Here is a 92,536-nt window from a genome sequence, read left to right as displayed (position 1 = left end):
TGATAATATAAAAAATTTTCTTCACAAAATAAAATAACTAAGTGTTTCATGGTGGAGGATAGCGGGATCGAACCGCTGACCTCCTGAATGCAAATCAGGCGCTCTCCCAGCTGAGCTAATCCCCCAGTTAATTTTGGTGGGCCGAGAAAGACTCGAACTTTCGACCCCACCCTTATCAAGGGTGTGCTCTAACCAACTGAGCTACCGGCCCCTACGTAGAAGAGAGAAACACTATTTCAAGAAGAGAAATGAGGACGGTCAACATTAACCTGTTATATTTTTTAGAATAAGAACGAGTTCTTATTCATCCTTAGAAAGGAGGTAATCCAGCCGCAGGTTCCCCTACGGCTACCTTGTTACGACTTCACCCCAGTCGCTGACTATACCGTGGTCAAGGGTTTTAAGCCTTGCCTTAAGGTAGAACCAACTCCCATGGTGTGACGGGCGGTGTGTACAAGACCCGGGAACGTATTCACCGCGGCGCGCTGATCCGCGATTACTAGTAATTCCAGCTTCATGTACTCGAGTTGCAGAGTACAATCCGAACTGAGGCATCTTTTTAGGTTTTGCTTGACGTCGCCATCTTGCTTCCTATTGTAAATGCCATTGTAGCACGTGTGTAGCCCAACACGTAAGGGCCATGAGGACTTGACGTCATCCCCACCTTCCTCCAGCTTATCACTGGCAGTTCTTTCAGAGTGCCCAACTAAATGATGGCAACTAAAAGTGAGGGTTGCGCTCGTTGCGGGACTTAACCCAACATCTCACGACACGAGCTGACGACAGCCATGCAGCACCTGTGTTTCGTCCGGCCGAACCGAAAGCTCTAATCTCTTAGAGCCGCGACGAACATGTCAAGTGTTGGTAAGGTTCTGCGCGTATCTTCGAATTAAACCACATGCTCCACTACTTGTGCGGGTCCCCGTCAATTCATTTGAGTTTTAACCTTGCGGTCGTACTCCCCAGGCGGTGTGTTTACTGCTTTCGCTGCGACACTGAAAATAAATTTCCAACGTCTAACACACATCGTTTACGGCATGGACTACGAGGGTATCTAATCCTCTTCGCTACCCATGCTTTCGTTCCTCAGCGTCAGTAATGATCCAGAAAGCTGCCTTCGCAATTGGTATTCTTTCTAATATCTACGAATTTCACCTCTACACTAGAAATTCTGCTTTCCTCTATCATACTCTAGCTAAAAAGTTTTGATTGCAGTTCCGAAGTTAAGCTTCGGGATTTCACAACCAACTTTTTTAACCACCTACGAACTCTTTAAGCCCAGTAATTCCGAACTACGCTAGGTCCCTTCGTATTACCGCGGCTGCTGGCACGAAGTTAGCCGGACCTTCTTATTCGGGTACCGTCATTTTCTTCCCCGACGAAAGAGCTTTACAACCCAAAGGCCTTCTTCACTCACGCGGCATCGCTGCATCAGAGTTTCCTCCATTGTGCAATATTCCCTACTGCTGCCTCCCGTAGGAGTTTGGGCCGTGTCTCAGTCCCAATGTGGCTGATCATCCTCTCAGATCAGCTATTGATCAAAGTCTTGGTAGGCCATTACCCCACCAACAAACTAATCAAGTGCGGGCTCATCCATTGGCGCATAAAGCTTTCTCCGTAAAGACTTATGAGGTATTAGCACAAGTTTCCTCGTGTTATTCCTCACCAAAGGGAAGATACCCACATGTTACTCACCCGTCTGCCACTAAGTATTGCTACTTCGTTCGACTTGCATGTATAAGGCGTGCCGCCAGCGTACGTTCTGAGCCATGATCAAACTCTCAAGTTTAAAAACGGCGCACACTAGCTTCTACATAAATACTAAGAATAATATTTATGTAATGTTGAAGTGTGTACGACAAATTTTGGTAACCTTAACCGTCCACACTTCTCTTCTTAAAATTTTTACAAATTAAATAGCTAATTGGACTATAAGGCCCAATAAACAACATTTTTTACATGCTGAGTGTGACGCTTATATTGGAAAAATTATTTAAATCAAGTTATTAGATAAATAAAAAGTGTGCTAAAAAGCCTTATATTTCAACGAATTTATATAAATACTTGAAGAGATGAAAAATAGAATTTTAGATAAGCTTCGAGAATTTACTCATTTTATTTGGCTTATTTTGCTTATTTTTATTGCTGTTTTTGTAACTTATTTTTATGACACTAATAAGAAAAATCAAATTTATTATTTAAAAAAATCTTTCAATAACATTTACTTAAAAAAAATAACTAATTCACTTACCTCAGAGTTAAATCCTAGATACATAACAATAGATTATAAAATTCAAAAAGGTGATACTTACGAAAATATATTAGAAAGTATTAATATTCCAAACACTGAAAAAAAAATCATTTTAAATAATATTAAAACAATTAAAGAAATAAAATCTTTAAAATTGAACCAAAAAATATTATTCAAAATAGATAGAAAAGATGAAGTAAGAGTAGTTGAGTTTAAAATTGAGATAGACAAGAAAAAAGATGTAATTTTTAAAAGATATAATAATCTTGCAAAATTTAATACAAAAATAACTGAAAAAAATTTAAGTAAAAAAATAATTTTCAAAGAAGGGGTAATTAAAAATAGTTTATATAATACGGCTTTAAACTTGAACATAAAACCAAATACTATAATTGAATTTGCAAGGTTATATGGATTTGAAGTAGATTTTCAAAGAGATATTTGGAAAGGAGATTCTTTTCAAATCATGTATGAACAATTTGAAAATGATGATGGTTCACTTATAGAAAGTGGTGACATAATTTTTTCAAACCTAAATATTCGAGGTAGTGATCTTAATTTATATAAATTTGAAATTAACAAAAATGAAACGGATTACTTTGACGAAAATGGAAAAAGTATGAGAAAAACGCTCATGAAGACACCTATAAACGGTGCTAGACTTTCTTCATCGTTTGGTAAAAGAAAACATCCTATATTAGGGTATACAAAAATGCATTTAGGAACAGATTTTGCTGCTCCAACAGGAACACCAATAATGGCCTCTGGAGACGGAATAGTTACAAGAGCAAAATGGTGCGGTGGTGGTGGAAATTGTGTTAAAATAAAACATAACTCTGTCTATCAAACTGTTTATGCTCATATGTCAAAGTTTGGAAGAGGAATAAAAAAAGGTGTTAGAGTAAAACAAGGACAAATTATTGGATATGTAGGATCTACAGGTTTATCAACCGGACCTCATTTGCATTATGAGGTAATAGAAAATGGTAAAAAAATTAATTCTCAAAAACTAAAGCTTCCCTCAGGTAAAACTCTTAAAGGAAATGAACGTAAAGATTTTGAAGTCAACAAAATTAAAATTGATGTTCTAAAATCTGAATTGATTGCAGGCTTAAATTAATCTATTGCTTTAATTTCTTCTTTTATTTCTTTATTATCACCTTCAGCAACAACTTGTTCCACCTTTGCCTCAGAATTTTGTTCACTAGAATTTGTTTTTAAATTCACAACTTTAGATTGTTCCTGCGAATTTAATATTCTTGCAAAATGGTCTGCATGTTGTAAGTAATTTTCAGATAATATTTTATCTCCATTTGATTGAGCTTCTCTCGCTAAATCATTATATTTTTCAATTAACTTTGCTGCGTTTTGGTTATTTCTTCCAGGATTTTTTCTTTTAAATTCGGGATTGTTATTAAAGTCACCATTTAACTTATGGCCATTGCCATTTCTCTTTTTGAAATTTCTATCATTATTAGATCTAAATCTATGTCTTCTTGGATTATTTTTGAAATTATTCATTAATTAGCTTTTGTGCTTACTATGCATCTATCTTTTCTTGATAAATCTTTAAATACTTGTATTTGGTTAAAATTATTTTTTATCAAATATTTTTTCACTTCTTTACTTTGTTTATCTCCAATCTCTAAAATAAGCTTTCCTTTTGTTTTTAATAGTTTTTGACTTTTATTAATTACTTTAAAAACTTTATTTAAGCCTGATATTCCCCCTGATAATGCTAGTTTAGGCTCATTTAACTTAACATCCTTATCTAAACTTAAAATCTCAATATCTTTGATGTATGGAGGATTAGATACAATAAGATCATATTTATTAGCAAAGTATTTGTCAACATCGATATTCAGAAATTTTATTTTTTTTTGTACATGATGCATTTCTGCATTTGATTTAGCAACTTTTAAGGCTTTTAACGATTTATCAATAGCGGTTGCTTTACAATTTTCTCTTTCTTTAATTATTGATATAATTATGCAACCAGATCCCGTTCCAATATCTAATATATTTTTGGTTGATAATTTGGGTAAATTCTTTAGCGCTTGCTCAATTATTAATTCGGTTTCTGGCCGAGGAATTAGTACATTTTTATCTACTTTAAATTTATACTTCCAAAAATCTTTAAAGCCCAGAATATATGCAATCGGTCTATTTTGCTTTCTTAATTTTAAATACCAATTAAACTTTTCTAAAACTTTATCATTTATTTTTTCATTTAAGTTAAGAAGAATTTTTTCTCTACTTAATCCAAGTATTTTAGATAAGATTAATTCAGCATCCAGCTTTGCTGAATTTAATTTATTAAATTTTAATTGTTTAGATGCATCGACTAATAATTCTTGATAATTCATTATGCTAATTTATTTAATTCTTCTTCTTGAGCTTGAATACTCAAATTTTCTATCATTTCGTCAAATATTTCACCTTCCATAAACTCTTCTAATTTATGTAAAGTTAAATTTATTCTATGATCGGTAACTCTTCCTTGTGGAAAATTATAGGTTCTAATTCTCTCCGATCTATCTCCTGATCCAATTTTACTTTTTCTGTCTTTAGATCTTTCCTCATCTCTTTTTTGTCTCTCTAATTCATAAATTCTTGATCTGAGAATTTTAAGACCTTTTTCTTTATTTCTTATTTGAGATTTTTCATCTTGTTGACTTACAACTATTCCGGTTGGAATGTGAGTTATACGAACAGCTGAGTCCGTAGTATTTACACTTTGACCACCAGGACCACTACTTCTAAAAACATCAATCCTTAAATCTTTATCCTCAATTTTTACATCAACTTCCTCTGCTTCTGGCAAAACTGCAACTGTTGCGGCTGAGGTATGTACTCTACCTTGTGTCTCTGTGTCAGGTACTCTTTGAACCCTATGAACTCCACTTTCATATTTTAAGGATGAATAAATATTTTTTCCTTTTATTGAAGCAATAACTTCTTTTAGACCGCCTGCATCGCTTTTTGAAATAGAAATTATTTCTAGTTGCCATTTTTTTTTATGACTAACCTTTTCATACATTTTAAACAAATCACCTGCAAACAGACTGGCTTCCAAACCACCTGTACCAGCCCTAATTTCAATTATTGCATTTTTGGTATCTGCCTCATCTTTAGGAAGTAAAAAAATTTTTATTTTTTTCTCATTAATTTCATAATTTTTTTTCAACTCCTCTAATTCAGTTTCAGCTAGATCTTTCATTTCTTTATCACCATTTTCATCAGCAATTAAAATTTCTAATTCCGATTTATTTTTTTCAAATTCACTATACTCCTTTGCTTGTTTGATAATTTCATTCAAATCTGAATATTCTTTTGATTTTTCTGCAAATGAATTTTTATCTATTGCACCACTCGACAAATCTTTCTCTAATTGAGAATGTTTTAAAATTAAACTTTGCACTTTAGCTAATGGTAGCATTATTTTTTTGGATCATTTTCAATTTCAGCAGCTTTTTTTTCGACCATAGTTACTACTTTTGATATAATTTCTTCACTTTTTATTTTCTCACTCTCAATACCGTTTAAATAAAGCATATGGTTTCCTTTGCCACCACCAGTTATTCCTATATCTGTTTGAGCAGCTTCTCCTGGACCGTTAACAACACAACCAATTATTGATAATGTTAAAGGAGTTTTAATGTGAGATAGTCGCTCCTCAAGGACTTTAACTGTATTAATTACTTCGAATGCTTGTCTTGCACATGAAGGACATGAGATTATTCTTACACCTCTATTTCTTAAATTTAAAGATTTTAGTATCTCATTTCCAACGTTAATTTCTTTTACAGGATCGTCAGATAAAGAAACTCTTATGGTATCACCTATTCCATCCAATAATAACGATCCAAATCCTATTGAAGATTTTATTGTTCCAGGTAAAAAACTTCCTGCCTCTGTTATTCCTACATGCAAAGGATAATCAATTTTATCTGACAATTGTCTATAAGCACCTATTGATAAAAAAACATCTGAAGATTTAACGCTTACTTTTAATTTAAAAAAATCCTCATTTTCTAAGATATTTATATTTCTTATTGCGCTTTCAACTAAAGCTTCTGGACACGGTTCTTTATATTTTTCTAAAATATCTTTTTCTAAAGATCCTGCGTTTACTCCAACTCTTATTGCACAATTATTGTCTTTAGCTGCTTTTATAACCTCCTTAATTTTATAAGTGTCTCCTATGTTGCCAGGGTTTATTCTTAAACAATGAGCTCCATTTTCAGCTGCTTCTATTGCTCGCTTGTAGTGAAAATGTATGTCTGCAACTAAAGGAATATTTATTTCCTTTATTATTTGTTTCAAAGCTAATGTTGATTCTTGATCGGGACATGAAACCCTCACTAAATCAGCGCCAGCATTTTCAATTTCTTTGATTTGATTTATTGTTGATTTTGAGTTTTGAGTTAAAGTATTAGTCATTGATTGGACAGATATTGGGTTATCACCACCAATATCTAAATTCCCAACTTTTATGGCTTTTGTTTTTTTTCTTTTAATATCTCTAAATGGCCTAATGCTCATTTTATTTTTCTAGTTTAAATTCTTTATGAAGTACTAAAATTGCTTTTTTGACATAAATTTTATTTACCAATACAGAAATTTTAATTTCTGAAGTTGAGATAACTTGAATATTAATTTTTTGGTTTGCAAGCGCTTGAAACATTCTAAAAGTAACCCCAGGTGTTGTAACCATACCAACACCAATAATAGAAATTTTAGATACATTTTTATCAAAAATTAGTTTTGTAAAATTTATACTTTTATTCTCATTAATAATTTTTTTTGTCTTTACAAGATCATCACTTTTAATTGTAAATGTAAGATCTGTTTCCTTTCCATTTGCAGATATATTTTGTACAACCATATCAACATTAATGGAGTTTTTAGATAAAGGTTTAAAAATTGCCGCTGCTATACCTGGTTTATCTTTAACACCTACTAGAGTAACTTTTGCATCGTTTTGGGTTGAAGAAATACCAGTTATAATTTTATTTTTAATAATGTTTTTTCTCTTTGTTATTAGTGTTCCTGATTTTTTATTAAATGAAGATTTAACTTCTATATTTATTCTATTTAGCCTTGCATCTTGTATGGATACGGGCTGCATTACTTTTGCACCCAATGACGCCATTTCCAACATTTCTTCATAAGAAATTATTTTAATTTTTTTTGCTGATTTTAATTTATTCGGGTCAGTAGTATAAACGCCTTCAACATCTGTATAAATAATGCATCTCTTAGCTTTAAAAAAAGTTGCTAACATTATTGCACTAGCATCTGATCCTCCTCTGCCTATAGTGGTTATCCTTTCTTCTTTGTTAATGCCTTGAAAGCCAGTAATTATTGGAATTCCTCCAGACTTTAAATAACGTAATATTTTATTTTTATTTATTTGGTTTATTCTTGAAAATTTGTGATTATTATCAGTGTAGATGGGTATTTGCCATGCTAACCATGATCTTGCTTTATATCCTTTATGTATCAATCTGCCAGCAATCAATGAACATGCAACTTGTTCACCTGAAGATACAAGAACATCGTATTCTGCATTAGAAAAATTACTACTAATTTCTTTCGATTTTTTTACTAAATCATTTGTTGCTCCACTCATTGCTGAAGAAACGACTATGACCTTATATTTTTGCTTCACATAGCTGCTAATTATTTCTGCAACCTTTTTTATTCGATTTATTGTACCAACAGATGTTCCGCCAAATTTTAAAACTACAATTTTCATGAGTAAATTTTTTTTAATTAAAATATATTGATAAAATACATCTTGAATATAAAGTCAATAAAGTAATGAAAACTAACACAATAAATAAAAAAGAAATAGAAAAATTTTCTAGAATTGCCAAAGAATGGTGGGATCCATCTGGAAAATTTAGACCTCTACATAAATTTAATCCAATAAGAATTAAATATATTAAAGATAATTTAGTTGAACATTTTAAGTTACAAAAAAATAATAAACCTCTTAAAAATTTACAGTTATTAGATATTGGCTGTGGCGGAGGCCTTCTATCTGAACCAATGTCAAGACTGGGTGCAAATGTAGTCGGCATTGATGCATCTCTAAACAATATCAGAGTTGCCAAGCATCATTTAAAAAGAAGTAAATTAAATATTAAATATTTTAATTGTTCACCAGAAAATTTAAAAACTTCTAAAAAATTTGATGTAATTTTAAATATGGAGATAGTGGAACATGTAGAAAATGTGGATATCTTTATTAAACAAAGTTCGAGATTTTTAAAAAAAAATGGGATAATGTTTGTAGCTACTCTAAATCAAACATTAAAATCTTATTTATTTGCAATCGTTGGGGCTGAGTACGTTTTAAGATGGCTTCCTATTGGAACTCATGAATGGGATAAATTTGTAAAACCTAAAAACCTTATTAATATTTGTCAAAAAAATTCATTAAAATTAAATAAAATTGATGGATTGACTTTTAATCCTATATTTGACCAGTGGAAAATATCCTCTGATAAATCTGTAAATTATATAACCAAATTTGAGAAAGTTTAATTCTCCTTGTCCTCAATCCAAGGCATCATTTCTGTTTCAATACCTTCGTCTTTTAACTCTCTGATGTCTTCAATTGAGGCTTTGCCATAAATACCTTTTTTTAGTTTTTTTTTATCTTTATTGTAATGAATTGATCTTGCCTCATAAGTAAAATTATCACCCACGAAATCAAAATTATCTTTTACAAATTTTTTATACTCTTTTAATTTTTGTTTAACTTCTTTCAACTTAAACTCATTTTTCTCAGATGATTTTTTTGTTTTTGATAAATTTGGAGCCATTAATGATTTTTCTACATTTAAAGAACTACAGTTTTGACAGTTTAGTAATTTCATTTTTTTTAATCTGTCATACTCTTTTGAAGATCCAAACCAACTTTCAAATTCTTTGTTACAGTCTCTACAATTTAGTGCGTATTTTATCATAATGATTACTTAAGCAGCAAAATTATATTTTCAATGTCCTAAGATCTATAATCAGCGTTAATTTCAATATAATCTTTTGTTAAATCCATAGTATATGAAGTAAAACTTTTTTGACCCATTCCAAGATCAACTGTTATTTCTATAGACTCGTTTTTCATGTATTCTCTAACTTTTTGCTCATCATAATCTTTGGCTAATTCATTTTTTGAGAAAATTTTATATGGCCCAAAAGAAATATTTATTTTTTTTATATCAACTTTTATTTCTGTTTTTCCGACTGCCATAGCTATTCTCCCCCAATTTGGATCTTCACCGGCTAATGCAGTTTTTACTAAAGGTGAGTTTGAAATTGAAAAGCAGATCTTTTTTGCATCAGCTACAGATTTTGCTCTAATACAATTTACTGTAACAAATTTAGATGCCCCTTCACCATCTGCCGCTACTCTTTTTGCTAAATTCAATAAAACTTCGTGCACGGATTCTTTAAAGTCTTTTAATTTTTTTTCTTTGTAGTTTTTCACCTCTGAATTTTTTGCTTTATTAGTAGCAAAAATTGATACCATATCATTAGTACTAGTGTCCCCATCACAAGAAATTGCATTAAAAGTAGTTTCAATACTATCTTTAAGAATATTTTTTAAAATTGAGGAAGACAAATTTGCATCAGTAAATAGAAATCCTAATGTTGTTGCCATATTAGGAAATATCATTCCAGAGCCTTTGGCAATGCCATAAACCTTTATTGGTGTGTTACCTATTTTGCACTCTGACATTGCTAGCTTGGGTTTAGTATCTGTTGTTTTGATACCTGAAGCTGATTTCATCCATATTAATTTATTTTGATTATATTTTATATTGTCAACTAAATTAGGAAGTGAATTTTTTATTTTTTCTAAAGGAAATTTTTCTCCAATTGTACCAGTACATGCAAAAAGTATACTGTCAGAGTGAATAATTTTTGGGTACTCTTCATCCTGTTTCTGTTTGAGTGTCAGTTTTTCAGACAAATCTAATGAGAGTATTTTTAATGCATCATATCCATCTGATCCTGTAAGAGCATTTGCATTTCTAGTATTAATCAATAATGCATGTATTTTTTGGGACTTAATTTTTCTATTCCACTTTATATTTTCTGATACAACACTTGATTTTGTAAACAAAGATGCATGATTAGCTCCATTTCTAAAATAAAATAAAACGAGGTCATCTCTTTTTTGATCATACAAATTTGCTGAAACTGCTGATACCGATACTCCATCTAAATGGTCTAAATCTTGAAAATCAGCAACTTTTGCGTTTTTATTTCTAGCATCAAAAAAGTTGTTTATGCCTAAAACCATGATATTTAATTTCCCTAAAAAATTACTATATATTCATTAATTACTGTACATTAAAATGTTTAATCCGTTAAATCTATTTTCTAAAATAATTAAAAGTGGAAATCAAAAAGAGTTAGATAGAATTGGCAAAATAGTTAATCAGATTAACGGTTTAGAAAAAAAATTTGAAAATATTGATAATTCTGATTTTCCAAAAAAAACATCTGAACTTATTTCGAGACTAGATGATGGTGAAAAGATAAACCAAATATTGCCAGAGGCTTTTGCTTTAGTTAGAGAAGCATCGAAAAGAGTTCATAATGAAAGACACTTTGATGTTCAATTAATTGGTGGTGTAGCTCTCCATGAAAATAAAATTGCAGAAATGAAAACGGGTGAGGGAAAAACCTTGACTATAACTTTAGCAGCTTACCTTAATGCACTAGAAAAAAAAGGTGTTCATATAGTAACTGTAAATGATTATTTGGCTAAACGAGATAGTCAAAATATGGGGGAAATATATGAATTCCTAGGTTTAAGTTGTGGCTTTATAAATACTCATCAATCTGATCTTGAAAGAAAAGAAAACTATATGAAGGATATAACTTATGCAACTAATAGTGAGCTAGGTTTTGATTATCTTCGAGACAATATGAAATTTTCAAAAAAAGACATGGTTCAAAGAGGACATAATTATGCTATCGTTGATGAGATAGACTCGTGTTTAATTGATGAAGCTAGAACGCCTTTAATCATTTCAGGAGCTGCAGAAGATAAAACCAGTCAATATATTGCAATTGATAAACTTGTAAAAACATTGAAGCCTGATGACTTTGATATTGACGAAAAGGATAAAAATATTCTTCTCACAAATAAAGGTATTGATAATATTGAAAAAATATTTTCAAACGCTGGTATTTTGAAAAATAATAATTTTTATGATCCTGAAAACCTACATCTTGTTCATCATGTCAATCAAGCTTTAAAAGCTAATCACTTATTTCACAACGGGCGTGATTATATAGTCAAAGATGATCAAATTATTATAATTGATGAACAAACTGGAAGACAGCTTCCAGGTAGAAGATTTGGAGATGGGCTCCATCAAAGTTTAGAAGCAAAAGAAAAGTTAGTAGTTAATGCTGAAAATCAAACTTTGGCGTCTATAACCTACCAAAACTTTTTTAAACTTTATAAAAAAATATCTGGTTGTACTGGAACAGCTCAAACCGAGTCGGAGGAGTTTTTTGAAATCTATAATTTGCCAGTAGTATCAATACCTACAAATAAAGAAATGATTAGAAAAGATTGGAATGATCAAATTTTCAGAACTTTAAAAGAAAAGGACGATGCAATAATTGAGAAAATAATTGAATGCAATAAATCTGGCCAACCTTTGTTAGTATTTACTGCAAGTATAAATAAATCTGAGCACTATTCAGATTTGTTAAATAAAAAAGGGATTAAACACATTGTTTTAAATGCAAAAAATCATGAGAAAGAAGCAGAAATAATTGCCAATGCAGGCAAAATAAATTCAATAATTATAACTACAAGTATATCTGGAAGAGGGGTTGATATTAAACTTGGAGGTCAAGACGAAAGCGAAAAAGATAAGGTGAAAAAATTGGGAGGTTTATTCGTAATAGGAACTGAGAGAATGGAAAGTAGGAGAGTAGATAATCAAGCTAGAGGTAGATCAGGAAGGCAAGGTGATGAGGGCAATTCTATTTTCTTCGTAAGTTTAGAGGATGATTTAATGCGAATATTTGGATCAGAGTCTATGAATAATATTTTAGAAAAGCTTGGACTTAAAGATGGAGAAAGCATAGATCATCCATGGATAAATAAAGCTCTTGAAAGAGCTCAGCAAAAAGTTGAAGCGAGAAATTTTGATATAAGAAAAACCCTACTAAAATTTGACAATGTACTTAATGACCAAAGACAAGTCATATTTAGTCAAAGGAATAATGTTATGGAGAGCAAGGAAGCAAATGTATTTGCAGATGATTTTATAGATGAAAACTTAAATGAATTAAAAATCTTGAAATCTAAGAAATTAGCAAATCCCACTTCAGATGACTTTACAAAAAGCTTTAAGACTATTTTTGGAAAATCATTTGATGATGAGAAAGTAAAAGAAATTTCAAATGTAAAAGATGCAGAACTTGAAAAAATTGTAAAAGATAAATTTTCAGAAAAAAGAGATGAAAGAATTAGTCTTCTAGGAAAAAATGAAGCACTTGAAATTGAAAAACGAATATTCTTACAATTAATTGATCAAAATTGGAAATTGCATATTCAATATTTAGAACAATTGAGACAAGTTATAGGTCTGAGATCTTATGGTCAAAGAGATCCCCTAGTAGAGTATAAGAAAGAAGCTTTCATATTATTTGAGAATTTACTTAACAAATTAAAAACAGAATTAATTACTTTTTTGATAAATGTAAAAGTAATTGATAGCCAAGAACAAGATAATAATTTTTCACAAGAACAAAACAAAAAGTTTAACGAACTATCTACGAAAAAAATTGGAAGAAATGAGCCTTGTCCTTGCAACTCAGGTAAAAAATATAAGCATTGTTGTGGATCCTTATAAAATAAAAAATAAGGAGAATATAAAAATTAGGACTCCTATTGAAATATAGGTTAATTTAATATCACTTTTAAACTTAGAAATAATTCTATCAAATTTGCTTTCTTTCATTGTTAAATTTTCATTTAAACCTGTTTGAGTTGTAAATCCCTTATTCCTACCAATTGACAAAAATTTATTTTTTCTGTGGTTTAATATTTCATCTTTTTCCATAGAAAGAAAAAAATTTAAATTTTTATCTAAAGATAACCGAACATTGTCTAAAATTAAATCTCTATCCCTGTGAGCTCCACCAATTGGTTCTGGAATTATTTCGTCTATTATGTCTAAATTAAGCAAATCTTTGGATGAAAGTTTCATTGCTTTTGAAGCCTCTAAAGTTTTTTTTGGATCTCGCCAAAGGATTGTTGCACATCCTTCAGGAGAAATTACTGAGTAGATTGCATTTTGTAACATTAGCACCTTGTTAGATGATGCAAGAGCGATTGCGCCACCAGATCCGCCCTCGCCAATTATCACAGAAATAGTTGGCACGCTAAGTTCCATACAGCATTCAATGGATTTTGCTATTGCCTCAGCTTGACCTCTTTCCTCTGCTCCAACTCCTGGATATGCGCCAGGTGTATCTATAAATGAAATTATAGGAATTCTAAACTTATCTGCTAACTTCATTAATCTTATTGTTTTTCTATAACCCTCTGGTCGCATCATGCCGAAATTTCTCTCAATTCTAGTTTCTAAATTCTCACCTTTTTCTTGACCAATAATCAGCACTGACTTTCCATTAAACTTAGCAAATCCTGAGATGACAGATTTGTCTTCTCCATAATATCTATCACCAGAAAGAGGAACAAACTCCTCGAACAAATTATCAATGAAAAATTTAGCTTTGGGTCTGTCTTCGTGTCTTGCAACTAAAGCTGTTTGCCATGGATCTAAATTTGAGTAAATCTCACTTAACTTTTTATCAATCTCTTTTTGAACTTTTGAAATTTTAGACGTATCAACTTCAGACAATCCTTCTTGATTATATGGATCTTTTAATTGATCAAGTTCAGTCTCTAAATTTTTTACTTCTGTCTCAAAATTAAGGTAATTTTTCATTTAAAAGCTTTATTATATTTAAAAAAGGCAATAAAATGTCTTAAAATTTTGTTTTTATGGGAGAGACTATTATAGCGCCGAAGGAGCAACTTCCCCGGAAACTCTCAGGCAAAAGGACCATTTAAACATAATTATCTGGAAAGAGAAAATTTCTCACCGAAGGAGTAAAACTCTCAGGTTAATCAACAGATGGGGTTGAAATTTATTTAGTTTATGAAAGAAAAATTTATTAAAATTAATAATTTGTCTGTTGATAAAATACTTGCTGATTTTATAGATAATGAATTATTACTAGATACCAATATTAGTCCTAAAAAATTTTGGGATGGTTTTGATAAGGTGGTACATGAACTTGCTCCAAAAAATAGAGAGCTTTTAGAAATAAGAGAAACCATACAAAAAGAAATAGATCTTTGGCACAAAAAAAATAAATTTGAAGATTTTAATTTAGAAGACTACAAAAAATTTCTTAAGGATATTGATTATCTCAAGGAAGAAGGTTCAGAATTCAAAATCGAAACTAAAAATTTAGACACTGAAATTTCAAGTATAGCAGGACCTCAATTGGTTGTGCCGATAATGAATGCTAGATATAGTTTAAATGCAGCGAATGCGAGATGGATGAGCTTGTATGACAGTTTATATGGCACTGATGTAATTGAGTCAGAAGAGAGTGGAAGTGAAAAATATGACCCTCTAAGAGGTGAGCAAGTAATAAATTATGCTAGAGATTTTTTAAATAAACATTTTCCTATAAATGGTATTAGTTGGAGAGAAATCTCTGGATTTGAAGTTCATGATGGAAATTTAAAGATTAAAAAAGATAGAGATTTATTTGATTTAAAACAAAACGAAAAATTTACAGGTTTTAGAGGAGAAGCTTTAATGCCAACTGCCGTTATATTAAATAATAATAATTTACATTTAGAAATTATCATAAATCCAAAAGCGTTTAGCGCAGCACAAGATGCAGCCGGAATAAGTGATATTATAATAGAGTCAGCAATTTCGACTATATGCGATCATGAAGATAGTGTTGCCGCAGTTGATGCAGAAGATAAGGTTGCATGTTACAGAAATTGGTTAGGATTAATGAAGGGAGATTTAGTTTCAATTTTTGAAAAACAAGGAAAACAATTAAAAAGAAAACTAAATCCAGATAGAAGTTATATATCTAACTCAGGAAAAAAAATGAAACTTCATGGAAGAAGTTTGTTATTGGTTCGAAATGTTGGACACCTAATGACTAATCCGTCAATTATATTAAATGATGGATCTGAAGTTCCTGAAGGAATTTTGGATGCATTTATTACATCGGCAGCTTGCCTTCATGATTTAAAACGTAAAGGCAACTCTAGATCAGGTTCAATTTATATTGTTAAACCTAAAATGCATGGACCAGATGAAACAGCATTTACTGATATTATTTTTGGAAAAGTTGAGGAAGTTTTAGAATTAGATAAGAATACGATTAAATGTGGAATTATGGATGAGGAAAGAAGAACCTCTGCAAATTTAAAAGAGTGTATCAGAACTTTAAAACACAGAGTTTTTTTTATCAATACTGGATTTTTAGATCGTACAGGCGATGAAATGCATACCTCGATGGAAGCAGGTCCAATGATTAAAAAAGGAGATATGAAAAAGTCAAAATGGATTGAAGCCTATGAAAATAATAATGTAGATGTTGGCTTAAAATGTGGTTTTTCTGGTGTGGCTCAAATCGGTAAAGGAATGTGGGCAATGCCTGATAAAATGAAAGATATGATGGAGCAAAAAATTGGCCATTTAAATTCTGGTGCTAATTGTGCATGGGTGCCATCACCTACAGCTGCAGCATTACATGCTTTACATTATCATGAAATTGATATTTTTAAAAAACATGAAGAACTTAAATCAAGATCTCCAGCAAAATTAGACGGTCTTTTAGATATACCAATAGCTGATAGGCCAAATTGGTCTGTTGAGGAAATAGAAAATGAGATATCAAACTCGGCTCAAACAATCTTGGGTTACGTAGTGAGATGGGTAGATCAAGGTGTAGGTTGTTCTAAAGTTCCAGATATAAATAATGTAGGTTTAATGGAGGATAGAGCAACTTTAAGAATATCTTCACAACATATCGCAAATTGGTTACACCATGGATATTGCTCAAACAAGCAAGTACTTGAAATCATGAAGAAAATGGCTAAGGTAGTTGATGATCAAAACAAAAATGATCCAAATTATGAAAACATGTCACCAAAGTATTACAAATCAATTGCATTTAAAGCCGCTTGTGAACTTATCTTTCATGGTAAATCTCAACCATCCGGTTACACCGAACCACTTTTGCATTTAAACAGAATTATCAAGAAAAATTAAATTATTGTCCTAGGTTTTTGCGATTTTTAAACGCTGAAACAAGTGTTCCATCATCTAAATTTTCAATTTCACCACCAACAGGCAAACCTTGGGCAAGTTTAGAAATTTTTACATTAATATTTCTTAGGCTATCCTGTATGTAAAAGGCTGTTGTTTGACCCTCTACTGTAGCTGATGTTGCTAAAATTATTTCCTCAATATTATTTTTTTTTACTCTTTGAACTAATGAGTCTATTAACAGATCTTCTTTTCTTTGATTTATTGAATTATCAATAGTACCTCCTAATATGTGGAAGTATCCTTGAAAGATACTTGAACTTTCAATTGCCCATTGATCTGCAATATTTTCTACGACGCAAATTTTATTATAATTTTTATTTATATTTTCACAATTTTCACACTCTGATGTGCTTGATCTTAAAGCGCCACATGTTTTGCATCTAATTATATTTTTATAAACTTCGTTGAAAGATGAGGCCAAAGGTTTTAAAATCTCCTGTCTATTATTTATTAACTTGAGAATTATTCTCTTAGCTGATTTTGGACCAAGTCCAGGTAGTTTAGAAATTAGTTTGATAAGTGTTTCAATCTCAGAAATATTTTGCATTAATTTTTAAAGTGGCCATTTAAATCCAGGTATTCCAAATCCACCTGTTGCTTTTGATATCTCCTCGGAAGTTTTGGATTTCAACTGAGATTTAGCATTATTATGTGCAGCTGTAATTAGATCTTGAATTATACCCTTTTCTTCCTTTAAAATTTCGTCACCTATTTCAATGTTTGTCATTTCACCATCACCGTTAAGTGTAACTTTTATTGCATCTCCACCCGAGCTCCCTACTACCTCAATTTGTTTAATTTTTTCTTGGCTTTCCTTCATTTTCGCCTCAAGCTCTTTTGCTTTATCCAAAATCTTACTAAAATCAGTCATTACTCTCTTTATCTATTTTTTTTACATCAATCAATTCAGCATCAGGTAAAATTTCTAAAACTTTTTTATAAATATCACTTTTTTTAACTTGTTCAAAAATTTGTCTCTGGTTTATTTGGTCTTTTTCTTTCGTGGAAATTTCTCCTTTTTTTTGGGAAAGAGTTATTATCCACCTACTGCCTGTCCATTCAAAAAGTTTGTGTGATAATTCTTTAATAAAATCTTTATCTAGATTATCATTAAAAGAAATCTCCATTCTAAAATTCTCAAAGGATACAAGATTTACATTGGTTTCTAGTTCATATTTTAATTTCATTTCTTTTCTTTCATTACATAAATTAATTAACTCTCGAAAAGAGCTAATTTCAGTTTTTTTTTTATTCGTTTCCAATTTTGGATCTATTTTATCTTCTTGTGATACATTTTTAATCTGATTTACTGTTTCGACTGTTTTGTCTATTTTTACAGTTTCTTTCTCAATTGAGGAAATTAATGATTCATTGTTTATATCTTCTTTAATTTTGTAGCCTTTCAGATAAATTAATCTTACTAAAAACATCTCAACAGATAAGTTTGGATTAGAGACAATTTCTAATTCATCGATAGTTTTGATTGTAAATTGCCAAAATAAAATTATTTCTTGTGGATCTGTTTTTTCAGCTATCTCTAAAATTTTTTTAAATTCACCATCATTAAGATTAAAAATCTTACCCTCAAGCCTTATAGAATTTATATTTTTTATGTAATAAAGTACTTCAAGAAAGTCATTTAAAAATGATTTTGGTTCAATCCCTGCATCAAATAATTTTCTGTAATTTTTAATCACATTTTTTTCATCACCTTTCAATAAATACTCAATTAATTCTATTAAGAAGCTTTTATCAAAATACCCATAAATTTTCTGAGCATTTTCAAGAGTAAATTCACTACCATTAATATTACTCATTAGTCCACGATCTAACAGTGAAAGAGAGTCTCTAACAGAACCTTCAGAAATTTTTACAATAAGTTTTAATGCTTCGTCTGAAATTAGACCTTTTTCTTTTTTTGCTACATCTTTTAAAAAATCAAATAATTGATCAGACTTTATTCTCGACAAATCATATCTCTGACATCTTGAAACTACAGTCACTGGTATTTTTTTTATCTCAGTTGTGGCAAAAATAAATTTCAAGTAATTTGGTGGTTCTTCAAGTGTTTTCAACAAAGCATTAAAAGCCTGTTTGCTAAGCATGTGAACTTCGTCAATTATGAATATTTTATATTGTGCAGATGTTGGACCGTATCTAGAAAATTCGATTAAATCTCTTACATCATCTACACCTGTTTTACTTGCTGCATCCATTTCTAAAACATCAATATGATTAGAATTGATTATCGAGCTACAATTTTCGCAAAATTTTTCCTTACAAAGATTGTCTATCCCATTTTTACAATTAAGTGCTTTAGCTATGATCCTTGCGATAGTAGTTTTACCTACTCCCCTAATGCCAGTAAAAAGATAAGCATTTGGTGTTTTTTTAGATTTAATTCCATTCAAAATTGTTTCAATTACAACTTCTTGTCCGATTAAATCTTCGGGTACCTGAGGTCTATATTTTAAAGCTAATACTTTTGAATTATTTGTCATTAATAAAAGGAGACCAACCAACCTGGAAAATACTCATTACCCTTGCTCTTTTTCAAGCCTGGGGGAGTTCATGGTAACTCCACCTGATTGGCCCCCAAAACTATTATACCAATAATTTTTTCTATTCTACAATAAAGTTAAAGCTTATTTTTTTCTAATTTTATCAGCCTTATAAACACCTAGAACGTGCATATCTTCACAATGTAAACCTAATTCTTTTAATGAGTTTTTAATTTTATCCTCTTCAATATGACCCTCAATATCGCATAGAAAAAAAAAGGAGGAAAAAGAATTCTTTTCAGGAAAACTTTGTAATTTTGTTAAATTTACTCCATTTAATGCAAAACCTGATAGTGCAGAGTACAACGCAGCAGGTTTACTTTTAAGTTTAAATAAAAACGATGTTAAAAAATCTCCTTTATTAAATTCTGGTTGATAAATATCTCTTCCCATTAATAAAAATCTTGTTACATTATTTTCATCATCTTGAATATTTTTTTGTAAGACTTCTAAATTATAAATTTCAGCACTCAGTAGTGAGGCAATCGCAGATTTAGTTTTATCTTTATTCTCTGAAATATACTTAGCAGATCCAGCAGTATCAGCTCGTACATTTTCATTTAAATTATATTTTCTAATAAAGTTCGAGGATTGACTCAATGCTTGAGCATGTGAATATACATTTTTAATTTCATTTATTTTAGAGCCTTTTATTCCAAGTAAATTGTGTTTTATTGGAAAAAAGTGTTCCTCATAGATATTTAACCTATATTTGAAAATCAAATACTCAACACCTATATTTCCTGTTGTTTTATTTGACTCTGGTATAATTGCTTTAATTTCACTATTCTCACTCGATTTTTCAAAGCATTCATCAAATGTTTTGCAAGAAATAGTTTCACAATCTGGATACATTTTTTTTGCACAGCTTTCGCTGTAACTTCCAGGTATTCCTTGATAAGCAATTTTCATATTTTATTTCTTATATTCCATTAAATTTTTTAATTCTACATAATCCTTTTTTGTATCAACTCCGATTGGTATTGTTTTTGCATAAGCAACATCAATATTTATGCCATTCTCTAAAGCTCTTAATTGTTCAAGTTTCTTAACTTTTTCATTCTCAGTTTGATTTAATTTTACAAATTTTTTGAGAATAGACTTTTTGTAAATATAAATACCTATGTGTTGGTATATATAATTATTTTTTTTAGCATCAATAATTCTCTCAAACTTGACTGCTTTTGAAATACTTTTTTTTTGCAAATTTTCTTGGGTCACAACTTTAACTATGTTTGAGTTGCTATATTTTTCTTGCTCAGATGTATCTATTTTACATGCTAGTGTTGCTAGATCTGAATTATTATTTACTGTTTGAAAATTTAAATTTTTAATATCAGATATATCAATTAGCGGCTCATCTCCTTGCAAATTAATTATGTAATCAACTTCATTTTCTAATTTAATTTTCTCGAGAGCCTCTGCAATTCTATCCGTACCAGTATTATGTTTTTTGCTTGTAACTATTGATTTTCCTCCATTTTTTTGAACTTCACTTATGATTTCGTCATCACAAGTAGTTACAAAAACATCTCCAATTCCACACTCAATTGCCTTTTCATAAACATGCATAATGATGGATTTATTATTAATTTTTAGAAGAGGCTTGTTTGGTAGTCTTGTAGCTCCGAGCCTAGAAGGAATTAAAATTATACTTTTTGCCATAAATTCTAAGTATTATGCGTCTTTCAGACGCAAAATTAAAAATTAAATTTAGTATTTTTTAAGTTTATCATGTTATACGACCATATTAATTAAAAATCATGGACTCATTTGAAGTAAATAAAATTATTGCTGCAGTGCTGCTTGTGGCTCTATTAGTTATCGGTATAGGTAAAATAGCTGACTTAGTATTCTTTATAGAAAAGCCTGAGAAAGCTGGTTACAAAGTTGAATTACCTGATACGGAAAATAGTTCTCAAAGTGTGAAAGCTGCCGAGGTTGAAGAAGTTGATATTTCAGCTCTTTTAGCACTTGGTACAGTTGAACATGGAGAAAAGGTTTTTAAAAAATGTACTGCTTGTCATGTAGTAAATAAAGGTGGTGCAAATAAAATTGGACCAGTGCTTTATGGTGTATTAGGAAGACAAGTTGCGGCGATCAGTGATTATAAATATTCAAAAGCAATGGCGAGTTATGATAAAAATTGGACTTTTGAAGAGATGAATGGTTATTTAAGAAAACCTCAATCTTACATAAAAGGTACTAAAATGGCATTTGCGGGTTTAAGAAAAGAAAAAGATAGAGCATCTGTTATACTTTACTTAAATCAAAATTCAGATAATCCACTTCCTTTACCTTAATTTACCAAAACAATACAACAAAATACTTTTTTGAACATGAACTCTATTCGATGCTTGTTGCCAGACATGAGATTTTTTTCCTAAGAATACTTCATTTGTAACTTCATTTCCTCTAGGTAAACAGTGAAGAAAAATTACATTTTTTTTTGCGCTATTTAATAATTTTTCGTCTATTTTAAATTTTTTAAATTCTCTAATTTTTTGCTTTATATTCACTCGATCGTTCAGAGAAATCACTTTATCTGAAAAAATTACATCAGCATTTTTTACTGCTTTTTTTGGGTCATGATAAATATTAATATTCCTTTTGTTCTTCTTAACCCAATCCATAACAAACTTTTTAGGTTTATAATTTTTTGGACATCCAACATTTAATTGAAAAGAAAATTTCACACTTGCGGCAATCAAGCTATTTAGAACATTATTGCAATCGCCAATCCAAGATATGTTAAGTTTTGAAATTGGTTTTTTTTTTAGTTCTTCAACTGTAAAAACATCTGATAGGATTTGTGTAGGATGAGATGATGGACTCAAGCCGTTAATTACTGGAATATTTGAGTATTTACAAAATTCTTGTATTTTATTATCACTATCAGTTCTAAGCATAAAGCCATCACCATAAGTAGATAATATTTTAGCTGTGTCTGCAAGGCTCTCTCCGCCTTTGCCCAAATGAATTTCTTTAGATTTTAGAGTTAATGTGCCACCACCTAATTGTTTTATAGCAAGATAAAAACTTAGTCTCGTTCTAGAACTAGGTTTTTCAAACATTTGTATTAATAATTTTCCACTAAGTGGTTTATCTTTATCAATATCAAGTGTATTTGAATTTTTTCTTCTATTTTTTCTTTTTTTTGCCTCATCTAAGATTTTTCGTAGGTCTTTTGATGGTATATCTTTTATATTTATAAAATGTTTCATATTTTATAATTTTTACAAACTTTTCTTATTATTTTTAAAGCAAAGTTGATCTCTGATTTTTTTACATTAAGTGGAGGCAATATTCTTATTACATTTTCTGCTGCGCGTATTGTAAGTAATCTATTTTCCATTAATAGCTGGATAAATTTTGTCTGATCAAAATTTAATTGTAAACCTATTAATAAACCTTTTCCTCTTACTTCTTTAATAATTTTAGGAAATTGTTCTTTAATTTTATTTAGTTCTAAATGAAAAAATTCTGATAATTTTTTAACATTTTGCAGAAATCCTTTTTTTAAAATTTGATCAAGCACTGCATTACCAACTGTCATTGCTAAAGGATTGCCGCCAAATGTAGAACCATGAGTTCCAGGTAACATTCCTTTTGCAACTTTTTTTGTCATTAAAACTGCACCGATTGGAAATCCTCCACCGATACCTTTTGCTATAGGTACAATATCAGGTTTTACTTTCGCAGATTCGAACGCAAGAAAAGTCCCTGATCTTCCAATACCACACTGAACTTCATCCAAAATAAGCAAAATACCTTTCTTATTGCAAAGTTTTCTCAATTCTTTGATACAAAAATCTGGAATAGTTTTGATGCCACCTTCTCCAAGAATTGTTTCAACCATTATAGCTGCTGTATTTTTGTTTATTAGTTTCTGCATTTTTTTGTGATTTCCAAACTCAAAGTGGTCGAAACCAGGAACTTTTGGTCCAAAGCCCTCCGTCATTTTTTTTGATCCACTAGCACTTATTGCAGCAATAGTTCTCCCGTGAAATGAGTTCTTAATACATATAATTCTATTTTTGTTTGGCTTTCCAATCGAATAGAAATATCTTCTTGCAACTTTTATTGCTGCCTCTGTTGCCTCTGCACCACTATTCTGAAAGATCACAGCATCTGCAAATGTATTTTTTGTAAGTCTTTTTGCTAAATTTTCTCCCTCTGGAATTATAAATGCATTAGATACATGCCAAAGTTTTTTAGCTTGATCTTTTAATTTTCCATACAAATATCGGTTTGCGTGTCCGAGAGAGTTTACTGCTATTCCCTGAACAAAGTCTAAATACTTTTCTCCTTTTGATGAATAAAGAAAACTGCCAATTCCTTTTTTAAAGGATAAATTTCTTCTTTTGTAATTATTTGCTAAAGAGCTTTTATTCATCAATCGTTATTTTGTTAAATATTGGTTTTTAAAAATCGTTATATTGCAACCATAGGTTATTATTAAATAAATTATTAACATGTTAAAAAAACCAAAATTTGTCTTGTCTTTTAGGTTATTTATGTTTCAACATAATGTTATATAAATAATATAAACTACAAAATGTAGTAAAATATGAGCTGGACAGAAGAAAAAGTTAATAAATTAAAAGAGTTATGGGGTAAGGGCCAAACTGCAAGTCAGATTGCTGAAATAATCGGCGGTATCAGCAGAAATGCAGTTATTGGTAAAGCTCATAGGCTAAATTTATCTGCAAAAATAAAAACTAGATCAGCTATCAATTTTAACAATTCTCAAAAAGCAAATGAGAACGGTACTACAAAGAAAGGAAGAAAAAGTAGATTTAGATCTTTACTTTTAGATAAAGATTTCGAACCAGCTAAAAATTTGCAACTTGAGGAACTTACTGAAGATACTTGCAAATATATGGAGGGGCATCCAGATGAGAAAAATTCATCTTTTTGTGGAAGAAAGACTGTTGAAAAGTTTTCCTACTGCCCACTTCATTTAATGATTGTTTTCCAACCAAAAGGTAAAAAAGACGATGTTGTTGAAAAAGACGATGAAGTTCCGCAGTTTATAGAGAAAAAAATTAAATCAGCCTAATTTAAAATCTTTTCTTTAGCTTTCTTGAATTCCTCATCTGAAATTATGCCCTGCTCTTTTAGTTTATTTAAATCGTTAATTTGATCAATTAAATTTGAATTAGAATTTGAGATTTTTACATTTTCCTTGATATCACTTGTGGCTATTTTTTCATCTTCAGATTTATCTTTAATATTTTGTCTTGCCTCTATACCTCTACTAATAGCTTTGCCTGAAATTATAATAACTGTAGCAAAAATGATAATTGCAATACCAAATACTAAATAATTTAACATTAAGTGGTCTCTTGATTATTTTTTCTAGTGTATTGACCGCCGGATCTCCAATTATAACTATATTTTTCAATCTCATCTTCAAATATTTTATTTGCATTTAATCCAAGATCAAAATTAGTTTTATACTTTTTTGTAGGGATATTATCATATTTCAATAAAATTAATTGATCAGAAGTTAACAAAGGTTTAGGCAAAAGACCTAAAAAAACTGCTGTCATTTTTGCAATTGGAAGTGGCAGTGGGATAAGTAAACGTTTTTTTTGTATAGATTTTAATATTTTTTTTAACATTTCTTTGAATGATAGTATCTCGGGGCCAATACATTCTATTGTTTCATTTTTAATTTCTTTTGATATCATTTGGTATATTATTTCAGCTAGATCTGAAACATGTATAGGAACAAATTTTGTTTCACCATTATAATATAAAGGCATTATTGGTAGTTTAGATAACAAAGACATAAAATTGGTTGTAAAATTATCATCAATTCCATAAACAATTGAGGGTTTAAGAATTAAAGAATTTTTAAAATTTTTTTTAACATTGTTTTCTCCATCCAATTTACTTTTTGCATAAACACTATTTGAAGCATTTTCTACTCCCAAAGCTGAAACATGAATGAATTGATCAATTTTTTTTTCTTTAGCAATTTTAGATAAAATATTTGGCAAAACTGAGTGAATTTTATTAAACTGGCCTTTGTTTTTTTCATACAATATACCAATAAGGTTAATGCACACTGAGCAATTGTTGAATAATTCTTTAATTTTTCCCTCATCAAGGCTTTCCAATTCTACCAATTCTAAATATCCTGGATTGGCTTGAGTTTTTAATTGAAAGCCTTTCTGGTGAATATTCCTTGTAACAGCTACTACTTTATAGTTATTTTTTGTTAGTTTCCGAATAAGATTTCGCCCGATATTTCCTGTGGCGCCAAAAACTAGAATTTCTTTAGGTTTCATATATATACTTTTCTAAAATGAATATTGATATTAAATTACATAAGTTAGATTTACCAGATGATTTAGCTTTTAGTGACAAAATTGCAATCGACTGTGAATTCATGGGGCTTAATGTTGAGAGAGATAGATTATGTTTAGTTCAGATCTCAAATGGAAATAATGATGCCCATATTGTTCAGTTAGATAAAGAAAATTATAACGCACCAAATTTAAAAAAGCTTTTAACAAATAAAAGTATTAATAAAATTTTTCATTTTGCCAGGGCAGATTTGTTATTTATAAAAAAATATTTAAAAATAAATGTAGAAAATATAAGTTGTTCAAAAATAGCTTCAAAATTAGCTCGAACATTTTCTGATAAACATGGTTTAAAGGATCTTATAAAAGAATTTGTTGGCATAGATGTAAGCAAACAATTGCAAACTTCTGATTTTGGTGGTGAGTTAAGCGAAAAACAATTAAAATATTGCGCAAATGACGTAATTTACCTGCATAAAATTTTTGAAAACCTAGAGAGAATATTAATTAGAGAGAAGAGATTAGAATTATATAATAATACAATAAAATTTATATCAACTAGAGTCGATTTAGATCTTGCTGCTTTCAAAGACGATATCTGGTCACATTAATGAAAATAATTAATTATCAAATTATAGCAAAAGAAGTAATCCAAAAAGAAATTGATGGTTTAAGAAAGCTTAAGCTATCTATTGGAAAATCATTTAATCAAATTATAAAAACAATACTTGGGTGCAAAAATGGTAAGGTGATAGTTTCTGGTGTAGGAAAAAGTGGAATAATAGGTAAAAAATGGGCAGCCACTTTTTCATCAACAGGCACACCCTCATTTTTTATGGATGCTTCTAATGCTTCTCACGGAGATATGGGTCAAATAAATTCAAACGATGTTGTTATCCTAATTAGTTTAAGTGGATCTTCGTCAGAGCTAAAAAATATTATTGAATATTGTTCTAGGCATAGAAATATAAAACTTATTGGGATTACCTCAAACAGAAATTCTATTTTATATAAGAATTCAGATATAAAAGTTTTAGTGCCAAATGTTAAAGAAGCAGGTCCAGGAAATTTTGTTCCAACATCCAGCACAACAAATCAGTTAGCCTTAGGTGATTCAATTGCAATCGCGTGCATGATAGCAAAAAATTTTGGAAAATTAGACTTTAAAAAATATCACCCATCTGGATTTTTAGCTACTAAATTAAGAACTGTTGGAGATGTTATGCTAACGGGTAATAAGGTTCCTTTTGTTAAAGAAAATATTACAATTCAAAATGCCCTTAAAATTATTTCTGAAAAGGGACTGGGTGTTTTGTTAGTCAGAAAAAATAAAGTTACTACAGGAATATTGACAGATGGAGATATAAAAAGAATAAGTCAAAAAAAAATAGATTTTAAAAATTTAAAAATCAAATTCACCATGAAAAAAAATCCAATTTCAGTTGAAAAAGATACTCTTGCTGCAAAAGCTCTTGAGATAATGAATACCAAACGAATTACGAGTTTATGTGTTCATAAAGGAGAGAAGAAGAAAAGAACAATTGGTATTGTTCACATTCACAATATCCTAAATGCGAATATTGGCTAGATGCGTTTGAAATCCATAATACAATTGATTTTACTGCTAACAATTTTTATTATTTTGGGAGTTGTATATTTTGAATATTTTTCAAAAAAAGAATTTTTAGTCGAGCAAAAAAATCCTAAATTAAGTGAGAATATACCCAAAGATTTTGTTGATAATGAGATTATAAAACAAAAAGATAATTCTAAAAACAGTTATAACTCAAGAAATTCATCAAACTCAAACAATGTAGGAAATCAAAATAATATTAAAGATAAAGGAAAAATTAAAGATGATTTAAGTAAAAAAATTACAGAAACTGGTAAAAAAAATAAAGAAATTCCTGGTGTTGTAAAGGATGTTGAATATTTAACAACGGACCAAAAAGGAAATAAATATAAAATTAATGCAAGATCTGGGAAAACAAACAAAGATAATGTTAATATTTTGGACTTATATGTGGTAAAGGGAACAATAAATTCGAAGAAAAGGTCTACGATTTATATTATTTCAGATTTTGCTGAGTACAATTCATCTACATTAGAATCGAGATTTTATAAAAATGTTGTAATTAACTTCGAAGATAAAAAAATAAATTCTGATAATTTTGACATAAATATGGAAACAAATATCGCTTTAGCCTATAATAATGTAATAGTTACAGACCCCAAATCAATTATGAAAGCTGATATTATAAAATTAAATATAGAAACAAAAGAAATTGATATTAATCCTGATCAAAATCATAAAAGTAAAATAATAATTAATACAAAACAATAAATGGCTGTAATAAAAAAATTCAGAATTAAAAGTTTTAAAGAGCAGGAAACCTTAGTTGAGCTAAATAAAGTTTCAATGTTTTATAATAAAAGACAAATTTTGAGTGATCTTAACCTTAAAATAAATAGAAATGAAGTACTTGGGATGCTGGGTCCCAACGGTGTAGGCAAATCCACAATTTTTCATATTATTACAGGATTAAAAGACCCAAGTTATGGAAAAGTTCTGATTAATAATTATGATTGCACTAACATTCCAATTTACGAGAGAGCTACCAGATTTAAACTTGGATATGTTCCTCAATATGGCGGTTTTATTCAAGACCTTAATCTTTATGAAAATTTAATGCTGGTAGCTGAAATTCATATTAAAGAACAGGATATAAGACAAATGAAAATTGAAAAAATAATATCAAAGTTTGAGTTTGATGCTTTACTAAAAATAAAAGCAAAGCATCTTTCTGGTGGGCAAAAAAAAAAATTAGTTATTGCAATGTCCCTAATAAATGATCCAAGTATTTTACTTTTGGACGAGCCGTTTGCAGCTCTTGATATACTAACAATTAAAATGTTACAGGAGATTATAGTAAATTTACAATCAAGTGAAAAGATCACTGTTGTTATATGTGATCATCAAGCAAGAGATCTTTTAAGCTGTGTCGATAGAGCAATTGTATTATCAAATGGTAAAATTATTGCATCAGGAAGTCCTAATGAAATAATAAATGATACAAATGCAAGATCAGCATACTTTGGTGATGAATTTAAAATAAATTAATTCATAAATGCCAAATCAGATAAAAATTTTTAATAAACTTGAGTCATTCAACAAAACGATAGAGGTAACATCAGACAAAAGCCTTTCGATAAGGGCGGTATTATTAGCAAGCCAAGCAATTGGTGTTTCTACAATATCAAATTTACTCGAGTCTGAAGATGTATTAAATACAGTTAAATCTTTAAAAAAACTTGGAATAAATTGCAAAAAAATAGGTAATAAATATAAAATTCACGGATATGGGTTAAATGGTTTTGAAATAAAAAAAAAAACAACAATTGATGCCGGAAATTCGGGAACATTAGGACGGTTAATATTAGGTTTATTAGTTAAATCAGAAAAAACTGTAAAAATTATTGGAGATAAAAGTTTATCAAAGAGAGATTTTTCAAGAGTTACAGAACCACTAAAAAAATTCGGAACAAATATAAAGTCAAAAAAAAACTCATTACCAATTGAAATATTAGGCACAGACTTTTTAAGGCCAATAAATTATTTTGAAACAAGAGGTAGTGCACAGTGTAAAAGTGCTATAATGCTTGCAGCTCTAAACACTCCTGGAACTACAATTATTAAGGCAAAGAAATCAAGAAACCATACGGAACTTTTATTTAAATATTTAAAATTACCTATTAAATTAAAATCAAATAAAGACTTTGATTTTATAGAAGTTACAGGACTTAAACAATTTAACGCTTTCAATTATCTAGTACCAGGAGATATTAGTTCAAGTGCTTTTTTTATAGTATTAACAGCTCTTTCAAAAAATTCAAAAATTAGAATTAAAAATGTAAATATCAATAAAAGTAGAACTGGAATAATTACAATTTTAAAAAAAATGAATTGTAAAATTAGTTTAAAAAATAAAAAAATTTATAAAGGAGAAGAAACTTCAGATATATTGGTAGAAAGTTCAAAAAATATTAAAGCTTTCAGTTGTCCTTCATCTTTAAATAGTTCAGCCATAGATGAGTTTTTGGCGATTTTTTTAATAGCAGCAAAAGCAAAAGGTATATCTAGTTTTAAAAATTTAGGAGAGTTAAATAAAAAAGAAAGTCCAAGATTAAACATTGCTGTCAGATTTCTAAAAAATATTGGAATAAAAGTAGAAAGGCAAAAGAATGATATTAAAATATTTGGCAACCCTAATCTAAAGGTTAATAAAAATATACACATTAAAAATTATTTGAAAGATCACAGAGTTTTTATGATGGCTTGTATTGCTGCATTATCCTTTGGAGGTAAATGGAAAATTAATGACAAGGATTCAATTAATACATCTTTTCCAATATTTATTAAAATTTTAAAAAAATTAGGAGCAAAAATAAATTGAAAAAAATTAATACAAAAATTGAATTTAAGATTGCTGCAGATGGGAGCAGCGCCTCAGGGAAAACGACCGGTGGTAAACTAATTGCAAAAAAATTAAAGATGAAATTCCTTTCAAGTGGTGCTTTATTTAGATTTTGTGCCCTTAAAACTTTAGAAAATAAAAATACATACAATGTAAAATTTATTAACAAAATTGCTCATTCAATTACATTAAAAAAATTGCAAAATAAAAAGCTCTATAGCCCTGAGGTAACAAAATTGTCGTCCATTATTGCAAAAAAACTTTATGTCAGAAAAGCTCTAAAAGTTTTTCAAAAAAATTTTATTAAAAATTCTAAATTAGTTATTGTTGAAGGAAGAGATATAGGTTCAAAAATAATGCCAGATGCCGACTTAAAACTTTTCTTTACTTGTTCTACAAAAGAAAAAGCAAAAAGAAGACTTAAAGAGTTCAAAAAACTAGATAAAAAAATAACTTTAAAAAAAGTCGAAAAAGCCTTGATTCAAAGGGATAAAGAAGACACTAAAAGAAAAATAAGTCCCTTGATTATGACCAAAAATGCTGTATTAGTCGACACCACTAAATTAACAATTAAGCAAATGGAGGCAAAACTTACAAATTTAGTGAAGAATTCGATTAAAAAAAAATATGGAAATATATAAAGATCTTAGCTCACCAGCATCACAGCAATTTGAAAAATTACTTAACAGCCAGTTATCAAAAAACAAAATAGAAGAAGGTAAAATTATTGAAGGTAAAATCACCAAGATTACTGACAAATATGTGTTTTTATTTATACCTGGTCTGAAAAGTGAGCCTGTTATTGATATCAATGAAATGAAAATGATTGGCATGAAGGATAAAGTCATAGAGGGTGCAACGGTATCTGTTCTTCTTGAAAAAATTGAGGATAAAAATGGTGATGTAGTAGTTTCTGCTCAAAAAGCACAAAAGATTAAAGGTTGGTACGAATTAGAAAAAGCCTATGAAGATAACCAATCAATTAATGGAAAAATAACTTCGAAATGTAAAGGTGGTGTTATAGTTGAGCACATTGAAACTGGTTCTTTAATGTTCTGTCCTGGTTCACAAATTTCAGACAAACCAATGAAAAGTATAGATCACTTAATTGGTGTTGAACAAAAATTTGCAATTATAAAATTAGATAAAGTAAGAGGTAATGCATGCGTATCCAGAAGACAAATAGTTTCTTCTCATAAAAAAGAGGATAAAGCTAAAATCATAGAAAAATTCAAAGTTGGTGATATCATTAAAGATGCGGTAGTTAAAGGATACTCATCTTTTGGATGCTTTTTTGAAGTTAATAATGAGATTGATGTATTGGTTCATCTTCAAGAAATTTCTTATTCAAGAGTAAATCACCCAGATGAAATATTTAATATCGGTGAAAAGCATGACCTGAAAGTTATATCAATTGATATGGAAAAACTTCAAATTGGTTGTTCAATAAAACAATTATCACCAGATCCTTTTGAGCATATATCAAATTATGAAACAGGAAAACCTTATAAAGTTAAGGTGGTCAAAATTACAGATTATGGTTGTTTCTGCGAGCTAGAACCAGGTCTCAGTACATTGTTACATAGTAGTGAGATTAGTTGGACTAAGAAGAATATTTCACCTAAAAAATTATTTAAAGTTGGTGATCAGATTGATTGTGTAATTACTGAAATTGATAAAGATAAAAGAAGAGTTGCAATTTCTCATAGATTAACAAATGAAAATCCATATACAACTTTAGAGAATAAATACCCAGTTGGTTCAGATATAGATGGAGTTGTAACGAGTGCAAATGAATATGCTCTTTATGTAAAACTTGAAGATTTTGATATTGATGGTTTCTTACACTCAAATGATCTTTCTTATTCTGGCAAACCTGAAGATGAATTAAAGAAACATAAAAAAGGTGAAAAATTAAAAGTAAGAGTTTTAGAGATTAAGAAAGATGAACAAAAAGTAAGAGTTGGATTAAAACAGTTAGAGAAAGACCCATTTGATTTCTTCAAAGGAAAAAAAGTCAATGATATCATAACTGTTCAAGTTGTATCATCTGATAGCAAAGGCTTAATGGTAAAACCAGAGGGTTGTGATTTAGAATTCTTAATTAAGAAATCCCAAATCGCTGTAAGCGCTGCAGATGCAAGACCTTCAAGATTTGTAGGAGGCGAAAGAATAGACTCTGCAATTGCAGAGATAAATTTTGATAAAAGAAAAGTAAATTTAAGTATTAAATTACTTGAAGAACTTCAAAACAAAGAAGCCGTTGATAAATTTAGCTCACCACTTTCAGGTAAGAATCTTCCATTTTCATCGCTTTCTGAAAAATTAGATGATAAAAAGAAAAAGGAAACTGAATAAAAAAATAAATTGTCAGTAGTAAAATCAGACTTAATTAAAGAACTCGCCGACAACTACCCAAATTTTCTAAGAAAAGATCTAACTAAGTTAGTTGATATAATTCTTTATGAAATGCAAAATTCATTAAAGCGTGGTGAAAGAGTCGAATTAAGAGATATTTTTACTTTAGATCCAAAGATACAAAAAGAAGGTATAAGAAGAAACCCAAAAACAGGGGAGAAAGTATATGTTAAAGAAAAAAAGAGTGTTTTATTTAAGATGTCAAAAGATTGGGCCAACAAAATAAATGAAAAAGAATAAGATATTCGTAGCTTGCGACACTACAAATATAAATAAAATTAATAAAATTAATAAAATAATTACTGAAACTAAAAGTTCAAATTTAAAGGTTGGATACAAATTTGGTCTTGAGTTTTTAAATTCAAAAAATGGAAGAACATTTGTTTCAAAAGTAAAAAATAAAACAATTTTTGCCGACTTGAAACTACATGATATACCGAATACCTGTGCATCTGCTATTAAAGCAATAAAAGACTTGAAAGTTGATTATTTAACAATTCATATAAGTTCTGGTTTAGATGCTCTTAAAGCTGCAAAAAAAGTATCTGGGAAAATTAAATTAATTGGTGTAACAATTTTAACCTCATTAGATAATAAGGCTTTGAGAGAAATTGGCTTCAATAAGGATGTAAAAAAAATAGTTCGTCATCAAGCAAGATTAGCAAATAAAGCTAAACTCGATGCCATAGTGTGTAGTGCTCAAGAAGTAAAAATAGTAAAAAAAGTATTTAAAAAAGAAATAATAACTCCGGGGATAAGATTTAGTTCAAATACAAATGATCAAAAAAGAACTTTAACTCCAAAACAAGCATTTAAAAATGGGAGTGATTGGCTAGTAATAGGAAGACCCATTACAAAAGGAAATATTAAAAAAAATATCCAAATATTAATAAAACACTTAAATTAAAATGGATGCAAAGATTTGTGGTGTCAAAGATCCAAAAACTTTAGACTATATAATTAATCATAATTACCCCCCAAAGTTTATCGGATTTATTGCTAACTACCCAAAATCAAAAAGGTATTTAGAATTTAATCAACTAAAAAAAATTTTAAATGTTGATAAAAAAAATATCAATTTTGTTTGTGTGTTAGTGGAACCTGATGACGAAATACTTGAAAAAATAAATAAGTTAAGTTTTGATTATCTCCAACTCTATAAAGTTTCACCAGATAGAACAAAAAAAATAAAAGAATTATTTAATATTAAAATAATTACTGCTCTTACAATAGAAGATATTAATGATGTTTTGATTTATAAACAATATGAGAAAATTTCAGATATAATTTTATTTGATAGTAAAGGTTATGAAAAATCTGTTGGCTTTAATCATGAACTGCTAAATGAAGTGCCTGCATCAATAAATAAAATGTTAGCAGGTAACATTAAGTATAATGATAAGCTTGATAAATATATTAAAATAACAGATATTATTGATATTTCAGGAAGCTTGGAAACCACTGGAGAAAAAGATATTTCTAAAATTAATATTTTTTTAAATAACATAAAAAAATTAAATGATGAAACTTAAAAAAAATGTTCCACTTATTGATCAACATGATAAATATGGTTTCTGGGGCGGTAAATTTGGTGGAAGTTATATTCCTGAAACATTAAAAAAACCTGTAGATGATCTTACAAAAGAATTCTCTAAATTAAGAAAAAACAAAAGCTTCATAAAAAAAAGGGACTTTTATTTCAATAATTATATTGGTGCACCTACTCGTTTTATTAAATTAGAAAATCTTTCTAAACATTTAGGTGGTGCTCAAATTTGGGCTAAAGTAGTTTCTGACGCAAATGGTGGTGCTCACAAAATATATAATGCTACTGTTCACGCTTTACTTTGTAAAAGTATGGGAAAAAAATACATTGTTGGTGATACTGGAGCAGGATACGCAGGTAAGATGTTAAGCATGGCCGCAAAAAAATTTGGACTTAAATGTAAAATATTTATGGGGGCTAAAGACATTAAACGTCAAAAGCCAAATTGTGATGCAATGAAAAAAAATGGTGCTGAGATTGTCCCAGTTACAACTGGGAGTCAAACTTTAGTGGATGCAGTTAGTGAATGCATGAGATACTGGGTATCAAATTGTGATACTACTCATATGTGTGTAGGTTCTACAGTCGGTCCAAATATATTTGTAAAAATTTGTGGCTGGAGCACAGCACAAATTTCAAGAGAATTAAAAAAACAAATAAAAATTCAATTTAAAAAAATTCCAAAAAAAATTAAATTGATTAATTGTGTTGGTGGTGGGAGTTCAGCTTATGGCTTCTGGAGCGAATTTATTGATTTTCCAAAGTCACAAATTGAATTAATAGGGGTTGAAGCAGGAGGTCCAAAAAACTCAAAATTACATGCCGCCCCATTAAGCAGAGGTGCAAAATTAGGTGTGCTGCATGGAGCAGCTTCATACGTTTGTCAAAATAATGAAGGACAAATAAATGAGACTGAATCGATAAGTGCTGGATTGGATTATCCTGGGGTAAGTCCAATACATTGTTTTCTAAAAGATACAAAAAGAGCAAGATACACATACGCAACAGATGAAGATGCATTGAATGCTTATAAACTTGTAACAAAATTCGAAAAACTTAATCCAAGTTTAGAACCCAGCCATGCTTTTGCTGAAGCAATAAAAATTTGCCCAAGGTTAAATAAAGATACAGTCATAATTGTAAATTCATGTGGAGACGCCAAGAAAGATAGAGATATTTTAAAAAGAAGATTGGGCAAAAGAATATGATTAACCCAATTAACTTAGCGTTTAAAAATGCAAAAGAAAAAAAAAGACCAGCTTTATTAACCTATACAGTAGCAGGCGATAACACTAAAAAGAAATCTTTAGAAATATTAAAATCAATTTCTAAGGATGTTGATATTTGTGAAATCGGATTTCCTCACAACACACCCATAGCTGATGGAGGTCAAATTCAGACAAGTGCATATAGAGCATTGAAAAATGGATTAAAAATTTCTGATGTATTTCAAATGGTTAGAGACTTTAAAAAATCAAAAAATTCAAAACCAGTAATATTAATGGGTTATTACAATATGATTTATCAATATGGGGAAAATAATTTTATAAAAAAATGTAAAAGTTCTGGAGTAAATGGATTAATTGTTGTTGATTTACCTTGGCCAGAAAATAAAGGATTTGCAAAAAAATGTAAATCAAAAGCTATTAGCTTTGTACAATTACTATCTCCTACTACATCTAAAGAAAGACTAAAAAATATAATAAAAGATTCTCATGATATGATTTACTATATAAGTATGTTATCAACTACAGGAGGGAAGCTTAAAGTATCTCCAAAACAAATTTTAAATAATTATAATAAAATAAAAAAAATTGATCCAAAAAAGAATTGTGTAATTGGCTTTGGGATAACTGAAAAAACTATTGCAAAGTTAAGATCTGCTGACGGATTGGTGGTTGGAAGTGCTATTTGCAAAGAAATAACAAGGAGTTTAAACAATAGACAAAATCCTGTCATAAATGTAAGTAAAGTGGTGGCTAAATTAAGAAATAAAATTTCATGAACTGGTTAACAAAAGCAATTAAATTTGGTGAAAAAATAAAAAAGGTTTTAAAGAAAAGACCTTCAAAAGAAGATATTGAGAATTCAGATTGGACGAGTTGTTGCAAAGGTCCTGTTTTAAAAAAAGAACTTGAAGATAATTTATGGGTATGTGGTTCTTGTGGTAAACACCATCGAATAAGTTGTAGACAAAGATTTGACATTTTATTTGGTAAGAATGCTTATGAAATTCTTGAAACGCCTATACCAGCTGAAGATCCTTTAAATTGGGTCGATACAAAATCTTATAAAGATAGATTAAAGGCCGCTAGAAAGAAAACTGATCAGAACTGTGCTGTAATGATTGCAAGAGGAAAAGTTGATGGAATTGAAATCACTGCAGGTGCAATTAATTTTGATTTTATTGGTGGATCAGTGGGAGCTGCGGAAGGGGAAGCTATTATTTATGGCGTTCAACACGCAATAGACAATCAAACTCCATATGTTTTCTTTCCTTGTGGGGGTGGCCAAAGAATGTTCGAGTCGCCTATTGCACTAGCAAATATGACTAGAACAACCTTGGCAATTAATGAATTAAAGAAAAATAATTTACCTTACTTAGTTTGTTTTACTGATCCAACTGCAGGAGGTATTACAGCATCATTTGCAATGTTAGGTGATATTCATTTTGCTGAACCTGGATGCTTGATTGCATTTGCTGGTAAAAGAGTAATTCAAGCAACAGTTAAAGAGGAATTGAGCGCAGACTTTCAAACGTCAGAGTTCGTCGAAAAACATGGATTTGTTGACAGAGTTATTCAACGGAAAGATATAAAAAAAGAAATCAGCACCCTTTTATCAATATTGCTTAAGAGAGAAACTGAGTTAAATTCAGAAAAATTAAATGACTCTTCAGACAATATTGAACCGCTTACAAAAGCTGCATCCTAAAGAAATAGATTTAAGTTTAGATAGAGTTAAAAATCTTTGCAAAAAACTTGGTAATCCTCAAAAAGATTTAAAATATATTTCTGTTGTTGGAACAAATGGAAAGTATTCAACAATTCAGGCGCTAAGAGCAATTTTAAAAGAGGCCAACATTAAATGTAATATTTATACTAGCCCCCATATTCAAAGAATTAATGAAAGATTTATATTTAATGATGAGGAAATTTTAGATTCTGATCTTTCAGATTTATTAGTAAAAGTTGAGGAAGTGAACAATGGAGAGGAAATTACTTATTTTGAAATTTTAACTGCAGCCTATTTTTTTCATGCAAGCAAATATAGGGAAAATATAAATATAATTGAAAGCGGTTTATTTCACAGATTTGATGCAACTAATATAATTGATAAAAATATATTAAGTATTGTTACTGCTATAGGCTTAGATCATTTAGATTGGCTTCCTAAAAACGAACAAACCATTGAAAAAATTATTTTTGAAAAAACTTCGGCTCTTTTAAATTCTAAGATTGTTGTAGCCAAACAAAGTAGTGAAAATACACAAAAATTAATAAAACAATCCTTATCCTCAAATGAAGCAAAAAAGGTCATGTTTAATGATAACTTTAGTTATTTAATTAATGAAAATGAATTTATTTATTTTGAAGATGAGTTCGGAGGAATAAAATTACCTCAACCAAATTTAAAGGGACAATTTCAAATTGATAATTCAGCAACAGCAGTTGCAGCTGCTAGAAATCTAAATTTAAATATAACTGATGAAAATATTAAATCTGGAATTACAAAAATTAAAAGTATTGCAAGACTTCAAGAAATTAAATCAGGTAAATTAAAGAATTTATGTAAAAATAATCAACTATTTGTTGATGGATCTCATAACCCTTTGGGAGCAAAAGTATTAAATGATTATTTACAAACACTGAAATGTAATAAACATATAATTTTAGGTATGATGGCTAATAAAGATCATGAAGAATACATGAGCTATTTTAAAAATATTTCTTCATTAACAACAATTGATATTCCAAATCAACCTAACTCAATTAAAGGCAAGGATCTGAAAAATAAGTTAGATAAATTTCCAAATCTAAATTATGAAAAATCTATTGAAGATGCTTTAAAGAAAATTTCTACTAAAAAAGATGACATTATACTTATCACAGGATCTCTTTATCTTGCTGGGGAAGTTTTAAATTTAAATTAGATATTTTCTTTTATCCAAGAAACAATATCTGATTTTGGTGTTGCTCCAACTTTAGTCGATTTTAACTCTCCATCTTTGAAAAGTAACATTGTAGGTATACCTCTAACACCGTATTTTGTTGGCGTATTAGGCTCTTCATCAATGTTATGTTTTGCAATAGATACATCGTTTGCCATTTCATCCGAGATTTCCTCTAAAATCGGTCCGACCATTTTGCAAGGTCCGCACCATTCTGCCCAAAAATCAACTACAATTGGTTTGGATGATTTTAAGACTTCTGTGTCAAAATTTTCGTCTGTAATTTTTAATGTTGCCATATGGTTTATATATAAATTTAATTTTTTAATTCAATACTTAATATAGATATGTTCAAATTATCCACATCATACATTTTCATATTTTTTCTGTATTGACATTGCGTAATTATTGAATTCATCAAGCAGATTTAATTTTTCCTCATCATTTTCATTTGTATACTTTTCTCTTAAGGTATCTATCTCAGTGTAAAGAGTAGGAATAGTCCACCATTTTTCTTTTCTTTCACTTAATATTCTTTTAGCGATATCTCTTTTCATAGATTTAAGTATCTCAGGTGGTAACGTTTCAGGTGCCTCTTGATAAATAATTTTTTTTCCAAAACCAACCAATCTATCATCTTCGAATTTGTCTAATAACTTTAATTTATCTTTCCATGATGCAGCATGCCAGGCTGGGAATAATGCGGTATCTTTGTTTGAGGTAAACTTTGTATAAATACTTTCTTCAGCATAAATATCTTCTTGTGATTTTGAGTGTTCTTTTTCCTCTGCCACCTCTCTTAAAGCAACAAGAATATTTTGAGAAAATTTTTCATTTTTTTGAACAATTTCTGCTCTTTTCTTTATTAAACTTTTATCCATTGCATTATAGGGTTCTGCTTTCATTCCATATTTTGCATCGACAATGATTGGAGCTTTATTTGATCTAATAGTTCTTAAAAACTTAGGTGATTTTTTCATTTCAACCTTTAATTCATTTATTGATAAATTTAACAATGGCTCAACATCTGTTCTTAAATCAACAGAATAATACCAACCTTGATAGATTGGATGCATGCAATATTTTGGATGCAGTGGAACTACTAGATGAAGCCGTGACTTTCCATAATAATATTCGTTTAAAGTAAAAATATCACCTTTTTTAATAATAGTTTCGGTATCAGATTTATTCGCTGTCTTTAAAAAATCATTCCAAGTATGTTCTTGTTTTTTTTTAACAATGCTTAAAACTTTAGCAGTCATTTCTGCATCGGCTAGTGCCGAGTGAGCATCACTTGAATCGATCCCCTGCATACGTGCAAGAGATTCTAATTTAAATACAGCATTATTTTTTTCATTAAATTCTACCTCTAAAATATTTGGATCTACTGCATAGGCTGCTCGGGCAATATTTATTCCATCATGTCTTTTATTTGGTGCTGCATTGGTTAAATAAGGATATCTTATACCTTTAAAGAATTCTTTTCTGATCATTTCATCATCAAAACCAATATTTGACCAACCAAGAAAGATTGCGGGACTCCATTTTTTGAAGATTTTCTCAACTTCGGCCAACATTTGATAATGACTTAAATTTGCTTGAGTAAGTTTTTTAATTGAGGTTTTATTTACAATTAATGCCATAGCCTGAAAGATTTCACCTTCTGGCAAACGACACCTTAAATTAAATCTGTCTTTTTCTTTAAAGTTTTCATCAACAAGTACTCCACCAATTTCAATTATGCTACCAAAGTCAGTGCTGGCGCTTGATGATTCTATATCCCAAATTGCTAAATTCATAATTTGATCCTTAAATTAGCTAAGTTTTGATGGGTATTTGGAAAGTTTTTGTTTGAACTAAACCTTTTGCATCTAAACAAGTAGCTTCTAGTTAGTAATATCTCTTTTATGAATTGGAAAATTAAAGTCAAGATATATTATTCATCTCGTAAAATTTTTTAACCCTTCCCATAAATAAATTTTGATACATTTCTAATTCGGCCCCTTCAATTTTAAATTCTTGAAATAAATTGTCTTTAGTACATAGAAGTATTATTCCTGCTTTCATTTTTGTTTGATGTACTACATCATGAGCTAAAGTGTATGCTCCAAGTTGTAAAAAATAATCTTGAATATAATCAACTTTTTTTGGTTTATTTGCTTGTTTAAAATCTACAACAACATCTTTTCCTTCATAAAAACCAATTAGGTCAGCTGTACCTGCATATTGTTCAGGGTAATAAAGTGTTTCCTCCATACCATAAATTTCATGTAATCTTCCTTTAATTCCTTTTTCAATTATTTCTTTTGCCATATTTTTATATTGCTCATTCGTTTCAAAAAAACTTTCGTTAATTCTTCCTCTTAAAAAATCTTCAATGTATGAATGCATTGATGTGCCTCTGGTTGAAGCTTCGGTTTTTATTCTATTAGCTTCTTTGTGACCAACTCTTTCTTTCCAATTTGCAAGAGCCGCTTTTTCTTCCTCAGATTTGGTAGCACTTAAAATAGTTGTTACACTTGGTAATTTTTCATCTCCAAATAAATATTTTCTATATCCATTCTCTATTGATCTTGATGACTTTGGGTAAGTATATTTATTATTCCACTCCATTAAATTTCTTATATTTGGATTTAAACTAAAAATGAAACTAATTTTTGAGTTGTTTTGGATGGTTCTCTAGTCTTTCAACATTTTCAGTTTTTATAGCTTTTTCTATTTGTTCAGGATCTTTAATGTTTTCTAGTGTTCTTGTAATTGATCTTGCATCCGTTCCAAATTTATCAACTACAGTCATTGCTTCTTCTAATTTTTTTCTAAGTGAGATTATATTATCAAAATGTTTAGCAAATCTTGTACTTATTGTTTTTAAATGATTATAAATTTCAGTTGCACCCTTTTGGACTTTTAGAGATTGAAAACCCATATGTAGAGATTGAAGATATGCTGAGAGTGTATTTGGTCCACAAATTACAACTTTATATTTTTTCATTAGTTCTTGAGTTAATAACTCTTTAGTACTTGGATCTTGATATTCAGTTAACTCTTTATACAAACTTTCGGTAGGAGCATATACAATTGCAAAATCTGTTGTTTTCGGTGGAACAATATATTTTTCATTCACACTTTTTGCTTTTGCTTTAAATGCGGATGCTAGTTTTGTTTTAGCATCTGCGACTGCTTTTTTATCATCTGCATCATAACCATCTGTAATTGCTTTATATTTTTCAACTGGAAAATGGGAATCTACTGGAACCAAAACATCTCCTTGAAGTTTAATTGCAAATTCAACATTCTCGCTGGTACTCTCCTTCATCTTCACATTTGTCATAAATTGTGAGGCTGGCAATAAATCTTTTATCAAAGCATCCAAACTAAATTCTGCCAAAACTCCATATTTCTTCACACCTGCTAAGATTTTAGTTATTCCTTCTTGGCTTTGATTTAATAATTGTACTTGCTGATTAAAATTTCCAACTTTTTCATCCACTTTTGTTAGTGCTTCGGTCATGTCTTTTGTAACACCAGTTGACAGGTTATTAAATGAAGTCGACATTGCACCAAGTGAGCTATTAATAGTAGAATTAAGCGTATCTTTTAAACTTGAAATTTCTGATTTTAGATTTGCAATTTCCTCTGCTTCCTTTTTTTCATCTTTTTTTTGGTTAGATTTCAAAATTATGAACAGTATTGCTAAAGCAACACCAAATATTAAAACTAGAATAATTAATAAAATTACATCCATGATTCGTAAGTAGTTATTAATAATAAGACTAAAGTTTTTTATTTTGAAATCAAATTAATAACTTTTTTAATTCCCTTAATTTTCACACTTTTTTTAGATATCATTAAACAAGCTTGAGATTTTAAAATTTCACCATCTTTAAGAATTCTAAGATTATTAGCCCTTAAAGTTTCTCCAGTTGAAGTTATGTCTGTTATGATTTCAGAAGATCCTGTAAATGGATAAATTTCTGTTGCACCAAGACTTTTAACTAACTTAAATTGAGTTACACCTCTTTGAAATAGAAATTCCCTGGTTAAGTTAGGATATTTAGTTGCAACTCTTAATCTACTTTTCTTTTTATCTTTGAACTCAAAAGCTATTTCTTCTAAATCAGCTAATGTCTGAACATCAATCCAATCATCAGGAATAGCTATTACTAATGTTGCATTGCCAAAATTATATTTTTTTTTAACTAAGATTTGTTTTTGAATATTAATTTCACTTTCTTTCAGTAAATCATAGCCTGAGAAACCAATATCTAGAGATCCATCTCCTAATCTTTCTACAATTTCTCTTGCATGTAGGTAAGTAACATTAATATTTTTAAATCCTTTAATATAACCAAATAAATCTCTCTCTCCTCGCTCAGATAAAAGTTTTAATTTTTTTTTTGAAAAAACTTTTAAAACATCTTTTCTTAATCTTCCCTTGCTTGGTATTCCAATATTAATCATTTAAATTTATTGCAGCTCCTACCGCTGGTATTTTTTTGTTTGATCCAAGATCTCCAATTAAATTATCGTACCTACCACCATTGATAATATTTATATTTTTAGATTTTTTTTTAATTTCAATTTTAAATACAAGGCCAGTATAATATTCCAGTTGCCTTCCAAATGAAGCTGAATATCTAATATTTAATTTTGAGACTTTGTTTTTAGTTATTGGAAAATAGTTATTCTCAACTCGTAAATTAATTTTATTTTTTTTAAAAAAATAATTTAATTTATTTGCTGCTTGATCTATTGAACATTTTATTTTGAGAAAATCTTTAATGATTTTTGCAACATTTTTTCCTTTTTTGGCTCTTCTTGGATCTTTTATTTTATTATTAAACCTCTCTAAAATTTCATTAACAGATCTTCCTGCAATCATTTTCAATTGATCTTGTTTAAGCATTTGTTGATATCTTTTTTTATCAATCTCAACAATTGTCGGATCAACATCGGAATTCGTTTCAAGACGTTTTAATAATTCATTAAAATAATTTTCTCTCCAAAAATGTCTTTGAAGTCTCAATCTCCATCTCTTTGGAATATCCAATTTATTCAAAAGAAGTTTGAATATCTCTACATTGCCGATAGTGAGACTTCCTGAAGTATAGTTAAATTTTGATAAAGATTTAATAGCAGTTTCTACAATTTTTTTATCATCTTCTTTTTCTTTTTTGGAACCAATGATTTCAAATCCGATCTGATTTCTTATTATAGGATCTGTTCTGTTCAAAGTTTTCCTAAATGCTTGACCATTGTAAAATACTTTTCTAGTACCTTTTGCTTTATCGTTTAAATATTTTAAACAGGATGCAATCGTTAAGTCAGGTCTTAAACAAAGTTCATTTCCATTTTGATCATTAAAAGAGAATATAAATCTTCTAAAACTTTCACCTGATCTCTCCACAATATGATTAGTTTCAATAACAGAGTCTAATTCAATATATTTGAATCCTTTTGATCTTACAGATTTAAGAATATTTTCAGATAAGTTTTTTGATTTCATTTATAAGTTCATTTCTACTTATTGAAAGTTGATCGTTTTCTTTTGAAGAATTTAGTTTTTTTATTGTTAGCTTTTCATCTTTAAACTCGTTTTCACCACAAATAATTGCTAAATCTAATTTTTTTCTATCGGCATACTGAAGTTGTTTTTTAAGATTTTTGTTTTGATCTAAATATATTTCTGCAGGAATATTGTTATTTCTTAATTCATTTACTATTTCATAATATTTTTGAATAAATTTTTTATCTAAAATACATACTAATACTGGTTTAGTTTTATTTACTTTAATTTTTCCTAATTGATTAACAGCATATAAAAGTCTGTCTATGCCGATAGACATTCCGCTCCCTTTGTAATCAGCACCTTTAAATCTTGCAATTAAGTTGTCATAACGCCCACCACTTGCAACGCTACCAATATTTATTTCTTTACCTTTCGCATTTGTTACCTTGAAGTTTAGATTAGTCTCAACCAAGAACCCTGTATAATAGCTAAGACCCCTAATTTTTGTAACATCAATACTAATTGAATCTTGATTGTTTCCAAAAGATAATACCTCAAATAACTCCTCTAATTCATTAATTCCTTCAATTGATAATTCATTTTTAAGATTAAATTTTAAATCTTTTATCTCTTTTAAATTAAGAAAATTTATTATTTCTAAAACTTGATTATCTGATAGATCACAACCTTTAGTGAAAGCACCAGATTGATCTTCCCTTCCCTTTTTAAGCAATTCTTCTACACCTTTAATTCCTAACCTATCTAATTTATCTATCGATTTTAGAACTTTGTATTGTTTATTTTCTTCAATTTTAAGATCATTAATTAAACCCTGAAGAATTTTTTTATTTGAAACATTGATAGTGAACTGTTTATCAGTAAGCCCAATTTTTTTAAATGACTCGCTAATAATATTGCATATTTCTGCATCAGCCTGTGATGGGTTTACATCTCCAATTATATCTGCATCTAACTGAGCAAATGAACGGAACCTTGCGCTATCTGCCTTTTCTTGTCTAAATACATTTCCATAAGCAAACCTTTTATAAGGAAATACTAAATCTCTAAAATTCTCTGCACAAAAGCGAGCTAAAGGAGCACTTAAATCATATCTTAATGTTAAAGACTCTTTTTCATTCACAAATGAAAAAACATCACTCATTGGGTTGGTTTCGTCTTCTGCTAGAAATGAACCTATATTTTCGCTCTTTTCAAATTCTGGGGTCTCTAATTGCTCGAAACTATAATTAATAAATACGTCTTTTATAGTATCTACTAATTTATTCTTAAGATTTAGTTCATCACCCCAACGATCTTTGAAACCTTTAGGTAAAGAGGCTTGAAGTTTTTTTTCTTTATTCATTTTTTGGTACACGGGGACAGATTCGAACTGTCGACCTTCGGTTCCACAAACCGCTGCTCTAACCAACTGAGCTACCCGTGCTCCTTTTTATTGTTTTATACTAATTGTGGAAAAAATTAAATTTATAAATAATTAAATAGCTAGCGTGCAGCCAGCATGGAAATGATGTCTGTGTGTAATTCTAGATGTTTCAGTTTTTTTAATCATCGGTGAGTGGTTTAGCATTTTAAATCTAAAATGCAATACTGAATTGTATAGGAATAAAAATGCTAATTTAGCAATTTATCCCTATACAAATGTTTTAAATGAAATAAATTTTTAAGAAATTTTCTTTAAATTTACTGCGCTTGGACCTTTGTCTCCGTCCTGAATTTCGAATTCTATTGCATCATTTTCATTCAAAAAACGAAGTCCTGCTTCACGAACTGCGCTCGCATGAACGAAACAATCCTTTTCACCGTCTTCTCTTTCTATAAAACCGTAGCCCTTCTTACCGTTGAACCACTTAACTTTACCTTTTAATGTACTCATACTTATATTTTACTCTTTCTTATTAGTTTATTTACTCGCTAATTAAATTAGCAGTCGCTGAGTATAAGAAATTGCCAGATATAGCAAGATTATATTTGGTCTGGATTTATTTATTTTACCACCAAGATGTGGTGGCTTCGGCGGGACTCGAACCAGCGACACAAGCCTTTTCAGGGCTCTGCTCTACCACCTGAGCTACGAAGCCATCATTTTAAGATCTAAAAATTATCCTACCTTTAGATAAATCGTAGGGACTAACTTCTAATTTAACTCTGTCACCTTGTAAAACTCTGATACGGTTTTTTCTAAGTTTACCTGCAGTATGAGCGGTTACGTTGTGCCCATTGTCTAGCTTTACTCTAAACATTGCATTTGGAAGCAGGTCAGTTACGACGCCTTCAAATTCTAACGTATCTTGTTTTCCCAATTATTTACCTTTCATTCTAGATCTAATACTTTGAGCATGATTATCTAGATCTTCATACTCAGCGAGATGTGTAGCGGATTCTCCTAATTTCTCAATACCTTTTTTTGTAAGAGTTATATGGCTAATTTTTTTATAAAACTCACTTGAGTTTAGTCCAGATGAAAACTTTGCAGAGCCTAAAGTTGGTAAAACATGGTTAGTACCAACATTATAATCTGAAACAGCCATTGGAGAATATTTTCCAATCATAATACTTCCTGCATTATAAATTTGATTTAAATACTTTTTATAATTAGGCACGTTAATTTCTAAGTGTTCAGGAGCTACTTCATTAATTGCCTCTATTATTTGCTTATCAGTTTGAGCTAATACGATTAATCCATTATTTTTCAAACTTTTTAAAACAACAGTCTTTCTCTGAACTTTTTGTATCCTGCCTTTAATTTCAAGATTAAATTTATTTACTAATTTTTTATCTTTTGTAATTAAAATAGATTGTGAGTTAACATCATGCTCCGCTTGACCAATCATAGATGTTATAACTTGATTTAGATCAGTTTTTCCATCTGCTAATACACAAATTTCACTAGGCCCAGCTACCATTCCCTCTGTCCCAACATCACCAAAAACTTCACGTTTGCTTCTTGCAACATATATATTTCCAGGTCCAACAACTTTGTTCACTTTTTGGATATATGCTAAACTTGCTATAGCTTGTGCCCCACCCATAGAATAAATTTCCTTAATTCCAACTTTTTTAGCTGCATAAAGAACAGCGGGGTTAAGTTTTCCATCAAGTTTTGGGTTAGCTAAAACAATTCTTTTAACACCTGAAATTTTTGCAGGCACTGCATTCATTAGTAATGTAGATGGTAAATTAGCTGGAACATAAATTCCCACTGACTGTAAAGGCACATGCTTATATTCAAGTTTATTTTTTAAATTATCTATATACTTAATGTCTTTTGGTTTTTGTAGTGAATGAAACTTAAAAATTCTATTATATGCTAAATCGATACTTTTTTTAATCTTAGGGTCTAATGCTCTTATTGCTTTGTTTACTTTATCCTTTGAAGGTACAATCTCTGTATTTTTACTAAATTTTTTCTCATACTTTAAAAGAGCTTTTTTGCCATTTTTTCTAATATCTTTTATAATTTTCGGGACAATTGAAGTATCTACCTCTTTTCCAGATCTTCTTTTATCTAAAAAGGATAGTAGTTCTCTTTTATAATTTTTTTTCTTACAACTAATTACTTTTATCATTCTCTATTTTTTGATCTTCCAATACTGCTTCTATAATTTCAGAAGTGAGTGTTATAAATCTATTTTTTGAAAATAATAGGGTTATTTCAAAATTATGTTCTCTTTTAAATAAATCTATTGCTAACAATTCAAGTTCTGTTTCTGGTTCATTTTGATCAATATTTTTTGATTTAGAGGATTGAACAAATTCAAACTTTATAATGCTATTTATTATTTTATTGTCATCTTCATTTTCTCTATCTTTTCTTAAAATTGAAATTAGAAATATTCTATTTGAAGGAAGGTATTTAATATCTGATATTTTAACTTTACCTTCAGAGCAACATGCAGATATCATTTGAAGATCTTCTGGAGATTGAGCAATAATTTTTTTTAAGAACTTTTTATCCATTAAGATAATCTTTTTATTCTAACTCCAATTTTTTTCAGTTTATTTTCAATTTTTTCATATCCCCTGTCTAAATGGTATATTCTATTAATTACTGACTGCCCCTTTGAAATAATTGCAGCCAAAACTAAAGCAACAGAAGCTCTTAAGTCACTGGACATTAACTCTGCCCCGGTAAACTCTGTATTGCCTTCCATAGTCGCTTTGTTATCTTTTATAACTATTTTTGCGCCTAATCTTCTTAACTCAGCGACATGCATAAATCTATTTTCAAAAATACTTTCAGTTATCGAGCTTCTTCCATTAGCTTTGCACATCAAAACCATAAACTGTGCTTGTAAATCAGTTGGAAAGTTTGGATATTCTTTTGTAAAAATACTATTTATACTTTTAATTTTTTGTGGCCCTTTAATCTTTATTTCGTTTTTATTCGTCTTTATTTTTGCACCAGATCTTTTTAATAGATTTAATTCTGTCTGGATCAATTTTGGATTAAAGTTTTTAATTGTCAAATCACCTTTTGTTAAAGCTGCTGCAACACAAAAAGTTCCTGTTTCTATTCTATCTCCCATTACAGAATAAGTGGTTGGGTTCAAGGAATTTACACCAATTATTTGGCAAGTCCTTTTTCCAATCCATTTTATGTTTGCGCCTGCCGATTTAAGAAAATTTGTTAGATCCTTTATTTCAGGTTCAATCGCACAATTTTTTAATGTAGTTTTTCCTTGTGCTAAAGTGGCTGCAATAATTGAATTTTCTGTTGCTCCAACACTAATTTTTGAAAACTTAATCTTTGTGCCCTTTAGTTTTCCTTTTGAAGTTGCATGAATATATCCTTTTTTAATTTCGTATTTCATTCCAAGTTTTTTAAGTGCACTTAGATGATAATTTACTGGTCTTGCCCCGATTAAACATCCTCCTGGTAATGATGTTATAGATTTATGATATTTTGAAATTAAAGGTCCCAAAACCAATATACCTGCTCTCATCGTTTTCACTAGCGAGTAAGAAGCAAAATAATTTTGTTTTTTTGTTTTGTAAATTTTTACAGTTTTTTTATTTTTTGAGAATTTAATTTTTGAACCAAGAGACTTAAGCAGATTTAACATTGTATCTATATCTCTAACCCTTGGAAGATTTTCTATAACCACAGGTTTATCAAATAATAATGTTGAAGCTAAAATTGGTAATGCTGCATTTTTTGAACCACTTATTGAGACTTGTCCCTTGACTTTACAAGGACCCGTAATCAAAAACTTGTCCATTTTATTTTATTTTTGCGACCTGAATAGTTGTTTGACCCTGATATTTTCCGTTCTTAGATTTATATGTAGTTTCTGGTTCTGTCTCTGATTTAAAAAATAAAAACTGAGCTATTCCTTCATTAGAATAAATTTTTGCAGGATTAGGTGTTGTATTACTTAGCTCTATAACAATATTGCCTTCAAACTCATTTTCAATTGGAGTTACATTACAAATAATACCAGTCCTAGCGTAAGTACTTTTTCCAACACAAATACAAAGAACATCTTTTGGAATTCTAAAATATTCAACTGTTTTTGCTAAAACAAAAGAGTTAGGTGGAATTATGCAGTGAGGGCCCTTTCTCTCAATAAAATTCTCATCAGAGAAGTTTTTAGGGTCTACTAAAGAACTATTTACATTTGTAAAAATTCTATATTCATCTGAAATTCTAACATCATAACCCATGCTACTCAATCCATAAGATATTTTTCCCTCAGAAACTTGATGATCTAAAAACGGTTCGATCATATTGTGTTCTTTACACATTTTCTTAATCCAAGTATCGGGTTGAATGGACATATCTATTTATTATTTTTCTTTTGTTTCTTTTGAAAAATTTTTCTCTTTTTTAAATTCTTTTTTAATGCAATTTCAAGTTTACTAAGCTTATCCTTCTTAGAATTCATTGAATTACTTTTTATCAGGATTTGTAAGGTGATCTAAAGTTATAACTTGGTCTATAGGAATTGTTTTATCTTCCTCTTTTTTTACTTCTCCATGCTTTGCTTGTTTTTTAGCTCTTTTTTCAGCAAGCTTCTTCTCTCTTTTGGCTTGCTTCTCCATGGCTTTTGCGCTTCGAGTAGATTTATAGTCGTAGTGAATTCCCATAGCATTTCCTTAAGAATAGATATAACTCATTTTTGAAAAAAATTAAGGCAATAATTTGAAAAAATTAATTTTATACACTAAATTTAAAATAGAATTAGCCCCTATAGTTAAATGGTATAACACATCCATGGTAAGGATGAGTTTCCAGTTCAATTCTGGGTGGGGGCACCAGAATTATTTTGAGTAAAATTTTTTTCTTAAAAGAAATCCAATCAAAACTAAAGTTATAATTCCTATAATTGGTAAATAGATATCTGGTGTCAAAAGTAATTGTAAAAGACTAGGTGCCTCAGAATTTTCCTCCAAAATTTTATTTAGGCCAGCTCCTAGAGAAGCTCCTGCAAACAATTGGGGCGTCATTCCAATAACTGAACCTAGAAAGAAATTTCTTATCTTGACATTAAAAATTGTAGGTAAAATATTAGATATGAAAAAAGGTATACCACCTATAAATCTATAAATTAAAAAAAATGTGAATTCATTCTCTTTAAATTTTTCAGTTAAATTATTAAAACGAGATGAAAACTTATCTTCAATTAAATCTTTTAAAAAATAATTAGCAAACATATACAAAAATGTTGCACCAATTGATAATCCAAAAACAATTATTAAAGTACCTAGCCATTTACCGAAGATAAAACCCCCTACCAAAAAAACTGGGGACCCAAATCCCAATAATAAGACCCAAATAATTGTTCCTAATAGAAATAAAATACTTGATATAAAAATATTACTATTTTTAACTTGCTCTAATGTATCTCTATTGTCTCTGATTAATTCGTAACTTGAGAAATCTTGAAATGAAAATTTGCTAAAAAAGAACCATAAAAAAATAGATACAATCAAAATATAAGCAGAACCTAAAAATATTTTAATTTTTTTTTCCTTATTCATTGAGCTCTAATTTATTAAAAATCGCTGTACTTATATATATTTATTTGTATAAGTACGTGAATTTAACAATAAATTAACTAACCATGAAACGTACATATCAACCAAGTAATCGAGTTCGTAAAAAATCTGTGGGGTTCAGGGCTAAAATGAAAACCAAAGGTGGAAGAAAAGTTCTTAAAAGAAGAAGAGCTAAAGGAAGAAAAAAGTTAACTAATGCTTAATGAAAAGCAAAATAGTAAGCCTTTCTAAAAACGAAGAATTTAAATCAATCCTTAGTGGAAAAAAAATATCCAATAAATATTTAACAATTTTTTTTAAGAGATTATCTGGTAAGAACAACAAGAAATTAAATATTAGCTTTGTAACTAAAAAGAAAATTGGTAACGCTGTTAGTAGAAACAAAATAAAAAGAAGACTTAAAAATATTATGAATGATGCTGTGAAATCAATTAATATAAACTTTAATTATTCATATCTTTTGATCTCTCGAAAATCTGTTTTGGATGACAATTATAAAATTATAAAAGAGAAAGTTTTTCAAGATTTTGAAAAAATAAAATAATGAGAGTAATTAATTATATTTTTATTTTTCTAATTAAGGCTTACAAATTTTTATTAAGTCCCTTTTTTTATAATTCGTGTAAATTCCATCCAACTTGTAGTAGTTATTGTTTAGAATGTTTTGAAAAATACAATTTTATTAAAGCAATCTATAAGTCGTTTCTAAGAATTTTAAGATGTAATCCATGGTTTGGTCATGGAGGGGATGATCCTGTTGAAAAGATAAGAGGTAAAAAAATTGGATTCTAAAAATGTCATAGCAGCAATTTCATTGAGTGCAGCGGTAATAATAATTTATGGATTATTTTTTGCTCCTCCACCTCCGGATCCAAAAAAAATCAATAATGAAAAAAATAATATTGTTGAATCTACGAGTGAAGCACCATCATTAGATCAAAATGTTGAGGTTTCAAAAATTTCTCGAAATGAGGCTATTAAAAATGAAGATAGAGTTCAATTTGAAAATAGTACAGTAATTGGATCAATTTCTTTAGTTGGTGGATCAATAGATGATTTAACATTTAAAAAGTACACTAATACTCTAAATGGTGATGATAACGTTATTTTATTAAATCCAAAAAAGGTAGAGGATGGTTATTATATTGAAACCGGGTGGGCAACAGCAAACAAAAATATTAATCTTCCTAATTCTAAAACAATTTGGACAATTGAAGGAAATAATAAATTAACCCCTAATTCTCCAATAAAGCTCTCATGGACAAATGATCAAAATATTAAATTTATAAAAGATATTAGTATTGATGATCAATATTTATTTAAAGTAAACCAAACAATAATTAATAATTCAGAAAAAACTTATAATTTTTACCCCTATGGCCAAATTATAAGAAACCTAGCACCAGAAATAATTGATTTTTTTATTCTACATGAAGGTCTTATAGGAGTGTTTGATGATCAATTAGTAGAGGAAGACTATGATGATATAGAAGAAAAAAAATTTTCAATTAATGCTGATAAAGGATGGCTGGGAATTACTGACAAGTACTGGATTACAAGTTTAATACCACAAGAAAATAGAAAATTTAGAACTGACTTTGATTATAAAAATAAGTTTAGAGCAAACTTTATTGAGACAAGTGCAACAGAAATTGGAGCTAATGAAACAAAATCTAATGAGATTAAGATTATAATAGCAGCAAAAGAGGTTGATGTTATTGATGGATACGCTGAAAATCTCAATATAAGCAAATATGACCTAGCGATTGATTGGGGTTGGTTTTATTTCTTAGTTAAACCACTTTTCTTCTTAATAGACTATTTTTTCAAACTGACTGGTAATTTTGGTATAGCAATCATTCTAATAACTATTTGTATTAGAATAGTATTTTTCCCACTTGCAAATTACTCATTTAAATCAATGGCAAAAATGAAAGTTCTACAACCTGAAATGACACGACTAAAAGAACTTCATAAGGAAGATAAAATGAAACTCCAGCAAGAAATGATGGCATTGTATAAAAAGGAAAAAGTAAATCCTGTAAGTGGATGCCTTCCAATTTTTATACAGATACCTTTCTTCTTTGCAATTTATAAAGTTTTGTTTGTAACTTTAGAAATGAGACATCAGCCTTTTTATGGATGGATAAAAGATTTAAGCGAACGTGATCCAACTTCAATATTTAATTTATTTGGGCTTATCCCATGGGACCCACCATCATTTTTACTTATTGGTGTATGGCCGTGTCTAATGGGTCTGAGTATGTATCTTCAACAAAAACTAAATCCAACTCCTCCTGATCCAATTCAGGCAAAAATATTTGCGTTCTTTCCTTTGTTTCTTACAGTTATTTTAGCACCTTTCCCGTCGGGCTTGGTAATTTATTGGACAATTAACAACATACTTACTATGGCACAGCAGTACGTCATAATAAAAAGAACTACTGTAAAAACTGCTCAATAGATGGAATTAGAAAAAATTCTACCTAACAATGGACCTTCCATTGATGAAGTAAAAAAATATACAACTAAATACTCAAACGACATCATTGTTATAAAATGTGGAGGATCTGTACTTTTAGAGAAGAATTTATTTAATCAATTCATTGAAGATATCTCGGTAATTAATAAATTAGGTCTTTCTGTGGTTGTAGTTCATGGTGGTGGAAAAAATATTCAAAAAAAACTTGAAGAGCATAATTTAAAATCTGCATTTATCGATGGATTGAGAGTAACTGATGAAAAAACAATTAAAATTGTAGAAGAAGCTTTGCTGGAACTTAATTTTGAAATTTTAAGTGAGATAAACAATCATCATGCAAATTCTGTAGCAATCAGTCCAAAAAAAAATAATGTAATAAGTGTAACACCTGAAAGAAAGGAGTTAGGTTTTGTAGGAACACCTACTGAAATCAAGAAAGATACAATTCTAGAAATTATAAATGAAAAGAAAATTCCTTTAATTGTTCCGATGGGAATTGGTGAAGACAACAATATTTATAATATCAATGCAGATGTAGCAGCTGGAGCAATTGCAAAGGAGTTAAAAGCCAGAAGGTTATTATTAATGACTGATGTTGAAGGTGTATTAGACAAAAGCAAAAATCTAATTTCTGAAATAAATTCTTCAATAGCAAATGAAATGCTTAAAAATAAAACGATCGCAGGTGGAATGATACCTAAGATAAAAACATGTTTAGACGCTGTAAATAATGGTGTTACTGGAGTTGTCATTGTCGATGGCAGAAAACAACATTCTATATTATTTGAAATCTTCTCAGATAAAGGAGCTGGCACTTTAATAAGAAAATGAAAAATTTAGCTAATATTAAAAATATATTATTTGATTGTGATGGTGTTTTATACCAGGATTTAGAGGCAGTTTTTGGTCAAGTTAGCAAAAAAATGACGGAGTATATTTCTAAAAAATTAAATATTGATTTAATAAAAGCAAAAGAACTTCAAACGAATTATTTTCATAAATACAATACAAGTCTAAATGGTCTGATGATACATCATGATATTCCTCCTAGAGAATTTTTAGATTATGTTCATGATATAGATCTGTCGTTTTTAGAAAAAGATAAAACTTTAAGGTACGAGTTAGAAAATATAAAATTAAATAAATATGTTTTTACAAATGGAAGTAAAGAGCATGTTAAAAATATAACCACACATCTTGGAATAGATGACCAATTTGATGGGGTATTTGATATAGTTGATGCAGAATATCATCCTAAACCAGAAGCAAAAGCATTTGATCTTATGGTTCAAAAGTTCAAAATCGATCCAAATGAAACTCTTTATATAGAAGACATTGCAAAAAATTTGTCCATTGGAAAAGAAAGAGGAGCAATTACAGCTTGGTTAATTAATGATGAATACTGGGGTAAAAAAGAGTCTGAAAAAGATTACATTGATTACAAAATTGAAAATCTCTCTTTATTTTTAAAAGAAATAAGGTTATTAAAAAACTCATAAAATTATGAGTATAGAAAACATTATAAATGAAGCTTGGGAGAAAAGAGATCACGTAAATCAAGACTCTGATCAAAATTTAAAAGACACGGTTAATCAAATTATTAACGATCTAGATAGTGGAAAAGTAAGAGTAGCTGAAAAAATAAATGGTGAATGGGTTACACATCAGCATATTAAAAAAGCTATTATGCTTAGTTTTAGAATTCATGGAATGGAGACTCTGGCAGGGCCATATTCGAGTTGGAGAGATAAGAGTAATATTTTAAAAGGCAAAACAGCTGGCTGGGGAGATAAAGAATTTGAACAAGCTGGATTTAGGATGGTTCCAAATTCTCCTGTAAGAAAAGGATCATTCATAGGTAAGAATGTAGTTTTGATGCCATGTTTTGTTAACATTGGTGCATACATTGATACAGGAACAATGATGGACACTTTTAGTCGTGCTGGAAGCTGTTGTCAGATAGGAAAAAACTGCCATATCTCAGCAGGTAGTGGCGTTGGTGGTGTACTAGAACCAGCACAAGCATTACCAACAATTATTGAGGACAATGTTTTCTTAGGTGCAATGTCAGAGGTGGTCGAGGGAGTTATTGTAGGTGAGGGTTCAGTTTTAAGTATGGGAATGTATATAGGTCAATCTACTAAAATAGTGAATAGAAAAACTGGTGAAATAACATATGGAAATATTCCACCTTATTCAGTAGTTGTCCCGGGCTCATTACCAGATAAAAATAATGCTTCAGCACCCTCATTATATTGTGCGGTGATAATTAAACAGGTTGATGAAAAAACAAGATCAAAAACATCTATCAACGATCTTTTAAGAGAATAAAAATGTTAAGACTAAATGAACTTCAATTAGCTAAGGAGCTAATTAGATTTCCTTCTGTTACGCCAGTTGATGCAGGAGTAATGGGTTTTCTTGAAAAGAAATTAAAAAAACTTGGATTTAAAACAAAAATACTTGAATTTAAGGAAAAAAATACAAAACCTGTAAAAAATCTTTACGCAAGACTTGGAAACAAAAGTCCAAATTTTTGCTATGCAGGCCATTTGGATGTGGTTCCAGCTGGAAATTTAAAAGATTGGACGGTAAATCCGTTCAAACCATCTATTAAAAAAGGTCATTTAATTGGTAGAGGTGCCAATGATATGAAAAGCTCTATTGCAGCATTTGTTACAGCTGTAAGTAAATTTATTCAAAAAAATAAAAAATTTAATGGCTCCATAAGTCTGCTGATCACTGGAGATGAAGAGGGTGTTGCAATTAATGGAACTAAAAAAGTTGTAGAATATTTAAAAAAGAAAAAAGAAAAAATAAATTTTTGTTTAGTTGGTGAGCCAACTAATCCAAATAAACTTGGAGAGATGATTAAAATCGGTCGAAGAGGTAGTATAACTGGGAAACTAACTGTCATTGGAGTACAAGGTCACGTTGCCTATCCAAACAGAGCAAATAATCCATCAACTGCTCTAGTTCAAATTTTAAAAGAATTAAAAGGAATTAAATTTGATAAAGGAACAAAAGATTTTCAACCTACAAACTTAGAAATAACTAAAATTAATATTGATAATTCGGCTGACAATGTAATTCCTGGTTTAGCGTACGCAAGCTTCAATATTAGATTTAATAATAAACATTCATCTAATACGTTGAAGAGTAAAATTAATAAAATTGTTAAAAAAATTTGTAATAAAAATAAATCAAAATATAAAATTGAATATAATGTTTCTGGTGAAGCTTTCTTAACCAGTCCAAATGAGACTACCTACATGATACAAAATACAATAAAAAAAATTACAAAGATTAAACCGAGGCTATCAACAACTGGTGGTACATCTGATGCAAGATTTATTCGAAAGATTTCTCCATGCTTAGAATTTGGTTTAGTAGGAAAAACAATGCATAAAGTGGATGAAGTTGTTGCTCTTAAAGATTTAAAAAAATTAACTTTAATATACTCAAATATTTTAGAAAATTATTTTAAGTGAAAACTGGTCTAATTACTTCAGATACTTATCAAAATCATAATACTGGAGAAGGACATCCAGAAAAAATAGATCGTGTTACGGCTGTAATAGAAAATTTTAAAAAATTAGATAACAAAAATCTTGTTTGGAAAAAACCATCAAGTTTTGAGCAGTCCATTTTAATTAAAACCCATACAAAAGATTATATTAAAAAAGTTAACTTATCTTTTCCTCAAAGTGGTTTAAAATTTCTTGACGGTGATACAGTTGTCTCTCCTGGTAGTAAAGATGCAACGAAAGATGCGGTAGGATCAATAATATCGGCAATTGACGGCGTTGAAAAAAAAGAATTTAAAAACGCTTTTTGTTGTGTAAGACCTCCTGGACACCATGCCGAAAAAGAGAAAGCAATGGGATTTTGTATATTTAATAATGTTGCTGTTGGAGCAAATTATTTAATAGAGAAATACAAATATAAAAAAATTGCTATCATTGATTTTGATGTACATCATGGAAATGGTACTCAAGATATTTTTTATAACGACAAAAATGTTTTATATATATCTACCCATCAGTATCCCTACTATCCAGGTTCTGGCTCAGAGAAAGAAAATGGAAAACACAATAATGTTCTTAATATTCCTTTAGAAGCGGGCACTACTGGAAATGAGTATCTTAATGCTTATGAAAAAGTTTTAGATAAATTAAAAGAGTTTAAACCAGCATTTTTACTATTTTCAGCAGGATTTGATGCACATATTGATGATCCACTTGCTCAATTAAGATTAAGTTCAGAGGACTTTTATAAGATTACAAAAAGAACATTGGAAGTTTCAAAACCTTTTTGTAACGGAAATATTGTATCTATACTAGAAGGTGGATATGACCTTAGGGCTCTTCAAGAAAGTACTCAACGTCATGTAGATGCACTTATCGAATTTAATTGATTAATTAATTCATATATCTAAATAGAAACTTAATGAAATTGTACAAAATTAAAAAATCTGACATCGATAAAAAAGGTAAAGGTCTTTATGCATCAAAGAATATTAAAGCTGGAACAAAAATAATAGATTACATAGGAAAAATAGTTACTAATAAACAAATCGATGAGTCAGATAAATATGACAATTCTAAACCCATTTATCTTTTCACTCTAAACAAGAGGTATACTTTGGATGGAGATTTCTCTTGGAACATAGCAGGATTAATAAATCATTCATGTGAAAATAATTGTGAATATGAAGGAAAAGGTTTGAAAATATGGGTTACTGCTATCAAAGATATTAAAAAAGGTGAAGAGCTAACTTGCGATTATGGGTTCGGATATGACAAAGATTACAGGCAGTTTCCTTGTAAATGTAGATCAAAAAATTGTTGTGGCTATATAGTTAGAGCAGAATCAAGATGGAGAATAAATAAAAAATTTGCAATGAGTAATAAGAAAGCTAATAGCTAACCTTTTCTAAATAAAGCCCATGTGCTGGGGCTAGTGGTGCACAATTTTTTCTATCTTTTGAATTAAAGACATCTTCAAATTTTTTTAAATTCCATTTATTTTCAGATAAATATTTTAATGACCCTACCATGGATCTAACCTGGCTTTTTAAAAAGGACTGGGATTGAATTCTAATTTTAATTTGTTTTTTTGATTTTAAAATTTGTATTTTTTTTATAGTTCTTATTGGGCTTTTCGCACCACAATTTGCTGCTCTGAAGGTAGAAAAATTGTGTGTTCCGACTAATTTTTTAGCACCTTTTTTCATCAAATTGAGATCTAATTTATTTCGGATATTCCATTCTCTATTGTGATTTATTGTTGACGGAGATTGATCATTTCTAATTATATATAAGTAAGTTCTCTCTTTTGCAGAAAATCTTGAATGAAAATCATTCTTTTTTAATTTTATTTTAAGAATTGAAATACTTTTTTTATTTAAAAAAAAATTAAGGGATTTGACTAGTTTATTAATATCTTTTATTTTATTTTGACAGTCAAAGTGGGCTGATTGTTCTAAAGCATGAACACCCTTATCAGTTCTTCCAGATCCGTGAAGTTTAATATTTTCCTTTAATAGTTTTGAAATAACATTTTGAATTGTTTTTTGAATTGAATTTCCCTTTTTCTGAGTTTGCCAACCAATAAATGAAGTACCAACGTATTCTATGAGTATTTGATATCTATTCATTTTTTAAGATGATCCCTTTTTTTAGTTTGCTACCTAAAAGAAAATCCCTAGTTTTTTGTGGCTTTTTCCCTTCTCTCTGAATTTCGGTTACTTTGATTGATTTATTGCCACAAGAAATCGTTAGTTCATCGTCAATTATTTCACCAGGTTTCATAGTAGTTTTTGATAGAGTGGCTCTCAATATTTTGTGCCTATCATTCTCGAAACTAAACCAAGCACCAGGTTGCGGATACAATCCATTTATCTTTGCCAAAATTTCATCAGCTCCATTATTCCAGTTTATTTTACCTTCAATTTTTTGAATTTTTTTTGCATATGTAGCCATTGAAGAATCTTGTTCTTCAAAATTAACTTTTTGTTGCAAAATATTTTCAATATTAGTTAATATTTTTTCAGCAGCCAAATTTGAAAGCCTATCAGCCAAACTCTTAGCATTTTCGTTTTCCAATATATCTAATGAATATTTGTTACAAACTGGACCCTCATCTAACTTTGGATTTATTTTCATAATACTTAAGCCTGTAATTTTATCCATATTGATTAACGATCTTTGTATGGGTGCTGCTCCTCTCCACTTAGGCAGCAGAGATGCATGAATATTTATAAAACCATTTTTGCTTAAACTTAAAATATCCTTTGAAAGAATTTGTCCATAAGCAACTACAATTGCTAAATCCAAATTTAAAGATTTTATGTAATCTATTTCTTTTTCAATATTTTCAGGTGTTTTTATTTCAATGCCTAATTCTTCAGATAATAAATGTATAGGAGATTTATTTAATTTATGTCCTCTATTTGACTTTCTTGGAGGTTGACTGAATACACAAGATATTTTGTAATTACTTTGATGGATAGATTTTAAGATAGGAACTGCAAAATTAGGTTTCCCTAAAAAAGCTATTTTTTTATCCATTTATCAAACAATAATTCTATCGGGCTTTTCTTTTTGTTTTGAAAGCTTTTTGATAATCATTGTTTTTTTTAATTTTGATAAATAATCTATAAATAGTATTCCCTCTAAATGATCCATTTCATGTTGGATACATGTTGCCAACAAACCCTCTGCATTCAAAACTTTTTTTTTACCGTTATAATCTAAATATTCAACATCACATTTTTTTGGGCGATCAATTTCTGCAAAATAATTTGGAACTGATAAGCAACCTTCTTCATATGTTGAAAGTTCAGTATTTTTATTTTTGATAACTGGATTTACAAAGTACAAAGGATTTTTTTTTTCTTCACCTTTAGAAATATCCATAACAATAATCCTCTTTGGTATACCTATTTGAATTGCGGCTAACCCTATTCCATTTGCAGCGTACATTGTGTCTAGCATGTCATCCATCAATTTCTGTTCATCTTTACCAACCGAAATTACATCTTTGGATTTTTGCCTTAATATTTTATTAGGTTCTGTGATTATCGTTTTAATTGACATAACTAATTTTATAACAAATTTTAGACTTTTAAAGGCAGAACTTTTAGTAAAATTTCATTCCTCAAATCTACCAGTTTTAATTCATTCAAAATACTAACAATGTAATCTACAGATTCTATGCCAAGATCTTCTAAATTATCTTCTCCAATAATTTCAGAAATTTTTAAAAGTACCAATCCAGTTTCTCCATTTACAATCATGGTATTTATTTCAGATGGTAAATTATTGTTGTAATCATACAACTTTTGATATTTTCTCAATATTTGAACTCCGTCTGATTTTAGTGACTCTACTGCAATTATATCCTTTAAAGAAAAAACATATTTTTTGTTTTTTTTTATTTTTTTAAGTAAATCATTGGTCTCCTTTTCTACCTGGGGAAGACTTGTTTTATTTTGAAAATAGTTCAAAACTTTTGATTGATGAAAAACTTTATTATTCAATTTAATTTTGAGCTCAGCAAGTTTCTCTGGCTCTTTATTTTTCATAAAAAAAGTTGTGTAATTTGAGGGTATTTCATCCTCTGGGATATTTTTTAGAAGACTTGCAAGTTTTTCATCAAAAGCATTAGGTAGATTTGATTGATCAAATGATTTTTTTAGTAAAGAAAGCAAATTTAATTTCTTAGGGATTTCACTGGTCAATAATAATCTTTGATATAATAATGCTCTTGCTTCATAATCTTCAAGCAGTTTATATGCATTTCTATAATTTAGTAGTTGATTGATATCAAATTGAAATCTCATATATAATTTAAACAAATCCTCTTCTTTGTAAACTTCATCGTTAGTTGCTATCTCAATTAATTTAATTTGTTCTTCATTTTCTATATCAACAAACTCTGCATTTTTAAGTAAATTGGATGTCGCTAAATAGTTCCATATAAATTTAGGAGTTTCAATTTTGGGTTCATACTCAAAATTCTTGATAGTTTTGTGCGATAAATGAAAATAAAGAATATTTTTTTCTGATAGTTCTTCATTTGATTTTTTATAACCCATTAAAATATTAAATTTATTTACAAAAAATTTATCTAAATCTCCAAGTTCAGTTTTAAGATCAAATAATAATTGTGCTTCGTCTCTCCTATCTTGATGTATTAAACAATACATTTTAAAATTTGTGAGGTAATCGCTAGAAATTAAATTTGTTATCTCAAATATTTCACATGATTTATCTAACTGAGAATTTGACAAATAATGGTCCACATAAAATTTGATTAATTTTTCACCCTCAATTAAATTTGGGTTTTTAATTAGAAATTCTTTTATTAAATCGAAATTTTCTTTTTTAATTAAATAATCAAACTTAAAGTCCAAAAATTCTTTTGAGGAAATATTTGTATTTGGAATGTAAGAGTTTGTTAATAATGCAATATCAAGGATCTTTTCTGAAAATTTTGACAAATCCTTTGAAGTTAAATTTTTTAAAGTGCTTTTGATATCTTCTCCATTGCTATTTGACCACATATCTATTGATAGTCCATTTTCTTGAGGATCATATAAACCAGCTAGTTTAATGTCTGATACACTTAAGGAGTTGTTTACTAATATTTTTTCGTTTTGTTGTTCAATTTTTATTCCTTGAATAACGTCAGTGCTATCTTCATTTTTATTTTGAATTATAGATTGATCTTCAGGGATTTCTTTTTTTTCAATATTCCAAATATCTACTGGCTCATTGGCTTTTATATTATTTATTGGATTACAAACTAAAAATACAAAAAAGAAACTACTTAATTGTTTTAAAATTTTCATTAGGTATTACTTTTTCAATTTTTTTATTTGGTGCTGGAAAATCAACTTTAGCAACAAGAACAACTCCAATAAAAAGAACAATAACTACTAAAATAAGTTTAATTAAAAATTTACCTATAGCGAATATTCCACCTGTGCTTGTTTTTTTTGTGAATTGCATATAGTTTAAGTAATTTCAGAATAAGACATATTTGTGTTTTTTCAATATAGAAACCTATGAAATCAAAAAAAAACATCGTTTTAGTCGGTATGATGGGAGCTGGAAAATCCTCAATTGGAAAATTATTGTCCAAGAAAATTGGATTTGATTTTGTTGATATCGATAAATTAATAGAAGAAAAAGAAGATAAAACTATTGTAGAAATATTTAGAATAAATGGTGAAAAGTATTTTAGAGATTTAGAGGAAAAGATTTCAATAGAAAAATTAAAAAATACTAATCAAGTGATTGCCTTGGGTGGAGGTGCATATTTAAATAGAAACATCAGAAAACAAACTTTAGCTAAATCAACTAGTTTTTGGTTAAACTGGAACTCATCTACACTAATAAAAAGAATTAAAGATAACAAAAAAAGACCATTAGTTTTAAATTTAAAAATAAATGAGATAAAGAAATTGATAGATGAAAGATCAAAAATATATATTTCGTCTGATTATAAAATTAATTGTGATAAGCTTGATAAATTTGAAATTGTAAAAAAAATAAAAGATATATATGAAGGCTCATAATCTTAGTATTAATACTAAAACAAAAAAATATTCTATTTTTATTGGTTCAAATTTAATCTCAAATATAAACAGAATTTTTACATCACAAAAATTATCATTTTCTAAAATTTTGATTGTAGTGGATAAAAATGTTCCTATTAAATTTAGAAAAAAGTTAATCAGTAATCTAAAAACTGACCTGAAAAAGATTCATATATTTAACCCTAGTGAAAAGAACAAAAGTCAAAAAACTGTTGAAATTATTCAAAACATTCTTTTTAAGAATAGATTTAATAGGGATGATTGTTTAATTGCATTTGGAGGAGGTATCACTGGAGATGTTGCTGCATATTCTGCAAGCACATATAAAAGAGGTATTAAATTTGTTAACATTCCCACAACTCTGTTGGCCCAAGTAGATTCCTCTGTAGGTGGGAAAACAGGTATTAATAATTCATATGGCAAAAATCTAATTGGAAGTTTCTATCAACCTGACGCTGTGGTATCAGATATAAATTTACTAAAATCATTAAATACAAGAGAAATTATTTGTGGATATGCTGAAATATTAAAAAGTAGCCTATTAGAGAGCTATCAAAGTTTTAACTACTTAGACAAAAATATTAAAGATATTTTAAAGCTTAAAGAGCCATTTATAAACAAAGCTGTTCTCAAGAGTTGTAATTTGAAAAAAAAAATAGTTCAAAAGGACGAGACAGAGAAAAATTTAAGAAAAGTTTTAAATCTAGGACATACATTTGCACATGCTTATGAAAGTTGTCTAGGATTTTCAAAAAAACTAAATCATGGTGAGGCAGTTATAATTGGAATTAATAATTCAATCGAATTTAGTAAAAAGCAAAATTTGATAAATATCAAATCTTATAAGTCCATTAAAAATCATATAAATAAAATACCATTAAATAAAAGTTTTAAATCATTATTTAAGAAAAAAGATATAAATAAAATTATATCCTTTATGAAATCTGACAAAAAAAATAGCTCAAAAAAAATTAATTTAATATTATTTAAAAATTTTGGGAAAATAAAAACCGATTTTCAAATCACTGAATTTTCTTTAAAAAAATTTTTAAATTCGCAACTAATTAATTAAAATCTGTAACGAATGTATATATTCTCTCATTTCATTCTCCAATATTTTGAAAATTAGTCTGTTAGATTGAACTTTATTCATTTTTTTTAGTTTTTCTGACTTAATTTTTAATTTTATATGAAATTTTTTAGGATCATTATTTTTATGATTTTTATGTAAAAAGGATTTATCTTCTAAATAAATTTCTTCGACTGATTGATTTTCTAGGATTTTTTTTTTTACTATTTCTGAAAGTTGATTAATATCCATTTTAATAAATATTATACTACATGAAAAATATCTGTGATTGGAACAATTGTTTTGAGGAAGGGTTATATAAAGCGCCCAAAGAAAGAGATAATAGTAAAAATTTTAGATTACTATGTTTAGAACATGTAAAAGAATTTAATAAAAATTGGAATTATTTCTCTGGTATGAATGATCAGCAGATAATGGATTTTTTGAGATCAGATTTAACCTGGCACAAACCGACGCAGAGCTTTAGCTCGTCAGATAATTTTTTTAAAGTTTTATGGAATAACGCGCTAAAAGATGAAATGGATAAAATGAAATTTGATAATGAATTTAACCATATGAACAAATTTAAGTTTAATAGTAATGATATTAAAGCATTTGGAATACTTGGAGTATCGGTAGGACTAAAATGGGAAAAAATTCAGGAAAAATTTAAAAAACTTGTTAAAAAATTTCACCCTGATATGAATTCTGGAAATAAAAAATTTGAAGATAAACTTAAAGTAATAACTTTAGCTTATACTCAACTTAAAAATACTTATAAGGATAGAATTGACACCTAATATTGAAAAAACTCCAGATATAAAATTATCAGTTAACCAAACTTTTGGTTTTGAAAGTGATATGGAAGTTGATGCATTTTCTGAAAAGTCAGAATATGTGCCTGAAATAGATAAAAGCTATAAATTTGATAAAGAAACAACTCTAGCAGTCCTAAGCGGTTTTGCTTTTAATAAAAGAGTTTTGGTTCAAGGCTATCATGGTACTGGAAAATCCACACATATTGAGCAAATAGCTGCGAGATTAAATTGGCCATGTATTAGAATTAATTTAGATAGTCATGTAAGTAGAATAGATTTAATTGGTAAAGATTCAATTGTAATTAAAGACGGGAAGCAAGTCACAGAGTTTAAAGAAGGAATCCTTCCTTGGTCTATTCAAAATCCAGTTGCTCTTGTTTTTGATGAGTATGATGCTGGTAGACCAGATGTAATGTTTGTAATTCAAAGAGTATTAGAAGCAGAAGGAAATTTTACATTATTAGATAAGAATAAAGTAATAAAGCAAAATAAATTTTTTAGATTATTTGCAACATCAAATACTGTTGGTTTGGGCGATACAACTGGATTATATCATGGAACACAACAGATAAATCAAGGCCAAATGGATCGATGGAATATAGTTACCACATTAAACTATCTGGGTTTAGAGAAGGAAATGGAAATCATTTTAAGCAAAAACAAAAATCTTAATAATGCTAAAGGTAAAGAAAAAGTCTCTAATATGATTAAAGTAGCAACACTTACGAGAAAAGGTTTTATGGCTGGTGATATTTCAACTGTTATGAGCCCACGTACTGTTTTGCATTGGGCAGAAAATTCAGAAATATTTAAAGACACTGGATATGCATTTAGGGTTACATTTTTAAATAAATGTGATGATGTAGAGAAAAATATTATTGCTGAATACTATCAAAGATGTTTTGGAGAAGATTTACCCGAGTCAATGATAAATGTTCAAGTTTAAATGAACAAAGAAGACAGTTTCAAAGAAAAATTTAAGCAAGCAATATTATCAACCGTTAAAGTAATCTCTGAAGATAACTTTTTAAATCCTAAAAATAAGAAACAATTAAATGAAGAAAACCTTAAGGTAAATGACATTGAAAATATCAAAGATAAAAATGAATTTATAAAAATAAGAGCAGAAAATGATTCTGAAGCTTTAAAAAGAAAATTTTCAAATAAATCAATCTTTGAAAAAAATATGCCATCTAATCATAGTTGCCAATCGTTATATAAATTGTCTGAAAAAATTAGATATGAAATGTTAGGATCGGAAATGTTAATGGGAATTTCAAAGAATTTCCAAAAGAACTATTCAAATAAATTAAAAAAAATTGATCTTACAAAAATTAAAAAAAAAGACGATGTAAATATTTCAGATGCATTTGAAATTTATATGTTAGACAAATTTTTAAAAGTACAAATTGAGCCAGAGGCTCAAAAAATTTTAAGTTTTTGGGAGAAAGAGTTGAGGGATACTTTTGATAAACATATTACTTATTTAAATAAAAACTTAGAAAATCAAGAGATCTACAATTCAAAATTTTCAGAAATATTAGAGAATATGGAAATTTTTGATAATGAAGAAAATGACGAAAAAAAAGAGACTCAAGAAGATAATAACCAAGATAATTCAAGCTCTAATAATCAAGATGATAACGATTCAGATAGCTCTGAAGATAAAAAAGAAGATGACTCTTTAAATGAAGGAGTAGATGGTTTAGACGACATAAACGAATTTAGACTTGATGAACAGACAACCAGTGAAGAAAATGAAAACCAACAATCTGAAAGTGTTGTTCAGAAGAAAAATTTAGGTGTTGGAGATAGAGATTATAAAGTATATACAACCGAATTTGATGAAGTTGCAAAAGCTGAAAACCTTGAAAGCCCCGAAGAAATTTCTAAGCTCAGAAAAAATTTGGACCAACAGCTAACAAGTTTCCAAGATATTATAACTAAACTTGCAAATAAGTTACAACGTCAATTATTAGCAAAACAAAACAGAGCATGGGAATTTGATTTAGAGGAGGGTTTATTAGATAGTTCTAAATTACCTAGAATTATTATTGATCCGTATAATTCCTTATCATTCAAAAAAGAGAAAGACTTAGATTTTAAAGATACCGTTGTAACATTATTGATTGATAATTCTGGATCAATGAGAGGTAGACCAATTACAATTGCCGCTCTATGTGCTGATATTTTATCTAGAACTTTGGAAAGATGCTCAGTGAAAGTTGAGATTCTTGGATTTACAACAAAAAACTGGAAAGGTGGATTGTCTAGAGAGGAATGGAATAAATCTGGTAAAACAAAAAATCCTGGAAGATTAAATGATTTAAGGCACATAATTTATAAATCGGCAGATACACATTGGAGACAATCAAAGAAAAATTTAGGACTTATGCTTAAAGAAGGTCTTCTAAAAGAAAACATTGATGGAGAGGCTATTACTTGGGCATTTAATAGACTTAAAAAAAGAAAAGAGGAAAGAAAAATTATGATGGTAATTTCTGATGGTGCACCAGTAGACGATTCAACTTTATCAGTAAATTCTGGAGATTTTCTTGAGAAACATTTAAAGAAAATTGTTAAGTTTATTGAGAACAAAAGTGATATTGAAATTTTAGCAATCGGTATTGGACACGATGTTTCTAGATATTATCAAAAAGCAATAAAAATAACTGACGTTCAAGAATTAGGAGATGTGATGATTGGACAATTAAGTGGATTATTTGAGAATAAAAAAAAATTACATTAAATATTTGCTAAATTTTTATTCAGCCATTCTATTTTAATTTCTGCACCACCTCTTGTCTCTGAATTTCTAAATAATAGTTTAGCTTCATTTTTCTCAAGTAGAGTTTTACCAATAAATATCCCTAAACCTAAGCCAGACTTACTTTTATCCTTTGATTTTATTGATTTAATATAGGGTTCACCAATTTTACTAAGAACATCTTTTGGAAATCCTGGTCCATCATCTTCGATTGTTATTTCAGAGACCTCACTATCACTTTTAATTGCAATATATATGTTATTTTTGGCGAATTTATTCGCATTACCAATAAAGTTTCTAATCCCATACACAATCTCAATTGATTTTGTAACGTTGAATGAGTTAGCATTTTGTTCGATATCAATATCGAAATTTTTATCGGAAATTTCTTGGAATGATGTAACTATTTCTTTGACGTAATCGTGCAAACTCAAGTCTTTATCAATAAACTCATCCTCTACGATTGGATTTAATGTTAATCTTTTTAATATCTCATTACACCTATCTACTTGGCTTACAAGAAGGTCGATATCCTTTTTTACATCCTTATCATTTTTAAATTGTTCAAACAATTCTTGTGATATTATCTTAATAGTTGAAAGAGGTGTTCCTAATGAGTGTGCTGCTGCTGCAGCTTGGCCTCCTAAAGATATAAGCTCATGTTCTTTAGAAATTTCCTCTTGTATCTTATCTAAAGCTTCTTTTCTAAGATTTGATTCTTTTCCAAATGATAAAGCAAAATAATTTAGAAATAATAAAGCTATAATTAATGCTAAAGGGATTGAATAATAAATATAAATGTTTGTAATTGATTGGTCTAGTGGTGCTGGTAAATGCTCATGGTAAAAAGTTAGTAAAATTATACATAAAATTGTAAAACCTATAAGTATAATATTTGTTTTAATATCTAAACTGGATGAGGCAAACACACTTGGTATTAATAAAAATATAGCAAATGGATTTAATATTCCACCTGATAAGTATAATAAAGCCGCTAATTGAATAATATCTATTAATAGAAAATTAAAAGCTGATCTATTTGATAAGTGTGTTTTCTTGTAAAAAAAAATTAAAAATAAATTACTTATTGCACCAATCAAAATAATTAGGTTGGCAAAAATATAATTGAATTCAAAATCGAATATAAATCTAACACTATTTATAGTTATAAATTGACCAATGATTCCTATCCATCTTAAATTTATATAAGTAGACTTATTCAAGGAGTAAAGTTGTGAAGTTTTTCCAAACTCCATTTTAAATGTCTAAATTTGAAACATTTATTGCGTTATCAACAATAAAATCTTTTCTTGAAGATACATCGCTTCCCATTAAAGTTTGAATAAGGTCTTGGTCTTTTTGCGAATTCTTTGAGTATTGTACTTGCAGCAAATTTCTAGTTTCAGGATCCAGTGTTGTGCTCCATAATTCTTCTGGGTTCATTTCTCCTAAGCCTTTAAATCTTTGAATATTCAATTTTGATTTTTCTTCTTGTAAAGATTTTTCAAAATCCTTGGACCCCTTTTTTATTTTTTTTAGATCTTTTGAATTTTTTACTATGAAGTCCTCTAATTCTTTCTCATCCTTGATGTAAATTCCTTTAGATCCTTTATTAATTTTAAATAATGGTGGTTGAGCTAAATATACATGACCATTTTCAATTAACTTATTGAATGGTTTATTATTAAAAAATGTGAGTAATAAAGCTCTAATATGTGATCCATCGACGTCAGCATCTGTCATTATAATTATTTTTCCGTATCTCAAATCTTTTAAATCAATCTCATCGTTTTTAGGATCAAGTCCTAAAGCATTTATCAAAGTAACTATTTCATTTGATGACATCATTTTTGATAATGCCTTTGTCCTTAGATCATTTGTATGTCCATTTTTTTTTGATCCATTTAACTCCGTAAAAGTATTAAGAATTTTTCCTCTTAAAGGTAAAACTGCTTGATTTTCTCGATTTCTTCCTTGTTTTGCTGATCCACCAGCTGAGTCACCCTCAACTATGAAAAGTTCAGTACCATCTTGTTTTGAATTTTGACAATCCGCCAACTTACCAGGTAAACCACTTAATTCTAACGATCCTTTTCTCCTAACATTTTCTCTTGCTTTCCGTGCAACATCCCTAGCTACGGCAGCTTGTATAATTTTTGTTAGAACTATTTTAGCAACAGACGGGTTTTGATCAAACCAAATTGAAAGTTTTTCACTTATAATTGTTTCTACTATATTTCTTACTTCAGATGATACTAGCTTATCTTTAGTTTGAGACGAAAATTTTGGATCAGGTATTTTTACAGATAACACACAAGTTAAACCTTCCTTAACGTCATCACCCGATAAAGAAACTTTATTTTTTTTTAAAAGATTTTGTTCAGATGCATATTTATTTATAACTCTAGTTAATGCACTTCTAAATCCTAACAAATGTGTTCCACCATCTTTTTGATAAATATTGTTTGTATAAGGGAATACATCTTCATTATATCCAGCGTTCCATTTTAAAGAACACTGAACATCAATTTTGTTTTTAAGACCTTCAATATAAATTGGTCTTCTAAACAAATCATTGTCACTTTTATTTTTTAATTTTTCTCTTTTTTCGTCAAGAAATTCAACAAATTCGACAATTCCGCCATCAAATTTAAACTCAACAATTTTAGGTTTTTTTTGAGTTAGATCAGTTAATATTATTTTAATACCCTTATTTAAAAAAGCTAATTCTCTCATCCTTTTTTGCAAAGTTAAAAAGCTAAATTTGTTTAAGGAAAATATTTCTTTAGATGGTAAAAATTTTATTTCTGTACCTGTATTTTTGGATTTACCAACAACTTTTAAAGGTGATTTTGCATCACCATTTTTAAATTCAATAAAATGTTTTTTTCCATCTCTATCTATAGTGAGTTCAAGTCTCTCAGATAATGCATTTACGACAGAAACACCAACTCCATGTAAACCACCTGAAACTTTATATGAGTCGTGATCAAACTTTCCACCAGCATGTAACTGGGTCATTATAACTTCAGCTGCTGATTTTTTTTCACCCTTATGAATATCAACTGGAACCCCTCTTCCATCATCTCTAACTGTTACAGATCCATCTTGATTAATATCTACTGAAATATTTTTACAGTGTCCTGCTAAAGCCTCATCAATAGAATTATCGACAACTTCGTAAACCATATGATGTAGACCCGTGCCGTCATCGGTGTCGCCTATATACATGCCTGGTCTTTTTCTTACTGCTTCAAGTCCTTTTAAGACTTTGATGGAGTCTGCCTGATAAGTGCTATTATTTTTTGCCATTTTTATTTTTTTTGGAAAGGATTTTTATACCATTTTTGGAATTTTTAATAAAATTCAGAAGGTATTTAACAGTCAAAAACTGTTGATAATCATAGCTTTTTTGACGTTTTTTAGTTTTTTTTTCTTCTTTTTAAATTTAGTGAAATAATCAGCATTTTTGACTCTAATATGGCGGAGAGAATGGGATTCGAACCCATGAAAGAGTTTCCCCTTTACACGCTTTCCAAGCGTGCGCCTTCAACCGCTCGGCCACCTCTCCAAAAAAATCAACTTTCTTTTGAAATTTTTAATACACCTATAAATGCCTCTTGTGGTATTTCAACTTTTCCGAATTGTTTAGCTCTTGCTTTTCCTTTTTTTTGTTTTTCAAGAAGTTTTCTTTTTCTATCTAGTGCTCCTCCACCATGTATCTTTGTCAATACATCTTTTTTAAAGCCTTTTATGGTTTCCCTTGCAATAATTTTACCTCCAATAGCAGCCTGTATAGGTATCATAAAGTTGTGTCTTGGAATTAAATCTTTCAATTTTTCACAAACTTCTCTTCCGGTTGATTGCGCAAAGTCTGTATGTATCATCATTGCAAGCGCATCTACTGGTTCTGAATTTACCAAAATGCTCATTTTTACTAAATCACCTTCTCTGTGTCCTATTATTTCATAGTCAAAACTTGCGTATCCGCTTGTCATTGATTTTAATCTATCATTAAAATCAAAAACAACTTCATTTAAAGGTAGTTCATAATTGACAACTGCTCTGTTTCCTGAATAGCTTAAATTTGTTTGTATTCCTCTCTTGTCTTGGCATATTTTTATAATTGAACCAAGATATTGATCAGGTGTGATAATAGTTGCTTTAATCCATGGCTCCTCTATAAAATTGATTAGTGTAGGATCTGGCAAGCTTGATGGATTCTGTAAATCATTTACATCACCATTGTTCATATGAATTTTATAAACAACACCAGGAGTTGTTGTAAGAAGATTAATATCAAATTCTCTTTCTAATCTTTCAGTAACAATTTCTAAATGAAGTAGACCTAGAAACCCACATCTAAAACCTAATCCTAAAGCAGAGGAAGACTCTGGCTCATAAGAAAAACTAGCATCATTTAATTGTAACTTAGCTAAACCGTCTTTTAATTTTTGATATTCTGAACTATCTACTGGAAACAAACCACAAAATACAACTGGTTTACTTGGTTTAAAACCAGGCAAAGCCTCTTTAAGTGGATAATTTGCATCACATATAGTGTCACCAACTTTTGTATCAGATAAAACTTTTATGCCAGTTGTTATAAAACCAATTTCACCTGCGTTTAACTCACTTATGTCTTTAGGTTTAGGTGTGAAAACACCAACTTTTTCCACAAAATAATCTTGGTTTGTAGACATCATTTTAATTTTCATATTTTTTGATATTTTTCCGTCTATAACTCTTACCAAAATCACCACTCCAAGATAAGTGTCATACCAACTGTCAACTAAAAGACATTTTAATTTATTATTTGCCTCTCCTTTTGGACCAGGAAGTACATGAATTATTTGCTCTAATATATCTTCTATACCTTCTCCTGTTTTTCCTGAGCAGGGAACTGCTTCAGTGGTATCAATCCCTATAACATCTTCAATTTGCTTATTTGTTCTTTCAATATCAGAAGCGGGTAAATCTATTTTGTTTAAGACAGGTATTATTTCATGATTTATATCAAGTGCTTGATAAACATTTGCAAGTGTTTGTGCCTCGACACCTTGAGTGCTATCAACAATTAAAATTGAGCCTTCGCATGCATATAATGACCTACTAACTTCATAACTAAAATCAACATGTCCTGGTGTGTCAATTATATTTAAAACATAATTTTTTCCATCTTTAGCTTTATAGTTTAATTTTACTGTTTGTGCTTTAATTGTAATTCCTCTTTCCCTCTCAATATCCATAGAATCTAAAACTTGTGCCTTCATTTCTCTATCCGTAAGCCCGCCACATTTGTGAATTATTCTGTCAGCTATAGTTGATTTACCGTGATCTATATGCGCAATAATAGCAAAATTTCTTATATTATTAATTGTAGTTGTCATTTTTAGGATCTTATTTTAGCGCCAGACTTACTCTCGACTGTAGAAATAATTAAATTATTTATTTTTTCTAAATCTTTTTCGTTTAAAGTTTTTTCAGATGATTGTACTGTAACATTAAGTGCGATTGATTTTTTATCTTTTGGAATATTTTCGCCTTCGTAAACATCAAAAACCTTAACATTTTTAATTAAATCTTTATCTATTGATACAATTATATCTATCAAATCTTGTGCTTTAATTTTTTTATCAATTACAAACGCAAAATCTCTCTCAGATTTTTGATAATCTGAATATTCAAATTGAGATTTTTGATCTTTAAGTTTTTTCTTAGTTTCTTTAAAAAAATCTAAATATATTTCAAATCCTATTAAAGCCTCAGTTTTAATATCTAGTTTTTTTACAATATTTGGATGTATTTCACCAAAAAAAGCAATTGGCTTATCTTCTTCTGTGCTTAGAAAAACTGATCCTGATTTGCCTGGATGATAATAAGATGGGGCTTGATCTTTTATTATTAGTTTATTTTTGTTAAATCCTGCCTCTACTATAGTTTGAACAGTATCCCTCTTTGCATCAAATACATCAACATTTCTCTCTGTTTCTTGCCAATTTAGTCTAAAATATTTTCCAGCTTGTAAAGCACCTATTACTGTTAGTTGCTCACCTGGCTTAGTACCTGAAAAAACTGGCCCTATCTCAAAAAAAGATAAATCTTTAAATCCTCTATCTATATTTTTTTTCAAATAAAAAACTAAATTTGGAAATATTGAATTTCTTAAAACATTTAACTCTGAACTTATTGGGTTAACAATTTTTATTTCATTATATTTTTCTCTAAATAAATTATTTATTTTAGAGTCTGTGAATGACCAAGTAACTGTCTCGAAAAAACCTTTGGATGCCACCGAACGTTGTAAGAAATGGAATAATTTTTGCTGCCTATTTAAAGTTGGTTTAAGTCTAGATTTTTCTGGTATTAATGTTTGAATATGTTCATAACCTTTGATACGAACGATTTCTTCAACAATGTCTATTGGTTGAGTAATATCTGGTCTCCATGAGGGAATTTCTAAATCTAAATTTTCGTTATTCTCATTGATTTTAAAGCCAAGATTAGAAATTATTTTAATTATTTCTTTTTTTTCAATTTTAAATCCTGTTATTTTTTCAAACAAAGAAATTTCAAATTTTACTTTATTTGTTTTTTCTTCTTCCAATCTTTGAATATCAAATTTACTTACTTCGCCCCCACACACTTCTTTTATTAGATCAGCCGCTTTGATTAGTCCAGCTTCAATTGATTTTGGATCAATTCCTCTTTCAAATCTAAATTTTGCGTCTGTATCTATATTTAATAATTTTGAAGTTTTTCTAATTGATCTTGGTAAAAAATACGCAGACTCTAATAATATATTTTTTGTCTCTAGTTCGGTTCCTGAACGTGTTCCGCCTATGATTCCACCTAATCCTAGCACTCCTGAATGATCAGAAATTACACACATATCATCATCTAATGAGTATTTTTTGTTGTCTAGTGCTTCAAAAGTTTCACCTTTTTTTGAATTTCTTACTATAATTTCTTTACTTACTTTATCAGCATCATATGCATGAAGTGGCCTATTTAAATCAATCATCACATAGTTTGTTATATCTACAATTGCAGAAATCGGTTTTTGACCTAACGAAATAATTTTATCTTTTAACCACTGAGGACTTTCTTTATTTGAAACCCCCTTTATTAAACAACTACCAAAAATTGTGCAGCCTTGTTTTTTTTCTTTTTTAATAGTTACTTTTAAGTCCTGATCAAAATTTTGATTTAGTTTACTATCTTTTATTTTTTTTAAAGAACCAACTCCAGCTGCAGCAAGATCTCTTGCAATACCTCTAACTCCAAGACAATCTGGTCGATTTGGTGTTATAGATAAATCTACAACTTTAGGAGTTTTGGTATCAAAATATTTTTTCCCAATTTTTTCCTTATACTTTTCTGATAACTCTGTAATTCCCTCGCTTTCATCTGATAATTTAAGCTCAGCTTCAGAACACAACATTCCATAAGAAGTAACACCTCTTATTTTACTGATTGATAGTTTCATTTGATTTTTTGGTATTATTGCACCTGGTCCTGCATATACTGTAAACAAACCTTTTTTTGCATTGGGAGCTCCACACACAACTTTAACAGTTTCACTTTTACCAATGTCAACGTCACAAACTCTTAATCTATCTGCATTAGGGTGTTGTTGCGCATTTAGTATTTTTGCAACAATAAAATCATCTAATTCGGAAGGTGCATTTTCAAAACTCTCAACCTCAAGACCAACGTTCGTTAAATTATTAATTATTTCTTTATCATTAAGATCTGTATCTAAATGTTGTTTAAGCCAATCAATTGTAAATTTCATCTACTCAATCCTCTGTAGCTTGATGGTACATCTAAAGGATCGAACCCAAAATGGCTTAGCCATCTATAATCTGTTTCAAAAAAAGCTCTTAAATCATTAATTCCATATTTTAGCATACCTAATCTATCTATTCCAATTCCAAAGGCGTAACCCTGAAATTTCGATGGATCAACATTTACATTTTTTAGGACGTTTGGATGAACCATTCCACATCCTAAAATTTCTAACCATTTGTCTCCTTCACCTATGATTATTTTTCCATCTTTAATTTCATAACCTATATCAACCTCAGCTGATGGCTCTGTAAATGGGAAGTGACTTGGTCTAAATCTCATCTTTAATTTATCCACTTCAAAAAACTCTTTAATAAAATAATTTAGACAACCTTTTAGATGTCCCATATTTATATCTTTATCTATATGTAGTCCTTCAACTTGATGAAACATGGGTGCATGTGTTTGGTCACTGTCAGATCTGTAAGTTCTTCCAGGTGCAATTATTTTGAATGGAGGTTTGCCTTTTAACATAGTCCGAACTTGTACAGGAGAGGTATGTGTCCGTAGTAACAATTCTTTTTTTTCATCTAAGTAAAATGTGTCATGCATATCTCTTGCTGGATGATTGTCAGGCGTATTAAGTGCTGTAAAATTATTATATTCATTTTCTACATCTGGACCCTCTTCAACGCTAAAACCTATTTCAGAAAAAATAGATGAAATTTCATCTATTACTTGTGAAACTGGATGAATCTTTCCTTGTTTAAAATCTCTTTCGGGTAAAGTGACATCTACTTTTTCATTTTCTAACTTTAGGTTTATCTCTTTTGTTTCGATTTCCTCAATTTTGCTTGTAATTTTATTTTGTAGCTCTTCTTTTATAAAATTTAAGTCTGATGCAAATTTTTTTCGCTCCTCTTGAGAGACTGATCCTAACTTTTTGAACTCGTTAGAGACTATTCCATTTTTACCAAATAATTCAGTTTTAATTTGATTTATAGATTCTATATTTTGGTCTTTATCGAGTTTATTTAGATATTCGTCTTTTATTTTTTTAATATCAGACATTTTAGTAGATTATTTGTTAACTTAAGAAAAACAATAGCGAAGATTAATTTAGAGCTGCTTGTGCTTTTTTTACAATCGTTTTAAATGCCTGCGGATTATCGTATGCGATTTCTGCTAGAATTTTTCTATCTAATTTTATTCCTGATTTACTTAGACCATTTATAAACTTAGAGTAAGTTAAACCCTCTTCTCTTACTCCTGCATTAATTCTTTGAATCCATAAAGATTTAAAATCTCTTTTTTTATTTCTTCTATCTCTATATGCATATTGCATAGCCTTTTCCATTGCTTGTCTTGCAACTCTTATTGTATTCTTTCTTCTTCCCCATTGGCCTTTTACAGCTTTAAGAACTTTTTTGTGTTTTGCTCTGCTGGTTACGCCTCTTTTAACTCTAGCCATTTTATCCTCTTAAACTATAGGGCATATAAGATTTCACGATTTTTCCATCTTGTTTTGCCATCACAGTTGTACCCCTTTGTTTTCTTATTTGAGAGTTAGTTCTTTTTATCATTCCATGCCTTTTACCAGCCTGTGCAGTTATCACTTTTCCTTTAGCTGAAATTTTAAATCTTTTTTTTGCTGAGCTTTTTGTTTTCAATTTAGGCATAATTTTTGGAGCCTTATACAAATATTAATATTAATTTACAACTAGAAATATGACTTATAATGGCTGAATAACCATTATCATTTGTTTGCCATCAAATTTAGGCTGTAATTCTACACGACCAATATCTTGCATATCTTGCTTAATTTTATCCATTAACTCATTTCCTAAACTGGAGTGTTGCAGTTCTCTTCCTTTAAAACGTATTGTAAATTTTACTTTATCCCCTTTTGCTAAAAATTTTTGAGCATTCTTTATTTTGAAAGTATAGTCGTGTACCTCTGTTACAGGTCTTAATTTTATTTCCTTTAACTCAATTTTTTTTTGTTTCTTTTTTGCTTTGTTGGCTTTTTTCTGGGCATCATATTTGTATTTACCCATATCCATTATTTTACACACAGGAGGTTTAGCGTTTGGTGCAATTTCAATCAAGTCAAGTCCTTCATCCTTAGCACGATTAATTGCGTCATTTAAATTTAAAATACCTAGATTTTCACCATCGCTTGCGATTACCTGAACCTCATGTGAAGTAATCCTGTTATTTGATCTTGGTCCTTTTGGTTTTGTTCTTTTCTGAAAATAGTTTTGTTTGAAGTCTGGCACTTAAATTGAAGGCGCTTTGTTTAAAGCAGAGTATTTTTTTATAAACTCGTTAAAATCCATATTTTCTTGTTTATTGGAATCCAATCTTCTAATAGTTACTGTATTAGAGTCAACTTCTTTTTTCCCACAAATAAGTAATAAAGGTACTTTTGACAATGAATGTTCTCTAATTTTATAATTTAAATTATGATTTTTTAAATCAACTTCACTTGAGATACCAACTTTTTTTAATTGCTGATTAACTTTTTTTGAATAATTATCAAAGTCACTTGAAATTGGTATCACAACTACTTGTAATGGTGTAAGCCAAAAAGGTAATTTTCCTGAATAATTTTCAATTAAGATTCCAATAAATCTCTCTAAGGAACCAAACAATGCTCTATGCAACATAACAGGTATTTTCTTTGATCCATCTTTTTCAACATAAGTGGCTCCTAATCTTCCAGGTAAATTTAAATCTACTTGTAAGGTTCCACACTGCCAATCTCTTCCTATTGCATCTCTTAAAACAAACTCAATTTTTGGACCATAAAAAGCACCCTCACCTTTATTTATAGTGTATTCTAGTTTTGTTTCTTTAATTGCCTCTAAAAGAGCAGCTTCTGATTTATCCCATACAGCATCATCTCCAACTCTCAGATCTGGTCGGTCTGAGTATTTTAATATTACATTTTCAAATCCCAGGTCTTTATAAATTTCTAAAATTAAATTTGTAACTGATAGGCATTCTTGAGTAATTTGCTCTTCGGTACAAAATATGTGTGCATCATCTTGGGTAAATGCTCTTACCCTTAACAATCCATGTAATGCACCAGAAGGTTCATATCTGTGAACTTTTCCAAATTCCGACATTTTTAATGGTAAGTCTCTGTAACTTTTTAGTCCTTGATTAAACACTTGAACACATCCTGGACAGTTCATTGGTTTTATTGCAAAAACTTTTTCGTCAGGTGTTGTAGAGGTATACATATTTGCACCAAATTTTTCCCAATGACCAGATTTTTCCCATAATGTACGATCAAGAATTTCTGGTGTATTTATCTCTTTATATCCTGCGTGATCTTGTTTAGTTCGCATATAAGAGATTAATTTCTGAAAAAGGTTCCATCCTTTTTCATGCCAAAATACAGATCCAGGGCTTTCTTCCCTAAAATGAAATAAGTCCATTTCTTTTCCTAACTTTCTGTGATCTCGTTTTTCAGCTTCTTCAATTCTATTTAGGTATTCATCAAGTTCTTTTTGTGTAGACCAACTGGTGCCATAAACTCTTTGTAACATCTCATTATTAGAGTCTCCTCTCCAATAAGCACCTGATACTTTTGTTAATTTAAAATATTTTCCAATTTTGCCTGTAGAACTTAAGTGCGGACCTCTACACAAATCATGCCATTTTCCATGAAAATATATAGATACCTCTTCACCTTCAGGAATAGAATTAATTATTTCGGCTTTGTAATGTTCTCCATTATTTTTGAAATGTTTTATAGCATCATTTCTCTTCCAAACTTCTCTATAAGTTTTTTCATTCCTATCAACAATATCTTTCATTTTGTTCTCTATCTTTTCTAAATCTTCTTGCGTGAATGGCTCTTTCCTTGCAAAGTCATAATAAAAACCATCTTCAATCACTGGGCCTATTGTTACTTGCGTTCCAGGAAAAAGTTCTTGGACTGCCATTGCTAAAATATGGGCGGTATCATGCCTAATTGTTTCAAGCCCTTCTTTATCTTTTGATGTAAATATCTTTACTTTAGAATCTTTTTCAATTTTAAAATCTAGGTCTTTAAGCTGACCATCTACACTAATAATTAATGCTTGCTTTGATAATGATTTACTTATTTTTTCAGCAAGCTGAAAACCAGTTACACTTTCACTAAAACTTAATTGTTTTCCGTCTGGTAGAGTAATATTTGGCATTTAATTAATTAATTTTTTGTACTCTGAATAAGTAGAAAAACACATTTTTTCAACATTAAACTTCGCAGAAACATTTTTTCTACCTTCTTTTCCCATCTGTTCAATTTTTGATTTATCAAAATTGAAAAACTCAATTATTTTTTTACTTAAATCGTCTGAGTCTCCAGCATTAAATAAGATACCTGTTTTATTATTTACAATAGTTTCTTTCGAGCCACCCAGATTGCTTGCAATAATAGGTTTTTCCATTGATTGTGCTTCCACTGCTATTCTGCCAAATGCCTCGGGTTCAATTGATGTTGATACTATCAAGTCACTAATTTTATAAGCTAAAGGCATATTTTCACAATGATCAACAAATTTTATTTGATCATTCATTCGATACTGCTCTACTAGCCTTATAAGTTTTTTCTTATATAAATCTCTTCCTTGATCACTTCCAAGTATCACTGCTTTAAACGACTTGTGACCTAATTGAATATTTATTTTATTCATGGCTTCAATAAACATTTCGTGACCTTTCCACTCAGTAACTCTTCCAGGTAATAATATTGTTTTTTTTTCAACCTCAAGGTTCCAAGATTTAAACAGTTTATCTTCGTCTTCAGTAAAAGTTGTTGAAGCATCAAAATAATCGACGTTTATTCCTCTAAAAATTACTAGAAATTTTTTGGAGTTATTTAGATATTCCTTATAATTTTCTTTAATATGAGAAAATATAAAATTTGATCCAGCTATAACTAAATCTGATCTTAACATTACAGAATTATAAAATTTTTTAATCTTACTTTTAAAATTATATGTACCATGAAAAGTTGTTACAAATTTTTTTCTAGTAATTTTAGAAGCTAAAAAACAAGACCATGCTGGAGCCCTACTCCTAGCATGAATTATGTCTATATTATAAAAAAAGACAATGACTGAAATCAAAATTGTGTTTAATAACATTATAATAGGGTTTTTAGAATTTACAGGAAGTCTTATGTATTTTACTTTTTTTTTATTTATGAATTTGGTTAATGGTCCACCATTTGTAATTAAAAATGAGCTACAATTATTTTCAAATAGATAATGTGCTATATCAAAACAACCTGTCTCAGCCCCTCCGTAACCTAATTTTGGTATTACTTGTAGAACTTTTAATTTTGATGACATTAACTGTTATTATATATTAATAAATAGAGCGTATAAACTTTTATGAACAAGTATAAATTTTTGCAAATTTCTAAAAGCATTAAAATTAGATATCTACATCATAATTCAAATAATAATTTATATATTGTTTTTCTTCATGGATTTATGTCTGATTTAAATGGTGAGAAACCAAAGATTTTCAAAAGATTTTGTAAAAACAATAAATTAGGCTTTTTAGCAATTGAATATTCTGGGCACGGAAAATCAACAGGTGAGTTTACAAAAGGGAACGTAACAAAATGGACAAATCAAGTCAAAAAAGTAATTAAAAGAGTTTTAAAAAAAAAAGATTTTATACTTATTGGTTCAAGTATGGGTTCATGGATTTCTGTCAATCAATTTAAGTTTTTTTCAAAACAGATTAAAGGTTTTATAGGAATAGGATCAGCACCAGAGTTTTTAGAGAGGGTAATGTGGAAAAAATTTACAGTCAAAATGAAAAAAGAAACCATAGATAAGGGTGTATACAACCTTAAACATGGTGGTTTTGAATATCCAATCACCTACCAACTTATTAAGGATGGAAGAAAAAATTTAGTATTGAACAAAAAAATTAATGCTAAAATACCTGTAACTCTTTTTCATGGATCAAAAGATGAGGCAGTTCCAGTAATTTTCTCAAAGAAACTTATTAAAATCTTTAACAATGCAAATAAGAAACTTAATATTATTAAAAATGGTGATCACAGCCTTTTTGCAAAAAAATATCAATCAAAAATAATTAGAGAGTTAAAATCAATAATTTCTCAGTACTAATTAGCTTGCAAAGCTTTTGACTGACTTTAATGTTATAGGATTATCTAATTTATCAAGCATTTCTTTTGGACAAACTTGATAAAAGTTTTTTATCTCACCTTCAAAATTATCTAAAATTTTCTTTGCATACTCCGAGTGAGTTTCGCTTACGTGTTCTGAAATAATTTCCCTGAGGTAATTTTTCCAGTAATCCGTTTCTGGTATCTGCCAGATAACACTCTCAGAATTTACACGCTTCTCAAAATTATTGTTTTTGTCATAAACAAAAGCCATACCACCAGTCATACCAGCAGCAAAATTATCTCCAACATCTCCTAAAATAATAATATTTCCTCCTGTCATATACTCGCATCCATTTGAGTCACAACCTTCAACTACAGCTGTGGCGCCAGAGTTTCTCACAGCAAATCTTTCTCCAGCTTGTCCAGCTGCAAAGAGTTTTCCAGAGGTAGCACCATACAAAACTGTATTTCCAATTATTGTATTCTCATTTGAAATCAAATTACTCTCGTCCTGTAGTTTTATAGAAATAGATCCACCAGAAAGACCTTTACCTACATAGTCATTTGCATCACCTTTCAAATTCAATTTTAATCCCTTAATTGCAAAAGCTCCAAAAGATTGACCTGCCGAGCCTTTAAAATTCAGTGATAAATAATTTTCATCTAGTTTGTTGTTTCCAAATTTTTTATATAAGTGATAAGAGATTCTTGTACCTACAGCCCTATCAGTGTTTTTAATTTCAAATTCAGTCTCAATTGTTTTATTTTGATCAATTAATTTTTCTATGTCTGGCCATATTTTTTGATCTAAGGTGTCTGGAACCTCATTGATTTTGAGATTTTCGCAATATCTTTTATTTTTTCCAGGATCTGCTTGAACAAAAAGTGGATTTAAGTCTAAGTCATCTAAATTTGGAGATCCTTTGCTAACTTGTCTTAATAAGTCTGTTCTACCAATAACTTCATTCAATGATCTAAATCCTAGTTCAGATAGAATTTGTCTTACCTCTTCTGCAATAAAAGTGAATAAGTTAACAACTTTATCTGGTGTGCCTGTAAATTTTTCTCTTAATTTTTCGTCTTGAGTGCAAACTCCAACTGGACATGTATTTGAGTGACACTGTCTAACCATTATGCAACCCATAGCAATTAAAGCTGTAGTTGCTACTCCAAATTCCTCTGCTCCCATCATCGCTGCAATTACCACATCACGACCTGTTTTAATTCCTCCATCAGTTCTCAGTGTAACTTGATGTCTTAAGTTGTTTAAAGTTAGAACTTGATTTGCTTCTGTAAGTCCCATTTCCCAAGGTATTCCAACATATTTTACACTTGTTTGCGGGGTAGCCCCAGTTCCTCCTGAGTGACCAGAAATTAAAATTATATCTGCTTTAGCTTTTGCTACTCCAGCTGCAATTGTTCCGATACCTGATGAAGCTACCAACTTCACGCCTACTCTTGCTTTCGGATTTATTTGTTTAAGATCATAAATTAGTTGGGCCAAATCTTCTATGGAATAGATATCATGATGTGGTGGTGGTGAAATTAATGTAACTCCAGGTGTAGAGTGTCTTAATCTTGCAATTTCATTAGTAACTTTGAAGCCTGGTAATTGACCACCTTCACCAGGTTTTGCACCTTGAGCAATTTTGATTTCTATCTCGTTACAGTTATTTAAATAATTTATTGTTACCCCAAACCTAGCTGAAGCTATTTGTTTTACTCTTGAATTCGCACTATCTCCGTTTTCTCTAATTTTAAATCTATCCTCGTCTTCGCCTCCTTCTCCACTACATGAGGCACCCTTTATTCTATTCATGCCAATCGCTAATGTTTCGTGTGCTTCTTTGGATAAAGCACCATGAGACATGCTTCCACTACCAAATCTTTTCATAATCTCTTGCACATTTTCTACTTCATCAATTTTGATTGGATTTTTCGATTTAAAATCAATTAAGTCTCTTAAACTGATTGGCTGTAGGTTATAAATTCCTTTAGTATATTTCTTATAAACCTCAAAAGAATTTTCAGTAACTGCAGTTTGTAAAAGATGAATTAATTTACCTTGGTATTGATGCGTCTCGCCATTTTTCCTGTAACGGTATATTCCTCCAATTGGTAATATATTAGATTGGTTTTCGAATGCTTGTTTGTGAATATTCCTAATTTTTTTTTCAATACCTGTTAGGCCAATTCCAGAGATTTTAGATAGAACACCAGGAAAAAAGTCTTTAACAATTGTTCTACTAAGACCTACTGTTTCAAAATTACACCCTCCTCTGTAAGAACTAAGAACAGAAATTCCCATTTTTGACATAATTTTTAATAAACCTAAATTAACAGATTTGATAAATCTGGAAACGCACTCGTCAAAACTTAGATTTCCAAATAATTTTTTTGAATATCTTTCAAATAAACTGTCAAACGCCAAATAAGGATTAACAGTCGTTGCTCCTACACCAATTAAAGTTGCAAATGAATGTGTATCAAGAGCATCTCCAGTTTGGACGTTTATTGAAACGTATCCTCTTAAACCTAATTTTATTAGATGAGTATTAACAGCACCAATACAAAGTAGCATTGGCATTGGTAGCTTTTCACTTGAAATATTTTTATCAGTCAAAACAAGCTGTGTAATTCCCTCTCTTGCTGCTTGCTCTGCTTGATTTTTTAAATTCTCTAAAGCGCTTTCTAAATCTGAATTTTTATCAAATAAACACTCTAAAATTCTTTGATTTTTTCCAAAAAAATCTATGAACTTATCAAACTGAGAATTCGATAGAACTGGGCTATCTAAAACGTAAATATTTTCCTCAGTAAGATTGTCAAAATCTAATATGTTACCAAGATTCCCAAATCTTGTTTTTAAACTCATCACCTTATTTTCTCTTAAAGAATCAATCGGTGGATTTGTTACTTGACTAAAATTTTGTCTAAAGTAGTGATACAAAGGTCTATATTTGTCTGAAAGTACTGCTAATGGAGTATCATCACCCATAGATCCAGTTGCTTCTTTTGCATCCTCTGCCATTGGGTGTAAAATTAATTCTAAATCTTCTAAACTATATCCAAAACAATGCTGTCTAGTTCTTAACTCTTCATTAAGAAATATATTTTTTTCGTTCTCGATTGGAAACTTTTTATCTAGATCAATTATTTGATTATTAAAATGTTTGTACTCTTTTGCTAAGTAATTTTTAATATCGCTGTTTGTGAATACTTTACCTTTTTCAATTCTTACACCTATTATTTCTCCAGGTCCTAATCTTCCTTTGGTTACAATTTTTTTTTCATTAAGATCGACCATTCCAGTTTCTGATCCAGCAAATAATAATCTATCTCTTGTAACAGTATATCTCATTGGCCTGAGACCATTTCTATCAGTAGCTGCGATTACCCATTCATTGTCTGTCGCTGCTATAGCAGCAGGACCATCCCAGGGCTCCATGGTGCTGTTAAGAAAATTAAATAGTTGAAGATGATCCTTTGGAAGAACTTTACTTTTTTTTGACCATGCATCAGGTATTAAAAGTAATTTAGCTAAAGGTGCAGGTTGTCCTGAAATATTTAGTAATTCAAATACATTATCTAGCGATGCAGAGTCTGAGTTTCCAGATGGGATTACAGGTTTTAAATTTTCCATATCATCAAATAATGGGCTATGCATTTCTTGCTCATGAACCTTCATCCAGTTAATATTTCCTTTTAGAGTATTTATCTCACCGTTATGAGCTATTGCTCTAAAAGGTTGTGCTAAATCCCAACTGGGTGCTGTGTTTGTAGAAAATCTTTGATGAAAAATTGCAAATCTTGAAATAAATCTCTCATCTTTAAGATCAGTATAAAAATCTGACAAAGCCTCAGCAAGAAACATTCCTTTATAAATAATTGATTTAGAACTAAACGAACAAATATAAAAGCCATTAAGCTGGTTGTTTAGGGCTTCCTTCTCAATTTTTCTTCTTGTTTCATATAGAACCCTCTCTAAATTTTTACCAATTACTTTTTTATCATTATGTTTGAATAAAACTTGTGTAATCTCAGGTCTTGTATTTTCAGCTTTTTCGCCGAGCACAGAAGGATTTACAGGAACCTGACGCCAACCATAAATATTGAAGTTTTTTTTTGTTAATTCACTTTCTACAATTATTCTACATTGCTCCTGGCCTTGATAATCATTTCTTGGCAAAAAAATCATTCCAACACACAAATCAGAGTCGTCATGTCTGTGGCCAGTTATTTCAATTTTTTCGATGAAAAAATCTTTTGGAATCTCAATATGTATTCCTGCTCCATCACCAGTTTTACCGTCTGCATCTATAGCTCCTCGATGCCATACGGCTTTTAGAGCTTGGATTCCATACTCGACAACTTTTCTAGACTTTACTCCCTCTGTTGATGCTACCAGTCCTACACCACAAGCATCATGCTCCATAGTCTCGTTATAAACAAAATTTTGCTTTAACTGGTTCAGATTTTTTTTATAAATGTTCATTAAGCAACTTTTTGTTTTTGTTTTAATTGAAGATAATTTGAAATTGATAAAGCTGCGTCCCTACCATCTTTAATTGCCCAAACAACTAACGAAGCTCCTCGCACAATATCACCAGCTGCAAAAACACCTGGAATATTTGTTTCCATGGTATCAAAATCAGCTTTAATTGTACCCCATTTTGTGACTTGTAATCTTTCCTCTTGGAATAGTTTAGGTAACTCCTCAGGATCAAATCCTAATGCTTTTATTACTAGGTCGGCTTTAATTTCAAATTCAGAATTTTCTTTTATAATTGGTTTCCTTCTTCCACTTTCATCTGGATCTCCTAGTTCTATCTTGTCTACTAATAAACTTTCTACTTTATTTGTTCCTTTAAATTCTTTTGGACTACTTAGCCAAACAAACTCAACTCCTTCTTCTTCTGCATTAGCAACTTCTCTTGCAGATCCTGGCATATTCACTTTATCTCTTCTGTATAAACATTTAACAGATTTTGCATCTTGTCTAATTGAGGTTCTAACACAGTCCATAGCAGTATCTCCACCACCAATTACAACTACATCTTTATCTTTTGCATTTAATGTTCCATCATCAAAAAGTTCAACTTTATCTCCTAATCCTTTTTTATTCGAGGCAGTCAAAAATTCCATCGCAGGAAATATATTACTAAGATCGTTTCCTGGAAGATTTACTTCTCTTGCTTTATAAACTCCAGTAGCAATTAAAATTGCATCATGTTTTTCATTCAACTCTTTTAAAGTAGCATCTTTACCTACCTCAAAGTTGTTTACGAATTGAATTCCACCTTCTTTTAAAAGTTTAATTCTTCTCTCTACAACATGCTTTTCTAGTTTGAAATTAGGGATACCATAAATCAATAGTCCACCAGATCGATCATAACGATCATAAATTGTAACTTGATAACCTTTTTTCCTTAATTCCTCTCCACAAGCAAGTCCTGCAGGTCCAGCCCCAATAATACCAATACTTTGATTAATCTCATTGATTACTTTTATTGGCTTTACCCAACCATTTTCCCAAGCAGTCTCTGTAATATATTTTTCAATTGATCCAATAGTTACAGTACCGTGTCCTGATTGCTCAATAACACAATTACCCTCGCACAACCTATCTTGGGGACATATTCTCCCACATACCTCTGGCATGTTGTTAGTGCTTTGTGATAGTTGATAAGCCTCTTCATGTCTGCCTTCAGCTGTTAACTTAAGCCAATCAGGTATATTGTTGCTTAATGGACAGTGAACTTGACAAAATGGGACTCCACATTGTGAACATCTGCTTGATTGCTCATTTGCTTTTCCTTTAATAAATTCTGAATAAATTTCGTTAAAATCCTCTTTTCTAGAGTTTTTGTCTCTTTTAGGTGGGTTTTGTTGACCTATCTCAACAAACTTTAACATTTTTTCTGACATTGGAGGGGAGGTATATACTATTGTTTAAGGAGGATAAAGAAAATATAGGTCATATTTACTGACTAATAATTTACATTTTATTATAAATTTTGCGATTTTTTCACTTTCAACATACTTGATATGCAATTTTGTAATTGCTTTATTTTGGTTAGAATTTGATTATTTATTAATTTCTTGATGATTTCAAAATACATAGAAACTTCCATATTAGCAATAATCCAAGGTTTCTTTGAATTTATTCCAGTCAGTTCTTCTGCACACTTAATTTTAGTTACAAAAATTAATGATTTTCAGACAGCTTCACTACAATTAGATATTTGTCTTCATCTTGGTTCTTTATTAGCAATAATTTTTTATTTTAGAAAAAATTTAATAAACATATTTGAAAACAAATCTTTAGCTGTTTTAATATTATTAGGATCAATTCCTCTAATTTTAGTTGGTTTTATTTTACACTCAACTGGTATTATAGAAAAATTAAGATCTATAGAAGTTATTGCGTGGACAACTTTGCTTTTTGGATTACTTCTTTTTTTTGCTGACAAACAGACTATTAAAAAAAAAATTGATTTAGATCTTAATTTAAAAAATGTAATTATAATTGGTTTATTTCAAGCCTTAGCTGTTATACCTGGTGTAAGTAGATCAGGTGTGATTATAACAGCCTCACGTTTTTTAAATTTTGATAGAATTGATTCCACCAAAATCGCCTTTTACTTATCTATCCCTGCCCTTGCAGGAGCAAGTGTTCTTGGTATAAGTGATTTAATAAATGATGAAATCAGATTTGATTTCGTTTTTTTATTATCTATACTTTTATCATTTATAATTTCTTATTTAACAATTAAATATTTTCTTATTTTTGTAAGTAAATTTAGTTTAAACTTGTTCGTTTATTATAGAATTTTTCTAAGTATTATTTTATTTGCACTTATTTACCTTTAAACTTTCTTGACGGCTGAAGGAGCAATCTGTGATAAAATCACTGCAAATAATATTAGGAAGCATCCAATAATATTATCCAAATTTAAAATTTGATTAAGAATTATCCAGCCTGCAAGTGCCGCAAAAACACCTTCTAATGAGTATATTATGGCTGCAGGAGCTTCATCGATATTTTTTTGTGCATACATCTGAAGAGTAAAAGCAACACCACCTGATAGAATTCCAGCATAAAGTATAGAACTGTATTCTAAAAGTATTTTTTGAATATCTATTTCCTCAAATACATAAGCAGCTATTATAGAAAGTGAAAAAACAAAAATAGACTGTAAAGATGCATAAAATATAGGTAAATCAAATTTTTTCATAAATTTTCCCGCAAAAATTATGTGCAGCGCCCAAAATAAGGAGCACAGAATTACTAATGCATCGCCTAACATTATTTGTGAGTCTGAAAAATTACTTAATAAATAAACTCCGATTATACACATTGCTATTGAGGGCCAGATACTCCAGTGAACTTTGATTTTATAAAAAAAAAATAACAATATTGGAACAATTGGGACGTAGAAAATTGTAAAAAATGCTGCATTAGCAATATTGGTATATTGTAAAGCAGCTTGTTGAAGCGAAGTACCCAAAAATAGAGATACTCCCATAAACATATAATATTTAAAAAAAAGTTTTTTGTTTGAATTAATTTCAGGAATTATTTTTTTTCTCTCAATTATCAAAGCAACTGGAAGCATAAAAATAAAACCAACAAAAAATCTAGCAGAATTGAAAGTCAGTGGACCAATATTATCCATTCCAGTGTCTTGTGCAATAAAAGCTGTTCCCCAAATAAAGGTCGTTATTAGAGCACAAATTAATGATGCTGATTTATTCATTTTGATTTAAATTTAATTAATTATGCTGTTCATTCTACAACAGCTATCAAAGTCTTCCTTATTGATATAACAGCCAGCCATTTTTCTCTTTCCACTAAATGACCCTCTTCCATGCATTACTCTCCAATTATTAAATATCAAAAGTTCTCCTGGTCGTAATATATGTCTCCACTGATATTTTTTACTGTTAGCTAATTGGTCGAATTTTTTAATTGCGTTATAAAATTCTAATGTTGATTTATATGGTAACTCGATGGGAGCTCTATCATAATTATTAAAACTGACTTGTACAATTTCTTTATTATTATTTAATCTAAAAACTGGTCTCTCCGCCTCAAGATCGACACCATCCCCTAAATATTTACCTTTTACTTTTATTTTAGTGAGAGTTTTAAATAATTTTTGATGATTTTTTTTTAATTCTCTTGCTATAGATAAACCATCAACCATAATTGATGCTCCTCCTTTTGCATTATACTTACAACAAAGTAGTAATTGTAATCCTGGCGCATCATTACTGTATGTTGAGTCAGTATGTGGTCTTAATTCTTCCTGTGAATATGCGCTATCGGCTTTTTTATTATCTGATTCAAATGTCCAAAGACCACCAAAAATTGAATTTCTTACGTAACCTATTTTATTAGCAATTTTTTTTACTGATTTAAGATTTGGCTTACAATTTTTTATAACTGCAAAACCGTATTTATGTAAACTCTCTAGCAAGTTTAAGAAATTTTTATTTTTGTCTATTTTATTATAATCAATATAAATCTGGTTTTTGATATCACGACCTATCCACGGTTTAATATTTTTCTTTAATTGCTTTTTCTCTGAATTATTCAATAGAAACTTATGCGAATATTTTGCTGGCGAAGATGAATCTGACCAAGTTATACTTAAAAGTTTTCCATTTTCTAAAATTTTGCCCTTAACTGCCTTCAAATCTGGCGCCAGATTAGCTGTAAAAGTCTTTCTTTGGTTTGTTCGAAAATCCCAATTTTCAGTATTTTTGATATGATCACGCAACCATATATTGGGATATATTTTTGATTTTCTGTTCACAAAAAAAATTTCAACATTATTTTTTTTTAATTTGAAATTTTTAATCATTTTCTTTTATATTAAATCGCCAATTTGTAAGCAAAATTTTTCCCTAAATTATCCTTTAGTTCGTTATTAAATCTTGCAGCTTCTGCGCCATCAATTATTCTATGATCATAAGATAAAGATAAAGGTAAAACAGTTCTAGTCATAAATTTATTATTAATATATATCTGTTTCTTATAAGATCTACCAATACCGAGAATAGCTACCTCTGGCAAATTTATTATAGGAGTAAAAAAAGATCCTCCTATTCCTCCAAGGCTCGTGATTGTCATAGATCCTCCAAAAAATTCTTTTTTATTAATTTTTAATTCTCTACAATCATTGCTTACTTTTTTTAATTCATCCCCTAGCTGGGCAATATTCTTTATGTCAGCATTTCTAATTTTTGGAACCATAAGTCCATTAGAGGTATCTACTGCAATACCTATATGAAAATATTTTTTAAGTGTAATTTTTCCTTCCTCAATATTGTCTATGGAGGCGTTAAAATTTGGAAACTTTTTTAGGGTAGAAACCAAGGCTTTTATGATGAATGCTAAAGGTGTTATTTTCTTTTTTTTACCAGTGTAAATATCTGTTAAAGACTCCCTGAATTCTTCCATTTCAGTTATATCAGCTTCATCGTGGTTCGTTACATGAGGTATTTTATTCCAAGAATTTGTTAAATGAGGAGCTGCTATTTTTTTTATCCTGGAAAGATATTTTGTCTCTACAGCTCCAAATTCTGAATGTTTATATTCATCTATAATCACGCCTCTTTTTTCGTACTTTTCAAACTTAGTGGGCTTGCTCACTCTATCAGCAACAAATTTTTTAATATCACTTTCTACAACTCTGCCTAATCTCTCTGACCCCTTAATTTCTGATACATCTACTCCTAATTCACGGGCAAATTTTCTTGCTTTTGGACTAGCAAGAGTTGCTGAGTTTTGATTATTTGTTGAAATATTTACCTCTTCACTTTTATTTATATTAATAGTAGCTTTTATTTCTTTTTTATTTTCATTTTTAATTTCAGAAATATTTTTAATTGTTTTTTGTTTTTCTTCTTCAGACGCGATAATAGCTATTAAACTTCCTTCTGATACTTTATCTCCGATTTTCACATTTAATTTTTGAATTTTGCCTGAAAGTAAACTGGGTATCTCAACACTTGATTTATCACTTTCAATTGTGATCAAAGGATCATTTTTGTTTATAAAGTCACCTTCATTTACTAGGACTTCAATTACCTCAACATCTTTGAATTCTCCAATATTTGGAACTATAAGGTTTTTATCTTCCATTATAATTTGGTTGGCATTGGTTTTGCCTGATCAATTTTATATTTTTTAATTGCATCCTGGACGTATTTTGATGCAATTAATTGCTCATTAGCTAAAATGCTTAATCCATATGTAACTATATGTTCTTTATCTACTTCAAAAAATTTTCTTAAATTTTTTCTCGTATCGCTTCTTCCAAACCCATCTGTGCCGAGTGAGTAAAAGCTTTTCGATACATAAGGTCTGATTTGATCAGAATTCATCCTCATATAATCTGAAGCCGCAAGTATAGGTCCTTCGGTTTTACCAAGACACTTTTCAAGATAGGTTATTTTTTTTTCTTTATCAGGGTTCAACAAATTATATCTTTCTACCTGTAATCCATCTCTTCTAAGTTCATTAAAACTAGTAACACTCCAAATTTCGCTGTCTATTTCGTAATCATTTTGAAGAATTTCTGCAGCAGAAATCATTTCTCTTAAAATAGCTCCAGAACCGAGAAGTTGAATTTTATTTTTTTTGTGTTTTGAAAAATCCTTTATCCTATACATACCTTTTAAAATTCCATCTTCACACCCTTTTGGCATTTCAGGATGAGAGTAATTTTCATTCATAGTAGTTATGTAATAAAAAATATTCTCATTATTCTCATGCATTCTTTTAAGGCCTTCTCTAAATATGACTGCTAACTCATAATGAAATGTTGGGTCATACGAAATACAGTTGGGAATAGTGGAAGCCAATAAATGACTGTGTCCATCTTGATGCTGCAAACCTTCACCAGCTAAAGTTGTTCTACCTGCTGTAGCACCAATTAAAAATCCTCTAGCCTGACTATCTCCGGCTGCCCAAGCAAAATCTCCTGTTCTCTGAAATCCAAACATTGAATAGAATAAATATATTGGGATCATCTCAATATCATGATTTGTGTAAGATGTTCCTGCTGCTATCCATGAAGACATGGCACCTGCCTCATTAATACCTTCCTCTAGCACTTGACCACTTTTTTCCTCTCTATAGGAGCTTAA

At 29.5% G+C, this 92,536-nt stretch carries 91 protein-coding genes, 6 tRNA genes, 1 rRNA gene, 1 other RNA gene and 1 riboswitch (1 of these 100 running past the window's edge); of the genes, 38 read left to right on the top strand and 61 right to left on the bottom strand.

Features of this window, described 5'->3' with window-relative positions; translation table 11 throughout:
* Positions 1-49 precede the first annotated feature (49 nt).
* The 3 genes from B8063_RS04175 to B8063_RS04165 form a co-directional block, all read right to left on the bottom strand.
* Positions 50-125 (bottom strand) — tRNA-Ala (locus tag B8063_RS04175).
* A 9-nt stretch (positions 126-134) separates the two neighbouring features.
* Positions 135-211, bottom strand: a tRNA-Ile gene (locus tag B8063_RS04170).
* A gap of 103 nt (positions 212-314) precedes the next feature.
* Positions 315-1,789, bottom strand: a 16S ribosomal RNA gene (locus B8063_RS04165).
* A gap of 283 nt (positions 1,790-2,072) precedes the next feature.
* On the opposite strand from B8063_RS04165, the gene B8063_RS04160 reads away from it, so the two are divergent.
* Positions 2,073-3,371, top strand: coding sequence for a M23 family metallopeptidase (locus tag B8063_RS04160; RefSeq protein ID WP_085069781.1), 1,299 nt, complete (start codon positions 2,073-2,075; stop codon positions 3,369-3,371).
* On the opposite strand, the gene B8063_RS04155 is transcribed toward B8063_RS04160, so the two are convergent.
* The 5 genes from B8063_RS04155 to B8063_RS04135 are packed head-to-tail and all read right to left on the bottom strand — an operon-like array spanning position 3,368 to position 8,012.
* Positions 3,368-3,772 carry a DUF4167 domain-containing protein gene (locus tag B8063_RS04155; protein ID WP_085069779.1) on the bottom strand — a complete coding sequence of 135 codons (405 nt, stop codon included), beginning with the start codon at positions 3,770-3,772 and terminating at the stop codon, positions 3,368-3,370. The two genes, B8063_RS04160 and B8063_RS04155, sit on opposite strands and share 4 nt — an antisense overlap.
* On the bottom strand, positions 3,772-4,617 hold the full coding sequence (prmC, locus tag B8063_RS04150) for a peptide chain release factor N(5)-glutamine methyltransferase (protein ID WP_085069777.1): 846 nt from the start codon (positions 4,615-4,617) through the stop codon (positions 3,772-3,774). The genes B8063_RS04155 and prmC overlap by 1 nt, the downstream gene beginning before the upstream one ends.
* Positions 4,617-5,690 carry a peptide chain release factor 1 gene (gene prfA, locus B8063_RS04145; RefSeq protein ID WP_085069775.1) on the bottom strand — a complete coding sequence of 358 codons (1,074 nt, stop codon included), beginning with the start codon at positions 5,688-5,690 and terminating at the stop codon, positions 4,617-4,619. Before prfA ends, prmC begins: the two co-directional genes overlap by 1 nt.
* Positions 5,690-6,796 (bottom strand): flavodoxin-dependent (E)-4-hydroxy-3-methylbut-2-enyl-diphosphate synthase, encoded by a 1,107-nt coding sequence (gene ispG / locus B8063_RS04140; RefSeq protein ID WP_085069773.1) that lies wholly within the window; start codon positions 6,794-6,796, stop codon positions 5,690-5,692. Before ispG ends, prfA begins: the two co-directional genes overlap by 1 nt.
* A gap of 1 nt (position 6,797) precedes the next feature.
* On the bottom strand, positions 6,798-8,012 hold the full coding sequence (locus B8063_RS04135) for an aspartate kinase (protein ID WP_085069771.1): 1,215 nt from the start codon (positions 8,010-8,012) through the stop codon (positions 6,798-6,800).
* Between the two features lie 65 nt (positions 8,013-8,077).
* Here B8063_RS04135 and ubiG point away from each other — a divergent pair, with 65 nt between their 5' ends.
* Positions 8,078-8,806, top strand: a complete 729-nt coding sequence (ubiG, locus tag B8063_RS04130) for a bifunctional 2-polyprenyl-6-hydroxyphenol methylase/3-demethylubiquinol 3-O-methyltransferase UbiG (RefSeq protein WP_085069769.1) — start codon at positions 8,078-8,080, stop codon at positions 8,804-8,806.
* On the opposite strand, the gene B8063_RS04125 is transcribed toward ubiG, so the two are convergent.
* Positions 8,803-9,231: a DUF1178 family protein gene (locus tag B8063_RS04125; protein WP_085069767.1), complete on the bottom strand. Its 429-nt coding sequence runs from the start codon at positions 9,229-9,231 to the stop codon at positions 8,803-8,805. The two genes, ubiG and B8063_RS04125, sit on opposite strands and share 4 nt — an antisense overlap.
* A 38-nt stretch (positions 9,232-9,269) precedes the next feature.
* Entirely contained in the window at positions 9,270-10,571 is a 1,302-nt protein-coding gene (gene argJ, locus B8063_RS04120) for a bifunctional glutamate N-acetyltransferase/amino-acid acetyltransferase ArgJ (RefSeq protein WP_085069765.1), read from the bottom strand.
* A gap of 55 nt (positions 10,572-10,626) precedes the next feature.
* On the opposite strand from argJ, the gene secA reads away from it, so the two are divergent.
* The gene (gene secA / locus B8063_RS04115; RefSeq protein ID WP_085069763.1) at positions 10,627-13,152 is read left to right on the top strand and encodes a preprotein translocase subunit SecA; all 2,526 of its coding nucleotides are present in this window, start codon (positions 10,627-10,629) and stop codon (positions 13,150-13,152) included.
* Here secA and B8063_RS04110 read toward each other — a convergent pair.
* Complete coding sequence (locus B8063_RS04110) at positions 13,147-14,253, bottom strand: acetyl-CoA carboxylase carboxyltransferase subunit alpha (RefSeq protein WP_085069761.1); 1,107 nt, start codon at positions 14,251-14,253, stop codon at positions 13,147-13,149. The two genes, secA and B8063_RS04110, sit on opposite strands and share 6 nt — an antisense overlap.
* A gap of 47 nt (positions 14,254-14,300) precedes the next feature.
* A riboswitch (glycine riboswitch) is annotated at positions 14,301-14,383 on the top strand.
* Positions 14,384-14,466: 83 nt separating this feature from the next.
* Between B8063_RS04110 and B8063_RS04105 the strand changes: the two genes are divergently transcribed.
* Positions 14,467-16,617, top strand: coding sequence for a malate synthase G (locus tag B8063_RS04105; protein WP_085069759.1), 2,151 nt, complete (start codon positions 14,467-14,469; stop codon positions 16,615-16,617).
* A 1-nt stretch (position 16,618) separates the two neighbouring features.
* Here the strand turns inward: B8063_RS04105 and recR are convergent, their stop codons facing one another.
* From recR to kdsB, 6 genes are all read right to left on the bottom strand, one after another.
* Positions 16,619-17,224, bottom strand: coding sequence for a recombination mediator RecR (gene recR, locus B8063_RS04100; protein WP_085069757.1), 606 nt, complete (start codon positions 17,222-17,224; stop codon positions 16,619-16,621).
* Between the two features lie 6 nt (positions 17,225-17,230).
* A complete protein-coding gene (locus B8063_RS04095; protein ID WP_085069755.1) occupies positions 17,231-17,548 on the bottom strand; it encodes a YbaB/EbfC family nucleoid-associated protein in 318 nt (105 codons plus the stop codon).
* Positions 17,541-19,178 carry a DNA polymerase III subunit gamma/tau gene (gene dnaX, locus B8063_RS04090; protein ID WP_085069753.1) on the bottom strand — a complete coding sequence of 546 codons (1,638 nt, stop codon included), beginning with the start codon at positions 19,176-19,178 and terminating at the stop codon, positions 17,541-17,543. Before dnaX ends, B8063_RS04095 begins: the two co-directional genes overlap by 8 nt.
* Positions 19,179-19,277, bottom strand: an RNA gene (gene ffs, locus B8063_RS04085) — signal recognition particle sRNA small type.
* Between the two features lie 45 nt (positions 19,278-19,322).
* Positions 19,323-20,150 (bottom strand): prephenate dehydratase domain-containing protein, encoded by an 828-nt coding sequence (locus B8063_RS04080; protein ID WP_085069751.1) that lies wholly within the window; start codon positions 20,148-20,150, stop codon positions 19,323-19,325.
* Positions 20,151-20,153: 3 nt separating this feature from the next.
* Positions 20,154-20,903 (bottom strand): 3-deoxy-manno-octulosonate cytidylyltransferase, encoded by a 750-nt coding sequence (gene kdsB / locus B8063_RS04075; RefSeq protein ID WP_085069749.1) that lies wholly within the window; start codon positions 20,901-20,903, stop codon positions 20,154-20,156.
* 98 nt (positions 20,904-21,001) lie between these two features.
* Here kdsB and B8063_RS04070 point away from each other — a divergent pair, with 98 nt between their 5' ends.
* The gene (locus B8063_RS04070) at positions 21,002-21,541 is read left to right on the top strand and encodes a c-type cytochrome (RefSeq protein ID WP_085069747.1); all 540 of its coding nucleotides are present in this window, start codon (positions 21,002-21,004) and stop codon (positions 21,539-21,541) included.
* On the opposite strand, the gene argF is transcribed toward B8063_RS04070, so the two are convergent.
* Together argF and B8063_RS04060 are read right to left on the bottom strand one after the other, a co-directional pair.
* Positions 21,533-22,462 (bottom strand): ornithine carbamoyltransferase, encoded by a 930-nt coding sequence (gene argF, locus B8063_RS04065; protein ID WP_085069745.1) that lies wholly within the window; start codon positions 22,460-22,462, stop codon positions 21,533-21,535. The genes B8063_RS04070 and argF overlap by 9 nt on opposite strands.
* On the bottom strand, positions 22,459-23,634 hold the full coding sequence (locus tag B8063_RS04060; protein ID WP_085069743.1) for an aspartate aminotransferase family protein: 1,176 nt from the start codon (positions 23,632-23,634) through the stop codon (positions 22,459-22,461). The genes argF and B8063_RS04060 overlap by 4 nt, the downstream gene beginning before the upstream one ends.
* Positions 23,635-23,808: 174 nt before the next feature.
* Between B8063_RS04060 and B8063_RS04055 the strand changes: the two genes are divergently transcribed.
* Positions 23,809-24,300 (top strand): GcrA family cell cycle regulator, encoded by a 492-nt coding sequence (locus B8063_RS04055; RefSeq protein ID WP_085069741.1) that lies wholly within the window; start codon positions 23,809-23,811, stop codon positions 24,298-24,300.
* Here the strand turns inward: B8063_RS04055 and B8063_RS04050 are convergent.
* Both B8063_RS04050 and B8063_RS04045 read right to left on the bottom strand, forming a co-directional pair.
* On the bottom strand, positions 24,297-24,575 hold the full coding sequence (locus tag B8063_RS04050) for an SHOCT domain-containing protein (protein WP_085069739.1): 279 nt from the start codon (positions 24,573-24,575) through the stop codon (positions 24,297-24,299). The genes B8063_RS04055 and B8063_RS04050 overlap by 4 nt on opposite strands.
* On the bottom strand, positions 24,575-25,537 hold the full coding sequence (locus B8063_RS04045; protein WP_085069737.1) for a complex I NDUFA9 subunit family protein: 963 nt from the start codon (positions 25,535-25,537) through the stop codon (positions 24,575-24,577). The genes B8063_RS04050 and B8063_RS04045 overlap by 1 nt, the downstream gene beginning before the upstream one ends.
* A 17-nt stretch (positions 25,538-25,554) precedes the next feature.
* On the opposite strand from B8063_RS04045, the gene B8063_RS04040 reads away from it, so the two are divergent.
* Genes B8063_RS04040 through B8063_RS03975 form a run of 14 tightly spaced genes read left to right on the top strand, consistent with a single transcriptional unit; the run spans position 25,555 to position 38,147 of the window.
* Entirely contained in the window at positions 25,555-26,166 is a 612-nt protein-coding gene (locus tag B8063_RS04040) for a ribonuclease D (protein ID WP_085069735.1), read from the top strand.
* The gene (locus B8063_RS04035) at positions 26,166-27,143 is read left to right on the top strand and encodes a KpsF/GutQ family sugar-phosphate isomerase (RefSeq protein ID WP_085069733.1); all 978 of its coding nucleotides are present in this window, start codon (positions 26,166-26,168) and stop codon (positions 27,141-27,143) included. Before B8063_RS04040 ends, B8063_RS04035 begins: the two co-directional genes overlap by 1 nt.
* The gene (gene lptC / locus B8063_RS04030) at positions 27,144-27,899 is read left to right on the top strand and encodes an LPS export ABC transporter periplasmic protein LptC (protein WP_085069731.1); all 756 of its coding nucleotides are present in this window, start codon (positions 27,144-27,146) and stop codon (positions 27,897-27,899) included.
* Positions 27,900-28,676, top strand: a complete 777-nt coding sequence (locus tag B8063_RS04025; RefSeq protein WP_085069729.1) for an ATP-binding cassette domain-containing protein — start codon at positions 27,900-27,902, stop codon at positions 28,674-28,676.
* 7 nt (positions 28,677-28,683) lie between these two features.
* Positions 28,684-30,009, top strand: coding sequence for a 3-phosphoshikimate 1-carboxyvinyltransferase (gene aroA, locus B8063_RS04020; protein WP_085069726.1), 1,326 nt, complete (start codon positions 28,684-28,686; stop codon positions 30,007-30,009).
* Positions 30,006-30,671: a (d)CMP kinase gene (locus B8063_RS04015; RefSeq protein ID WP_198150947.1), complete on the top strand. Its 666-nt coding sequence runs from the start codon at positions 30,006-30,008 to the stop codon at positions 30,669-30,671. The genes aroA and B8063_RS04015 overlap by 4 nt, the downstream gene beginning before the upstream one ends.
* Positions 30,658-32,388 carry a S1 RNA-binding domain-containing protein gene (locus B8063_RS04010; protein ID WP_085069722.1) on the top strand — a complete coding sequence of 577 codons (1,731 nt, stop codon included), beginning with the start codon at positions 30,658-30,660 and terminating at the stop codon, positions 32,386-32,388. Before B8063_RS04015 ends, B8063_RS04010 begins: the two co-directional genes overlap by 14 nt.
* A gap of 9 nt (positions 32,389-32,397) precedes the next feature.
* Positions 32,398-32,688: an HU family DNA-binding protein gene (locus B8063_RS04005; protein WP_085069720.1), complete on the top strand. Its 291-nt coding sequence runs from the start codon at positions 32,398-32,400 to the stop codon at positions 32,686-32,688.
* Positions 32,675-33,355 (top strand): orotidine-5'-phosphate decarboxylase, encoded by a 681-nt coding sequence (gene pyrF, locus B8063_RS04000; protein ID WP_085069718.1) that lies wholly within the window; start codon positions 32,675-32,677, stop codon positions 33,353-33,355. The genes B8063_RS04005 and pyrF overlap by 14 nt, the downstream gene beginning before the upstream one ends.
* A 1-nt stretch (position 33,356) precedes the next feature.
* The gene (locus tag B8063_RS03995; RefSeq protein ID WP_085069716.1) at positions 33,357-33,980 is read left to right on the top strand and encodes a phosphoribosylanthranilate isomerase; all 624 of its coding nucleotides are present in this window, start codon (positions 33,357-33,359) and stop codon (positions 33,978-33,980) included.
* Positions 33,970-35,202 (top strand): tryptophan synthase subunit beta, encoded by a 1,233-nt coding sequence (gene trpB / locus B8063_RS03990; protein WP_198150972.1) that lies wholly within the window; start codon positions 33,970-33,972, stop codon positions 35,200-35,202. The genes B8063_RS03995 and trpB overlap by 11 nt, the downstream gene beginning before the upstream one ends.
* Positions 35,199-35,999, top strand: coding sequence for a tryptophan synthase subunit alpha (gene trpA, locus B8063_RS03985; RefSeq protein WP_085069712.1), 801 nt, complete (start codon positions 35,199-35,201; stop codon positions 35,997-35,999). Before trpB ends, trpA begins: the two co-directional genes overlap by 4 nt.
* Positions 35,996-36,928 (top strand): acetyl-CoA carboxylase carboxyltransferase subunit beta, encoded by a 933-nt coding sequence (locus B8063_RS03980; protein ID WP_085069710.1) that lies wholly within the window; start codon positions 35,996-35,998, stop codon positions 36,926-36,928. Before trpA ends, B8063_RS03980 begins: the two co-directional genes overlap by 4 nt.
* Positions 36,882-38,147: a bifunctional folylpolyglutamate synthase/dihydrofolate synthase gene (locus B8063_RS03975; protein WP_085069708.1), complete on the top strand. Its 1,266-nt coding sequence runs from the start codon at positions 36,882-36,884 to the stop codon at positions 38,145-38,147. The genes B8063_RS03980 and B8063_RS03975 overlap by 47 nt, the downstream gene beginning before the upstream one ends.
* Here B8063_RS03975 and trxA read toward each other — a convergent pair.
* The 16 genes from trxA to B8063_RS03895 all read right to left on the bottom strand — a co-directional run bounded on the left by trxA (position 38,144) and on the right by B8063_RS03895 (position 49,782).
* Entirely contained in the window at positions 38,144-38,464 is a 321-nt protein-coding gene (gene trxA / locus B8063_RS03970; protein WP_075521823.1) for a thioredoxin, read from the bottom strand. The two genes, B8063_RS03975 and trxA, sit on opposite strands and share 4 nt — an antisense overlap.
* A gap of 66 nt (positions 38,465-38,530) precedes the next feature.
* Positions 38,531-39,964 carry an exonuclease domain-containing protein gene (locus B8063_RS03965; RefSeq protein ID WP_085069706.1) on the bottom strand — a complete coding sequence of 478 codons (1,434 nt, stop codon included), beginning with the start codon at positions 39,962-39,964 and terminating at the stop codon, positions 38,531-38,533.
* A 127-nt stretch (positions 39,965-40,091) separates the two neighbouring features.
* A complete protein-coding gene (locus tag B8063_RS03960; RefSeq protein ID WP_085069704.1) occupies positions 40,092-40,778 on the bottom strand; it encodes a hypothetical protein in 687 nt (228 codons plus the stop codon).
* A gap of 37 nt (positions 40,779-40,815) precedes the next feature.
* Positions 40,816-41,910: a DNA recombination protein RmuC gene (locus tag B8063_RS03955; protein ID WP_085069702.1), complete on the bottom strand. Its 1,095-nt coding sequence runs from the start codon at positions 41,908-41,910 to the stop codon at positions 40,816-40,818.
* Positions 41,911-41,948: 38 nt separating this feature from the next.
* The gene (hisG, locus tag B8063_RS03950) at positions 41,949-42,626 is read right to left on the bottom strand and encodes an ATP phosphoribosyltransferase (protein WP_085069700.1); all 678 of its coding nucleotides are present in this window, start codon (positions 42,624-42,626) and stop codon (positions 41,949-41,951) included.
* Positions 42,619-43,671, bottom strand: coding sequence for an ATP phosphoribosyltransferase regulatory subunit (locus B8063_RS03945; RefSeq protein ID WP_085069698.1), 1,053 nt, complete (start codon positions 43,669-43,671; stop codon positions 42,619-42,621). The genes hisG and B8063_RS03945 overlap by 8 nt, the downstream gene beginning before the upstream one ends.
* Positions 43,649-45,037, bottom strand: coding sequence for a histidine--tRNA ligase (gene hisS / locus B8063_RS03940; RefSeq protein WP_085069696.1), 1,389 nt, complete (start codon positions 45,035-45,037; stop codon positions 43,649-43,651). The genes B8063_RS03945 and hisS overlap by 23 nt, the downstream gene beginning before the upstream one ends.
* A 4-nt stretch (positions 45,038-45,041) precedes the next feature.
* A tRNA-His gene (locus tag B8063_RS03935) sits at positions 45,042-45,118 on the bottom strand.
* A gap of 237 nt (positions 45,119-45,355) precedes the next feature.
* Positions 45,356-45,568 carry a cold-shock protein gene (locus tag B8063_RS03930; RefSeq protein ID WP_085069694.1) on the bottom strand — a complete coding sequence of 71 codons (213 nt, stop codon included), beginning with the start codon at positions 45,566-45,568 and terminating at the stop codon, positions 45,356-45,358.
* Positions 45,569-45,697: 129 nt separating this feature from the next.
* Positions 45,698-45,773 (bottom strand) — tRNA-Phe (locus B8063_RS03925).
* A gap of 6 nt (positions 45,774-45,779) precedes the next feature.
* Complete coding sequence (gene infA / locus B8063_RS03920) at positions 45,780-45,995, bottom strand: translation initiation factor IF-1 (RefSeq protein ID WP_075521815.1); 216 nt, start codon at positions 45,993-45,995, stop codon at positions 45,780-45,782.
* Positions 45,996-47,261 carry a histidinol dehydrogenase gene (hisD, locus tag B8063_RS03915; RefSeq protein ID WP_085069692.1) on the bottom strand — a complete coding sequence of 422 codons (1,266 nt, stop codon included), beginning with the start codon at positions 47,259-47,261 and terminating at the stop codon, positions 45,996-45,998.
* Positions 47,245-47,652 (bottom strand): DUF2948 family protein, encoded by a 408-nt coding sequence (locus tag B8063_RS03910; protein ID WP_085069690.1) that lies wholly within the window; start codon positions 47,650-47,652, stop codon positions 47,245-47,247. Before B8063_RS03910 ends, hisD begins: the two co-directional genes overlap by 17 nt.
* Positions 47,652-48,914 carry a UDP-N-acetylglucosamine 1-carboxyvinyltransferase gene (gene murA / locus B8063_RS03905; protein ID WP_085069688.1) on the bottom strand — a complete coding sequence of 421 codons (1,263 nt, stop codon included), beginning with the start codon at positions 48,912-48,914 and terminating at the stop codon, positions 47,652-47,654. The genes B8063_RS03910 and murA overlap by 1 nt, the downstream gene beginning before the upstream one ends.
* A gap of 1 nt (position 48,915) precedes the next feature.
* Positions 48,916-49,473 (bottom strand): dCTP deaminase, encoded by a 558-nt coding sequence (dcd, locus tag B8063_RS03900; RefSeq protein WP_085069686.1) that lies wholly within the window; start codon positions 49,471-49,473, stop codon positions 48,916-48,918.
* Positions 49,474-49,584: 111 nt separating this feature from the next.
* The gene (locus B8063_RS03895; protein WP_085069684.1) at positions 49,585-49,782 is read right to left on the bottom strand and encodes a hypothetical protein; all 198 of its coding nucleotides are present in this window, start codon (positions 49,780-49,782) and stop codon (positions 49,585-49,587) included.
* Between the two features lie 97 nt (positions 49,783-49,879).
* On the opposite strand from B8063_RS03895, the gene B8063_RS03890 reads away from it, so the two are divergent.
* A tRNA-Thr gene (locus B8063_RS03890) sits at positions 49,880-49,953 on the top strand.
* Between the two features lie 3 nt (positions 49,954-49,956).
* On the opposite strand, the gene B8063_RS03885 is transcribed toward B8063_RS03890, so the two are convergent.
* Positions 49,957-50,676, bottom strand: coding sequence for a TVP38/TMEM64 family protein (locus tag B8063_RS03885; protein ID WP_085069682.1), 720 nt, complete (start codon positions 50,674-50,676; stop codon positions 49,957-49,959).
* A gap of 83 nt (positions 50,677-50,759) precedes the next feature.
* On the opposite strand from B8063_RS03885, the gene rpmH reads away from it, so the two are divergent.
* Genes rpmH through B8063_RS03835 form a run of 10 tightly spaced genes read left to right on the top strand, consistent with a single transcriptional unit; the run spans position 50,760 to position 58,105 of the window.
* Positions 50,760-50,897, top strand: coding sequence for a 50S ribosomal protein L34 (gene rpmH / locus B8063_RS03880; protein WP_075521808.1), 138 nt, complete (start codon positions 50,760-50,762; stop codon positions 50,895-50,897).
* A complete protein-coding gene (gene rnpA, locus B8063_RS03875) occupies positions 50,897-51,238 on the top strand; it encodes a ribonuclease P protein component (RefSeq protein WP_075521807.1) in 342 nt (113 codons plus the stop codon). Before rpmH ends, rnpA begins: the two co-directional genes overlap by 1 nt.
* On the top strand, positions 51,238-51,486 hold the full coding sequence (gene yidD / locus B8063_RS03870) for a membrane protein insertion efficiency factor YidD (RefSeq protein WP_085069680.1): 249 nt from the start codon (positions 51,238-51,240) through the stop codon (positions 51,484-51,486). The genes rnpA and yidD overlap by 1 nt, the downstream gene beginning before the upstream one ends.
* A complete protein-coding gene (gene yidC / locus B8063_RS03865) occupies positions 51,476-53,158 on the top strand; it encodes a membrane protein insertase YidC (RefSeq protein ID WP_085069678.1) in 1,683 nt (560 codons plus the stop codon). Before yidD ends, yidC begins: the two co-directional genes overlap by 11 nt.
* Complete coding sequence (gene argB, locus B8063_RS03860; protein ID WP_085069676.1) at positions 53,159-54,007, top strand: acetylglutamate kinase; 849 nt, start codon at positions 53,159-53,161, stop codon at positions 54,005-54,007.
* A complete protein-coding gene (locus B8063_RS03855; RefSeq protein WP_085069674.1) occupies positions 54,004-54,675 on the top strand; it encodes a pyrimidine 5'-nucleotidase in 672 nt (223 codons plus the stop codon). Before argB ends, B8063_RS03855 begins: the two co-directional genes overlap by 4 nt.
* Before the next feature lies 1 nt (position 54,676).
* Positions 54,677-55,507, top strand: a complete 831-nt coding sequence (dapD, locus tag B8063_RS03850; RefSeq protein ID WP_157101714.1) for a 2,3,4,5-tetrahydropyridine-2,6-dicarboxylate N-succinyltransferase — start codon at positions 54,677-54,679, stop codon at positions 55,505-55,507.
* A gap of 2 nt (positions 55,508-55,509) precedes the next feature.
* Positions 55,510-56,667 (top strand): succinyl-diaminopimelate desuccinylase, encoded by a 1,158-nt coding sequence (gene dapE, locus B8063_RS03845; RefSeq protein WP_085069670.1) that lies wholly within the window; start codon positions 55,510-55,512, stop codon positions 56,665-56,667.
* Complete coding sequence (locus tag B8063_RS03840) at positions 56,664-57,593, top strand: histone deacetylase family protein (RefSeq protein WP_085069668.1); 930 nt, start codon at positions 56,664-56,666, stop codon at positions 57,591-57,593. The genes dapE and B8063_RS03840 overlap by 4 nt, the downstream gene beginning before the upstream one ends.
* Before the next feature lie 32 nt (positions 57,594-57,625).
* Positions 57,626-58,105, top strand: coding sequence for an SET domain-containing protein (locus B8063_RS03835; RefSeq protein WP_075521799.1), 480 nt, complete (start codon positions 57,626-57,628; stop codon positions 58,103-58,105).
* Here the strand turns inward: B8063_RS03835 and truA are convergent.
* From truA to B8063_RS03810, 5 genes are read right to left on the bottom strand one after another with little or no spacing between them, the layout of a single operon-like run.
* The gene (gene truA / locus B8063_RS03830; RefSeq protein ID WP_085069666.1) at positions 58,095-58,835 is read right to left on the bottom strand and encodes a tRNA pseudouridine(38-40) synthase TruA; all 741 of its coding nucleotides are present in this window, start codon (positions 58,833-58,835) and stop codon (positions 58,095-58,097) included. The genes B8063_RS03835 and truA overlap by 11 nt on opposite strands.
* The gene (gene fmt, locus B8063_RS03825) at positions 58,828-59,748 is read right to left on the bottom strand and encodes a methionyl-tRNA formyltransferase (RefSeq protein ID WP_085069664.1); all 921 of its coding nucleotides are present in this window, start codon (positions 59,746-59,748) and stop codon (positions 58,828-58,830) included. The genes truA and fmt overlap by 8 nt, the downstream gene beginning before the upstream one ends.
* A 3-nt stretch (positions 59,749-59,751) precedes the next feature.
* Positions 59,752-60,276, bottom strand: a complete 525-nt coding sequence (gene def, locus B8063_RS03820) for a peptide deformylase (RefSeq protein WP_085069662.1) — start codon at positions 60,274-60,276, stop codon at positions 59,752-59,754.
* 20 nt (positions 60,277-60,296) lie between these two features.
* Positions 60,297-62,033: a hypothetical protein gene (locus B8063_RS03815; RefSeq protein WP_085069660.1), complete on the bottom strand. Its 1,737-nt coding sequence runs from the start codon at positions 62,031-62,033 to the stop codon at positions 60,297-60,299.
* Positions 62,008-62,193 (bottom strand): hypothetical protein, encoded by a 186-nt coding sequence (locus B8063_RS03810; RefSeq protein WP_085069658.1) that lies wholly within the window; start codon positions 62,191-62,193, stop codon positions 62,008-62,010. Before B8063_RS03810 ends, B8063_RS03815 begins: the two co-directional genes overlap by 26 nt.
* 56 nt (positions 62,194-62,249) lie before the next feature.
* Between B8063_RS03810 and B8063_RS03805 the strand changes: the two genes are divergently transcribed.
* Together B8063_RS03805 and aroB are read left to right on the top strand one after the other, a co-directional pair.
* Positions 62,250-62,762, top strand: a complete 513-nt coding sequence (locus B8063_RS03805; protein ID WP_075521793.1) for a shikimate kinase — start codon at positions 62,250-62,252, stop codon at positions 62,760-62,762.
* A complete protein-coding gene (aroB, locus tag B8063_RS03800) occupies positions 62,749-63,855 on the top strand; it encodes a 3-dehydroquinate synthase (protein WP_085069656.1) in 1,107 nt (368 codons plus the stop codon). Before B8063_RS03805 ends, aroB begins: the two co-directional genes overlap by 14 nt.
* Here aroB and B8063_RS03795 read toward each other — a convergent pair.
* The gene (locus tag B8063_RS03795; RefSeq protein WP_085069654.1) at positions 63,844-64,104 is read right to left on the bottom strand and encodes a BolA/IbaG family iron-sulfur metabolism protein; all 261 of its coding nucleotides are present in this window, start codon (positions 64,102-64,104) and stop codon (positions 63,844-63,846) included. The genes aroB and B8063_RS03795 overlap by 12 nt on opposite strands.
* Positions 64,105-64,124: 20 nt before the next feature.
* On the opposite strand from B8063_RS03795, the gene B8063_RS03790 reads away from it, so the two are divergent.
* The 3 genes from B8063_RS03790 to B8063_RS03780 are packed head-to-tail and all read left to right on the top strand — an operon-like array spanning position 64,125 to position 67,419.
* Positions 64,125-64,652, top strand: a complete 528-nt coding sequence (locus tag B8063_RS03790) for a J domain-containing protein (RefSeq protein WP_075521790.1) — start codon at positions 64,125-64,127, stop codon at positions 64,650-64,652.
* On the top strand, positions 64,642-65,616 hold the full coding sequence (gene cobS / locus B8063_RS03785; RefSeq protein WP_075521789.1) for a cobaltochelatase subunit CobS: 975 nt from the start codon (positions 64,642-64,644) through the stop codon (positions 65,614-65,616). The genes B8063_RS03790 and cobS overlap by 11 nt, the downstream gene beginning before the upstream one ends.
* Complete coding sequence (locus B8063_RS03780; RefSeq protein ID WP_085069652.1) at positions 65,617-67,419, top strand: cobaltochelatase CobT-related protein; 1,803 nt, start codon at positions 65,617-65,619, stop codon at positions 67,417-67,419. It begins immediately after the preceding gene.
* Here B8063_RS03780 and B8063_RS03775 read toward each other — a convergent pair.
* The 11 genes from B8063_RS03775 to B8063_RS03725 all read right to left on the bottom strand — a co-directional run bounded on the left by B8063_RS03775 (position 67,416) and on the right by B8063_RS03725 (position 80,579).
* Complete coding sequence (locus B8063_RS03775; protein WP_085069650.1) at positions 67,416-68,693, bottom strand: ActS/PrrB/RegB family redox-sensitive histidine kinase; 1,278 nt, start codon at positions 68,691-68,693, stop codon at positions 67,416-67,418. The two genes, B8063_RS03780 and B8063_RS03775, sit on opposite strands and share 4 nt — an antisense overlap.
* Before the next feature lies 1 nt (position 68,694).
* The gene (locus B8063_RS03770) at positions 68,695-70,749 is read right to left on the bottom strand and encodes a DNA gyrase subunit B (protein ID WP_085069648.1); all 2,055 of its coding nucleotides are present in this window, start codon (positions 70,747-70,749) and stop codon (positions 68,695-68,697) included.
* 169 nt (positions 70,750-70,918) lie between these two features.
* Positions 70,919-71,008: transfer RNA gene (locus B8063_RS03765), tRNA-Ser, on the bottom strand.
* A gap of 7 nt (positions 71,009-71,015) precedes the next feature.
* A complete protein-coding gene (gene lepA / locus B8063_RS03760; RefSeq protein WP_085069646.1) occupies positions 71,016-72,827 on the bottom strand; it encodes a translation elongation factor 4 in 1,812 nt (603 codons plus the stop codon).
* Between the two features lie 2 nt (positions 72,828-72,829).
* Positions 72,830-75,235, bottom strand: a complete 2,406-nt coding sequence (gene pheT / locus B8063_RS03755; RefSeq protein ID WP_085069644.1) for a phenylalanine--tRNA ligase subunit beta — start codon at positions 75,233-75,235, stop codon at positions 72,830-72,832.
* On the bottom strand, positions 75,232-76,299 hold the full coding sequence (pheS, locus tag B8063_RS03750; protein ID WP_085069642.1) for a phenylalanine--tRNA ligase subunit alpha: 1,068 nt from the start codon (positions 76,297-76,299) through the stop codon (positions 75,232-75,234). Before pheS ends, pheT begins: the two co-directional genes overlap by 4 nt.
* Positions 76,300-76,342: 43 nt before the next feature.
* Positions 76,343-76,699 (bottom strand): 50S ribosomal protein L20, encoded by a 357-nt coding sequence (gene rplT, locus B8063_RS03745; RefSeq protein WP_075521781.1) that lies wholly within the window; start codon positions 76,697-76,699, stop codon positions 76,343-76,345.
* Between the two features lies 1 nt (position 76,700).
* The gene (rpmI, locus tag B8063_RS03740) at positions 76,701-76,907 is read right to left on the bottom strand and encodes a 50S ribosomal protein L35 (RefSeq protein ID WP_075521780.1); all 207 of its coding nucleotides are present in this window, start codon (positions 76,905-76,907) and stop codon (positions 76,701-76,703) included.
* Positions 76,908-76,961: 54 nt separating this feature from the next.
* Positions 76,962-77,507 carry a translation initiation factor IF-3 gene (infC, locus tag B8063_RS03735; RefSeq protein WP_085069640.1) on the bottom strand — a complete coding sequence of 182 codons (546 nt, stop codon included), beginning with the start codon at positions 77,505-77,507 and terminating at the stop codon, positions 76,962-76,964.
* Entirely contained in the window at positions 77,508-79,424 is a 1,917-nt protein-coding gene (thrS, locus tag B8063_RS03730) for a threonine--tRNA ligase (RefSeq protein WP_085069638.1), read from the bottom strand. It lies immediately after the preceding gene.
* The gene (locus tag B8063_RS03725; RefSeq protein WP_085069636.1) at positions 79,425-80,579 is read right to left on the bottom strand and encodes a glycosyltransferase family 4 protein; all 1,155 of its coding nucleotides are present in this window, start codon (positions 80,577-80,579) and stop codon (positions 79,425-79,427) included. It abuts the gene before it with no gap.
* 42 nt (positions 80,580-80,621) lie between these two features.
* On the opposite strand from B8063_RS03725, the gene B8063_RS03720 reads away from it, so the two are divergent.
* Positions 80,622-81,374, top strand: a complete 753-nt coding sequence (locus tag B8063_RS03720) for an alpha/beta hydrolase (protein ID WP_085069634.1) — start codon at positions 80,622-80,624, stop codon at positions 81,372-81,374.
* On the opposite strand, the gene gltB is transcribed toward B8063_RS03720, so the two are convergent.
* The gene (gene gltB, locus B8063_RS03715; protein WP_085069632.1) at positions 81,375-85,871 is read right to left on the bottom strand and encodes a glutamate synthase large subunit; all 4,497 of its coding nucleotides are present in this window, start codon (positions 85,869-85,871) and stop codon (positions 81,375-81,377) included.
* Complete coding sequence (locus tag B8063_RS03710) at positions 85,871-87,304, bottom strand: NAD(P)-dependent oxidoreductase (RefSeq protein WP_085069631.1); 1,434 nt, start codon at positions 87,302-87,304, stop codon at positions 85,871-85,873. The genes gltB and B8063_RS03710 overlap by 1 nt, the downstream gene beginning before the upstream one ends.
* A gap of 177 nt (positions 87,305-87,481) precedes the next feature.
* Between B8063_RS03710 and B8063_RS03705 the strand changes: the two genes are divergently transcribed.
* On the top strand, positions 87,482-88,249 hold the full coding sequence (locus B8063_RS03705) for an undecaprenyl-diphosphate phosphatase (RefSeq protein WP_085069628.1): 768 nt from the start codon (positions 87,482-87,484) through the stop codon (positions 88,247-88,249).
* Here the strand turns inward: B8063_RS03705 and B8063_RS03700 are convergent.
* The 4 genes in view from B8063_RS03700 to aceE are tightly spaced (at most 12 nt apart) and all read right to left on the bottom strand, a layout consistent with a single transcriptional unit that may run on beyond the window.
* Positions 88,246-89,136, bottom strand: a complete 891-nt coding sequence (locus B8063_RS03700; protein ID WP_085069626.1) for a DMT family transporter — start codon at positions 89,134-89,136, stop codon at positions 88,246-88,248. The two genes, B8063_RS03705 and B8063_RS03700, sit on opposite strands and share 4 nt — an antisense overlap.
* Before the next feature lie 12 nt (positions 89,137-89,148).
* Positions 89,149-90,246 carry a TauD/TfdA family dioxygenase gene (locus B8063_RS03695; protein ID WP_085069623.1) on the bottom strand — a complete coding sequence of 366 codons (1,098 nt, stop codon included), beginning with the start codon at positions 90,244-90,246 and terminating at the stop codon, positions 89,149-89,151.
* Between the two features lie 11 nt (positions 90,247-90,257).
* Complete coding sequence (locus B8063_RS03690) at positions 90,258-91,529, bottom strand: 2-oxo acid dehydrogenase subunit E2 (RefSeq protein WP_085069621.1); 1,272 nt, start codon at positions 91,527-91,529, stop codon at positions 90,258-90,260.
* Positions 91,529-92,536, bottom strand: the 3' end of a protein-coding gene (aceE, locus tag B8063_RS03685; RefSeq protein WP_085069618.1) for a pyruvate dehydrogenase (acetyl-transferring), homodimeric type. Its footprint extends 2,025 nt past the window's final position; only the last 1,008 of its 3,033 coding nucleotides appear in the window; its start codon lies off the right edge, out of view; its stop codon occupies positions 91,529-91,531. The genes B8063_RS03690 and aceE overlap by 1 nt, the downstream gene beginning before the upstream one ends.

The organism is Candidatus Pelagibacter sp. RS40 (assembly GCF_002101295.1).
GTDB lineage: Bacteria > Pseudomonadota > Alphaproteobacteria > Pelagibacterales > Pelagibacteraceae > Pelagibacter.
This window is presented reverse-complemented; position numbering and strand designations above follow the sequence as displayed.

Bases quoted from the DNA above. Each gene is read 5' to 3' on its own strand.
- B8063_RS04160 (WP_085069781.1), top strand. From the start codon at position 2,073: ATGAAAAATAGAATTTTAGATAAGCTTCGAGAATTTACTCATTTTATT.
- B8063_RS04155 (WP_085069779.1), bottom strand. From the start codon at position 3,772: ATGAATAATTTCAAAAATAATCCAAGAAGACATAGATTTAGATCTAAT.
- prmC (WP_085069777.1), bottom strand. From the start codon at position 4,617: ATGAATTATCAAGAATTATTAGTCGATGCATCTAAACAATTAAAATTT.
- prfA (WP_085069775.1), bottom strand. From the start codon at position 5,690: ATGCTACCATTAGCTAAAGTGCAAAGTTTAATTTTAAAACATTCTCAA.
- ispG (WP_085069773.1), bottom strand. From the start codon at position 6,796: ATGAGCATTAGGCCATTTAGAGATATTAAAAGAAAAAAAACAAAAGCC.
- B8063_RS04135 (WP_085069771.1), bottom strand. From the start codon at position 8,012: ATGAAAATTGTAGTTTTAAAATTTGGCGGAACATCTGTTGGTACAATA.
- ubiG (WP_085069769.1), top strand. From the start codon at position 8,078: ATGAAAACTAACACAATAAATAAAAAAGAAATAGAAAAATTTTCTAGA.
- B8063_RS04125 (WP_085069767.1), bottom strand. From the start codon at position 9,231: ATGATAAAATACGCACTAAATTGTAGAGACTGTAACAAAGAATTTGAA.
- argJ (WP_085069765.1), bottom strand. From the start codon at position 10,571: ATGGTTTTAGGCATAAACAACTTTTTTGATGCTAGAAATAAAAACGCA.
- secA (WP_085069763.1), top strand. From the start codon at position 10,627: ATGTTTAATCCGTTAAATCTATTTTCTAAAATAATTAAAAGTGGAAAT.
- B8063_RS04110 (WP_085069761.1), bottom strand. From the start codon at position 14,253: ATGAAAAATTACCTTAATTTTGAGACAGAAGTAAAAAATTTAGAGACT.
- B8063_RS04105 (WP_085069759.1), top strand. From the start codon at position 14,467: ATGAAAGAAAAATTTATTAAAATTAATAATTTGTCTGTTGATAAAATA.
- recR (WP_085069757.1), bottom strand. From the start codon at position 17,224: ATGCAAAATATTTCTGAGATTGAAACACTTATCAAACTAATTTCTAAA.
- B8063_RS04095 (WP_085069755.1), bottom strand. From the start codon at position 17,548: ATGACTGATTTTAGTAAGATTTTGGATAAAGCAAAAGAGCTTGAGGCG.
- dnaX (WP_085069753.1), bottom strand. From the start codon at position 19,178: ATGACAAATAATTCAAAAGTATTAGCTTTAAAATATAGACCTCAGGTA.
- B8063_RS04080 (WP_085069751.1), bottom strand. From the start codon at position 20,150: ATGAAAATTGCTTATCAAGGAATACCTGGAAGTTACAGCGAAAGCTGT.
- kdsB (WP_085069749.1), bottom strand. From the start codon at position 20,903: ATGGCAAAAAGTATAATTTTAATTCCTTCTAGGCTCGGAGCTACAAGA.
- B8063_RS04070 (WP_085069747.1), top strand. From the start codon at position 21,002: ATGGACTCATTTGAAGTAAATAAAATTATTGCTGCAGTGCTGCTTGTG.
- argF (WP_085069745.1), bottom strand. From the start codon at position 22,462: ATGAAACATTTTATAAATATAAAAGATATACCATCAAAAGACCTACGA.
- B8063_RS04060 (WP_085069743.1), bottom strand. From the start codon at position 23,634: ATGAATAAAAGCTCTTTAGCAAATAATTACAAAAGAAGAAATTTATCC.
- B8063_RS04055 (WP_085069741.1), top strand. From the start codon at position 23,809: ATGAGCTGGACAGAAGAAAAAGTTAATAAATTAAAAGAGTTATGGGGT.
- B8063_RS04050 (WP_085069739.1), bottom strand. From the start codon at position 24,575: ATGTTAAATTATTTAGTATTTGGTATTGCAATTATCATTTTTGCTACA.
- B8063_RS04045 (WP_085069737.1), bottom strand. From the start codon at position 25,537: ATGAAACCTAAAGAAATTCTAGTTTTTGGCGCCACAGGAAATATCGGG.
- B8063_RS04040 (WP_085069735.1), top strand. From the start codon at position 25,555: ATGAATATTGATATTAAATTACATAAGTTAGATTTACCAGATGATTTA.
- B8063_RS04035 (WP_085069733.1), top strand. From the start codon at position 26,166: ATGAAAATAATTAATTATCAAATTATAGCAAAAGAAGTAATCCAAAAA.
- lptC (WP_085069731.1), top strand. From the start codon at position 27,144: ATGCGTTTGAAATCCATAATACAATTGATTTTACTGCTAACAATTTTT.
- B8063_RS04025 (WP_085069729.1), top strand. From the start codon at position 27,900: ATGGCTGTAATAAAAAAATTCAGAATTAAAAGTTTTAAAGAGCAGGAA.
- aroA (WP_085069726.1), top strand. From the start codon at position 28,684: ATGCCAAATCAGATAAAAATTTTTAATAAACTTGAGTCATTCAACAAA.
- B8063_RS04010 (WP_085069722.1), top strand. From the start codon at position 30,658: ATGGAAATATATAAAGATCTTAGCTCACCAGCATCACAGCAATTTGAA.
- pyrF (WP_085069718.1), top strand. From the start codon at position 32,675: ATGAAAAAGAATAAGATATTCGTAGCTTGCGACACTACAAATATAAAT.
- B8063_RS03995 (WP_085069716.1), top strand. From the start codon at position 33,357: ATGGATGCAAAGATTTGTGGTGTCAAAGATCCAAAAACTTTAGACTAT.
- trpB (WP_198150972.1), top strand. From the start codon at position 33,970: ATGAAACTTAAAAAAAATGTTCCACTTATTGATCAACATGATAAATAT.
- trpA (WP_085069712.1), top strand. From the start codon at position 35,199: ATGATTAACCCAATTAACTTAGCGTTTAAAAATGCAAAAGAAAAAAAA.
- B8063_RS03980 (WP_085069710.1), top strand. From the start codon at position 35,996: ATGAACTGGTTAACAAAAGCAATTAAATTTGGTGAAAAAATAAAAAAG.
- B8063_RS03975 (WP_085069708.1), top strand. From the start codon at position 36,882: ATGACTCTTCAGACAATATTGAACCGCTTACAAAAGCTGCATCCTAAA.
- trxA (WP_075521823.1), bottom strand. From the start codon at position 38,464: ATGGCAACATTAAAAATTACAGACGAAAATTTTGACACAGAAGTCTTA.
- B8063_RS03965 (WP_085069706.1), bottom strand. From the start codon at position 39,964: ATGAATTTAGCAATTTGGGATATAGAATCATCAAGCGCCAGCACTGAC.
- B8063_RS03960 (WP_085069704.1), bottom strand. From the start codon at position 40,778: ATGGAGTGGAATAATAAATATACTTACCCAAAGTCATCAAGATCAATA.
- B8063_RS03955 (WP_085069702.1), bottom strand. From the start codon at position 41,910: ATGGATGTAATTTTATTAATTATTCTAGTTTTAATATTTGGTGTTGCT.
- hisG (WP_085069700.1), bottom strand. From the start codon at position 42,626: ATGATTAATATTGGAATACCAAGCAAGGGAAGATTAAGAAAAGATGTT.
- B8063_RS03945 (WP_085069698.1), bottom strand. From the start codon at position 43,671: ATGAAATCAAAAAACTTATCTGAAAATATTCTTAAATCTGTAAGATCA.
- hisS (WP_085069696.1), bottom strand. From the start codon at position 45,037: ATGAATAAAGAAAAAAAACTTCAAGCCTCTTTACCTAAAGGTTTCAAA.
- B8063_RS03930 (WP_085069694.1), bottom strand. From the start codon at position 45,568: ATGAGTACATTAAAAGGTAAAGTTAAGTGGTTCAACGGTAAGAAGGGC.
- hisD (WP_085069692.1), bottom strand. From the start codon at position 47,261: ATGATAAAAGTAATTAGTTGTAAGAAAAAAAATTATAAAAGAGAACTA.
- B8063_RS03910 (WP_085069690.1), bottom strand. From the start codon at position 47,652: ATGGATAAAAAGTTCTTAAAAAAAATTATTGCTCAATCTCCAGAAGAT.
- murA (WP_085069688.1), bottom strand. From the start codon at position 48,914: ATGGACAAGTTTTTGATTACGGGTCCTTGTAAAGTCAAGGGACAAGTC.
- dcd (WP_085069686.1), bottom strand. From the start codon at position 49,473: ATGTCCATTCAACCCGATACTTGGATTAAGAAAATGTGTAAAGAACAC.
- B8063_RS03895 (WP_085069684.1), bottom strand. From the start codon at position 49,782: ATGGGAATTCACTACGACTATAAATCTACTCGAAGCGCAAAAGCCATG.
- B8063_RS03885 (WP_085069682.1), bottom strand. From the start codon at position 50,676: ATGAATAAGGAAAAAAAAATTAAAATATTTTTAGGTTCTGCTTATATT.
- rpmH (WP_075521808.1), top strand. From the start codon at position 50,760: ATGAAACGTACATATCAACCAAGTAATCGAGTTCGTAAAAAATCTGTG.
- rnpA (WP_075521807.1), top strand. From the start codon at position 50,897: ATGAAAAGCAAAATAGTAAGCCTTTCTAAAAACGAAGAATTTAAATCA.
- yidD (WP_085069680.1), top strand. From the start codon at position 51,238: ATGAGAGTAATTAATTATATTTTTATTTTTCTAATTAAGGCTTACAAA.
- argB (WP_085069676.1), top strand. From the start codon at position 53,159: ATGGAATTAGAAAAAATTCTACCTAACAATGGACCTTCCATTGATGAA.
- B8063_RS03855 (WP_085069674.1), top strand. From the start codon at position 54,004: ATGAAAAATTTAGCTAATATTAAAAATATATTATTTGATTGTGATGGT.
- dapE (WP_085069670.1), top strand. From the start codon at position 55,510: ATGTTAAGACTAAATGAACTTCAATTAGCTAAGGAGCTAATTAGATTT.
- B8063_RS03835 (WP_075521799.1), top strand. From the start codon at position 57,626: ATGAAATTGTACAAAATTAAAAAATCTGACATCGATAAAAAAGGTAAA.
- truA (WP_085069666.1), bottom strand. From the start codon at position 58,835: ATGAATAGATATCAAATACTCATAGAATACGTTGGTACTTCATTTATT.
- fmt (WP_085069664.1), bottom strand. From the start codon at position 59,748: ATGGATAAAAAAATAGCTTTTTTAGGGAAACCTAATTTTGCAGTTCCT.
- def (WP_085069662.1), bottom strand. From the start codon at position 60,276: ATGTCAATTAAAACGATAATCACAGAACCTAATAAAATATTAAGGCAA.
- B8063_RS03815 (WP_085069660.1), bottom strand. From the start codon at position 62,033: ATGAAAATTTTAAAACAATTAAGTAGTTTCTTTTTTGTATTTTTAGTT.
- B8063_RS03810 (WP_085069658.1), bottom strand. From the start codon at position 62,193: ATGCAATTCACAAAAAAAACAAGCACAGGTGGAATATTCGCTATAGGT.
- B8063_RS03805 (WP_075521793.1), top strand. From the start codon at position 62,250: ATGAAATCAAAAAAAAACATCGTTTTAGTCGGTATGATGGGAGCTGGA.
- aroB (WP_085069656.1), top strand. From the start codon at position 62,749: ATGAAGGCTCATAATCTTAGTATTAATACTAAAACAAAAAAATATTCT.
- B8063_RS03795 (WP_085069654.1), bottom strand. From the start codon at position 64,104: ATGGATATTAATCAACTTTCAGAAATAGTAAAAAAAAAAATCCTAGAA.
- B8063_RS03790 (WP_075521790.1), top strand. From the start codon at position 64,125: ATGAAAAATATCTGTGATTGGAACAATTGTTTTGAGGAAGGGTTATAT.
- B8063_RS03780 (WP_085069652.1), top strand. From the start codon at position 65,617: ATGAACAAAGAAGACAGTTTCAAAGAAAAATTTAAGCAAGCAATATTA.
- B8063_RS03775 (WP_085069650.1), bottom strand. From the start codon at position 68,693: ATGGAGTTTGGAAAAACTTCACAACTTTACTCCTTGAATAAGTCTACT.
- B8063_RS03770 (WP_085069648.1), bottom strand. From the start codon at position 70,749: ATGGCAAAAAATAATAGCACTTATCAGGCAGACTCCATCAAAGTCTTA.
- lepA (WP_085069646.1), bottom strand. From the start codon at position 72,827: ATGACAACTACAATTAATAATATAAGAAATTTTGCTATTATTGCGCAT.
- pheT (WP_085069644.1), bottom strand. From the start codon at position 75,235: ATGAAATTTACAATTGATTGGCTTAAACAACATTTAGATACAGATCTT.
- pheS (WP_085069642.1), bottom strand. From the start codon at position 76,299: ATGTCTGATATTAAAAAAATAAAAGACGAATATCTAAATAAACTCGAT.
- rplT (WP_075521781.1), bottom strand. From the start codon at position 76,699: ATGGCTAGAGTTAAAAGAGGCGTAACCAGCAGAGCAAAACACAAAAAA.
- rpmI (WP_075521780.1), bottom strand. From the start codon at position 76,907: ATGCCTAAATTGAAAACAAAAAGCTCAGCAAAAAAAAGATTTAAAATT.
- thrS (WP_085069638.1), bottom strand. From the start codon at position 79,424: ATGCCAAATATTACTCTACCAGACGGAAAACAATTAAGTTTTAGTGAA.
- B8063_RS03725 (WP_085069636.1), bottom strand. From the start codon at position 80,579: ATGTCATCAAAATTAAAAGTTCTACAAGTAATACCAAAATTAGGTTAC.
- B8063_RS03720 (WP_085069634.1), top strand. From the start codon at position 80,622: ATGAACAAGTATAAATTTTTGCAAATTTCTAAAAGCATTAAAATTAGA.
- gltB (WP_085069632.1), bottom strand. From the start codon at position 85,871: ATGAACATTTATAAAAAAAATCTGAACCAGTTAAAGCAAAATTTTGTT.
- B8063_RS03710 (WP_085069631.1), bottom strand. From the start codon at position 87,304: ATGTCAGAAAAAATGTTAAAGTTTGTTGAGATAGGTCAACAAAACCCA.
- B8063_RS03705 (WP_085069628.1), top strand. From the start codon at position 87,482: ATGATTTCAAAATACATAGAAACTTCCATATTAGCAATAATCCAAGGT.
- B8063_RS03700 (WP_085069626.1), bottom strand. From the start codon at position 89,136: ATGAATAAATCAGCATCATTAATTTGTGCTCTAATAACGACCTTTATT.
- B8063_RS03695 (WP_085069623.1), bottom strand. From the start codon at position 90,246: ATGATTAAAAATTTCAAATTAAAAAAAAATAATGTTGAAATTTTTTTT.
- B8063_RS03690 (WP_085069621.1), bottom strand. From the start codon at position 91,529: ATGGAAGATAAAAACCTTATAGTTCCAAATATTGGAGAATTCAAAGAT.